Raw genomic sequence first — 115343 nt, 5'->3', positions numbered from 1 at the left:
TGTGCACGGAGGCAGGACGTCAGCCGGCGGGTTGAGCCTGGCTAGAGCTTGAGCGCCGCAGTCAGCCGCAAGGTGTCGTAGTGCGACCTGGTGCGTCCGAGGTACACCGCAGCACCCACCGCGGCCGCTGACCCCAGCACCATGGGCAGCACCCACGGAATCCAAGTGAGGCCCGGCTGGTAGCCGAAGCCTGCGGCAATGAAGATGATCCAGCTCAGCGCGCCGACCGCCGCGGCAACCCCGGCGGGCAGCCCCATGCCGTACTTGGCGTGCCGTTTGTCATTGGCCCAGACAATGAAGCCTGCGGCCACGGTCACCAGTACAACAATCGTCAGCGAAAGCATGGAATCTCCTCAAAAGCTACGGATATCCGCCGGTTTAGGCGGTGGGTCGGCTGCTAGAACTGCCCGAAGCCGACCTTGCGGGCTTCTTCGGCGCCGATTTCGACGTAGCCCAAGGCCTTTCCGGGAACGATGATAATGCGTCCTTTGTCGTCCTTCAGGCGGAGTTCGGTGCCCTTGGTGATGGCTTCTTCAACGACCGTAGCCACGGCGTCAGCGTCCTGCGCCGATTCCAGCACGATTTCGCGGCCAATGTTCTGAATGCCAATCTTAATTTCCAAAAGGGGGCCTCCCAGCCAATCAAAGTTTCTTGGGTTCTCTTATTTGTAGTCTAGGTCTCTTTGGGGAAGCGAGAGATTCCGCGCCAAGCTAAACGGTAGATGAGGTCGCTGGCCACATCGAGGTCAAGGTTGCCGTCGGTTTCCAGCCAGTACCGGGCGCTGACCTGGGCCATCCCCGCCAGGCCCCGCCCCAGGAGCTGTGCTTCCAGATGGGGCAGCTTGGTGTCCTCGGCAATAACCCGGGCGACGGCGTCGGCGAATGTTTTGTTGAAGGTCTCAAGGCGGGAGCTGACATCGGGATCGTTGATGAGGTCCGACTCGAAAACCAGGCGGTGGGCCTGGTCGTCGCTGGCAATGAACCGGTAATAGGCGCGCATCACGGCCTGGACGCGTTCTTTATTGTCAACCGTGGAGCTGAGGGCCCCGAGCATCAGGTCCGTGAGCGAGCTGAGATGGCTGTCCAACAGGGCCAGGTACAGCTCGCGTTTGGAGGGAAAGTGCTGGTACAGCACGGGTTTGCTCACATGGGCTGTTTCGGCGATTTCATCCATGGCGGCGCCGTGGTAGCCGTTGGCGACAAAGACTTCCTGGGCCGCTGTGAGGAGCTGTGCCCGGCGTTCATCCCGGGGAAGTCGGGCGGACCGCTGGCCCGCGGTGCGTTGAGGTGCCGGCGGTTCGCCGACGGACGCCCGGTCAGCCCGTGCTTCGTGGACCACAGTTGCCCTACTTTCCATTGCAGTTACCTCCACTTTACTGCGGGGTAATATGACCTCGCGGTATCTCGGGGCATACATTGAAGTATGGCTTCGACATTCACCGCAAATGTTTCCTCTATTTCGCTTGAACCGCTGGTGGAGCCCGCGGGTGATTTGACCCCCGCCGAGGTGGAGCGCTATTCACGGCACCTCATCATTCCCGAGATCGGTGCCCTCGGACAGCGGCGTCTAAAGAACGCGAAAGTGCTTGTCATCGGGGCCGGGGGGCTGGGTTCGCCGGCGCTTCTCTATCTCGCCGCGGCCGGCGTGGGGACCCTGGGGATCATCGACGACGACGACGTTGACCTCAGCAACTTGCAGCGCCAGGTGATCCACGGCGTGGCCGATGTGGGACGGCCCAAGATTGAATCTGCCCGCGATGCGATCGCGGCACTGAACCCGCTGGTGGACGTCCGCCTGCACAACGTCCGGTTGGACTCCTCCAACGCGCTGGAGCTGTTCGCGGAGTATGACCTGATCCTCGACGGGGCGGATAACTTTGCGACCCGCTACCTGGTGAACGACGCCGCGGCCATCCTGGGCAAACCCTACGTGTGGGGATCGATCTTCCGCTTCGACGGCCAGGTGAGCGTGTTCTGGGAAAAGCACGGACCCACCTACCGCGATCTATACCCGGAGGCGCCGCCGGCGGGGTCCGTGCCGTCGTGCGGCGAGGGTGGCGTGTTCGGCATGCTCTGCGCCGCCGTCGGCTCGCTAATGGTCACAGAGGCAGTGAAGCTGATTACCGGCGTCGGGCGTTCACTCCTGGGCCGCGTGGCACTGTTCGATGCGCTGGGCGGAAGCTGGCGCGAGATCCGCGTCTCCAAGGACCCTGCTGCGGAACCCATTACGGAACTGACGGATTATGAGGCCTTCTGCGGCATCACGCCAGCCGCCTCAGCGGACAACGAGCACAGCATTACGGCGACCCAGTTGGCCACCATGCTGGCGTCCCGCAAGGCGGGCCTGAAGGATTTCGACCTGGTGGACGTCCGGGAAACCGGCGAACACGACATCGTCAGCATCGACGGCTCCGTATTGATCCCGCAGGGCAGGATCCTCGCCGGTGAGGCCTGGGTTGAGCTGCCGCAGGACAAGGAGATCGTATTCCACTGCAAGTCGGGTGCGCGTTCGGCCAATGTCCTGGAAGTGGCCCGGAAGGCCGGTTACCAGCGGGTCAGCCATCTCGACGGCGGAATCCTGGCGTGGGTGCGCGACGTGGAGCCGCAGAAGCCCGTCTACTAGCCCGTTGCGCTATCACTTTTGGTCGCCAAACCGGTGGTTTAAGAGCTAAAAGTGATAGGGCAACGCCGGGTCAGGCGCTTTCCAGGCCCTTGTGGTCCACCGGGCATTCGACCTGAGCTGCGGCGGCAGGCTGCTCCACGGTGATGCCGTAGAGGGTTTCGAGGGCAGTCACGTAGTCGTCCTGCTGGCCGTTGGCCGCCAGTTCGCGGGCGCGGACGGTGGGGACGTGCAGCAACTGCTTGACCATCCTGCGGAGCGCGAACTCAACTTCCTCCGCCGCCGCGGTGCAGCCGTGGCGGGCACGGACCTTCTCCATCTCGGCGTCCAGGACGTTCATGGTGTGCCTGCGCAATGCCACGATGGCGCTATCCACCGAGCGGGCCTCCCGTTCCTGCTCGAACGCCTTGGCCGCGCCTGACACAATGCCGCTGGCCTGGGTGAGGGACTCGGCCTGTTCCTGGGGTGCAGCCAGGCGCACGGATTCCAGCGTCAGCAGTTCGACGCCGTCGAGCCCGCCTACTTCCGGGTCAAAATCATGGGTGAGGGCGAGGTCGATGGCGATCAGCGGCTGCGGTGATCCGGCCCGGACCTGGGCCAGTTCGTCTGCCTCGACGCGGGTGTCCGAGCCGCTGCAGCCGATCATGACGTCGGCCGCCGCAACGGCTGCGGGCAACGATTCACTGTCCAGTGCCGTCCCGCCGCGGGTGGCCACAAAGCCTTCGGCCCGGCCGGACGAGGAGAACACCGAGATGTCGGTGCAGCCCCGCTCGCGGAGTAGCGCCATGGTGGCGCCGGCGTAGGCCCCCGTGCCGAACACCACAACCTTCTTGGCTGACCAGTCCGGGTTTTCGGATAGGTCTGTGGCCAGGTCCAGTGCCACCGAGACGATGGACAGGCCCCGGGAGCCGAGGGCGGTCTGCGCCCCGACGTCCTTGGCCGTCTTGGATGCGGCCTGGAACAGTCGGACGAGGCCCGGGCTGGCGGTGCCCTCGTGCTGGGCGGTGATCAGGGCGCGGCGGACCTGCCCTGCGATTTCGCGCTCGCCTACCACGGCTGAGTCCAGCCCGGCGCTGACGGCGAATAGGTGTTGGGTGACTTCGGGGCCGGTCCGGGTGCTGAAGGAGCGGGAAACGAGCTGTTCGTTGAGGCCGCTGAGGTCGCTGATCTGGGACACCAGGGCCGCACGGGCGGCCTCCACGTCATCTGCGTGGGGCGCTTCACCGTAGATTTCGTAGCGGTTGCAGGTGGCAAGCACCACCGCACCCGTCACTGCCGGCGATCCGGAGAGTGCGGATGTGGCGATCCCGGAAGCACCGTTGCTCAACTGAGCAACGGTCTCAAGGTCGATGTCGGCGTGTGTAGCCACCAATGAAAAAAGAACCACAGCAGATCAATCATAGCTTTTTCGTGCCGCGGTAGAACAACCCGGGATGCGGGTGCGGACGGCGCGGGGCTGTGATTCCCGCCACGGAGCCAGCGGGGCCGCTGTGGGTGACAGTCTGTCGTTATCTTCTAGGGCCGATTTTGGGGGACAATCGATGGCATGACTTCCAGTTCCGCTGTGTCCAATGCCGTGCCTAGTGCCCTGTCCCATGACAGCGCCCTCGCTGCCGGCCACCCGCTCAGGGACGGCCGCACCGCAGATTCGCCGCTCATCACGGCTTACCGCGGCGGCAAGCCGTCACGCAGGCCAGTGTGGTTCATGCGGCAGGCTGGCAGGTCACTGCCGGAGTACCTGAAGGTCCGTGAAGGCGTGGCCATGCTTGACTCGTGCCTCCGGCCCGAGCTTGCATCCGAGATCACCCTGCAGCCGGTGCGCCGGCACGACGTCGATGCCGCGATTTTCTTTTCGGACATTGTGATTCCGCTGAAGCTTGCCGGCGTCGGCGTGGACATTGTGCCCGGCGTGGGTCCGGTGCTGGACAAGCCGGTCCGTACTGCTGAAGACGTTGCGGCACTGCCGCAGCTGACCTGGGAAGCCCTGGAGCCTATCCGTGAAGCGGTCCGCCTGACGGTCGCCGAACTGGGCAAAACCCCCCTGATCGGCTTCGCCGGCGCGCCGTTCACCCTCGCCGCCTACATGGTGGAAGGCAAACCCTCACGCGACCACCTGGGCCCGCGCACCATGATGCACGCCGATCCTGAGACCTGGACGGCGCTGGCCAACTGGGCCGCCGACGCCTCAGGAATGTTCCTGCGCGCCCAGCTTGAGGCCGGCGCCTCCGCCGGACAGCTCTTTGATTCGTGGGCCGGGTCCCTGGGCCTGGCGGACTACACGAAATACGTCGCGCCCGCTTCTGCCCGGGCACTGGACCACGTCCGCCACCTGGGTGCCCCGCTGATCCACTTCGGGACCGGCACCTCGGAACTGTTGGTGGCCATGCGCGACGTCGGCGTGGACGTGGTGGGCGTAGACTACCGCCTTCCGCTCGATGAGGCGAACCGCAGGCTCGGCGGCACGGTACCGCTGCAGGGAAACATCGATCCCGCCCTCCTTTCCGCCCCCTGGGAGGTGCTGGAGGCACACGTGCGCGAAGTCATCCAAGCCGGCTCAGCTGCGCCCGGCCACGTCCTCAACCTTGGCCATGGGGTGCCTCCGGAGACCGATCCCGCCGTCCTGACCCGGGTTGTTGAGCTCATTCATTCCATTTCCCCGGAATAGTCCCATGGGCACGGAACCGGATTCCCGGCAGCAGCCCGACGCGCAGGCCGGGGTGTCCCCGGCGGCCTTGGTGGTGGGCGGAGGGATATCCGGCCTCCTGGCCGCTCGGGAACTCGCCGCGGCGGGCCGTCGGGTCACTGTCCTGGAAGCCACCGATCACTGGGGTGGCTGCGTGGGAAGCCACACAGTTGCGGGCCTGTTGTTGGATAGCGGCGCCGAGTCCTTTGCTACCCGTTCCACCGCCGTGGCCGAGCTCGCGACCGAGTTGGGGCTGGCCGGAAGAATCGTCACCCCACAGCCTGGTGGCGCGTGGGTGCAGTTGCCCGACGGCCCCCGGGAATTGCCCAAGACAGGTGTCTTGGGCATCCCGGCCAATCCCTGGGACCCCGAGGTTCGGCGCTCCCTGGGCCTGCTGGGTTCCCTGCGGGCCTCGCTGGACAGGATCCTGCCCGCCTCGATCGGGACAACGGCTGAGGTAACGAGCGTCTCCTCGCTCGTGCGTGCCCGCATGGGCCGCCGCGTCCTTGACCGGCTGGTCGCCCCTGTGGTCGGAGGCGTGCATTCCGCCGATCCTGGACTGCTGGACGTTGACATGGTGGCGCCAGGACTGCGCGCAGGGCTCCGCAGGCACGGTTCACTCGTAGCCGCGGTCTCAGCGCAGCGGCGCGGCCCCACGCCGTCTGGACCGGGGACGGGGCCAACAACAGCACAAACCACCGCGCCGGCCACCGCGCCAACCCAAGCCGCCAAGGCCGGATCCGCCGTCGCAGGCTTGGAGGGCGGCATGCACACGCTGGTTGCCGCCCTCGTGTCGGACCTGCGGGCCCGCGGCGTGGCGCTGGTGAATGGTGCCCGCGCGGAACGGGCCATCCGGACGTCGGACGGCTGGCGCGTCACCGCGGATGAGACCGCTTACGACGCCGGCCTCCTCATCGTGGCGCTCGACGGTCCGGCCGCCGTCGGGCTGCTGCAGGCTGCGGTCCCGGATCTGGCGGGGAAACAGCCTGCCGGCGGTCCCGACGTCAGGCTTGCCACGCTTGTGGTGGACGTCCCCGAACTGGACCGCCGGCCCCGGGGGACAGGCATCCTCGTGGCACCGCAGACCCCCGGAATTGAAGCCAAAGCACTGACGCATGCAACGGCGAAATGGGACTGGTTGGCCGCCGCTGCCGGCCCCGGAACACATGTCCTCCGGCTCTCCTATGGCCGGATTGACGGCTCGGCCTCCGGCACGGGCGGTCCGGCAACCGACAATGACCTTCTTGCCTCATCCCTTCGTGATGCGTCGGCCCTGCTCGGTGTCCCCATCCGGCAGGAAGACCTTATTGGCTGGGACGTTGTGCGGTGGCAGGGGGCGCTGCCGTTCGCTGCCGTCGGCCACAAGGCACGCGTGGCGGCCATCAGGACCATCTGTGCCCGCCAGGAGGGACTTGGCATCGTAGGAGGCTGGGTGGCAGGCAACGGGCTAGCCGCTGTGGTGGCAGACACGAGGGAGCAGATCCGCAGCCTGCTGAGCTGAGGATCGCCCCAGTTCAGCCGGATATCAGCTGCTTAACCAGGCCCGCCACAGGCTATGTCCGACTTTCACATCCCTCGCCAGCGTGGCTAGGGTTGAGCACTATGGTGAATTACAGGTCCGAAATTTCACGTTCCCGGACCGGTATCCATGGGGGAGTCCGACGTGGCAGCGCCGCTGCCGCGATCGGTGCGGTACTGGTCCTCTCAACAGGCGTTCCCGCGTCGCAGGCGGACGGAGGTTCCGGCTCCGGCGAACCCGACGTGCAGATCACGGGGAGCACACAGCTACCCGCGATCGGCGGGCTGCTGCAGGGCCTGCTCGGTGATGCGGCCCCCACCGCCCCGCAGCCCACGCCGGTCCCCGAGGCAACCACGGTCTCCCCGTCGCCGACAACTCCCGTTCCGACAACCACAGTCCCTAGCTCCCCGGCTCCGGCCCCCGCCGCGGGCGCGGCGGCTACCGGGTCCGCGACACCGGCGACCGCCACTCCACCCCTGCCCGCCGGCACGGCCACGCCGCTCCAGCAGCCTGGGGCCGGGCAGCCGGCGGCAGGGACCGCGCCCTCCGGGGACGCCGCTGCAGACGCGGGCGGCGCCGAAGACGCGGGCGGAGCCGAAGGGGCGGAGGCACCAGCCGCCGGCCAGCCGGCCGTTGGGCCCGATGGAACACCGCCTGGAACACCGTCTGGAACACCGTCGCCGTCTGTCCGCGTACCGGGAGGCGCTGCCGCATCCCGCATCGGGGTTCCCCAAGCTCTTGGCGGAGCCGCCCGGAGCCGGCAGGAGATGACGGTCCCCGCGGAACCGGCGGCCGAGGGTGCCAAGGTATGGCTCGGCGTCGGCCTCGTTGCGACGGCCGGAGCAGCCGGACTCATCTTCACCCGCATCCGGCGGCTTTGAAGGTGCGGCACTGTGGTTTGACCCCGGGGCCTTTGTCCAAAAATGTGATTATGAACACTTCTACGGCTTGTAGAACTCTCCGGTTTCGACTTGGCGAAGAGGAAGGGGCAAACTGGTAACCATGAGCCACACTTCTGCCGAATCTGTCACTAAAACCGAAGAATCAGCCGAGCAGTTTTTTACCCTCTGGACTGTCTTCAAGCGGTCAGCGGACGTCCTGCGCAGCGCCGATGCTGCCGATGATTTCGATGCCCTGCTGTCCCGCCTGGCCGAGGCCGGGGTGACCCACCGCGGAAGCTACGACGTCTCCGCCATGCGCGCCGATGCCGACGTGATGGTCTGGCTCCACGGCCCCAAGCCCGAAGCCCTGCAGCAGGCGATGCGCGATGTCCGCCGCAGCAAACTCTTCGCCGGAACGGAAATCGTCTGGTCCGCCATGGGCGTGCACCGCGAGGCCGAATTCGCCAAGAACCACACCCCCGCCTACTCGCGCGGTGTGGAACCGGCAGAGTGGCTCTGTGTCTACCCGTTTGTGCGCTCTTACGAGTGGTACATCCTGCCCGAGGCCGAGCGCGGCAAGATGCTGCGGGACCACGGCATGCTGGGCCGCGATTTCCCCCAGGTCATCTCCAACACTGTTTCGTCGTTCGCCCTGGGCGACTGGGAATGGATCCTGGGCCTGGAAGCACCGGAACTCGTGGATCTCGTGGACCTGATGCGGCACCTGCGCGCCACGGAGGCACGGAACCACGTCCGGGAGGAGATCCCGTTCTACACAGGCCGCCGCATCTCTGCAGCGGAGATCGCCGAGGTCCTCGCATGACCCCGTCACATCGCCAGGAAGGCTCAACCCTGACGGCGGTCAACCCCGTCACCGAAGCCGGCCGGATGGCTCCGAAGGACTACGACGCCGTCCTGCTCGCCTCCTTCGGCGGTCCCGAGGGCCAGGACGACGTCATTCCATTCCTCCGCAACGTCACCCGCGGCCGCGGTATCCCTGACGAGCGGCTCGAAGAAGTCTCCACGCACTACCGGGCCAACGGCGGCATCAGCCCCATCAACCAGCAGAACCGCGAACTCAAGGCAGCCCTGGAAGCCGAACTGGCAGCCCGCGGAATCGGCCTGCCAGTACTGTGGGGCAACCGTAACTGGGACCCCTACATCCCGCAGACGCTGCAGCAGGCGTACGACGCCGGCCACCGCAAACTGCTGATGATCACCACGAGTGCCTACTCCTGTTACTCCAGCTGCCGCCAGTACCGCGAAGACATCGGCATGGCACTGACCGAGACAGGCCTGGACGGCCGGCTTGAGGTGGACAAGGTGCGCCAGTACTTCGACCACCCGGGCTTTGTGGAGCCCTTTGTTGAAGGCACCGCCGCTGGCCTGGCCGACGTCCGCGCACAGCTGGCCGCCGCGGGCACGCCTGATGCCCCCGTACACATCCTGTTCGCCACACACTCCATTCCCACGCGCGACGCCGAGGCGGCAGGGCGGTCCGACGCCGAGCCACGCGAGTTCGAAGAAGGTTCGGCGTACGTGGCACAGCACCTCGCCACCGGCGCCGCCGTCATCAGCCGGGTTGAGGCCGAGTCAGGCCTCACCGCGCCTTGGTCACTCGTCTACCAGTCGCGGTCCGGCGCCCCGCACGTGCCGTGGCTGGAGCCCGACATCAACGACGCCATCGAGGAACTGGCCGGCCAGGGAATCAAGGGGATCGTGATTGTTCCGCTGGGCTTTGTCAGCGACCACATGGAGGTTGTCTGGGACCTTGACACCGAAGCCCTGGAAACCTGCCGCAACCTGGGCCTGGCCGCTACGAGGGTGCCCACCCCCGGCACCCACCGCAAGTTCGTTGACGGGCTGGTGGACCTGATCTCGGAGCGGACACAGTCCCACAACATCGCCGACCGCCCGGCAGTGACCGGCCTCGGCCCATGGTACGACGTCTGCCGGCCCGGCTGCTGCGCCAACTTCCGTGGCGAGAAGCCCACCATCGCTGGCGCTGACACCACTGTTGGCACCGGACACGATCCGTACCCGGACGCCTCTGGCGTACCGGCCGGGGGAGCGGGCACCCAGTGACCGTCCGGATCGGGACCAGGGCCAGCAAGCTCGCCCTGACGCAAACACAGCAGACCGCGGACCAGTTGGCCGCCGTCGGCGGATTCCCTGTGGAACTGGTGCACGTCAGGACCGACGGCGATGTCCTCACGGGTTCGTTGTCGCAAATGGGCGGCACGGGCGTTTTTGTTGTTGCCCTCCGCGAAGCCCTCCTGCGTAACGAGTGCGACGTCGCCGTGCATTCGCTCAAGGATTTGCCTACCGGCGCGGCCGTGGGCCTGACGCTGGCGGCGACGCCCCGCCGCGTTGATGTCCGCGATGTGCTCTGCGCCCGCGACGGACTGAAGCTTGCCGACCTGCCGCAGGGCGCCACCGTTGGCACCGGCTCACCGCGACGCGCTGCCCAACTCCGTGCTGCGCGGCCGGACCTGCAGATCCTGGACATCCGCGGCAACGTGGATACCCGCCTTGGCCGTGTGCCCGGACTTCCCGGCAACGTAACGGACCAGGTTGTGCCAGGCAAGTCCTGCGACCTCGACGCCGTGGTCCTGGCTGCGGCAGGACTGGAACGCATCAGCAGGCTCGACGCCGTCACCGAATTCCTCGAAACCGACGTTATGCTGCCGGCCGCCGGACAGGGGTCGCTGGCGATTGAATGCCGCACGGCCGATGCTCCCCGTAAGGCGGGATCAACGGAAGGCTCCCAAGGTGTCCTCGCCCAGGCCCTCGCGGCACTTGATGATCCCGACACGAGGCTTGCCGTCACCGCCGAGCGTGCGCTGCTGGCCAGGCTTGAGGCCGGCTGCGCTGCCCCAGTGGGCGCCTACGCTTACCGCAAGGGAAGCATGCTTCACCTCGAAGCCGTGGTGTGCGCCGTGGACGGCACAGCGTCCGTCCGCGACAAACGGGCTACTGACGGTCTGACCGAAGTAGGGGCCACGCTTCTTGGCATCGAACTGGCCGAGGTCCTCCTTGCCGGCGGCGCCGCCGACATCGCAGACCTTCACGCCTCCTGACCTGCCCGTGGATACACTTTCCGGGACGGCCTGACATGGCGGGCCAGGACAAAAGTTCCCAGCAGGACCTGCAGCCGCTCGCGCACGCCCGGGTCCTGATCACCCGCAGCCCGGAGCGGTCGCCGACGCTGGTCGCGGCACTTGAGAAGGCGGGCGCCGAGGCGCTGCTGCTGCCGCTGATTGATTTTGAGCGAGCCGCGGACCAGCACTCCCTGGACGTCGCCTGCGACGCGCTGGCTGCCGGGGCCTTCGACTGGCTGGTGGTCAGCAGCGCCACCACGGTCCACGTCCTCCGCGATAAAGCCGCCGAGCGTGGCCTGACGCTCAGGGATTGGTTGCCAGCCACTACCAAGGTGGCTGCCATTGGCCAGGCCTCGAAAGGGATGCTCGAGTCCGCAGGCGTTCCCGTGGCACTCACTCCGGCGGCTGCCCAGTCAGCAGCCGGACTGCTTGACGTGTGGCCCGCCGGGGCCGGCCGGGTGCTGCTGCCACAGGCCGATATCGCGGCCCCGCGCCTCGCTGACGGGCTGAGGTCCTCAGGAGCGTCCGTCACTGTCGTCATTGCCTACCAGACCGTCGATTTCCCGGCGGATGCAGAACGGAGGCTGGCCGTCGATCCGTTGGCTGCCGACCCCGGGAAAAACAGCACCGCTGCACGCGTGGCCGTGCCGCCGTCGTACTCGATGCTGACTACGGAAGCCGCCCGGACCCAGATTGCGGCGGGCCGGCTCCACGCCGTTGTGGCGGCCTCGCCCAGCGCCGTACGTCGCATTAGTGCCGCACTTTCCCCGCTTCGGGACTGCCGGCTGGTCGCGATCGGACGTTCGACGGCGGACGAAGCCTCAGCACTCGGACTCGACGTTGCAGCCGTCGCGGCTGAGCCCACCCCCGCCGGACTCGTTGCCGCGGTTTGCGAAGCCCTGGATTCCCCGACCCAACCCGGACCACCTGTGGAGGACACACGATGAGCTTTCCCAATCAACGGCCCCGACGCCTCCGCACTACACCGGCGATGCGCAGGCTCACCGCGGAAACGCGGCTGGCCCCGGCCGAGCTCATCCTGCCGGCTTTCATCCGGGAAGGGCTCACCGAACCCAACCCCATTACGTCCATGCCGGGCGTGGTCCAGCACACCACGGACACCCTCAAGCGCGCTGCCGCCGAAGCCGTTCAGCTGGGACTCGGAGGCATCATGCTCTTTGGCATTCCGGCGGTCCGGGACGCCGAGGGCACCGCCTCACTGGAACCGGACGGTGTGCTGAACAAGGCCATCCGGGACGTCCGCGCCGAAGTTGGTGACGGCCTGGTCATCATGAGTGACGTCTGCCTGGACGAGTTCACCGACCATGGGCACTGCGGCGTGCTCGATGCCGACGGATACGTAGACAACGACCGCACCGTGGAGATCTACGCTCGGATGGCGGTGGCACAGGCCGATGCCGGCGCCCATATGCTGGGCCCGTCCGGAATGATGGACGGCCAGATCGCAGCCATCCGCCAGGCTCTGGACGAAGCCGGACACAGCACCACCGCGGTGATTGCCTACGCAGCCAAGTACGCCTCCGCCTTCTACGGTCCCTTCCGCGAAGCCGTTGACTCCCAGCTGAAAGGCGACCGGCGGACGTACCAGATGGACGCCGGAAACCGGCGCGAGGCCATCAGGGAAGTGGAACTGGACCTCGCCGAGGGGGCTGACATCGTGATGGTGAAACCGGCCATGAGTTACCTGGACATCGTGGCCGACGTCGCCGCCATGAGCCCGGTTCCCGTGGCCGCCTACCAGATCTCCGGGGAGTACGCGATGATCGAAGCCGCCGCGGCCAACGGCTGGATCGACCGCCGTGCCGCCATCACCGAGTCCGTGCTGGGCATCCGGCGGGCCGGTGCGAACATGGTGCTGACCTATTGGGCTGCCGAGCTCGCCGGCTGGCTGAAGGAAACCCGGTGACTTCGCAGCCGGATTCTTCCCCCACCGCGGGTCCTACCGCGCCGGTAGCCGCTGACCGGATCCTGCTGGGACTGAACACCTTTGGCGACGTCGGCGAGAATCCGGACGGCAGCCCGCAGCCGCACGCCCAAGTGCTGCGCCAGCTGCTCGAGCAGGCGGAACTGGCTGACGCCGTCGGACTCCACGCATTTGGCGTGGGGGAGCACCACCGCAAGGACTTCGCCGTCTCCGCCCCGGAGGTTTTCCTCGCAGCCGCAGCGGCCCGGACCCACCAAATCCGGCTCGGATCTGCCGTCACGGTCCTGAGCTCGGATGACCCCATCAGGGTATTCCAACGGTTCTCGACGGTTGACGCCCTCTCCAACGGCCGGGCAGAGGTAATGCTGGGGCGCGGTTCCTTTGTCGAATCATTCCCGCTGTTCGGCCTGGACCTGGCTGACTACGAGGTCCTGTTCGAGGAGAAGCTTGAGCTGTTCGACAAGGTACGGTCCCAGCAGCCCGTCCACTGGGAGGGCCGGACCCGCCCGGCGCTGCACGGCCTGAGCGTCTACCCGCCGCTGGAACACCACCTGCTGCCCACGTGGATAGGCGTCGGGGGGACCACCGAGTCAGTCCTTCGCTGCGCCCAGTACGGGTACCCTATCATCTTTGCCATCATCGGCGGCCAGCCGCGCGCCTTCCGCCCGCTGGCGGAGCTTTACCGGGAGGCGATGTCCCAGTACGGACACCCCCTTCAGCAGGTGGCAACCCACTCGCCCGGCCATGTGGGGCAGACCGATGAACAGGCCCGGGAGGAGTTCTTCCCCCACTGGCTCAAACTGCGGAACAGAATCGGCGCCGAGCGCGGCTGGGGACCAGCCGGGAAGCCGGAGTTCGACGCCCTCTGCGCCCCGGAGGGTGCCCTGTACGTGGGGTCGCCGGATACCGTGGCGCGCAAGATCGTCCGGCTGAAGGCGGACCTGGGTGCGGACCGATTTGACCTCAAGTACAGCAGCGGCCCGTTGCCGCACTCGGCCATGATGCGTTCCATCGAGCTTATGGGCACGGCGGTGGCGCCCCGCGTGTCGGAATTGCTCGGTAACTCACGTGCCGGCGAACTGAAAGAATAGGAACCATGACTTCCAGCAATCCTCGCAACGAGGAACTCTTCGACCGCGCCCGGCGGCTGATGCCCGGCGGCGTGAACTCTCCTGTCCGGGCCTTCGGCTCCGTGGGCGGAACCCCGCGGTTCATGGTATCCGCCAGCGGCCCTTACCTCACCGATGCCGACGGTAAAGAATACGTTGACCTGGTCTGCTCCTGGGGCCCGGCGCTCCTCGGCCATGCGCACCCCGCCGTGTTGGAAGCCGTCCACGCCGCAGTGGACCGCGGCCTGTCCTTCGGAGCCTCCACGCCGGATGAGGCCAACCTTGCAGCCATCGTGCAGGAACGCGTCCCGGCCGCGGAACGCGTCCGTATGGTTTCCACCGGCACCGAGGCCACTATGACGGCCGTCCGCCTGGCGCGTGGATTCACCGGACGCAACCTGATCATCAAGTTCGCAGGCTGCTACCACGGCCATCTCGATGGGCTCCTCGCCGCGGCCGGTTCAGGCGTCGCCACCCTGGCGCTGCCCGGTTCGGCCGGCGTCACCGAAGCCACCGCCGCTGAAACGCTCGTCCTGCCGTATAACGATCTCGCCGCCGTCGAGGCCGCCTTTGCCAGCCACGGCGCCAACATTGCCGCGGTCATCACCGAAGCCGCCCCTGCCAACATGGGTGTGGTGACACCCGCCGAAGGGTTCAACCTGGGCCTGTCCCGCATCACCCGCGAACACGGCGCGCTGCTGATCGTCGACGAAGTGCTGACTGGATTCCGGACGGGCTACTCCGGCTATTGGGGCCTCACCGGCGGCGCCTCCGACGCTGCCGAGCCGTGGACCCCTGACCTGCTCACCTTTGGAAAGGTGATCGGTGGCGGGATGCCGACGGCGGCACTGGGCGGGCGTGCCGACGTCATGGATTACCTCGCTCCCGTCGGCCCGGTCTACCAGGCCGGAACGCTGTCCGGGAATCCGGTAGCCATGGCCGCCGGCGTCGCCACGCTGACCCACGCCACCCAGGAGGTCTACTCGTTTATCGATGCGAGGTCGCTGGAACTTTCCTCGGCGCTGTCCGAGGCCCTGGACTCCGCCGGAGTGGACCACTCGATCCAGTTCGCCGGAAACCTGTTCTCGGTCGCGTTCGGAACGTCGGCCACCGGCGTCCACAACTACGCCGATGCCCAAGGCCAGGAAACCTTCCGCTATGCGCCCTTCTTCCACTCCATGCTGGAATCCGGGGTCTACCTGCCGCCCTCCGTGTTTGAGGCCTGGTTCCTCTCGGCCGCCCACGACGACGCCGCCATGAACCGGATTTTCGATGCCCTCCCTGCCGCCGCAAAGGCAGCCGCGGCCGCCCAAGGCTAGTTCCGGCGTCGTTGTTTATAAGAAAATCCCCGTCTCCCGGACAAATCCCCGCTGCAAGCAAGGGGGATAAGTCCGGAAGGCGGGGATTTTCTGTGGGTGCCGCTTAGAGGACGTCCGAGAGGAAGCCCTTGAGCCGGTCCGTGCCGGGGGAGGTGAAGATCTGTTCGGGCGGACCCGACTCGACCACCACGCCGGCATCCATAAACGTCACGGTGTCTGAGACGTTGCGGGAGAAGCCCATCTCATGGGTCACTACCACCATGGTCATGCCACCCTTGGCGAGATCCGCCATCAATGCCAGGACACCCTTGACGAGCTCGGGATCCAATGCGGACGTGGCCTCGTCGAAGAACATCACCTCGGGCTTCATGGCGAGGGCACGGGCGATCGCCACGCGCTGCTGCTGGCCACCCGAAAGGTTGGCCGGGCGCGCATCAGCCTTATGCTTTAGCCCTACGAGGTCCAGTTGCTCCAAGGCCTCGGCATGCGCTTGGTCCTTGGGCAGCTTCCGGAGCTTGCGCAGAGCCAGCGACACATTTTCCACAACGGTCTTGTGCGGGAACAGGTTGAACTGCTGGAACACCATGCCGATCCGCTGGCGCAGCTCGTCCGGGTTGTCCTTCAGGACAGAGCGGCCGTCCAGGAGGATATCGCCCTGGTCCGGCTCGATCAGCCGGTTCATGACCCGCAGCAGCGTGGACTTGCCGGAGCCGGACGGACCGATCACCGAAGCCGTGGTGCCTTTCTCCACATGGAGATCGATGCCGCGGAGCACGTGGTTGTGGCCGAACGAGAGGTGCAGGTTCTTGCCGGTCAGGGTGCCGGAGGTAAATTCCGTCATGCCTGTGCCCCCTTGCCGATAGGTGCTGCCAACTCGTCCGGTTCCTTCTTTTCCGGCCTGCCCGTACGGAGCCGGTTATCGATGAAGTTCACGAAGTGGGTCAGCGGAACAGTAAGGATCAGGTACAAGAGGCCAGCGGCCACCAGCGGGGAGAGGTTCCCCGAGTTGGCCATGGCGTCGTTTCCGATCCGGAAGATCTCGCGCTCGGAGGCGGCCAGGCCCAGCATGAACACCAGCGAAGAGTCCTTGAGCAATGCGATGAACTGGTTCACCAAAGCAGGCAGTACCCGACGGATGCCCTGCGGTACCACCACCAGGCGCATCGAACTGCCGTAGCTGAACCCCAGAGCCCGGGATGCCTCCAGCTGCCCCTTCTCCACGCTCTGGATGCCCGAACGGAAGATCTCACCGATATAAGCGGCTGCGATGAGCGTCAGCGCCAGTACTCCCAAGGGATACGGGTTCCTCGAGCCCGTCAGCTCCCGGGCGAGCGGGCTGAGGCCTATCCCGATCACCAGGATCACCAGGATGGCCGGAAGGCCACGGAAGATGTCCGTGTAGATGCGTGCCACCCAGCGTGCCCCGGCATTGCGGGAAATGCCCATCAGGGCAAGCGCCAGGCCCAGCAGGGAGCCCAGGACAGCAGAGGTCACTGCCAGGATGATCGTGTTGGGCAGGCCAACCATGATCAGGGACGGCAGGACCTCCGCCATGGCACCCCAGTTGAAGAAGGTGTCGGCAAGTTGTTCCAGTGTGTCCATAGGGGCGGCGGCCCGGATCAGCTCTGGGGAACCGTGGCAGCCTTGCTGCCCGGCTTCCAGTCGCTCGGCATTTCGCGGTCCGGGTACCATTCCTTGGTCAGCTTGGACCAGGTTCCGTCTGCAATGACTGCATCAAGGCCCGAGTTCAGGGCATCGATCAGCGGCTTGTTGTCCTTGTTCACGGCGTACGCAGTGAAGTTCTGGGTGTTGACCACTGATTCGGCGATGACGGTGCCGTCGCCTTCCTTGACCTGGCCGGTGGCCTGCTGCGACGGAGCAACCCAGGCGTCGACCTGGCCGTTGCGGACGTTGGCGTACACGGTGTTGTAGTCCGGGAAGCGGATGGGTTCAAGCTTCAGCGTGTTGGTGACATAGTCATCCTGCACGGTGCCCTGGACCACTCCGATGCGGAGGCTGTCGTCGAGGTCTGCGAAGCCCTTGACGTCGCCGTCGGTCTTGGCCACCACAGCCATGAAGCCGAAGTCGTAACCGTTGGTGAAGCCGACGTTTTCACGGCGCTTGTCCGTGGTGGAGATGGAGGAGGATCCGACGTCGAACTGCTTGTTCTGGACCTGGGAGAGCAAGGCGGAGAAATCGGTGGCAACGAACTCGACTTCAAGGCCAAGCTTGCCGGCGACGGCGCGCAGCAACTCGTTGTCGTAACCAGTGAACTTGCCGGAGGGGTCCAGGAAGATGTTCGGCGGGGCATCAGAGAGCGTGCCCACCTCAAGTTTGCCCTCGGTGTTCAAGCCAAGTTTGCTCTTGTCGATCTTCTCGATCGGGGTGACATCAGCGGTGGTGTACTTGTCCAGCGTCTGCTGATCGCTGCCGGCCAGGGCGTCCGTAGGGGTGCCGGCAGGCTGTGAAGAAGCCCCGCCGCAAGCCGCGAGGGAGGCGGCCAGGGCGATAGCCACAGGAACGCTGGTCAGCCATTTCATGGCTTTCGATTTCATCAGGTAGTCACTTTCATCTGAGTCATAAGTTCATCCCGGCCGCACAGCTGCACACGTCTCGCCGGGGGTCTGCCGCGCCAAGGGGACTGACGCTCAGGGCAGGGGACCGCAAAACTTAATCATCTCACTAACGACTAAATCGGCGGATAGGTGAAGATGGGGCGGTCAGGAGTACGTCCAGCCGAATATTGATCGGCCAGGCCGAGCGTGGGCCCCTTGCGGGGCTCGTCGCCGCCGCCATCGCCGAATCACCGGCTGGTCACAGCCTTCCATGCCGTAGGCGGCAATAAGTGTGAGTTAGCTCGCAGCTAGAAGTCGCCGCGGCTGGCATCTTCCGGCGGCAGCACCGGCCAGTCGCCTTCGATGACGGCTGCAGGCTTGGTCTTCCGCAGGTATCCCTGGAAATCGGCTGCCTGGCTAACGGCCCAGTCCACCTGGAGCTGATGAAGCTGGCTGGCCGGCATCCGCAGCTTGGGGAACTTGCCCGCCATCGCATCCAGCACCCTGAGCGTGGCCAGGGCATCCGCTGCGGAGGTGTGGGCGTTGTCCAGGTTGACCCCATACTCCTCGCACAGGGCGGTCAGCGTTCGTTTGCCCTTCCGGTACCGGTCCACCTGCTTGTTCATGATGTAGGGATCCAGGACCGGGAACCGGCTCAGCTGCTTCACGCCATACCTCGCCGATTCGGCCGCCAGCACGGTGAAGTCGTAACTGGCGTTGAATGCAATCACGGGAACGCCGGCATCAAAAAGCTCCTGCAGGACGGTGGCGAGCTCCCTGGTCACCTCATGCGCTGGCCTGCCTTCACGCCTTGCCTGCTCGGTGGTGACGCCGTGGACGTCGCTTGCTTCGGTGGGGATCTCGACCCCTGGGTCTGCCAGCCATTCGTGTTCCTTGATGACATCCCCCTGGTGGTCAACGACGGTCACCGACGCCGTGACGATGCGTGCAGCGCGGGAGTTCCGGCCTGTGGTCTCGAGGTCGAAGGCTGCGCGGGGGAGGGTGTTCCAAGTGCTCATGCTCCCACGCTAGCGGCCGGCACTGACAGTCTCCGGCAGCGCCCTCGGCGGGTCCGGGATTTCGTATCGTGCGGGGCTAGGGTGGGCACGGCATCGGCTAAGCGGACCCCTGGCACCGGTACGCTGGATCCATGCGGACGGAGTATGTTGAGGCGGTGCTGGCCGTGGTGGAGCTGGTGCCTCGGGGCGCCGTCGTTGCCTATGGCGACATCGCCGAACTGCTGGGAGCAGGCGGACCGCGGCAGGTGGGTGCTGTCATGAGCCACTACGGCAGCGGCGTGCCGTGGTGGCGGATCCTCAAAGCCAGCGGGCAGGCTCCCGAAGGCCACGAAGCCGCAGCTCTTCGCCACTACCTGGACGAAGGAACGCCCCTGCTGGGCAGCCACGACGAATTCCTTCGCACGGGTGAAGGCCGCTGGCGCGTCAACCTTGCCGCTGCCCGCTGGACTCCCACAGACACCGAATTCGACCAGCTGGATGCCATTGCGGACCGGCTCGAGCGTGGGCTTCATAAATTGTCCGTGGCTGATGATGAAATGTCCGTGTGACGCTAACAAGCCTGCAGACGGACCTCCTGCCCGACCCCCCTGTCGACTACGTCGACGCCGAACATCCTGCAGCGGACCTGGCCGGCGCACCGGGCCAGCGTGAGAACGGGACCGGCCTCCGGCTGCTTCCGCCCCGCCGGCTGCAGGGCTCCATCCCTCTGCTTACAGCCGACCAGCAGGCCGCCGTGGAGGTCCCGCACGGCTCCGGGCCGGTCCTGGTTCCAGGAGCGCCAGGGACCGGCAAGTCCACTGTCCTGATCGAGGCGGCCGTCCGCCGGGCCCTCCACGAAGGCGTGGACCCTGAACGGATCCTGATCCTAGCGCCGGGCCGGCTGGCGGCAGACTCACTTCGTGACCGCTTCACCGCCAGGCTGGATCGGAGCCTGAGCACAACGCCGGCCAGGACCTGGGCCTCCTATGCCTTCGATCTGATCCGCCGGGCCAAAGCGGAGGGCATCCTGCCGCTCCCGCGGCCGCCGCGCCTCCTGTCCGGACCGGAGCAGGACCTCATCATCAAGGAGCTTCTGGAAGGGCACGCCCTTCCAGGGCTGCAACTGCCGTGGCCGGCGGACCTGGGCGCTGCGCTGGAGACCAGGGGATTCCGTCACGAAGTCCGCCAGCTCTTTGACCGGATCATCGAATCGGGCAGGACAGCCGAAGACCTGGAAGACCTTGGCCGCCGATGCGGAAGGGAGGACTGGACCGCCGCCGCGGCGCTTTATGCCGAATACCGGGACGTCCTGGACCTCCGTATGCCTGAGGCCTTCGACCCCGCTGGAATCATCACCGCTGCCCGGCAAATCTTCCAGGATGCGCCTGACTTCCTCGCCGCTGAACGCGAACGTCTGCAGTTGCTGCTGGTGGACGATATCCAGGAAGCTAACCCGGCCGTTTTTGAGCTGCTCGCCGACATCGCGGCCGGCAAAGACTGCTTTGTGACCTCTTCCCCGGACACCGTTGTGCAGGGATTCCGTGGAGCCAGGCCCGATCTCGTGGCCGAACTTCCCCGGCTGCTCTCCGGCGGCAAAAACACCTTGGAACGGCCGCTGTGGCACACGCACCGGCACGCGCCCGCCGTCGCGGAGGCATGGCTCGGGGTTGCCGGCCGGATCTCACAGCGCGCAGGCGGCCGGCTGGCCCGTCGGCTGGAGCAGCGGGATCCCGGAAGCCGACCCCCCAGGCAGGGTGCCGTCGAAGCCCACCTCGTGCCTTCACCGGTCCATGAACTGCGCTATGTCGCCCAGCGGATCCTGGACCAGCACATTAACCACGGCCGTGACCTCGCCGAAATCGCCGTCATTGTCCGGAACGGAGGCCAGCTCAGCGAGCTTCAGCGCTACCTTTCAGGGCAGGGGATCCCCGTCCGGGTTCCCGTAGCGGAGTCCGCCGTGCGTGACGAAGTTGCCGTACGCCCGCTTCTGGACGCCTATGCGATCGCCCTGGATCCTGACCTGCTGACCCCTGAATCGGCTGTTTCACTGCTCACCTCGCGGATCGGCGGAGCAACATCGATTGAATTGCGCAGGTTGAGGCAGTCGTTGCGGCGTGAAGAACTCGAGGGCGGCGGCGGCCGTACCAGCGACGCCCTGCTGGTCGAAGCGCTGCTGGAACCCGGCGCCCTGGCCACGTTGGGGATGGAAGGCAGGGCGGCGCGCCGAACGGCGCGCATGATCCAGGCCGGACGTACTGCCATCAGCCAACCGGGAGCCAACGCGGAGTCCGTGCTCTGGGCTCTGTGGCACTCCACCGGGCTGGCGAACGCGTGGACAGAAACTGCGCTCACCGGCGGTCCCCACGGCGCCCGCGCCGACCGGGACCTTGACGCCATGATGGCGCTCTTCCATACTGCGGAGCGCTACGTGGACCAGATGCCCGGTGCGGGTCCGGAACAGTTCCTGGAGTACCTCCTGAACCAGGAACTGCCCATGGACACCCTGGCAGCAAGGGCCCAAGTGGATGACGCCGTCGAACTGATGACCCCCGCCAGCGCTGCAGGCAGGGAATGGCCCGTGGTAATCATTGCAGGGCTCCAGGAAGGCGTGTGGCCCAATACCAGGCTCCGTGGAGAGCTCCTGGGCAGCACCCTTTATGCCGACGCCGTGGAGCATGGCGTGGAATACGCGCTGCAGCTTGACCCGCTGAGCCGGCTGCGGGACATCCGGTATGACGAACTCAGAAGCTTCTCAACGGCCATCTCCAGGGCGCAGGACCTCCTGATCTGCACGGCCGTCTCGTCCGAGGACGACCAGCCCTCCTCGTTCCTCGACTACGTGGCGCCGCTGAGCCCCGGCCAGGAGGGCCGCGGCTTCACACCGGTGGAACGGCCTATGACGCTCCGAGCCCTCGTCGCGGAGCTCCGGCAGTACGCCCAGCTGGACGGCGCGTACGCTCCGGAAGCCGCGGAGGCGGTCAGGGTCCTTGCCCGCCTGGCGGCGGCCAACCCAGCCGTTCCCGGCGCCCATCCGGACACCTGGTGGGGCCTGGCTCCCCTGACCACGACGGAATCAGTCGTGCCGCCCGGTGGAACGGTCTATGTTTCGCCGTCGAAGGTGGAAGCCGTCCAGAAGTCCCCACTGGATTGGTTTGTGCAGGCGGCCGGAGGCGAGGCCGCGACTGATTTTGCCCGAAGCCTAGGCACTCTGGTCCATGCCATTGCGCAAGACCTGCCGGACGCCTCCGGCAGCGAATACGTCACCGAGCTTGTCCGGCGATGGCCCGCGCTTGGGATGAAGGACAACTGGGAAGGCCGGCTCGATTTCCAGCGTGCCGAGGCCATGGTCCGCAAACTCGCCCAGTACGTGCTGGTGATGCGAAGTGAAGGGCGCAGCCTGTTGGGAGTGGAACAGGACTTTGCGGTTCAGCTCCCGGATGTGATCCCGGTAGGGAGCATGGCCAGCGACTATCCCCTGGAACCGGGGCCAGCCGGCGACGACAGCCAAGCCGCGTCGTCGGAGGACCAAGCCCGGTCAGCCGTCCTTCGCGGCCAGGTTGACCGGCTCGAGATCGACTCCGAAGGAAGACTCGTGGTCGTGGACCTGAAGACCGGAAAAAGGCAGCCCGGCAAGACCGAACTTTCCCGGCATCCCCAGCTTGGGGCCTACCAGGCCGCCGTCCTTGCGGGCGGATTCGACGATGCTTCCGGCGTACCCGGACAAGCCATGCCCGGCGGTGCCGTGCTGGCCCAGTTGGGGACGGGAACCAAGGGTCCCGGAGTCCAGCAGCAGGAATCGCTCGACCCCCGGGACAATTGGGCCCTTGACATGGTGAACGGCGCGGCGGCAGTGATGGCGGGCAGCGTCTTCGAAGCCCGGCACGACCCCGCAAAGGGCGGGCACGGCGGTCACGGCTGCAGGCTTCCCGAAGTCTGCCCCCTCTGCGTCCGTGGAAAGCAGGTAACAGAATGACCCAGGCAACTGGCCTTCCCGAACCCCGGTTCAGTCCCGAACAGCTGTCCCGCCTCATGGGTGAAAAAAACTCACCTACAGCAGAACAAGCCGCGATCATTTCCTCGCCGCTGACGCCGCGATTGGTTATCGCCGGGGCAGGATCGGGCAAAACAGCCACAATGGCTGACCGCGTGGTCTGGCTGGTAGCCAATGGATGGGTCAGGCCGGAGGAAGTCCTCGGGGTCACGTTCACCCGGAAGGCTGCCGGTGAACTCGCCACCCGGATCCGGGCCAAGCTGGCGGTTCTGCAGCGCATCGCTGCAGAGGACACGGGAAACGCAGTGTTCCCCGAAGGCCTGCTCAGCAGCGACGCACTTGAGCCAAAAGTATCCACGTATCACTCCTTTGCCAGCGGCATCGTGTCCGACTACGGGCTCAGGCTGGGAGTGGAACGCGACGTCGTGCTGCTGGGTGGCGCCCAGGCCTGGCAGCTCGCCAGCGAGGTGGTCGAAGCCTTCGATGGCGAGTACCGCCACTTCAGCGCGGCGAAGTCCACGTTAGTGAAGGCGGTCATCCAGCTTGCCGGCGAATGCGCGGAACACCTCCAGGAACCCGCGGACGTCGAGGCTTGGCTGATGGCACGGATCGCAGAGTTCGAGAGCCTGCCGTACGTCGCTGACGGAAAGAAGAATCCGACCCAGGCCGCAACGGACCTGGCCGCCATGCTGAGGACCAGGGCCAGCGTCGCCGACATGGTGGGCCGTTATTCAGCGGCCAAGCGTGCCCGCGGTGCTCTCGATTTCGGTGATTTGGTAGCCCTCGCCGCACGCGTGTCCCGGGAGGTCCCGCTGGCTGTCGAGATGGAGCGCCAGCGCTACAAGGTAGTGCTCCTGGATGAATTCCAGGACACCTCGTACGCCCAGCTGGTCCTCTTCTCGCGGCTCTTCGGCGGCGGGCACGCCGTCACGGCCGTGGGGGACCCCAACCAGTCCATCTACGGTTTTCGAGGCGCCTCCGCAGGGCAGTTATTCCACTTCGTCCGGGAATTCCCCGTCCGCCTGCCCGGCCCGCAACAAGACGAAAACTTCAAACCAGCCCCTACCTCCTTCCTGACCACGGCCTGGCGCAACGGCCGGTCCATCCTCAAGGCAGCCAACGTGATGTCGGAGTCCTTGGGCAGGGCGGCCGCGCAGAGGGAACCGGCCGGCACCCCAGGGCCCCGCGCCCACGGGGTACCCACCGCGAACGTCCCGCCGCTCCAGCCGAGCCCGTACGCCATGGACGGACGCGTGGTGCTTGGACGGTTCGGGACCGACGTCGAGGAAGCCTCAGCCCTTGCCGAAGACGTACTGAAGTACCGGCTCACCGACTTTGAACTCAAGCCTGATGGCACCCCCGTGCCTCCTGCGCTCGCAGTGCTGTGCCGTCGCCGCGCCCAGATGGAAACCATCAGCCGGCAGTTGGAGGCCCGCGGAATCCCCTACGAGATCGTAGGACTGGGCGGCTTGCTGGACACCCCGGAAATTGTGGACCTCGTCTCAACCCTGAGAGTGCTGGCCGATCCAGGACGGTCCGATTCCCTGATGCGGCTCCTCGCCGGCGCCCGGTGGCGGATCGGCCCCGCAGACCTGATGGCATTCCGCGACTGGTCGAGCCAGCTGGCACGCAGGCGCGGGCAGTCCGCCGCAGCGCGTGAAGCGGAAGCTGGAACCGCGGACGCCGGCACAGCGGACGACGACGGGCCGGTGGTGGAGAGCGATCTGACGGATGGTTCCAGCCTCGTAGAGGCCCTGGACTGGCTTCCGCGCGACGGCTGGACATCCTCACACGGAAGATCCCTGAGCGCGGAAGCGAGGGAGAGGCTCGGCCGGCTGTCGGTGGAATTGAGGCAACTGCGCGGTTACCTTGGCGATGACTTGACCACCCTTCTTGGAGAAGTGGAACGGGCCATGCTGCTGGACATTGAGGTGGCCGCGCGCCCAGGTATCACCATCCATCAGGCCCGTCGCAACCTTGACGCCTTCCAAGACGCTGCGGCCGGGTTCCTGAGAACGTCGCAGCGGGTGGACATCCTGGCTTTCCTGGCATGGCTGGAGGCTGCCGCCGCCGAGGAGAACGGACTTGACGCGCCAGCCGCGGACGTCAACCGCGAAGCCGTGCAGCTCCTCACGGTCCACGCGTCCAAGGGGCTGGAATGGGACGTGGTTTTTGTGCCCGGCCTCAACGCTGGCGCCTTCCCCAGCAGCCGCGATTCGCGGTGGAGCAGCGGGGCCGCGGCCCTGCCCTGGCCATTGCGGGGTGACCGTGCGGATCTGCCCCAGTGGGACCTTGACCAGCCTGACCAGAAGGGATGGCTGGACGCGGAGAAGGAATTCAAGTCCGCCGTACAGGCCCACGGCGAGTCGGAGGAACGGCGCCTTGCCTACGTGGCGTATACCCGAGCCAAGCATGTCCTGTGGGTGTCCAGTGCCGCCTGGGTTGGTTCGCGGGCAGGCCGGTCCGAGATGTCCCCGTTCCTGGCTGAACTTGAGCCGCTGGCAGTTCGGTCCGGGGCGGGCAGAGATACGGGCGCTGCGGTGGTCCACCCTGCCTCGGTGGACGAGGCCTCCCTTCCCGAGAAGAGTCCGCTGACTCTGGAAACAGAAATGGCGCAGTGGCCCTACGACCCACTGGAAGGTCCGGTGGACCCCAGGACTGGGCAACGCCTTCGCCTCGTTCCCGGCCGGCGTGCAGCGATGGAACTGGCCGCCGCGCGGTTGCTCGCCGCCCTGGACGGCCCAACCACGGACACGGTCCCGGCTACGGACACGGGCCCAGCTCGGGACGGCCGCGGGCTGCGCGTCCCCGCCTCAGGGTGGGATGCTGAAGCATCGCTGCTCCTGGAACGGCGTTCCAGCCGGGCACGCGGGCAGGATGTGCACCTGCCCAGCCACATTTCGGCATCCACGCTCGTTGACCTTGGCGAAGATCCGGCGGCTGTGCTGAAACGCCTTCGGAGGCCCGTTCCCCGGGAACCGGGCATGTCCGCGCGGAAAGGTACCGCCTTCCATTCCTGGGTGGAGGAATACTTCGGTAGCGCCGGAATGCTCGACCTCGGCGATGCACCGGGACCGGACGACCACATTGATGCGGCCTACGACCTCGACGACATGGTGGCTACCTTCCGGGCGTCGGAATGGGCCAACCGTTCCCCGGCATTTGTTGAAGTGCCTGTGGAGACCCGCGTGGGGGACGTGGTGGTCCGCGGCCGGATTGACGCTGTTTTCCGTGACGCGGACGGCCGGTGGGACCTAGTGGACTGGAAGACAGGCCGCCGTCCAGCCGCCGCCCACCTCAAAGCCAGGTCGGTCCAGCTTGCGGCCTACCGTCTTGCCTGGGCAAGGCTGAAGGGCATCGCGGTGGACGAGGTACGGGCAGCGTTCTTCTACGTGGCCGACAACCAGGTGGTCCGCCCGCACGATCTCGCGTCGGCCGCAGAGTTGGAGGCGATGGTGTCGGAGTCCTACTCCGTCACGGCTTCTTGACGTCGATGACGGTGATGGCCGCCGTGGAGGTGTCGTCTGCCGACGGCACCTTTGCCGGTGGTTCAGCCGGGGTAGGCTCCTCGTCCTGCGCGGGTTCGTCCTGCGCGGGTTCGCCCTGCTCGGGTTCGTCGTCCGGGATCGGCGACACCTGGACGGCAGGCAAGACCGGGGTGGGAATCGGGAGCACCGTCACGGGCTGAACGATCCCAGGCGTTACACCGGCGACCACGGGGTGTCCGGCTGCCGGGCCCTGTGCCCTGCCGGGAGCCGCGGCACTGTCCCCGGAGCCGCCGTCGGCCGTGTCCGTCCTGGCTGTAACTGTCCCGGCGGCAGCGGTGGCCGCCGGAGCTGCGGGGGAGGGGAGCGGCTCAACGCTGATGGCCTGCCCGCCGTGCTCGGCAATATCGCTGGCGAGGGTTTCCAGCATGCCCTCCGCTTCGGAAATCATCGCCTCATCGCCAGCCGCGATGCCTTTGACGAGGTACTGCGCCAGGGCGAACTCGGCGGATAGCGCGGCCCTTCGCAGCAGGTGCTTGTCCGGGGCGTCCCGGCGGCTTTCGGTATAGCAGCTCAGGACAGTGTCCACGAAGTCCTGTTCGTTGGAGGCCACCAGCCAGGCGAAGTCATCGGCGGGATCACCGATCCGCAGGTCTGTCCACCCGGTGACGGCTGTTACCCGGTGGCCCTCCACCAGGAGGTTATCTTCGTGCAGGTCGCCGTGGACCACACAGGGGTTGAAACGCCACAGGGATACATCTTCGAGCGCGTGCTCCCAACGGCGCAGGAGGGACGGCGGGATCTTGCCTGTGGTTGCGGCCTGGTCCAGTTCGTTCAGCCTGCGCTGGCGGAATTCGTTGGGTGTGTAGCTGGGCAGGTCCGCATTGCTGACCAGCGCATGGGGCAGGTCGTGGATCGCGGCCAGTGCCACGCCGATTTCACGCGCGAGTTGCTCGGGGCCGGCTGTAAGTTCCTCCACGCTCCGGGTGGAACCGGCCAAGTGGGAGTATACGAAAGTGCTGAGGGCGCCCAAGCGCACGCTACCGGCAACCGTGGGCATGAGAAAGGGCAACTCGGCCCGGATGCCCGGGGCGAACGCGCGCAGGACCAGGAACTCCGTCTCCAGCCGGGCGCTGGCTTCAGCGTGCCGCGGCGACCTGACCCTCCAGCGCTTTCCTTCCGAATCGAGGAGCAGCGCGGTGTCGAAGTCGGCGGCATCATCCGGAGCGGAACTGACCGCAGTTGGAGTCAGCCCGGGGACTGCCGCTGTTGCCACGGCTGCCAGTTCGATCGGTTTTCTTCTCACCGTTCCACGGTAGATTGACACGCGTCCAAGACAACGGTGCGCCAGCGGCGAGTCTCCAGATATGCGTCAAATCTCTGCCTGTAGCCACGGCACCTGACCCTGGCCTCCCTAAATATCAATTGTCGGCCCGAGTCAGTACGGTGGACTCATGAGTCATGCGGAGTCCGCTACACCGGCCTACCGGACACCGGCAGTCCGGTTGCCCGCCAACCACCTGTTCGATACCGTGCTTCCCGTCCGTCCAGCGATGATGGATCGGGGCTCTGCAGCCCGGACCCGCCCGGGCATGGTGGATGAGCTGCTTGGCCGAGACGGCACCATGGCGGTGGTTCTGTCGGGTCGGCAGGCCCTCGTGACCGGAAACAGCCTGTACCTGGCTCCCGCCTTCCCGCTGGTAAAGAACCTTGAACACCTTGGATCCGCGCCGGAGCATGTCATCTATCTGGGCGCCGCCCTGGACGGTTCAGACCTGCCGGAAGGGACCGAACTTCTCCTTGTGGTGCTGGAAAAGGCCGCAGCACCGGGCACGGCGGGAATCCCCGCCAATGCCTATTGGGTGGGCTTCCGGGACATTGCTGCCGAACTAAATCCCACGGACACGGCCCTGTTCGTCGAAGCAAGCGCCATCGCCAACTGGCACTCCGGACACACGCACTGTCCGCGGTGCGGCGCTCCCACGGTGGTGGAGTCCGGGGGATGGATGCGCCGCTGCCCGCAAGATAACTCCGAACACTACCCGCGGACGGATCCGGCCATCATCGTCACCGTTGTAGGCCCGGACGGGAGGCTGCTGCTGGGTGGCGGCGGCCCGCTGGACGCCAGGAACTACTCAACCCTCGCCGGGTTCGTTGAACCTGGGGAGTCACTCGAGCAGGCCGTGGTCAGGGAAATCCATGAGGAAGTCGGTGTCAGGGTTTCCGCTTGCCAGTACCTGGGTTCCCAGCCCTGGCCGTTCCCAGCCTCCCTTATGCTTGGATTTACGGCTATCACCGCGGATGCCGAGGCAACGCCCGACGGCGTGGAAGTCACCAGGGCGCGCTGGTTCAGCCGGGAGGAACTCCAGCAAGCAGTGCTTACCGGGGAGATCACCATCTCCAGCCGCCTGTCCATTGCCCGTTCGCTGATTGAGCACTGGTACGGCGGACGAATCCTGGACCGCGCCGACGCCTGAACGCCGGGCAGAATCCACCGACCAGACTCCAGCATCAGGTAGTCGAGACAACAGAGCAGCAGAGTGACTACAGAGAATTTTGACAGTGCAGTGGACAGTTCAGCGTCCCTTGAGGACCGCATCCTGGGTGGCCTGGACGCCGAACAGCGGGAAGTTGCGAGCACACTCAACGGCCCGCTATGTGTGCTGGCCGGCGCCGGTACCGGAAAGACGCGGGCCATCACCCACCGCATCGCCTATGGCGTGCACTCCGGGGTTTACAGCCCGCAACGTCTCCTGGCAGTGACCTTCACCGCCCGCGCCGCCGCCGAAATGCGAAGCAGGCTGCGGGACCTCGGCGTGGGCAATGTCCAGGCCCGGACTTTCCACGCGGCCGCACTCCGGCAACTGCAATTTTTCTGGCCCCAGGCTGTTGGCGGCACCCTCCCCAATCTCCTGGACCACAAAGCCCAGATGATCGCCGAGGCCGCCCGCCGCCTGCGCCTCAGCACGGACAGGGCTTCGATCCGGGACCTCGCCTCGGAAATCGAGTGGGCGAAAGTTTCCATGCTCACCCCCGCCAACTACCTGGAGAACGCCCAGGACCGGGGTACTCCCGGCGGGTTCGACCTCACCGCCGTGGCCCGGGTCTTCCAGTCCTACGAGGACGTCAAAACCGACCGCAACGTCATCGACTTCGAGGATGTCCTGCTGATCACCGTGGGCATCCTGCAGGAGGACCAGAAAGTGGCCGCCACGGTTCGCGAACAGTACCGCCACTTCGTGGTCGACGAGTACCAGGACGTTTCCCCGCTCCAGCAGCGACTCCTTGAGCTGTGGCTTGGCGGCCGCGACGAACTCTGCGTTGTGGGTGACGCGAGCCAGACCATCTACTCGTTCACTGGCGCGTCCCCGAAACACCTGCTGGGTTTCAAGGCAAGGTATCCGGAGGCCAACGTGGTCAAACTGATCCGGGACTACCGTTCCACGCCGCAGGTGGTCAAACTTGCAAACGACCTCCTCGCGGGGCGCCGAAGCGGCGGACCCGTGGCGGACGCAGCGTGGGCCGCGCCGCTGCAACTGGTGGCCCAGCGTCCGGCGGGCCCGGTTCCCCAGTTCACGGAGTGCTCCGATGACGAGGCAGAAGCGGCCACGGTGGCGCTCAAGGTGCAGGCACTGCTCGACGCCGGCACGCCGGCAAGCCAGGTAGCTGTCCTCTTCCGCACGAACGGCCAGTCCGAAGCTTACGAGCAGGCACTGGCTGCCGCGGGCATTGGTTATCAGCTGCGCGGCGGTGAACGCTTTTTCGCCCGCAAGGAAGTCAGGGACGCCATCCTCCAGCTGCGGGCTGCAACCAGGGCTGTGGCGGAAACTGGCGCCCCGGAACCGTTGGGGCAATTGGTACGGGACATCGTGGCCTCCCTGGGTTATACCGACTCCCCGCCGCACAACGGTGGTGCTCTGCGGGAACGCTGGGAGTCATTGGCGGCACTGGTTGCCCTTGCCGACGAACTGGTCCAGGTACGGGGAGACCAATTCAGCCTCGCGGATTTCGTCAATGAACTCCAGGAACGCTCACTTGCACAGCATGCCCCCACCGTTCAGGGCGTCACACTGGCCTCGCTGCACGCGGCCAAAGGCCTGGAGTGGGACGCCGTGTTCCTTGTTGGCCTTTGCGAAGGGCTGATGCCGATCTCCTTTGCGGACACCCCCGAAGCGGTGGATGAGGAACGGCGGCTCCTTTACGTCGGAATCACCCGTGCCCGTGAGCACCTCTTCCTGTCCTGGTCCACGGCGCGGACACCCGGCGGCAGGGCAAACCGGAAGCCGTCCCGTTTCCTTGACGGTCTTCGGCCGGATTCCGTGGCCAGTTCCACCGCCCGGGGCAAGGGACCTGCGCCCAGCCGGAAAGCTGCCAAGCCTGCCACGTGCCGGGTCTGCGGCAGCATGCTGGCAAGTGGCGCCGAACGCAAGGTGGGGCGCTGCAACGACTGCCCGCCCAGCTACTCGGAACAGACCTTCGACGCCCTCCGGCACTGGCGCAAGGAAGTTGCACTGTCTGCAGAAGTCCCGGCTTTTGTGGTGTTCACCGACGCCACCCTGACCGCCATTGCCGAAGCCCGGCCGTCGTCGCTGGAGGAACTGGCCTCGCTCGCCGGCGTCGGCCCGTCCAAACTTGAACGCTACGGTGAGGACGTGCTGAAGGTCCTCGTCGAAAGCACCACACTGTGACCCCGCCGTCGAAACATCGGAAGGGACCGCAGCTGACCACGGCGGACGGAGCGCCCGTGGAAGTCCGGCGGTCAGCGCGGCGCACCCGGACCGTCGCGGCATTCTGGGAGAACGGCACAGCTGTGGTGGCAATACCGGCCCGTTTCACGGCTGCCCAGGAATCCGAGTGGGTGCATCGCATGCTGGAGAAGCTGCACCGCCAGGGCGCCCGCCGTGCGCAAAAACGCCGGCACCAACCTGCCACGGATGCCGGGCTTGCGGCCCACGCCGCGGACCTGTCCGCCCGCTACTTCGGCGGCCGGGCAATACCGACGTCGGTCCGCTGGGTGAGCAACCAGAACTCCCGTTGGGGGTCAGCGACGCCGTCCGAAGGCACCATCCGGCTCTCGGACAAGCTCCGGGCGATGCCACAGTGGGTGATCGACTACGTGCTGCTGCACGAACTGGCCCACCTTCTGGTGGCCGGGCACAATGCCGCCTTCTGGAAGTTGCTGGAGGCTTATCCGGAAACGGCGCGGGCCAAGGCATTCCTGGAGGGCGTCTCGTTCGCCACCTCCCGCGGCCTTGCGGCTGGTCCTGATGGCGGGGCGTTCCACGTGGAGGGCGACACACCAGGCCAGCCAGCCCTGTTGCCGGGCGACGCCGACTAGGTTCGGCCCGGGAGCAGGCTCCTAGCCCTTTGGCTGGTCGCCGCCCTCAGTCTGGCCCTCAGCGTCGTCGCCCTTGCTGCTTTCGTCGCCGGAATCAGTGTCTGTACCACGTCCGGCGTCCTCGCCGCCCTGTTCGGGTGCGGTGTCGAAGCCACCATTGAGCAGCTTCTGCAGGGCATCGTCCACTTCACTGTCGCTGGCTTCGGCCAGCTTGCGACGGCCGCTGAATCCCAGCGGATCGTCGAGGTCCTCGGCAGTGGGCAGGAGGTCGGGGTGGTGCCAGATGGCGTCGCGCCCTTCGATCCCGCGTTCCTTCTTGAGGGCCGCCCACAGAGTTGCGGCCTCGCGCAGCCGCCGCGGACGCAGCTCAAGACCCACCAAGGACGAGAACGCGTGCTCGGCGGGACCGCCGGTGGCGCGGCGCCGACGGACCGTTTCACGAAGCGCGCCCGCTGAGGGCAGGAGCTTCTCGGTAGCTGCGGCGGTGAGTTCATCCACCCAGCCCTCCACAAGGGCGAGGGCAGTTTCAAGCTTTTCCAGTGCCTGCTCCTGGGCCGGCGTCCGTTGCGGCATGAACACGCCTTGGGAGAGTGCCTCCTGGATGCCTTCCGGGTTGCTTGGGTCCAGATCCCGGGCCAGCTCTTCAATCCTGGATGTGTCGATGTGGATGCCGCGGGCGTAGGCCTCGATGGCACCCAGTAGGTGGCCTCGCAGCCAGGGAACCTGGACAAAGAGGCGGGCGTGGGCTGCTTCGCGGACTGCCAGGAACAGCCGGATGTCGTTCTCCGGCAGGCTAAGGCCCTCACCGAACTTGGCCACGTTGGCGGGAAGCAAAGCCATCTCCAGGTCGGCCAGCGGAACGCCGATGTCCGTGGAGCTCACCACTTCGGCTGACAGCGCTCCGATGGCCTGCCCCAGCTGCATGCCGAAGATCGCACCGCCCATGTTCTGCAGCATGGACGAGGCGCCGCCCATCATGGATTTCATCTCTTCGGGCATCTGTTCGGTCATGGCGCTGGACAAGGCGTTGGCGATGCTGTTGGCGACGGGTTCCGTCAGCCGCTTCCACGTTCCCAGGGTTGCCTCCACCCATTCCGCGCGGGACCAGGCGCGGCCGATCAGGCCGGTAGCGGGCAGGTCCGTGACCGGATCCAGCCACAGTTCGGCGAGGCGCAGGGCCTCGTCCACCTCGCGGGACTGCAGTGACGTGACGGACGGGTCAGCGCTGCTCGCTGCAACCCGCCGGGCGTTCTCGTGGGCGAGCTGCCAGTTGACGGGGCCCTCGGAGGGCGCGCTCATCATGGCCTGGACCTGGGAAAACATCTGGGCCAGGAGGTTGGGGTCGTCAGGAAGGCCCGCTGCCTTCGCGAGTTCGGCGGGGTCGATGTTTTCCATGCCCTTGCCGCCCATGAGGTTCTGCAGCATTTCCGTCAACGGATCCTTGGGGGCGTCATCGCCGTTGGACGGATTGAGTGGGTTGGAAGTCATGATTACGCCGATCGTCGGTGTGACTGCTGATCAACTTCACGGTACCCCGGGCAGCGGCGGCTGTCTGCCGGACAGTGCTGACGTTCGCTGTAGGCAAAGAGCTTGCTGCCAGACGGGACGCGTAATGTTGGATGAGTGACTACGACGCGTGGCGACAATCCCCCTGAGGACCGCACAACCGAGCCCGACGCCGGCACAGGACCCTTGGACAGGGGGCCGGATACCTGGCCGGTGGGCGGCGCAACTCCCGGCCCCCTGGAGCCTTACGATAACCCTGCCGCCCGTCGGCCACGGCACGGCAAGAAGGTCTCCCTGATGATGGTCTCGGGAGTGGCTTCCTTGGGGCTCGGCCTTGCAGTAGGAACGCTTCCGGTGCCGTACGTCGTCGAAAAACCCGGTCCCACCTTCAACACGCTGGGCGAGGCCCGCGGTGAGCCGGTCATCGGAGTCACCGGGCGGGAGACTTATCCAGCGGCCGGGAACCTGGACCTGACCACTGTTTATGTCGAAGGCGGTCCCAACGGTCCAGTCAGCATCCTGGGCGCCTTCGCGGCCTGGCTGGACCCTTCCAAATCGGTGTATCCCGAAGAGCTGATTTATCCCAAGGGAACTACAAGGGAACAGGCCGACGAACAGAGTTCAGTGGCCATGGCTACTTCCCAGGAGAACGCCGTTGCGTCGGCGCTCAAGGAACTGGAGATCCCATTCGGCCAGGAGCTGCAGGCCGCGGGGCTATCCAACGGTTCTCCCTCAGAAGGGAAAATTGCGCCAGGTGACGTTTTCCGGTCAATCAACGGGAAGGCCGTAACCGCGCTTTCCGTCATCCAGGATGAACTAGCCGCCGGTAAGGGGGCACCAGCCACCGTGGTGCTGGACAGGGACGGGGAGCAGGTCACGGAGACCATCACACCAATGGACAACGGCGAGGGCCGGTACATCCTCGGGGTGATGCTCAAGTTCAAATTTACTTTTCCTTTTGACGTGAAAATCTCCCTGGACACCGTCGGCGGCCCGAGCGCCGGGATGATGTTCTCCCTGGGCATCATCGACAAGCTGACCCCCGGGGACCTCACGGGTGGCCGGCACGTTGCCGGGACCGGGGAGATCACCCCGGACGGCAAGGTTGGACCCATCGGCGGCGTGGCACAGAAGATGCAGGGTGCCCGGGCTGCTGGAGCCACCCTGTTCCTCGCGCCCGCAGCCAACTGCGATGAAGTTGTTGGCCATATTCCCGACGGCCTGCAAGTGGTAAAGGTGGCGAACCTCGCCGAGGCGCGGGACGCCGTCGAGCTCGCCGCCTCGGGCCAGGACACGTCCGGCCTTGCGGCCTGTACCAGCAACTAGACTGGGGCAGGAACTAAGCTTTACTGCCACTCGTGGCAGATATGACGGACGTTGCCATTCGGTTTGACCGGTACCGGACGTCGCACGCACGCACGCTTCGAATGTTAATCTGACGACCAGCTATGAGGTACCGAGTTTGTCCCGTCCTGCCAGCCCCATCCCGCCCGGAAGACCGCCCTCAAGACGAGGTGCCCTGACACCAACCCTCGTTGTTGTCGCACTCGTGGTGGTAGGTTTCATTTTCTTCGCCAATGTGTGGACTGACGTTTTGTGGTACCGGCAACTTGGCTTCTTCGAAGTCTTCCTGACGGAGAACGTGGCCAGGATCGGTATCTTTGTCGCCGGTTTCGCCATCATGTTTGCCGCGGTCTTTTTCGCGATCCGGATTGCCTACCACGCCCGGCCGGTCTACGCACCGGACTCCGAGATCAGGGACAACCTGAACCGGTACCAGGCGCAGCTTGAGCCGGTCCGCCGCGTGGTTATGCTCGGATTGCCCATCCTCTTCGGGCTTTTTGCCGGCAGCGCCGCGGCAAGCCAGTGGCAGAAGGTCCTGCTGTTCTTCAACCAGGAACCCTTCGGCCAGGCTGATCCGGAGTTCGGAATGGACCTCAGCTTCTACCTGATGACCCTGCCGTTCCTGGGATTCATCACCGGCTTCCTCATCAGCGTGGTTGTGGTGGCCGGCATCGCCGGGATCCTCACCCACTACCTCTACGGCAGCATTCGCCTGATGGAGCGCGGCATCTTTACCAGCCGCGCCGCGCAGATCCACCTTGCCGTTACGGGCGCTGCCTTCCTGCTCCTGCTGGGCACGAATTTCTGGCTGGACAGGTTCGCTGCGCTGCAGAGCAACGGCGGACGGTGGGCAGGCGCCCTCTACACCGACGTCAGTGCCGTTATCCCCACCAAGGCCATTCTTGCGGTGGCGGCAGCCCTGGTAGCTATCCTCTTCATCGTCGCGGCGGTCATCGGCCGGTGGCGCCTGCCGGTCATCGGCACGGCCATGCTGATCATCACCTCCATCCTTGCCGGCGGCGTCTACCCCTGGGTGATCCAGCAGTTCCAGGTCCGCCCCTCGGAAGAGACGCTGGAGAAGAAATACATCGAGCGCAATATCCAGATGACCCGTGCCGCCTACGGCCTGGACAAGATCCAGGTGGACCGGTACGACGCCACCAACACCGCCACTACCGGAGCGCTCGCCCCGGACGCGCAGACCACCGCCAATATCAGGCTCCTTGATCCGAACCTGATTTCAGACGCGTTCTCGCAGCTGGAACAGTACCGCCCTTACTACCAGTTCCCCGAAGCCCTGAACGTCGACCGCTATGAAGTGGACGGCAAGATCCAGGACACCGTCATCGCGGTCCGCGAACTGAATCCCCAGAACGTGGCGGAGAACCAGCAGAGCTGGCTCAACCAGCACATTGTGTACACGCACGGTTACGGAGTAGTGGCGGCGAAGGGCAACAAATTCACCGTTGACGGCAAGCCTGAGTTCCTTCAGTCCGGTATTCCGTCCACCGGTGTCCTCGGCGACGATTCCACGTATGAACCGCGCATCTACTTCGGCGAAAGCTCACCCGAGTACTCGATTGTCGGGGCCCCGGACGGCTTCCCGAACCGTGAACAGGACAGGCCGTCAGGTGAGGGAGAGACGCAGTACACGTTCCAAGGCAATGGCGGTCCAAATGTGGGCAGCTTCTTCAACAAGGTGCTGTACTCCATCAAGTTCCAGTCCTCGGATCTGCTGCTCTCTGACGGTGTCAACGAGGAATCCCAGATCCTTTACGACCGCAGCCCGCGTGAGCGGGTGGAGAAGGTCGCTCCCTATCTGACGGTTGATGGAAATTCATATCCTGCCGTGGTGGATGGCCGGGTCAAGTGGATCGTGGATGGTTACACCACCAGCCAGTACTACCCGTACTCGCAGCAGGAACAGCTCTCAGACGCCACCGCCGACACCCAGACCACCTCCGGACGCGCAGTTGCGCTGCCCAACAGCACCGTCAACTACATCCGGAACTCCGTCAAGGCGACAGTGGATGCGTATGACGGCTCAGTCACCCTGTACGCCTGGGATGACCAGGACCCACTGTTGAAGTCCTGGCAGAAGGTCTTCCCGACGTCGCTCAAACCGTACTCGGAGATGTCCGGCGACGTTATGAGCCACGTCCGTTATCCGGAGGACCTCTTCAAGGTCCAGCGTCAGCTTCTGGGCCAGTACCACGTGACCGATCCCTCCAGCTTCTACAAGACGAACGATGCCTGGAGCGTCCCCGCCGACCCCACAGTGGACACGGACGTCAAGCAGCCGCCGTTCTACATGTCGCTGCAGATGCCTGACCAGGACAAGCCGGCCTTCCAGCTGACGTCGTCGTTCATCCCGCAGATCGTTAATGGAAATGCACGAAACGTCCTCTATGGCTTCCTCGCGGCGGATTCCGACGCCGGCAACCAGGCAGGCGTAAGAGCTGACAGTTATGGCAAACTGCGGCTGCTTCAGATCCCGCCGGAGACCCAGGTCCCGGGACCCGGCCAGGCACAGAACAAGTTCAACTCGGATCCCACCGTGTCCCAGGCCCTGAACCTGCTCCGCCAGGGTGCCTCGGATGTGCTGAACGGCAACCTCCTGACGCTGCCGGTGGGCGGCGGAATCCTGTACGTCCAGCCGGTCTACCTGAAGTCCACGGGTGAAACGTCCTATCCGACGCTGCAGCGGGTGCTGGTGGCCTTCGGTGACAAGGTGGGCTTCGCGCCCACCCTGGATGCGGCCCTCAAGCAGTTGTTCGGCGGGGACTCCGGTGCTTCCGCCGGGGACTCCGACAACAACGGCCAGACTCCGCCGACGCCCGGCACCCCGCCCGTGGCCGGTGCGGATGCCAAGGCCGAGCTCAAGGCCGCACTTGAGGAAGCAAGGGCCGCCATCCAGGCGGGCCAGGCAGCCCTCGCAGCAGGTGATTTCGCCGCCTACGGCGAACAGCAGAAGAAGATCGCTGCAGCACTGCAGAAGGCCGTCGACGCGGAAGCCAAGATTCCCGTCATCGTGCCTGAGGCGGTGCCTACTCCCGCGGCCACCCCGACCGAGGGGGCAACGCCAACAGGAACCGCAACGCCGTCGCCCACAGCGAGCAACTGATTGAACCCGCCGGCCTGGCCGCGCTCCGCAAGGAGTGTGGCCAGGCCGGCGGCGTTAAGCGGCGCTGGGCGTCACGCCGGACGCGTTCAAAAGGGAGCATTAGCTCTACGGAGACGCACATCACGCCATCTCGATTTGGCCTCCCGTTCACCCAACGGTAGAGTTGTTCTTGCGACGCGGGGTGGAGCAGTTCGGTAGCTCGCTGGGCTCATAACCCAGAGGTCACAGGTTCAAATCCTGTCCCCGCAACTGACGGAAAGTCCGGAACTGGAAACAGTTCCGGACTTTCCTGTTTTAAGGCTTGTGTGCCCGCCGCCGGGCATCGTTAGGTGGTTCCCGGCTACGTGCTGAGGCGCCGGTAGCGTTGCAGGCGCCGGAACCCGGCCTCCGCATCCTGCCCTTGGGTGGGCTCAAGGGCGCTGCGAAGTCGTGCCTGTGTGATCGGCACGTCCACATGCAGGCCCACCGCCACCAGCTGATTCGGTTGCTGGTTCGCGGGGCGTTGGCCGGAAATCGTGGAAGCGGTAGCGGAGTGAGCTTTGATGTGGATGGATCGCCCTACCAGGTTGACCTGGTAGCGCTGGATTCTGCGTCCGCTGTTGACCAGGACTGCGCCTTTGATCCGATATACGCCCGGTGGCGGTTCTTCGAGGAGATCCAGCAAGCGGCCGGCGTCGATTACTCCGCTATTTTGTGTGGACACAGCTGTCGCGTGCTGGTGTGGCTCGGTGTGGTGCTTCGCGTCGTGTTTGGTGTGGGCATCGAGGAGAAGGGAGCGGAGTGGTAACTCCTCAGCGGGTTCCTCCCGGGTTGCTGCGTCGAACACCAAGGCGGGGTCGATACGGCCATGGTGCGTACGGATGATATGGGCGTAAGGGTTGCGCTCGCGAACACGTTGTTCGATGCGGGCGAGTGTGTCCTCACGAGTCTGTGGATCGAGCCGATCGGTTTTGTTCAAGACAACTAGGGTGGCGGCCGCGAATCGGGTCGGGGGGAGGGACCCGGAATCGATGGTGTGGAAGTACTCCACCGCGTCTACAACGTCGATGACCCCGCCCGGTCGGACGCGTTTGACACCGTTGAAACGGAGAAGGTGCCGCAGAGTGAGCGGGTCAGCGATCCCGCTGGCTTCGATGAGGATCGCATCGAGGCCCAGTTTCCGGCTCGCCAGTTTCTGGAGTGCCCCTTCGAGACCGTCACTGTCCGACAGGCAGCAAACGCATCCTCCTGCGATGGAAACAGGTTCGTCGATCTGTCCTGTGACGAGGCCGGCGTCAATATTGATGTCGCCAAAGTCATTCACGATGACGCCTATGCGTGCAGTTGGATGGCGTAAAAGGTGGTTGACGAACGTTGTCTTGCCTGCGCCGAGGAAACCGGCAACGGCCACGGCCGGCACGTCTGTGTTCATGGATTCGCCCACTTCAACCGTCATTGTTGAGAATTATTCTTATTAACGTAACATGATGGAAGGCTCTCTGATGGTGAAGTGCCCCGAACTGGTTAGGCCTGCCATGCCCCCTTCCGGCGCCGTGGATTTTGTGCCGGCAAAAGTAAGGTAGTGTTGATCAAGCGACGCGGGGTGGAGCAGTTCGGTAGCTCGCTGGGCTCATAACCCAGAGGTCACAGGTTCAAATCCTGTCCCCGCAACCAAGTGAAGGCCCCGGCCGGCAGATATGCCGCCCGGGGTCTTCTTTTTCTTTGATTGCTAGTAGTTCCTAGTATTCTCTTTCGCAGGGCCTCAGATTTTTGGGCCACAGGTCAGTCATTCTCGAGAGGAATGTTGTTCGATGTCCACACCCACCAAAAAGTCCGGTCCTGCGACGGGCAAGCGGAACAAACTCTACTGGGGTGTTCCCGCTGCCTTGGTGGCGCTGGTGCTGGTGGTCCTGCTCGCGAAATGGCTGAGGGAACTGCCGGCCGTCTCTTCGTTCCTGGTGGACTACCCCGGCCATTCCGAGCTCCCGAAGGGCGCTCCGGTGGGATTCCCTGCCTGGCTCGCATGGCAGCATTTCCTCAATGGGTTTTTCCTGCTGCTGATCATCCGGACAGGCTGGCAGGTGCGGACCACCACCCGGCCCAGCGGTCACTGGACGCGCAACAACAAGGGCCTGATCAAAACCAAGACGCCGCCCACAAAGATCACCCTGGAACTGTGGTTCCACCTGACGCTGGACGCCTTGTGGATCCTCAACGGAGTGGTGTTTGCCATCCTCCTCTTTGCCACGGGACAGTGGATGCGGATTGTCCCCACGAGCTGGGATGTCTTCCCGAACGCGTTGTCCGCGGCCCTGCAGTACGCATCGCTGAACTGGCCTACCGAAAACGGTTGGGTCAACTACAACGCCCTGCAGTTACTGACCTACTTCCTCACTGTATTTATCGCAGCGCCCCTGGCCTTTATCTCCGGCATCCGGACCTCCTCGGCCTGGCCTAAGAAGGCAAGCGCCCTGAACAAGGCGTACCCGATCGAACTGGCACGGGCGATCCATTTCCCCGTCATGATCTATTTTGTGGCGTTCATCGTGGTGCACGTGTTCCTGGTGCTGGCGACCGGCGCCCTGCGCAACCTGAACCACATGTACGCAGTGTCCGACGGCGACGGCTGGCTCGGCTTCTGGATCTTCCTCGTGTCGGTGGCCGTGATGGTGGCAGCCTGGTTCCTTGCCAGGCCCATCTTCCTGCGGCCCATCGCGTCCCTGATGGGCAAAGTCAGCCGCTAACGGCCGTCCTTCAGCCTCTGATAGGTCTCCAGCGCCCGCTCCCGGGATTCGGCCAAGGAGACCAGCGGCGACGGGTAGCCGCCTGCAGCCTCACTGTTCTTCCACGGCTCATGGATGTCCTTATCGCTGAGGCCCGCGATCTCCGGGACATACTTTCTTAGGTACCGTCCGCCGGCGTCGAACTTCTTGCTCTGCGTGACCGGATTGAAGATTCGGAAGTAGGGCGACGCGTCCGCCCCTGAACCGGCCACCCACTGCCAGTTCGCCGGGTTGCTGGCCGAGTCAGCGTCGACCAATGTGTCCCAGAACCATTCCTCACCCAGGCGCCAGTCTGCCAGCATGTTCTTGACCAGGAATGAGGCGGCTGCCATCCGAACCCGGTTGTGCATCCAACCGGTCGTCCACAACTGGCGCATGCCGGCGTCCACCAACGGGTAACCTGTGCTGCCTTGCTGCCAGGCTCCGAGCTCGGCCTGGGATGGTTCCTCCCAGGCAAAGTCGTCGAACTCCGGCCGATAATTGCGGGTTGCGAGCTGCGGATTCACATAGAGGAGGTGCCAGCAGAATTCCCTCCAGCCAATCTCGGACCGGAAGATGCCGACGTCGGCCGGCGCCTGGCTCGGAAACCGCTGCCTGAGCGCATGCCACACGCGGAACGGACTGATTTCGCCGAAGCGGAGATAGGGGGACAACCTGCTGGTTCCCTCTATGCCGGGGACGTCCCTGCCGGTTCCGTAGTCGGCCGCCGGGCCGTCCAGGAAATCCTCCAAGCGGCCGTGCGCGCCCGCTTCGCCCGGTTCCCAGGTTTCCGCCAGGCCACCGCTCCAGTCGGGTGATTCCGGCAACAGCGACCACGACTCCAGCGCATCGCTTTTGGCATAGTTGTCCCGGCCCGCCTTGGCGGGGGATGGCAGGGCGGCGGGCGCGTCGAAGGGCAACCGGGGCTCCCCTGAGGCGAGGCAGGCGCGCCAAAATGGCGTAAAGACCTTGTACGGGCCGCCGCTGCCGGTAGTAACGGTCCATGGCTCGAAGAGGAGGGTGGCCTGAAAGCTGGCTGCTTCGATGCCCTCCCCGGCGGCCCATTCCTTGATACTGGTGTCCACAGCCCGTTCCGGACCGCCGTAGCGGCGGTTCCATAGGATATGGCCTGCGCCGGTTTCCTGGACCAGGTCCCGGATGATCCGGGCCGCCGGTCCCCGGCGGAGGACCAAAGTGGATCCGGCGTCCTCGAGATCGGCGGCGAGCGAGGCCAGTGAGTGGTGCAGCCACCAGCGGACTGCTCCTCCGAGAGGCCGGATTCCGGCCGATTCCTCGTCGAGGATGTACAGAACAGTCAGGGGCAGGCCGAGCTCGACGGCCCGCATCAGCGCGGGGTTGTCGTCCAGTCGGAGGTCATCACGGAGCCAGACGATGGAGGTTGCGGCGGGGGAGGACATGCCCTCCACGCTACACACATCCGGGAACGAGCGGCACGGGCTGAGGCGGGGGTGATGCTGAGTTCAGCGTTCAGCGTTCAGGAGACGGCGAAGGCCGGGGTTCGTTGCGAACCCCGGCCTTGAGCCTGCCCGGCGAGCCCGGATACCTGCTGGTTACAGCTTGTCGAAGTCCGCTTCGTCCACCGTGGACTCAGCACCCTGACCGCCGGCCGAGGCACCAAGTGCGGGCTTGCTTGTGTTGCCGGATTTCAGCGCGGCAAGGCGCGCTTCGATCTCGACCTGCTCGCCGAGGTCCTCAAGCTGGTTGAACTGGGCGTCCAGGCTGGAGGCGGCAAGTTCCTGCTGGCCCCTGACCTTGGCCTCTTCGCGGCGGATCTTTTCCTCGAACCGGCCTACCTCGGACGTGGGGTCCATGAAGTCGATGCTCTTGATGGCATCGTGGACCTGCGACTGGGCCGCTGCTGTCTTGGAACGGGCCACGAGCTCATTGCGCTTGCTGGTGAGCTCGTTGAGCTTACCCTTCATCTGGTCCAGGCCGGTCTTAAGCTTGTCCACCACTTCCCGCTGGGAAGAGATACTGGGCTCTGCGCCCTTGGCTTCGTTCTCGGCAGACATCTGGCGCTGCAGCGCCACCTTGGCCAGGTTGTCGAACTTTTCGGCGTCCGCAGCATGGCCGCTGCTGCGGTACTCGTCGGCCTTGCGCGACGCAGCGAGGGCCTTGTTGCCCCAGTCGCGGGCATTCTTGACGTCTTCGTTGTAGTCGTCCTCGAGCATGCGCAGGTTGCCGATGGTCTGCGCCACAGCCGATTCGGCCTCGGCGATGTTGTTGGTGTAGTCCCGGACCATCTGGTCCAGCATCTTCTGCGGATCCTCAGCGTTGTCCAGCAAGGAGTTGATATTTGCCTTTGCAAGCTGCGCGATGCGGCCGAAAATGGACTGCTTAACCATGGTGTTACCTTTCGTCCTGCTCAGTGGTGGCCACTGAAATCAGTGAACAGTTGTTGTACCGCTATCTATCCGCCGGGTGGGTCGTTCCGCCCGGCGCCTAGTCCTATGGGTCAGAAGTCTCCGCCGCCGCCGGAATCGCCGCCCCAGCCGCCGCCGGAGTCACCGCCGAAGCCGCCGCCGCCGTCGCCGCCCCAGCCGCCGCCGTCGCTGTGGCCGCCGCCCCAACCGCCGCCGCTGCCGCCGTTGAGGATGGAGTTGATGAGGATGCCGCCGAGAATGGCACCGCCGAGGCCACCTCCGCCGCCTCCGCCGAACATGCCTCCACCGCCGTAGCCCTGGTTGGCATAGCCGCCGAAGTTGTCGACGTCGGCCTGGGCCAGCTGGGCGGCCTGGGCTGCGAGGGCGTGCGCCTGCTGGGCGTACGTGAGGGCAGTGACGGGATCATTGCGGGAAATGGAGAGTGCGTAGTCCAGGTTTCGCTGGGATTCAGCCAGTCGGGTGCGGGCCTCCGTGCCGACCCCGCCGCGGCGTGCCGTGATGTAGTCCGACGTGGCACTGATCTGGGCTTGCGCGGACATGATGGTCTGTTGCAACGAGGCCTGTGCCCGGCGAGCCTGTTCCTGCTGGTCGCGGATTCCGGTCAGCGCCTGGTCCAGTGCCTGGTGTGCCGTTTCGACGCGCTGCAGGGTAGCGATGGGATCGATCTTTCCGCCTTGAATTTCAGCCTTGACCTGCCCCAGGGCGGACTCGACGCCTGCCACCGGGCCGGCGAGTTCGGGGTGGGCACCGGACTGGATCATGGCCCGGGCCTGCGCGAGGTCCTGGGAGGTATCCACGACGGCGGCTTCAAGGCCGTTGCGGGCCTCATCCAAGCTGGTGGAGACCTTGGAAATCGCGTCGAGGAGAACGTTGGTCTGGTGGAGGCTCTCTTCGGAGGCGCGGACAGCCACTGCCGCGAGGCTGGCTTCTCCTTCAGCCAGTTTCTGCTCTGCAGTTTCCGTGGCGTTCTGGACGAAGGCCAGCCGCTCTTTGGCCTGCGTGATGTTGTCTGCGACCTGGACCAGGGCGCTGTCCGCATATTTGGAGCGGAGAGTCGTCAGCGACTGCTCAGCGTTGGCGATCTTGGCGTCGGCTTCCCGCGCCCCGGCCTTGACCGTGGCGAGTGCCTGTGGCGCGTTCTTCTCCAGCTCGCGCAGTGAATCGAAATCGGCTTTTTGTTCCTGCAGGGAAGCGAGAGCGGCCTCGGAACGGCGGATGATCTCGCCCAGCCAGCTGCGCTGCTGCTCTTCGGTATCGGGAATATGGTCATCCAGCTGCTGCTGGAGTTTGAAGGACTCGGACATATGTCCTTTGGCTTCCTCCAGCGCCTTGGTGAAATTGCCGACGGCGGAATCGCCGTACTGGGCCTGGGCGAACATCAGCTCCTGCTCGCTGGACTTGATCGCGTCATCGGCTTCGATGAGCAGGGATCCGCTCTTGCGTCGGAGTTCCTCCACACTGAGCGAGGCCAGCGGATCGAGTTCGGCACCCTGGGGACCGTAGCTGGCGCTGGACGCCTGGCCGGCCTTCTTGCGTTTGTTCCTGAGGTACAGGTAGGCGCCGGCACCTCCTGCGGCCAATACTCCGGTGCCTACGAGGATGGCAGTGCCTGCCCCATTTTCAGACGGGACATTGCCGCTCCCGCCTCCAGCTGCGTCGCCGATGGCAGCGGCAGCATTGATGGCCGCTTTGGCGTAGTCGTTATTCGCCAGCTGCGGGCCGATGGCTTTGCTCTTGATGTTTTCGATTTGGGCGTTGGTGATTTTGCTGCCGCCCTTATTCAGGACGTACTGCCTGGTTTCGGTGGCCACGGCAAAAATCAGCGCATTCGAACCAAGGCTGGCCTTTTCGGCTACCTGGTCTGACCAGGCTTCCCGATCCGTGGGGTTTTCGAACTTCTTGACGGTGACGACGTGGAGCACCATGGCGTGGTCTGTGCCAAGCTTCTTGATGGCTGCCTCAACGTCGGCCTTGCCGCCGCCCAGCACGCCGGCGGAGTCGACAATCTTCGTCGCCGGATCCAGCGTCACCGGATCTTCGGCCCAGGCCGCGCCGGCGGGAGCCGCCAACAAGCCAGTCAGGCCAATCACGGCGAGGATACGTTTGAACTTTGACCGCATGTGCAACCCTTCAGCACGCCTGACACCGATTCGGGACGAATCAGTCGTCTCAGAATGCAGCAGCGCCCCCACGCGTGGTGTAAAGCCGCAGGTCGCTGTGGCAATTCCTCTTGATTCTATGGTGCACCTATTGGTGCGTCCACAAAGCCGAATATGCCACCAGCGAAACGAAATCGGCGGACCTGGAGCGGTGGCGTCGAGGCATTCAGGAAGCTCCCAGCCAACGTCCGAATTTGTTCCAGCCAAAAGGTTCATAGTTAATGGCAGACGAGGATGAAAGGAAGTCCAATGACTGAGAACCCAACGCCAGGTGCAGCGCCCGAACCCCGGGATCCGCGGCAGCCCGACGCGCCGCAGCCAGCACCGCCGGCCGCTCGCCACCCGGCACCGCTGCACGATCCCGTGTCAGCGGCCCAGGGGGACCAGCAGCCCAATGGTGACCAGCAGCCCACCGAAGCACGGGCGGGCTCCAGCACCGGAGAAAACCCCACCCAAAGGGTCGACACTGAGTCCACAACCGGCTACCCCACCCAGCAGCTTCCCGGCGCCCCCCGTCCGGTCTACCCGCCACGCGAACCCTTTTACGGGGAGCAGAACCACCAGCCCGGCCAACACCAGCCCGGCCAAACCTTCGGCGCGCACAACGACGCTGGCCACAACCAGGCCGGTCCCCACAGCCAGGGCCAGCAGTACCATCAGCCGCAGTACGGCCAGCACGCTCACTCTGCCGGGCAGGGCGGAGGCGGAGTGGCACTGGCTCCGAACCCTGCCGACGCGCCCCGCCGAAAGGCAAGTTTCGGTGTAGGCACCCTCGTAGCCAGTATCCTCGCGGCCGGACTGGTGGGCGGCGGAGTGGCCACGGTGGGTTCGGGCGACCTCTTCGACGGCGGGAATTCCTCCGCTGTCGGCAGCAGCCAGCCAGAAACGGTCATCGTCAACAACAAAGACGACGTCAACGCAATCACCGCGGCTGCACTGAAGGCTTCCCCGAGCGTGGTGACCATCAGCGCCAGCAGTGGCAGTTCAGGCGGTACGGGCTCGGGCATCATCCTGGACGATGAAGGCCACATCCTGACGAACACCCACGTAGTGACCCTGGATGGAGCGACGGCCAACGCGGCACTTGAGGTCCGTACGAGTGACGGCCGGGTGATCGCCGCAAAGCTTGTGGGCACCGACCCGCTCTCCGACCTCGCAGTCATCAAGGTGGACGACGCCTCCGGCCTGAGGCCTGCGACCCTCGGGGACTCCGGCAAGCTCAACGTTGGGGACACGGCCATTGCCATCGGCTCCCCGCTGGGCCTCACCGGAACAGTGACGGACGGCATCGTTTCCACCCTGAACCGGACCATCAGCGTGGCGTCGTCAGCGGCGCCGAAGGACGGGGACGAGTCCGAAGGCGACGACGAGGGCGGCTTCAAGTTTGCGCCACCGGGCGGTGGCCAAAGCCAGCAGCCGACGGACCAGGGCTCCATTTCCATCAATGTGATCCAGACTGATGCGGCCATCAACCCCGGAAACTCCGGCGGCGCACTGGTCAACAGCAAGGGCGAGATCATCGGCGTCAACGTTGCCATCGCCTCGGCGGGATCCGACTCCTCCTCCAGCGGCAACATCGGTGTGGGCTTCAGCATCCCGATCAACCACGCCAAGCGCGTGGCGCAGGAAATCATCGATACCGGTAAGGTTTCCCATGGCCAGTTGGGCGTCAGCGTCAAGGACAAGTCATCCACCTCATCCTCTTCAGGCTTTTCCGTCGGTGCCGACGTCGCTACGGTCGAACCGGGTTCGGCCGCAGCGAATGCCGGCATCAAGGTGGGCGACGTCATCACCCGCTTCAACGACCTCACCATCAGCGAACCCAACCAGCTGACTGCCGCGGTCCGCGAGCAGGCCGCCGGCGCCAAGGTCAAGATCACGGTCCAGCGGAACGGCCAGGAACAGACGCTGGATGTTACGCTCGGCGCCGCAGCCGAGCAGTAGGTCCCCGGAACCTGTTCTGCCAAAAAGTAGTTCCGACGACGGTGGGCCTCCCTGGAAAGGGGGGCCCGCCGTCGTCATTTCTGCGCCATGGGCAAACCGGTTGACACAGGCGTTAACGCGACGTCGCCGGGGTACTTCTATATGGTTAGCTAGGATCTACCCGTACCCCGGGCGTTCCGCGGCCATGACCTCACCCGGCTGGCTATCCACAAGCATGGAAGGCTGCTGTAAATACAGTGGAAGAGACATTGAAGATCATCGTCCTGGTCAAGCATGTACCGGACGCCCAGTTCGACCGGCACCTCAACGGGGAGGGCTACACCACGGACCGTGACGAAAGCATCCTGTCCGAGCTGGACGAATACGCGCTTGAGGCAGCACTGCAGCTGGCCGAGGCCCGGGGCGGCAGCAAAGCCGGAAACCAGGTCATCGCCCTCAGCATGGGACCCTCCGGTGCCGTGAACGCCGTCAAGAAGTCGCTGCAGATGGGCGCCACCGAAGGCGTGCACCTCACCGATGACGCCCTGGCCGGCTCGGATGCCGCCGCCACCTCGCTCGCCCTTGCGGCGGCCATCCGTCACCTCGGCGCAGGAGCCCCCGTGGACTTGGTGCTGACCGGAATGGCCTCCACCGACGGCGAAACCTCCCTGGTGCCAGCACAGCTGGCAGAACGGCTGGGCCTGCCGCAGGTTACCTTTGCCTCGTCCCTGGAGGTCGACGGCGGACGGCTCACCGCGCGCCGCGACGCCGACACGTACTCCGAGACCGTCGAAGCGCCGTTGCCGGCGGTGGTGTCGGTAACCGACCAGATCAACGAGCCCCGCTACCCCAACTTCAAGGGCATCATTGCGGCCAAGCGCAAGAGCATCACTACGCTCTCACTCGCGGACATCGGAGTTGATCCCTCGCAGGTGGGTCACGCCGGATCGTGGACCACGGTGACGTCGGCAGAGGAACGCCCGCCCCGCACCGCCGGCACCATCATCACCGACGAAGGCGACGCCGGCATCAAGCTGGTGGACTTCCTGGCCGCCCAGAAGCTGCTCTAAGAGGGATCACAGACATGGCAAACGTACTTATTTTCATTGACAACCCTGGCGCCGCGCTGAAGAAGAGCAGCCTCGAACTGCTCACGTTGGGACGTTCCCTGGGCGAAACGGCAGTAGCTGTCAACGGCGAGCTCAGCAGCGACGTGTCGGCAGCCTTCGCCGAATACGGCGTCAGTAGCGTCTACCGCCCGTCCGCGCGGGACCTGGACGACTACCTGGTGGCACCGAAGGCCGCCTACCTGACAGCGGCGGCCCAGGCGGCCGGAGCCACCACGGTGCTCCTGGACAACTCCCCGGAGGGCAAGGAAATTGCCGCGCGCCTGGGGATCCGCCTCTCGGCGGGCGTCATTACCGATGTAGTGGCCGTGGACCAGGACGGTACAGCACACAAATCGGTCCTCGCTGGTTCCTACAACACCGCCGCGAAGACCACCACGCCGGTCTCGGTGCTCACAGTCAAGGCCAACAACGTCACGCCCGAGCCCGCTGCGGCGCCTACTGCTCCCGAATCGGTCACGCTTGACGTGCCGGCTGACAGCACCTCGGCCGCCGCGCGCATCACGGCCCGTGAGCAGAAGGTGGCCAGTGGCCGGCCCGACCTCACCGATGCGCGCATCGTAGTGGCCGGTGGACGCGGCGTGGACGGCGACTTCGGCCCTGTCGAGCAGTTGGCCGACGCCCTCGGAGCAGCCGTCGGCGCCTCCCGCGCGGCGACCGATGCGGGCTGGATCAGCCATGACGCCCAGGTGGGCCAAACCGGCAAGACGGTATCCCCGCAGTTGTACATTTCTGCGGGAATTTCCGGAGCCATCCAGCAGAAGGCCGGGATGCAGACGGCCAAGGTGATTGTGGCCGTGAACAAGGATGCCGAATCGCCAGTCTTCGAGATCGCCGACTTTGGCATTATCGGGGACCTCTTCGACGTCCTGCCCCAGGCCACGGAAGAAATCAAGAAGCGAAAAGGCTGATTCTTTGACCGATCCTGCTGTTTCAGCACAGAGCCCGTTCAACCCCGCAACGCACCGGGTTGGGCGGGTGCTCTGTTTCGCGGCCCATCCTGACGACATCGACTTTGGCGCGGCCGGCACTATTGCCGCTTGGACTGCAGCGGGGGTGCAGGTGAGCTACTGCATCATGACCGACGGCGATGCCGGCGGCTTTGATCCGGCCCACCGGGCGGACATCATCGCCCTGCGCGCGGCGGAACAACTCCGGGCAGCAGAACTCGTTGGGGTCTCCGATATCCATTACCTCCATCAGCGGGATGGCTACCTGGAGCCCTCACACGAGGTCATGAAGGGCGTGGTCAAGCTCATCAGGGAACTCCGGCCCGACGTTGTGCTCGCCATGCATCCGGAGCGCAACTGGAAACGGATCCAGAAGAGCCACCCGGACCACCTGGCTGTCGGCGAGGCGGTCACGCGCGCCGTCTACCCGGCGCTGGAGAACCCCTTTGCGTACCCGGAACTCGCCGAAGCCGGCCTGGAAGCCTATAAGCTCCCGTGGTTGTGGCTGTACGCGGGCCCGGAAGAACGGGAAAACCACTTCGTGGACGTTACCGACCACGTGGACACCAAGTTGAAGGCGATACACGTCCATGTCAGCCAGCACCCCGACGTTGAGGTCATGGAGGCGGCCGTCCGCGCCGGGATGCAGGCAAATGCCGGGCGGGCAGGGCTGCCGGCCGGGCGCAGTGCCGAGGCATTCCACGTCGTGGCAGTCAACGGATCAGGAACGATCGCCGGCTTTTAGAGCCAACTAGGTAGCAGCAGATGTCGTTTTGGGCCCTCAAAACAGCATCTGCTGCTACCTAGTTGGGCTCGTGGGCTCAAGTGCTGAGAGGTGCGGCAGCAACTGTGGGGAACGTGGGGGAGGACGAGCCTCCCACAGGTTCCACCGTGATGCCAAGGGCCGCCGCCGAAGCGATGCCCTTCACCACGGCAGGCTTGGACAGCGCCGCTTCGTCCATCAGCCCCTGTGAAACCGGCGCCGAACCGTCCTTGGGGATCAGCCACATCTGGTAGACCTTGCCGGCCGGCGGTGCGGGAACCCCGTTCATCTTGACCACGACGGCGTCTTTGGAGGACGAAATCAGGACTGTGGCGGTACCTCCGGCGGAGACCGGCACCGACGCCTCACGGACGTCTTCTGCGCGGATCACCTGGTTGAGCGGATCATTCTGGTCTGCAAGGTAGGCGCCCACGCCCACGCCGCCAAGCGCGATCACGGCCGCTGCGGCAACACCGGCGAGCCAACGGCGGGCACTGCCCGGCCGGCGTCGATCTTCCCTGCGCTGACGGGCTGCGGATAGTTCGTCGCCGTCCACCGCGGGTGCAGGCTGATGCAACGGTACGGCCGGTGTGGCCTCCGGCGCGGCCGCGGCTGCCTGAGCGGAACCCTGGGCCGGAAGCTGTGCGATGATACGGGCAAAGAGGTCCGACGGCGGCTCTTCCTCGGCAGTGAACGTCTTCGCCAGCGTTTCCCTGGCTTGGCGCACCCGCTCCTGGAATAATCTCCGTTCAGCCTCTGGGGCTGAGGAGATGTATTGGTCAATCGCCGCGCGCTCGGCGTCGGTCACCGCATCAAGGGCGTACAGTTCCGCCAGGTCGACGGCGCGGCCCGACGCGAGGTCGGCCGGCACGGTCTCGCCGAACGTCCCCCGGCTGCTGCTGCCCTGACTATTCATTTCTGTCATCTCAACTCACCCCCAGACAGGTCTTCAATCGGATCAGTCCATCGCGGATGCGGGACTTGATGGTGGGTACTGCTGCATTGAGCCGTTCCGCGACTTCCCTGTAGGTGAGTCCGCCATAGTAGGCAAGCCGAACAGATTCCTGCTGTGTTTCGGTCAGCGTCTCCAGGCAGCGGACCACGGCTTCGGCCTCGAGTTTGCTGCCCACCTCGTCGGACACGGAATCGTGGTCGATGTCCTGGCTGCTCGCGCCGTAGCGGGCTTCGCGGTCTGTTGAGGACTGCGAAGACCGTACTTTGTCCACCGCCCGCCTGTGGGAGATAGTCATCAGCCAGGAGAGTGGACTTCCGGCGTCGGGGTTGAACTTGGCGGCGTTCTGCCAGACCTGGATGAAGACCTCCTGGGTGGTGTCCTCACTGAGTTCCGGGTCAATCAGGACCCTCCGGGCCATGCCAAAAACACGGCGGGACGTCAACTGGTAAAACTCCGCGAACGCGTCCTGGTCGCCCTGGGCGATGCGGCCCAGCAGTAGGGCAAGGCGTTGGCTGACGTCGGTCGGTGACTCTGTGACGGCTGCAGGGGCCTCATAATTCGGCGCGTTGGGAGTTTCCATCACTTCCAAGCATAGGTGTCCGGGCATTGGTTCAGGAGCAGCCAGGCCCAGGTTGCCGCAGGTGCCTAGCAGGCCTGGCAAATCCGTGCTCCTTGCGGCCTCCGCTGCCCTCACCTGCCGCTCCTTGTCCACTGTGGAATGTCTCAGGAGTGATTCGTGCCAGGAAGGGGTGTGGATTGGCCGGTTCAGGAAAAATCCGCCAACCTCTGCAGTGCCGCCGCGATCCGCCTTGGGCGGCCTGGTCAGGTTTTGGCTCCGGCGAATCCTTGCTGCCGCCACGCCTCATAGACCGCGATGGAGGCAGCATTCGCGAGGTTAAGCGACCGAAGCGCTGGGAGCATGGGCAGCCGCACCGTGGAGGTCACGTGGGAGTCGTGTTTGATGTGTTCAGGCAAGCCAACGGATTCTTGGCCGAACATCAGGACATCACCGGGCTGGTAGGCGATGTCCGTGTAGCTGGCGGCCCCGTCAGAGGTGAACGCGTACACACGCTCAGGCTCGAGCGCGATCCAGGCGTCTTCGATGCTCTTGTGGACGGTCACAACTGCGAGGTCGTGATAATCCAGGCCGGCGCGGCGGAGCTTGGCATCAGAAAAATCGAACCCCAGGGGTTCCACCAGGTGCAGCTCGGCACCGGTAATGGCTGCGAGCCGGATGGCATTGCCGGTGTTGCCCGGAATTTCGGGGGAGTGGAAGAGGATGCGGAACACCATCCCATCCTAGCTACTGCGGTCAGTGCATGCCCCGCAGAAGCCTGGCAAGCACTGACACATTGACGGTGTTGGGTACCGGGCCTGAGGAGAGGAACTGCTTGAGGCCGCGGACCAGCCCGGCAGCGTTTACTACCTGGACCGTCTCGAGGGCATCCGCGGACCTTCTGTGGCGGTCGATCACGGGCTCATGCAGGTTCCCGTCGGGGCTGTGCACAACGGTCCAGCCGGTGACGTTCATTTCAGGGAAGATGTCCTGCATTGCGCGGACAACGTGCGCCAACTGTGGAGGAGGGATGGAACGCCCACCATGGTTTAGGGTCCTGCCGTCCCAGGCGTACGCTCCTTTGGGCAGAAGCATGGAACCGATAACCGCCAGGCGGTAGCCGGACAGCAGCACATGGTCGATGTGGCTGTTGTCAGCCGGTGACTGTAACCCGTTGATCAGCCGTGCGGCCGGTATGGCAGGCAGGATCTGCCTGCTGATGAGCTGAACGGTCCGCATTTCGCGCTGGATGCGGGCATCGGCTCCGAAGATGCCGCGCTTCCTTGGCATGCCGTGCACCTGTTGGCTGGCCTGGACGAGCGGAATGAGCGGGACCGCGCCGGCCCGCTCGAATGCGGCCGGGTCGTAGGGCGGGATGTAGACAGGGGCGTCGCCGGCTGTGTTGCGCGGCGTGTTGGGACGGTGGACCGTGGCTGACGCGTGGCTTCCGGCGGCCGGCGCGTCAAAGTGCGGACCGGCATCGGCGTTGCCCGAATCGCCCCCGGTCCCGGCCGCGTAGGAGCGGTCGTAGGCGCTTCTGCGCTTGGGATCGATGAGTGTTTCGTAGGCTGCGGTGACGCGGCGGAAGGCGGCAGCGTCACCGCCGTGATCGGGATGAGCCTTGCGGGCCGCACGGCGGTAAGCAACTTTGATCTCTTTATCAGTGGCTGTCACGGCGATACGGAGCACCTGGTAATGGGAGTTGCTGCTCTCGGTCAAGCACTTGTCCTTTTGTTGGTGTGGCCAGTCCACAGCGGCGGGGAGGGCCCATAGTCAGGTAGGCCCAGTTTAACGGCCCATTCTGACAACGTCCGCGCCGGCAGTTGAGGTTCCCGTGGCTGGCATCATCGGCGCCAGTGGATGTGGATTACGCCTGATGCGCGGCCCGACGGCGGATCCTGGCGTAGCTGCCAGGGCCTGGTCCGCAGTCGGGCCTGTTTCCTTTCCGCACTGAAGGACCGCCGCGACGTTTAGACTCTTTGAGGGGCGGAGCGAAGTACGCCCGAGGCGCCGGACAGCCGGCCAGGCATTGGGGTGGAATGAAATCACGGGGGACCACAGCAACGTCCGCGACGACGCTGCTCACCGCATCTTTGTTGGGTGCCGCAGTACTGGGCGGCTGCAGTATTGACATCCAGGACCCGTCCGCCCCCAGGGTGGAACACTCGACCCCCGGACTGGCCACCCCCACCATCACCCCGGGCCATGACGCCGAGGCGGTGGCAGCCAAGGACCTTCCCTTGGCCGCCGGCGGGACACTGGCGCCCGGAACTCCTGTGGGCATTTCCGACGGGCTGAAAGACGCGCCGGGCTGGAAGCCAGTCAAGGAAAACGTCGCGGGGGAGAGCCAGTATGCCAAGAGCGATGGCTGCCTCGTCGCCGCGAAGGTGCGGACGAACCAGACCCCTCTGGTCGCCACTGATGACCGGGCCTCCACAGTTGGCCTCTTCGCCTACCTTGATCCGAGCATCCTCCCTGAATACCTCAAGACGGATACCCTGCGCTGGGGCGGAGAGCCGGACAAGCCCGGCCCCCGTGTTGAGGTGCTCGTGCTGGAGCAGCCAGTTGCGCCGGGAGCGAAGGCGACGGCCGTCATGGCCCGTTTGTTTAGTATTCCGGCCTCGTCCGTCTACATTTCGGTTTCGTGCCCCGACGCGTCCACGCTGGCAGCGGCGCGACAGGACGTGGCCGCCCGCCTGATCATCGTTCCCCCATCCACTTGAGCCCTCTCTCTTTTCCTGGCTTGATGCCAGGGGATCTTCGGGAGGGACATGCGCTGGTGAGCATAACGCCGCCGACCACCAGCAGGCCGCCCAGGATTTGGGGCAAACTGATGGCCGCGCCCAACAGGACAGTGATGACGGCCGTAAAAACCACCATGAGGTTGAGGTAGTTGCCCGCCGTCCCAGGGGCAGTCGTCTTGAGGGCCAGGTTCCACAGGAGGTAGGCGCCGAGAGAGGGGAAGACCGCGATGTAAGCCAATGACCAACTGCCGGCTGCCGTCCCGGGCAGCTGTGCTCCTGTTGCCACGGCGACCGGAGCAAGGACCACAGTGGCCATCGCAACCTGAACTGCCGTAGCGGAGATCGCAGGGACCGGCAGGCGGCGGGCGATGATGGTGTAGAAACTCCACACGGCAACAGCGCCCAGCATCAGGAGTTCGCCCAGGTTGAAAGAAAACCTCAGCAACCGCTGGAAGTCACCGCCGGTCAGGACCAGCAGAACCCCGGAAAGCCCCAATCCGATGCCTCCCCAGCCGAGGACGCCGGGCCGGTCGCCGAGCACCACTGCAGCCAGGACAACGATCAGCGCAGGGTTGGCCGCCGTGATGAGCGAGGCATTCAAGGCGGATGTGTGCAGCAGTGCGGTGTAAAGAAGCAGCGTGTAGCCCCCCATGCCAAGGAAGCTAAGGAGCAGCAGCGTGGGCCAGTATCGCAGGACAGCCCGCCAATCGGGGCGGTCCACTATCTGGGCCAAGGCCAATAACGGGAGGGCAGCGAACGCCCAGCGCCAGAAGGTCAGTTCCACTGGAGTCATCGACGTCACCGCTGCCTGTCCCACCACAAAGTTCCCGGACCAGAAGAGCGTGGCCAGGACAAGGAAGATGGAGGCTTTGGGGGACGTTTTCACCGCTCGAATCTATACCAGGGACGGCGGCTAGAATTGATGGGTGCCCGTTTACCTCGATCATGCAGCCACCACGCCCCTCTCCGCAGAGGCGCTGGCTGCCCTGACCCGGGAGCTGGCCCGCACCGGCAACCCGTCTTCCCTCCACGGTTCCGGCCGCCGGGCGCGCAGATCAGTTGAAGACGCCCGGGAAACCCTTGCCGCAGCCGCCGGGGCGCACCCCTCCGAAGTCATTTTCACGTCCGGCGGTACGGAGGCCGACAACCTGGCCGTCAAGGGCCTGTTCTGGTCCCGATCGGGTGAGAACCCCGCCCGGCGGCGCATTCTGTGTTCCGCCGTCGAGCATCATGCCGTGCTGGACACCGTGGAATGGCTGGAACGGCATGAAGGTGCTGTGGTCACCTGGCTCCCGGTGGACGGCGACGGCGTCGTTGACCTTGCGGTCCTCAAAGCAGAACTGGCGCGGGAACCGGAAACCATTGCGCTGGTGACCGTAATGTGGGCAAACAACGAGGTGGGCAGCATCCAGCCCATCCCGGAAATCGTTGAGCTGGCCCACGCAGCCGGCGTGCCGGTCCATTCGGACGCAGTCCAGGCTTTTGGCTCGCTGCCCATTAATTTCAAGGCGTCAGGGCTGGATGCGATGTCCGTTTCCGGCCATAAGATCGGCGGGCCCGTTGGGGTTGGGGCATTGTTGCTGGGACGTGCAGTCAAGCTGACCCCCGTGCAGCATGGCGGCGGCCAGGAGCGGGACGTCCGCTCCGGAACCCTGGACACTGCTTCCATCGCCGCCTTCGCTGCGGCGGCCGAAGCCGTAACCGTCAGCCTTCCCGAGGAATCAGCCAGGATCACAGCACTCCGCGACCGGCTCATCGACGGCGTCCGGCGGTCCATCCCGGAAGCCGTCCTTCGGGGAGCCCCTGATGGGGGACGGCTACCCGGCAATGCGCATTTCACCTTCCCCGGCTGTGAAGGCGACTCCCTGCTCTTCCTTTTGGACCTCGCCGGGGTGGAATCGTCCACCGGATCTGCCTGCACAGCCGGAGTACCGCGGCCCTCGCACGTGCTCCTCGCCATGGGACTGGACGAGGAAACCGCCCGCGGCGCGCAGCGGTTCAGCCTGGGCCACACGTCAACGGAAGCAGATGTTGACGCGCTCCTTGCGGCACTGCCGGATGCCTATTCCAGGGCTCGGGCGGCCGGGATGGCCGGGCACGAATCCTCCATCCAAACCGCAGGGACAGTGGCTCGTCAGGCCTCCGGCAGGAGCACCTGATCCAGGCCAGTTGAGGCGTCTGCAAGCCGCTCGGGCCCCACGGGGTGGCGGCCCGAGATGAGGGCCTTGATGACCTTCTGCGCGCCGGGGCCCTCCGTGCGGGGCCAGTTGACGCTCATGCCGGCCACCACGCGGGAGTCGCGCTGCCAGAACGCGATGAATTCCTTGTCCTCCAGCGAACCCCGGATCACCGGTTCCGTGCCGGTTGCCAGAGCGGGGAAGCCTGAGTATTCCATGCTGACCTCGAACTGGTCCGTGTAGAAGTACGGGATGGTGCTGTGCGTGGCGTCCTGGCCCAGCATCGCCCGGGCTGCCACCTTGCCGCCGTTCAGGGCGTTGGACCAGTGCTCGCTGCGGTAGTGCTCTCCGGTGAACGGGTGCAGGGCGTTGGCAACGTCTCCTGCCGCGAAGATCCCCGGAACGCTCGTCCGCAGGGACGCGTCGGTGAGGATGCCGTTGTCTACTTTCAGCCCCGCAGTGTGTGCGAGACCGACGGCGGGTTCAACTCCCACGGCAATCACCACAACATCGGCAGGCAGGACTTCCCCGCTGTCAGTGACCACTGCAGAGACGGCGCCGTCGGAACCCCTGAGTTCGTGGGCTGACGCCGGAAGCCTAAAGTCCACGCCATGGGCTTCATGAAGCGATCGGAAGAACCGGCCCAACTCCGGGCCGATCGCGGCGGCCAGCGGAACGTCCTCCAAGCCGAGCAACGTGACGTTGTTGCCATATGTAGCCGCGGCTGCTGCCAGTTCCATGCCTATCCAGCCGGAGCCGATCATCACTACGTTCTTTCCGCCCTGGTCCAGGGACTTCCGCAGCCAGCGGCTGTCATCAAGGGTGCGGAACGTGGTGACCCCTGATAACTCGCTCCCCGGCAGCGGAATGGTGCGCGGTACCGCGCCAGTGGCCAGCAGCAGCGACTGGTACGGCAGTGCCGTTCCGTCGTTCAGCAACACCGTGCCCGCGTCCGGCCGTATACCGGTGACGGACGCGCCAAGGCGGAGGTCGACGTCGTTCTCCTCGTACCAGTCCCGCGGCACCACCGCGGCTTTGTCTTCGCCTTCCTTGCCCAGCAGGTAGTCCTTCGAGAGGGGCGGGCGAATATAGGGGTTGTGGCCTTCGCTGCCAATCAGGATGACGGGGCCGGAGTATCCCTCGGACCGGAGCGTCCGCGCAGCAGTGGCACCGGCCAGGCCTGCCCCTACGATCACGATGTTTCCGTCAACCTGTCCTGCTGCCATGGTGCCTGCGCCTCCTGGGTTCGGTAGCTCAACTATGGCCGAACCTTGCAGGCATTAGAATAGGTAAGCGTGCATTGTGTTTCCCAGCGATGCAGCCAGGCTCCCAAAGCCACACAACCCCAAACACACTTCCACCAAACGGAAAGCCAGCATGCGAGTTCTAGCAGCCATGAGCGGCGGAGTCGACTCCGCCGTTGCCGCAGCACGTGCCGTCGAGGCCGGCCACGACGTCGTCGGTGTCCACTTGGCGCTCTCCAGGATGCCCGGCACGCTGCGGACAGGCAGCCGCGGCTGCTGCACCATCGAAGACTCCCGCGACGCCTGGCGGGCGTGCGACGTGCTCGGGATCCCGTACTACGTGTGGGATTTCTCCGAACGTTTCAAGGAGGATGTGGTCCAGGACTTCATCGACGAGTACGCTGCGGGCCGCACCCCAAATCCTTGCATGCGCTGCAATGAGCGCATCAAGTTCGCGGCGTTGCTGGAAAAGGCCATCGCCCTGGGCTTCGATGCTGTCTGCACCGGCCATTACGCCAAAGTCATCGAAGACACTGACGGTAACCCCGAACTGCACCGCGCAGCAGACTGGGCCAAGGACCAGAGCTACGTCCTCGGTGTCCTGACCCATGAGCAGCTCAAGCACTCCATGTTCCCGCTGGCCGACACTCCGTCGAAGGCCGAAGTCCGTGCCGAAGCAGAACGCCGCGGATTGTCCGTGGCAAACAAACCGGACAGCCACGACATCTGCTTCATTCCCGACGGCGACACCGCAGGCTGGCTGGCGGAAAAGATCGAGATGACCACCGGGGACATCGTTGATGAAACCGGCACCAAGGTAGGCCAGCACCCCGGTGCCAACGCCTTTACCGTAGGCCAGCGGAGGGGCTTGAAGTTGGGCACCCCTGCCGCCGACGGGAAGCCGCGCTTTGTGCTGGAGATCCGGCCGAAGGAAAACAAGGTCGTGGTGGGACCGGAGGCACTCTTGGCCATCGACGAGATCCGTGGAATCAAGGTCTCATGGGCCGGTCTTCCCATCGCGGAAATAGCCACGGGTGAGGACTTCGACTGCTACGCCCAGGTACGCGCGCATGGTGACCCCGTTCCGGCGACCGCCCGGATGGAAGCACCTGGGGCCGGCGAAGTTTCGGGGCAACTGGTAGTGACCCTCACGGAGCCGCTGCGCGGCGTCGCCCCCGGGCAGACGGTAGTCCTGTACCAGGGCACCCGAGTGCTGGGCCAGGCCACCATTGACGCCGCCCGTTCGTTGCAGCGCGCGCAATTGTAGCCTGCCCTAGCCGGCGCAAATCTTCGGTAGAGGCCCCACCCGCCACGCGGGTTGGGGCCTCACACGCATTAAAGTGAGAGCGCGAACCCATTCAGGTAAATTTTGTGTCTCAACTCACAAAATGAATCGATTCACAACAGCTTGGTCTGATTGAATCTAGGCATCAGGACAGCGCGCTGCCCGCTCAAGCAAATACACCCATTAGCGGGCGGCGAGCGCGTACTCATCGAACAGAAAGTTCACAGATGATCAAGAGCACCAAAGCCTTGCGGAGCGCTATCGCGCTCGCGGGTGTTTCCGCTTTCGCATTGACGGCCTGCACGGGTCCCTCAGGTGGTGGCGGCGGCAGCACAGCATCGGAGAATGCAAGCAGCATCATTGCCTACGGCACTACGGACAAAGTCACCTCCCTCGATCCGGCAGGCTCGTACGACAACGGTTCATTTATGGTGATGAACCAGATTTACTCCTTCCTGCTGAACTCCAAGCCCGGTGGCGCGGAGCCGGTGCCGGACCTGGCCGAATCGGCCTCGTTCACCAAGCCCACAGAATTCACGGTCAAGCTTAAGAGCGACCTCAAGTGGGCCAACGGACACGTGCTCGACTCCAAAGATGTCAAATTCTCGTTTGACCGCCAGACGGCCATCAAGGATCCCAACGGGCCCGCCTCACTGTTGACCAACATCGAGTCCATTGCCACCCCTGATGCCACCACCGTGGTGTTCACGTTGAAAAAGGCCAACGACCAGACGTTCCCGCAGATTCTGACCAGCCCGGCCGGTCCGATCGTTGACGATGAAGTCTTCCCGGCGGACAAGCTCCTCGCCGACGAGGAAATTGTCAAGGCCAATGCGTTCCACGGGCAGTACGTCATTGATTCCTTCAATAAGAACACGCTGGTCAGCCTGAAGGCGTGGCCGGATTACGACGGCGTTCTTGGCAAGCCTGCCAACGCAGGGGCCACCATCAAGTACTACACCGACCAGACCAACATGAAGCTGGAGGTCAAGGGCGGGCAGATCGATGTGGCCAACCGCAGCCTCAGCGCCACGGATATCGATGACCTTAAGAAGGACTCCAACGTCAAGGTGCATGTCGGGCCCGGCGGTGAAATGCGGTACATCGTTTTCAACTTCGACACCATGCCGTACGGCACCAAGACCCCGGAAGCGGATCCGAAGAAGGCGCTTGCCGTCCGTCAGGCCGCGGCCAACCTCGTTGACCGCCAGGCCATTTCGGACCAAGTCTACAAAGGTACGTACCTGCCCATGTGGTCCAACGTCCCGTCCGGATTTGCCGGGGCAAACGAGTCCTTCAAGCAGGCCTACGGCGATGGCTCAGGCAAGCCCAGCCTGGACAAGGCCAAGAAGGTCCTGTCCGACGCAGGTGTCACCGGCCCGGTGACCATCAAGCTGCAATACAACCCTGACCACTACGGCAAATCATCCGGTGACGAATACGCCATGGTGAAAGACCAGCTGGAGAAGAGCGGACTATTCAAGGTTGACCTCCAGTCCACCGAGTGGGTGACCTATAACTCAGCCTCGAAGAAGGACAGCTATCCTGTCTTCCAGCTGGGCTGGTTCCCGGACTTCAGCGATGCCGACAACTACCTGACCCCGTTCTTTGTGGGTGGCGGCTTCATGAACAACCACTACTCCAATCCTGAAGTCGAAGCATTGATCGCCAAGCAGCTGGTCACCGCCGACAAGGCAGAGCGTGAGAAGGCGATCCAGGACGTCCAGAACCTGCTTGCCAAGGACATCTCCACCCTGCCGTTGCTGCAAGGCGCACAGGTGGCTGTTTCTGGCACCAGCATCAAGGGCGTGGACTCTACCCTGGACGCGTCGTTCAAGTTCCGGCTCGGCACCGTTTCCAAGTAGCACCCAAAAAATATCCGCGTGAGGAGGTGGGGCCGGACGGCCCTGCCTCCTGCGTGTTGGCTCCACAATTTCTAATCCAGACCAAGCAGGGACAGCATGGCCACAATGATCGATGCGCCGCCGCCAACGGTGGCGCCCGCCAAATCCAAATCCGCGGGAGGTGGCCTCGGGAAATACATCCTGATCCGCTTCCTGCTGATCTTCCCCACGATTTTCATCCTCGTCAGCCTCGTTTTCTTCCTGATGCGGATCACCGGCGATCCCATTACCGCGGCCCAGGGCGGACGCCTGCCGCAGGAACAGATTGACGCGCTGGTCCACGAGGCCGGCTACGACCGGAACCTTTTCATTCAGTACATTGAGTACCTTGGCAGCATCGCCACCGGCAATTTCGGCCGGACTATTTCAGATGGCCGGCCCGTCATCGACATGCTCACCAGGTTTGGTGCCGCCACCCTCGAACTGAGCATCAACGCCGTGGTCGTGGCGTTGCTTGTAGGAATTCCGCTCGGAATGTTCGCCGCCCACAAACGCGACAAGGTTCCGGACGCATTCCTGCGAACGTTCGCCATCCTTTGCTATGCCACCCCGGTCTTCTTCGCAGGCCTACTGCTGAAGCTGACCTTTTCTGTGGCACTGGGCTGGTTTCCTGTGGCCGGCCGTGCCTCCACCACGACGGAACTGGCGATGAGCAGGCTGGCGGCGCCCACAGGCATCTACTGGCTGGACGCCTTGCGCAGCGGTGACATAGCGGCTTTCTCCGACATCGTCCACCATGCCGTCCTCCCGGCCGTCGCGCTGGGACTCCTGACCGCCGGCGTCTTCCTCCGCCTGGTCCGCACCAACGTCATCGGCACCCTGGGCAGGGACTATGTTGAGGCGGGCCGGTCGCGTGGAGTCAGCGAATACCGGCTCGTGACAAAACACGCCTACAAACCTGCACTGATCCCCATCATCACGGTCATGGGGCTGCAGATTGCGCTGCTGCTGGGCGGTGCAGTGCTGACCGAAACCACCTTCGAGTGGAAGGGCCTGGGGTACCAGCTGGCACAGTACCTCACGGCGCGTGACTTTGTTGCCGTCCAGGGCATCGTCATGCTGCTCGCTGTCATAGTGGCCGTCACCAACTTTGTGGTTGACATCGCCGCGGCACTGATTGATCCGCGGGTGAGGTACTGATGGGCGGAGCTACAACGATGGAACCGAGGAAGAAGCCCCTCCTGGACCGGCTTCCGGTCACTTCCCACATCCGCCAAAGCGTCGGCCTGCAACGCACCATGCTGCTCATCGGCGTCGTCCTGTGCGCCCTTTTTGCAGTGGCAGCAGTTTTCGCGCCGCTGCTGGCGCCTTATGGATACGCCCAGATTTCCGATGACGCAGGTTCCTTCCCGGCACAGGCCGAACCCGGCGGCAAGCATCTGCTGGGGACAACGGTAGGTGGGTACGACGTCCTGTCCCGGGTGATCTGGGGCTCACAGACGGCGGCGGCGGTGATTGTTGCGGCAGTGCTGATGTCCATCTTCCTGGGGGTTTTCCTGGGACTGGTCAGCGGCTACTTCGGCGGCTGGCTGGACCGTGTGCTGGTGGTGATCGCGGACGCAATCTACGCCTTCCCGACGCTCCTCGTGGCGATCGTGATGTCCATAGCGATAAACAAGGGACAATCCGGTTTCTGGGGAGGCATCCTCGCCTGCGGCTTCGCTATCACCGCAGTGTTTGTCCCGCAGTATTTCAGGGTGATCCGGGCCGAAACGATCCGGCTCAAGGCCGAACCGTTCGTGGAATCCGCCCAGGTTGTTGGCGCCTCCAGTGCGCGGATCATTGGCCGCCACATATTCGCCAACGCCACACGGACGCTTCCCCTGATCTTCACGCTCAATGCCTCCGAGGCCATCCTCACGCTGGCCGGCCTGGGTTTCCTGGGCTTTGGCATCGAGCCGAGCTCGGCAGCTGAATGGGGCTTTGACCTGAACAAAGCGCTCGCCGACGCCTCTTCGGGCATTTGGTGGACAGGGGTGTTCCCTGGCCTGGCCATTGTTTTGACGGTGGTGGGCCTCACCCTCGTGGGCGAAAGTATCAACGACCTGAACGATCCCCGCCTTCGCGGGCGCAGGGCAGCCGGCGCCAAAGGCAGGCCGGGGTCAGTCCCCGCGGCCGGCCAGGCCTCAATTGCAGAGGATGTGAAGGGACTATGACCATCAATATTGGATCCGTATCGGACCAGTCCAGGCCGGCAGGCCAGCCGGTCCTGGAAATAGACCACCTCAAAGTCACCTTCGCCACGGACGGCGGTGATGTCTACGCCGTGAAGGACGTCAGCCTTGAGGTAAAGGCCGGAGAGGTCCTGGCCATAGTCGGTGAATCGGGCTCGGGGAAGACGGTGACCGCCAAAACAATTCTTGGGCTGCTCCCGGAAACGGCTACCAGCGGCGGGGCCGTGCTGATCAACGGAAACAACGTCATCAGCGTGAGTGCCTCGAAACTGCGGCAGATCCGTGGGCGCGATGTGGCCATGGTGTTCCAGGAGCCCTCCACAGCCTTGAACCCGGTATTCACTGTGGGCTGGCAGATTGCCGAGGGCATCCGTGCCCATGCCGGCGGAGGGAAACGCGTCTCCGGCAAGGAAGCGAAAGCCCGGGCCATTGAGGCGCTGCGCAAAGTGGGGATCCCGGATCCGGAACATCGAGTGAACTACTATCCGCACCAGTTCTCCGGCGGCCAGAAGCAGCGCGTTGTTATCGCTGCGGCCCTGGCCTTGAACCCGGGGCTGATCGTGGCCGATGAACCCACCACGGCCCTGGACGTCACGGTGCAGGCGGAGATTCTGCAACTGCTGCGGGACCTGAGGGACAAGTACGGGACCTCCATCGTGCTGATCACACACAACATGGGCGTGGTGGCCGACCTGGCTGACCGCGTGGTGGTGATGTATCAGGGCGACGTGGTGGAGGAGGCAACCTCCCGGGTGCTGTTTGCCGAGCCCAAACAGGATTACACCAAGAAGCTGCTGGCGGCCGTGCCCCACCTGGGGCACAACTCGGCGTCGGAAGGCATGACGGAACGCGCCCACCAAAAGGCCAAGGTCCTCGTGGAGGCGAGGAACCTGACCATCGAGTACCCCGGCCGGCTGGGGACGCCGTCCTTCAAAGCCGTCGACGGCGTCAGCTTCACCGTGTCCGAAGGCGAGGTTTTTGGGCTGGTGGGGGAGTCAGGCTCCGGAAAGACCACTATTGGCCGGGCCATCGCGGGCCTGAATCGGACCACAGGCGGCAGCCTGAAGGTGCTGGGATACGAGATGCTGAACCTGAAGGAACGGACGTTTAAGCCGCTGCGGAAGGACATCGGGTTCGTTTTCCAGGATCCGGCAGCGTCGTTCAATCCCCAGCTGACCATCGGGGACTGCGTCGCGGAGCCAATGATCATCCACACCAACCCGAGCCCGGCGCAGGCACGCAAACGCGTTGGAGAGCTGCTTGAATCAGTCCAGTTGCCGGCGTCGTACGCGGCACGATACCCGCATGAGCTCTCAGGCGGCCAACGCCAGCGGGCCTCGCTGGCCCGGGCCCTCATCCTGAACCCGAAGCTGCTGATCGCGGACGAACCGACGTCGGCCTTGGACGTTTCGGTGCAGGCCAAGGTCCTGGAGTTGTTCAAGGAAATCCAGGCCGAATTCGGGTTCGCGGCACTGTTCATCAGCCACGATCTCGCAGTGGTGGACATCCTGTCCCATTGGGTGGGTGTCCTTTACAAGGGGAAACTCGTGGAACAGGGGATCGGCAGCCAGGTCATGGGGGCGCCGCAGCACGATTACACCAAACGCCTCATTGCCTCGCTTCCGGTGCCTGATCCTGAGGAGCAGGCACGGCGCCGGGAAGAACACCGGGCATTGTTGGGAATCTGACCATCCAGCGGGGATGGACACTCCGGCCGAACGAGGCCAGAGTGTCCATCCCGGGGGCACGGAAGGGACGACGGCGGGATGGCTGCGGCGCGAGCTTAACACCGCAAGGGTTTTCCGCCCCTGCCCATAGACTTGGACCATGACGCAGCACAACCACGACGTTCCTGACTCAGAAACCTACGACGCCGCCGCCAGCTCGCTGGCCGGACAGGTGGATAACTCGGTCATGGCGGAACTGCTGTCGATCCGCTCCAGCATCGACAACATCGATGCCACCTTGGTTTACCTGCTGGCGGAGCGGTTCAAGGCCACCCAGAAAGTGGGTTTCCTGAAGGCTGCCCACCGTCTCCCGGCGGGCGATCCCGGCCGTGAAACAGCCCAGATTGCGCGGTTGAGGCGCTTGGCCGAGGACGCCCATCTCGATCCCGCGTTCGCCGAAAAATTCCTGAATTTCATCATCGGCGAGGTGATCCGCCACCACGAAGCCATCGCCGAGGACCACCAGGCAGCCGCGGAAAACCACGAGACCGCCGGACACACGAACGTCGGCGAGGGGACGGAGCAGCCCTCAGGAATCCCCTCCGGGCCTCAGGCGTCCGTCGTAGCGTGAGGAACGCCAGCCCACAAGAGCCAGGCCGGAACCCACCGGGGCAGGCCAACGTGGCCCTAAACCAGCCCGAGTCACTCCCTGCCGGTCCGCAGGAGGTAACCGCTACGGGTCTTGGTTCCTGGCCGGGGGAGGACCCGGTAGAAGCGGCCCGCATTATCCGCGGCGAACTCGGCAGTCCGCACTTACCATTCCTGGCCGAACTTCCCGACCGCGGAGTGGGCTCGGATGCCCTGGGTCGCACGGCGTCGCTGCTGGTTGAAATGGCAGTGGATGTCCAGCCGTTCGGCTGGCGGCTGGTGGACCGCCCCGGCAAGGACGTTCGCCGGGCCGCGTCGGCGTTGTCAACCGACATCAACGTCCTCGCGGACGTTGCCGGAGCGGAGGATGCCCCCGCCAGGGAGCTGAAGGTACAGCTGGTGGGCCCCATGACGCTTGCAGCAGGTCTCCACCTGCATAACGGCGAACGCGCCCTCCTTGACTACGGTGCCCGCCGGGACGTAGCTGCTTCCTTGGCGGCCGGCGTGGGAAGCTACCTGTCGCGGGTGTCCGCGGCAGTTCCCGGGGCACGCCTCGTGGTCCAGCTCGACGAACCGGACATCGCTGCCGTGCTGGCAGGGACCATTCCGACGTCGAGCGGTTACCGCACGCTGCGTGCAGTGGCGGGGCAGGAGGCCACCGAGTCCTGGAGTGTGGTGACCGCCGCCCTGCGGGAAGCCGGGGCCGCGGAAATCATCATTGCCGTGCCGGAAATCGAAGCCCCCTTTGACCGCATCCTGGCTGCCGGGGCGGACGGCATCGCGGTGCCCCTGAAGGCCCTGACATCACGGCAATGGGAGCAACTGGCAGGCGCCGTCGAGGGCGGCAAACAGCTGTGGGCCGGCGCGCTGGACGTGGGCTCTGGGAATCTGCCAAAAGTGCCCGACGTCGTCGAATCCGTTTGGCGGCCGTGGCACCAGCTCGGGTTGCCGGCGTCGTCCCTGCGTGCCTTGCGGGTAACACCCTCCGCAGGCCTCGCCGGACAATCCCCGGCGGTGGCCACGGCAGTGCTTACCAGGCTCACGCAGGTGGCCGACGGGCTGAACCAGCTGGCACTGGGGTAGATACAGTCCGACGTCGCCAGGCAGTGCTGCGTGCCGCCTGTCAGGTCCGGTCCTCCCAGCGGTCCGGATGCGCGTATCGGGGCAGGAAACTCTGGGCCGAACTCCCGCCCGCATAGGGGCGCAGCCGGTAGTCAAAGCTGCCGGCATACACCAGGACCAGCCCGATCTGCGGCTGGAGAACTTTGACCTGGATGCGGTGTTTGCCATGTTCCCCGGCGGCAGGGTCCCACCACTGCTCGGCGTAGGCTTTGGCATCGAGAGCGGGAGGCAGCGGGATCCGGAGCGGGCCGAGGAACAGCCGGGAAGCTTCCGAGACTCCCCGAAGGCGGCCCGATTCCGTGACGCTGAGGTTCGAGTCGGTAACCAGCCGCCGGAACCGGCCCACGTAGTCCACCAGCCGTGGGCCGTCGTTTGATTCAATCACGCTGGTTGTGTCCTGGAAGATCCGGGTCCGGCCAGGGAACCTGATCTCGCGCCGGGCTGTCAGGCTGGAGCGTCCAAAGGGATCTTCGTGGGCGTGGTTTTCGATCCTGAAAGGAATGCGCTCGCCGTACTCGGGGAAGAAGGCCTCCTCCCCGGACGTCAGTTTCAGCAGCGGTTGCAGCCAGCGCTGCCTGCAACCGACGACGTCGAACACGCCTCCTCCGATGCCGTACTGCCCCGAACCGGGCACGAGCGAAAAGTAGTCCTGGAGTTCTGGCTGCAGCCGGTCGAAGTCCGCACCCAGAGCCTGCCGGTATATAGGGATATTCATCATGACCTCCTGGTGGCTAAATGGGCGCCGGCGCTTTTCCGTGATCTCACAATCTACCCGCCGCCTTCAGCCGGATATACATGTCTGCCAACCGAGGCGGCAACTGGTGGGGTTCGGCATCCACCACTTCGACCCCGTGCTGGCGGAGCTGGGCGGTAACGGCCTCGCGTTCCAGCAGCGTGCGTTCGGCCGCAGCAGCCCGGAAAACGCCAGCAGCAGTCTCACGTTCCTTGAGCATCTGGCCCAACAGCGGGTCACGCACAGCGGCCACCACCACCACGTGCTGGGCTGCCAGCCGCGTGGCCACAGGGATAAGCCCTTCCTCAGGGGCTCCACCTTCGAGGGACGTCAGGAGCACCACCAGCGAACGGTGGGCCGAGACGGCCCTGATCTGGCCCGGGATCCCCTGCCAGTCCATCTCTATCAGTTCGGCCTCCAAGGGAGCCATGGCCTGAACAAGCTGGCCCAGGAGGTTTCCGGACACTGCCGATCCGGCCCTTGCCCGCGGGCGCCGGTCGAAGGCCAGGAAGTCCACCCTGTCACCCCCGCGTTCGGCCAGGACCGCCAGCAACAGGGCAGCTTCCATGCCGGTGTCCAGGCGCGGCTCGTCCTCGATCCGCGCCGCCGACGTCCGTGAAGTGTCCAGCACAATGACCACGCGTCTGTCCCGTTCCGGCCGCCAGGTCCGTACGACGACGGCGGAACGGCGGGCGGTTGCCCGCCAGTCAATCGACCGGACGTCATCACCGCGCACATAGTCCCGCAACGAATCGAACTCCGTGCCCGCCCCGCGGATCTGCACAGCAGCTTTGCCGTCAAGTTCACGCAATTTACGCAGTTTGGACGGCAGATGCCGGCGGGAGTGGAAGGGCGGCAGGACGCGGAGGGACCCCGGGCAGGGGATAGTGCGCTGCCGGGCCGCAAGCCGCAGCGGCCCGTAGGCACGGAGCGTGACGTGAGGAGCCAGGAGGACCCCGCGCCGGACGGGGCGGAGCGTAACATGCACGCGGCGACGCTCACCGGCGGGGATGTCCAACGGCTGGACCGGCTGATGCGCCCCGGCCGAGGGCTGCCAGGCGTCCCGAATGAACCCACGCAGCTGGCGCCTGCCCTGGTTGCGGACCGTCAGGATTGAGTGGGCCACGCCGTTCAGGGTCACCTGGCCCGGATCCTGGCGCTGGACCTCGATGGCGCGCAGGGACGCCGCGAGGCCAAGCTCAAGGCCCAGGATTGCTGCGAGCACAACGATAACGGCCAGTACGGTCCACCATCCGGGCAACAACAGCACCGGCAACAGCCCCAGCAGGGCAAGGACCACAAAGCGCCCGGACAGTGCCATCCCGGTCAGCGCGGAACGGCCACGGAGGCCAGGATGCTGGTCAGCACGTCATCCACCCGGACGCCGTCCATTTGCGCTTCCGGGTGGAGTGCCACCCGGTGCCGGAGGCAGGGCAAGGCCAGGGCCTTGACGTCGTCGGGGGTGATGAAGCTCCTGCCGGACATCCATGCCCAGGCCCGCGAGGTGTTCAGGAGCGCTGTGGCTCCACGGGGAGAGACACCCAGCTGGAATGAGGGTGCCGCCCTGGTGGCGCGGACCAGGTCCACGATGTAGCCGATGATCTCGGGTTCGACGGCGACGTTGGCCACGGCCTGCCGCGCGCGCTCAAGGTCCTGCGCGCCGGCGACTGCCCGGACACCAGCGCCGGCCAGGTCGCGGGGGCTGAATCCGGACGCGTGCCGACGGATCACCTCCATCTCCTCCGTTCGGTTCGGAAGCGGCATTGTGAGCTTGAGTAGGAACCGGTCCAGTTGGGCCTCGGGCAGGGGGTAGGTCCCTTCGTACTCCACCGGGTTCTGCGTTGCTGCCACGAGGAAGGGCGCAGGCAATGGCCGGGAAACTCCGTCCACCGAAACCTGGCGCTCTTCCATTGCTTCCAGCAGCGATGCCTGGGTCTTAGGCGGTGTGCGGTTGATTTCGTCGGCCAGCAGGATATTGGTGAAGACCGGTCCCTCGCGGAAACTGAACTCCGAGGTGTGGGAGTCGTAAACCAAAGATCCCGTCACATCGCCGGGCATCAGGTCAGGAGTGAACTGAACGCGTTTGGTGTCAAGGCTCAACGACGCCGAGAGCGCCCGAACGAGCAGCGTCTTTGCCACGCCCGGTACGCCCTCGAGCAGTACATGCCCCTGGGCGAGGAGCGCGATCAGCATTCCTGTGACGGTCGAGTCCTGGCCCACCACGGCCTTGGCCACCTCGTTCCGGACCTCCAGGAGCGCCTGCCGCGCAGGATCGTGCTGCATAGGGTCCAGGATCTGCGGGCCGCGGAGGTGTTCATTCATCGGGTTCTTACCTCGTTCTCTAGGTTGTCCAGCTCCTGGGACCATCGCACCAGCCTGGCTTCGTTCAGGGGCCGTTCATTGATCAATTCCCGCAGGCTGCCCTCAGGCCGGTCGACAATCTGCGCTACGGCCCGGGCAACGTCATCCGCCGAGGCCTCGGGTCCCAGCCGCAGTTCTTTGGCCAGCCTGACCAACGTACCCGCCCGGAGGTTGTCCCGGGCGCGGTCCACTGCATGGGAATCGTGATAGAGGCGCGCCCTGCCCTCCGCGGTTTCCGCGGCCTTAACAACCACAGGCAGCGGCTCAAAAACGAGCGGACCAAAGCGCCGGCCACGCCAGAGGATGGCAAGGGCAGCGACGAATACCAGCCACGGACCGAGGAACGCCACCCAGTCAGGAGCGAGCTCGTTGAGCGTTTGCGGGGATCCGGCTCCGCTCACATCGGCCAGTCCCGGAAGGTACCAGACCAAGTCCCCGGAACCACCGAGGGTGCGGAGGGCAAGGGCCGAATGGCCGCGTTCATCGAGCCCGGCGTTGCTGATCAGCTCAGTGCTTCCCAGGACTGACAGTGTCCCGTCTTCGGTGGTCGCGAGCAGGCCGGCCTCTGAACCGGGCGGGCGGTAGCACACAGTGTTCCCGCCATCGCCCTCAACGCTGTACAGGAATCCGGTCTCCCCGGAAACCGTTCCCGCTGTTTCGGCGGCGTCGTTCCAGCACCCGGGCTCCAGCGTGGGGGAGGTTTCAGGCACCACCCCGGCCTGGCTGATTCCTGCGTCCAGCGCCGTCAGGGTACTGAGCCGCGGAGTCACGAGCACCACGCGCGTGGCCTCTACGGTGAGCCGTTCCAGTTGCGATTCGTCAAGGATGCCGTTCCGGTCGTACAGCAGCAGCGTTGAATCCGTGCCGGCCTGCAGGGCAGCCAGTGCCGTGCTGAAGGAGTCGACGCCGGCAACATCCACCCCGTGCCGGCCGAGGATTTCGCTGACTGCCCGTCCGCCGTCGGGCCCTGCATTCCGTATGGACAGGGGAACCGAGTCACCCTTCGGGGCCAGTTGCGTGATGATCGTGACGGCCAGCGCGACGGCGAACACCGCAGCCGCGACTGCCTGGCCGCGGTGGCGCCTGCCCCAGCCCGCCAGCCCGCCAGGGACGGGCTGCGGGGTTGCATCACCGGACACGGCTGGGCGGGCGTCGATGTCCGTTGTCATGGGGCGCCCACAGGAGAGGCCGGAGCGTCGCCGGGCCTCAGGGACTGCAGGGAAGCCTCGAGGGCTGTCATGGCTTCGTAGTCAGCACGCTCTGCGGCGCCGTGGCCGTAGCGGATCCGGTCGAAGGTCCTGGCGGCCCGGTCGAGTCGCTGTGCCTCAGGAACAAAAACGCCGGCCAGTTCGCGTGCCACTTCGTCTGCGGTCCTGCCCGGCCTGGCGTCCAGGATGCTTCGGTCTTCGGCGGCCCGGACCAGCGCACGGAATCGGTGTACGACGGCGGCGGCCCAGTCTCCGCGGTCCGCTGCGGCTGCGGCGCTTCCCCGGTAGTCCGAGGCACTGACGGACGTGTCGTCGTCGAACACCTCCTGCGGCTTCTTCGTGCGGGCGTTCAAGCGCGGCCGTGCCACGACAATGGCGGCGGCTATCAGGACTCCTATGACCACCCCCGTCAGCGGCGCCGCAATATTTCCTTCCAAGCCGGAAGAGCCGTCCAGCGAGGCCAGCCAGTCCAGGAAGTCGCGCCACAGTGCATCCAGCCAGCCAGGTTCGGCACTTCTGTACTCAGGTTTGGCCAGTTCCTCCACGGCCCAGCGGCGGGCTTCGTCGGCGTCGGGCAGGACGGGAGGTTCAACGGACATCGGGCCAGGCACGGTACACGGGTCCTGCATTGTTGGAAGGTCCACCCTGTGCCGGCCAGCCGTGTACCGGGATGCCGCGGCCTGGAACGCCGTCGGGATCGGCCCCGGATTCCATGAGGCGCAGAAGTGCGATATCCAGGCCATCCTTCCGCATCCTCAAGTCCAGGTAGAGCAGGGCCATCACCGCCGTCTGGAAGGCGTAACCAACGGCGCCGACAAGCGCGGTGACAATGGCGGTGATGACGGCCACGACCACAGCTGCTGCTATCGCCTGATCCGTGCCGCCATGGGGCGAGACCACAGACGTATAGAACGCCGGAAGCAGGCTCACAGGGATGGTCACCACCTGGGCGATGACGCCCACCATGATGGCCACCACCAAGGTGATTCCCAGGACCCGCCACCAGTTTGCCCGGGTCAGCTGCCATGACCTGCGGAGTCCGTCGATGGCACCCAGCTCCTCGATGACGACGGCGGCAGGGGCCACCAGGATTTTGATATAGATCCAAATGAAAAGAGCGAAGCCGCCGAATCCGAGGGGGACCAGGATGAGCGCGCCAATTCCACCGGCTGCAGCGATCACGGCGACCGCCAGGCCAACAAACAGTGCTGCGCCCAACAGCCAGCCGAGGACTATCAGGCAGGCAAGACGGATGAGCGCGCCGGCATGTGCCTTGGCCAGCGTCCACATTTGCCGGAAGCCCGTGGTGCGGTTGAGGACGGAACGGGCCACGGGCACCACCATGGCCCCTTGGAGGACTGCCGAAAGGAATACCGTCAGGACGACTACGAGCAGGGTTGCGGCCAGGAACGCCAAACCCGCCGCCGCAATGTCTTGATCGTTGAGGCCCTCGATCCAGCTTTCCAGGGAGGCTGCGGAGGCCACCGTGCCTGCCGTCAGGACGGCGGTTAGGACCACTGCCAACGACTGGGCCAGCAGGGCCGCGCCCAACATTGCCTTGGCATTGCGCCTGATGGTCTGGAAGGAGCCGTCAATGATTTCGCCGAACATCAGCGGCCGCAACGGGATAATGCCGGGTTTGGGCGGGGCAACGTATTGCGGCTGGCGGTAGGGCGGCGGACCGCCGTAGGGGTTGTAGGGCGGCTGGCCCCACTGCGTTGGATGCGCCGGGCCAGTGGGTGGTCCCCATGTAGGCTGGCCTCCCCACTGGGGCGGGCCGAAACCAGGTTGCGGCTGCCATGGCGGCCCGCCGCCCCGTGGTGGCTGCTGCACGTTCGGATCCTGCTGTGACAACCTGTTCCTTCCCCCGAGCGGAACCGGACGCTTGCGGGCGGGCGCCTGTTGCCGCAGGTCAGCGGCCAAGGCGTCCGGCGAGGGCCGGCACGATCCCAGCCTATAGTTCCGGCGCCCGGCATCATAGCGTTGCGCCATGCCGTGGCGGCGATCAACAGGACAAAGGGTGGTCTATAAGGGAATATATAACTATGAAGGCACGCATCCTGGTAGTTGACGATGACGAAGCGCTGGCCGAGATGATCGGAATTGTCCTGCGCAATGACGGCTTTGAGCCGGTCTTCTGCGCTGACGGCAGCCAGGCGCTGGATGTGTTCCGTTCATCGAAGCCGGACCTCGTGCTGCTGGACCTGATGCTTCCCGGCGTGGATGGCATTGAGGTCTGCCGGCAGATCCGGTCCGAATCGGACGTGCCCATCGTGATGCTCACTGCCAAGTCGGACACGTCCGACGTCGTCCGCGGACTGGAGTCCGGTGCCGATGATTATGTCCCCAAGCCGTTCAAACCAGCCGAGCTTGTGGCGCGGGTCAGGGCGCGGCTAAGGCCGGGGGACCAGAAGGCTCCCGAAACCCTTCGGATTGCCGATGTCACCATTGATGTGGCGGGCCACACCGTCAACCGCGGAAACGAACGCATTTCCCTCACTCCGCTGGAGTTCGATCTGCTGGTCGCCCTGGCCCGGAAGCCGTGGCAGGTGTTTACCCGGGAACTGCTGCTTGAGCAGGTCTGGGGATACCGCCATGCAGCGGATACGAGGCTGGTCAATGTCCATGTACAGCGCCTCCGGTCAAAGATCGAACGGGACCCGGAGGCCCCGGAAGTAGTATTGACGGTTCGTGGTGTCGGCTACAAAGCAGGTTCCTGACCCAACAGGAGCAGATGGCGGACGCGCTCCGGATGTATCCGCAGAAGACCACCCTGCACGTCCGGAAGAACATCACGCTGCCCCTGAGCACACAGACTCTTTGGCGGCTGGTCTTGAGCAGCTCCCCTTCCGCGCCCGCATCTGGAAACGGCGGGCAGTCATCGTCGGCCTCCGTGTTGCCCGCCTCATCCGCACTGGTATCAGCCGGTTCTTCCCAGCCTTGCGGTACATCGTGCAGTCCCTGCATCGCCGGTGGCGCCGTTCCCTGCAATTCCGGACGGTGCTGACAACACTGCTGCTGGCTGTGACATCGTTTGCCGTGGTGGGTGCCTACCTCTCGAACCAGATCGCCAATAACCTGTTCCAGGAGCGCCTTACCCAGGCCGAGTCCGAGACCCGCTACAACGTCAAACAGGTTCAGGACACCTTTGACGGTGCCCAGGTCACCGACCAGTCCAGCGTCATTACCCTCGTCTACGACACCCTGAACGCGGTCGAGGGCCGGGGTTCGGTGATCCAGCGGCGGTACGTTTTTGAAGCCATGCCGCAGCAGACCAAGCCCCGCAACCGCTGGGTGGAATCCCGGGCCTCCGACCAACTGACGGTCAGTGTCATCCCGCCGGACCTGCGCAAGGCAGTCCAGGAATCCGGCAAGGACCAGTACTGGGCCTCTACCGTCATTCCCGTGGGCACCGAAGACCGGCCCGGCATTGCCGTCGGCAACAAGGTGACCTTCAACGGAACAGTGTATGAGCTCTATCTGATCTACGACCTGAACACCGCGCAGCAAACCCTCGATGAGATCCAGAGCGTACTTTGGGCCGGTGGGGCAGTGCTGGTGTTGATGATCGGCGCCATTGCCTGGTACGTGACACGCAACGTGGTCAGCCCGGTCAGCCATGCCGCCGTCGTCTCGGAAAAACTGGCGGCGGGCCAGTTGCAGGAGCGCATGGTGGTCAAGGGCGAGGACGAGGTGGCCCGCCTTGGAGCGTCGTTTAACCACATGGCCGCCAGCCTGCAGGAGCAGATCACCCAGCTGGCCACGCTGTCGCAAATGCAGCAGCGGTTCGTCTCGGACGTTTCCCATGAACTGCGGACACCGCTGACCACCGTCCGGATGGCGGCGGAAGTGCTCTTCGATGCGCGCCATGATTTCGATCCCATCAACAAACGCTCCGCTGAACTGCTGTACAACCAGGTGGAGAGGTTCCAGTCGCTGTTGTCCGACCTTCTGGAGATCTCGCGCTTTGACGCCGGGGTGGCCATGCTCGACGCCGAGCCGGAGGATATCCTTCAGGTCATCGCCCATGTCATTGAAGGCGCCGCGCCCGTGGCGGCTGAATACGGTTCGGAGATCGTCCTTCGGGCGCCGGCGGGCGGCATCGTGGTGGAGATGGACTCACGCCGGATCGACAGGATTTTGCGAAACCTGATCCTGAACGCAGTGGAACACGGGGAAGGAAAGCCCGTGACAATCACAGTGGCCGCCAACCAGACAGCCGTCGGGGTGGCCGTGCGGGACCAGGGCATTGGCATGACTCCTGCCGAAGCTGCGCGGGTGTTTGACAGGTTCTGGCGAGCAGATCCCGCCCGGGCGCGCACTACTGGCGGCAGCGGGCTGGGGCTGTCCATTGCCATGGAAGACACCAAGCTTCACAACGGCTGGCTGCAGGCATGGGGGAAAAAGGGCAGTGGAGCCAACTTCCGGCTGACTGTCCCCCTCCGGCAGGGTGAAGAAATCGACAAATCGCCGGTGCAGCTTGAACCGGAGGACATCGTGCTGCCGGACGTGCCAGCAAGGTCGAATGATGTCCTGCTCCTGGGTAAGGGCCCGGCGGCCGAGCCGGCTGGGGCTCAAATTGTTCGCAAGGAAGCGCCTCCACCATCAAAGACCGCAGTGCACGTGCCGCCCAAGGAGCCGTCATGACAGGCCCGCAGCCGCCTCGGCGCACCAGGGCAGCTGTCCTGCTGCTGCTGCTGGTTCTATTCATCGCCGGCTGCGCTCGGATCCCGACCGCCGGACCAGTCGGGAAGAGCACCGATGAGAGCGCGGGCAACCTGAACGCCCCGGTCTTCCTGCCGGCCGCGCCGCAGCCCGGCGCTGCCCCCGAAAACATCATTGAAGACTTTTATCGTGCCGGGAGTGGCTATGAGGATGACTACGCTGTTGCCCGCGAATATCTGACCCAGGCCTCCTCGGTGGCCTGGAAACCGGACCAGCGTGCCTTGGTGTACCGCGAGGCACGCGTGGTGCGCACCGCCGTCGAAAACGTCTATAACTACGAACTGGACGTGGCGTATACAGTCGACGCCGACGGGATCGCAACGCAAACCCCGGAGGGTACCAAGGAGAATATTCCCGCCACGGTAACCCAGGTGGACGGTGAGTGGCGGATCTCGGCCATTCCGGACGGGACAGCCATCCCGGAGGAGACCTTTAAGGTCATCTATGGCGCGTATCCGATCTACTTCTACGATCCGAGTTTCACCTACGCCGTTCCCGACGTCCGGTGGTTCATCAAGAACAAAACCGTCAAGGCAATGACCAGCGCCCTGCTCGCCGGTCCCGCCCCCTATCTCCGCGGTGCTGTGGTCAGTGCGTTCCCGTCCGGCATCAAACTTGCCAGGGAATCCGTCCCCGTCGTGTCAGGCGCTGCGCAGGTGGATCTCACAGCCAAGGAACTGTCTGAGGCCTCCACGGAGGACAGGTTGCGGATGCAGACGCAGCTCGCGCTGACTTTCCGCAGCCAGCCGGACGTAGTCAACGTTGAGCTGCGTGCCAATCAGGACCTGGTCCGGGTGGAGGACAACGGTTCGGTGCTGCCGCCTGTCCAGAACAAGGGCGTCCCGGCCCGGCAGATCGCCGTCAGCGGCAACGAGTTGGTGCGCTATGAGAACAACCGTGTTTCCCCGCTGCCGGACATGCAGCCGGTGTCCGCCCTGGGTCCGCGCTACCCGGCGGAATCGCCGGTGTCCCAGAGCGTAGCCTTCCTCAATGAAAGCCGGACGACGCTCTACAGCATGGTCCCGGGCCAGCCCGCGAGGGCACTCACCACCCGCAGCACGCTCACGCATCCGTCCTTCAGTCTCCATGACTGGGTATGGACGGCAGGCCCGGGGGCTGCCGGCGGTACGGAAATCGTGGCCTACCGGCCGGCGGGGGTGGCACAAGGCGCGGACGTGCCGAACGTTACCCTGTCTCCGGCGTGGCTTGCCGGAAGGACGGTGAAGGACCTGAGGGTGTCCCGTGAAGGCGTGCGGGTGCTTGTCATCTCCGAACAAAACGGGAAGACCCGAGTGCAGGTTGCGGGCGTCATCCGTGCGGCCGACGGGACACCAAAGGAGTTGACGCCGCCCATCACGCTGGCAACCGGGAGCGAACCGGACCAGGGTGTTTGGGTGAGCGACACCGTTGTGGCGGTCATGAAGGGCGCAGCAGCAGCAAATGTGACCCCTGAGCTGTTGTCGCTGACTTCAGGGCAGCCACAGCAGCTCGCGCCGTGGCCCGGTCTGGTGGGGCTCAGTGCGGGCAACGGCCCCGAGGAGATCTTCGGACAATCCGCCGACGGCATCTTCCAGCGGCTGGGGAACGGCTGGTCGCCGCAGCTCAAGGGCCCGGTTGACCCGTCCTTCGCCGGCTGAGCGCAGCGTGCCGGTCTTTTCCACATAGGAGGAGCAGGCCCTTCGCCAGGAGTCTCCGGGCCGGCACGATGAGGGGGTGTCCGCAGCAGCATCCACCGAAAACAAAGGCGGCCCCGCCCGTCTGCTGGCCATTGATTCGTTGCCCGCGGATCCAGACCTTCGGCCGAGTTCACTGCACCCGGCCAAACACAGGGGAGTGCACCGCCGGTGGCTGATGCGTGCAGCCGACCTGGGCGCCGCCGCAGTTGCTGAGTTGCTGGCGCTGGCCGTCCCCGTCGACTGCGTCTGCTGCGGCGCTGAAGACCTGGTCCTTTGCGTGGCCTGCGAACGGCGGGTCCGGCACTTGACCCGCCACCCGTTCAGGGCAGAAGCGCAGGCGCCTGCACTCATGGATGTCGACGGCAGCGTGATACTCCCCGCAGTGGCGGCCGGCGCATACCGGGACGAGCTGGCGCAGGCGGTCCTTTCATTCAAGGGCCACGGCCAGCACCAGCTCAGGCGTGTTCTGTCGCGGGCACTGGTCCGCGCCATCGCTGCCGCTGCGCAGCACGAAGACCAGATCGCCCTGGTGCCTGTTCCGAGCAGCACCGGTGCCTTCGTGCGGAGGGGTTTCAGCCCTGTGCATCTGCTGCTTGGCCCTGCGAGCAGGCTGACGGACACTCCAGTGTTGGACGTGCTGCGGAAGTCGCAGTGGCAAAGGGGACCCGGAGGGCTGCCCGGCGGTCAAAAAGGCCTGGGCCGTGGAGCCCGCGCCAGCCGCGTCCGTGGATCGATGAGGGTCCCGGCGCGGAAGGCCGACGGCGTAACCGGCCGCCGGTGCATCATTATCGACGACGTGTTGACCACCGGTGCGACACTCGCCGAAGCTGCCCGCGCACTGCACGAAAGCGGGGCCATTGTGGCCGGCGCAGTGGTCCTCGCAGCGACACGCCCGCCCGATTCAGCTGGCGGCGGAACGGTATCGGCGGAAGCTGGCGGAATGGGGCCTGACATAGAAAAAAATAAACGAAGAAAGGATGAATAACCTGTGGCTATGAACTAACGTCGGTTGTGGGTACCAAGAACAGATGTACCTGTCGATAGCGGCTCGGAAAGGGGCTCGACTGTCAAGCAGATCGGCCCTAGGAAGTGCCGCCGTCGTGTCACCGAAGTCATTTGGAGGGCACCATGGAGTTTATGATCAGCGGACGAAATCTGACGGTCTCAGACCGCTTCCGCGAATACGCCGGTGAAAAGATCTCGAAGATCGAATCGCTCGGCGACAAGGTCCAGCGGGTGGATGCGAAGGTCTCGAAAGAAACCAATGCCCGCCAGGCCGGCGACCAGCTCACCGTTGAAGTGACTGTCCTGGGACGCGGGCCCGTAATCCGTGCCGAAGCCAGCGCCGCAGACAAATTCGCTGCCTTCGACCTCGCCTACAACAAGCTGCTTGAACGTCTTCGCCGCGCAAAGGACCGCAAGAAGGTCCACCATGGACGCCACACGCCCAAGGCGGTCCGCGAAGCCACCGCGTCATTGGAGCCAGCAAGTGCCCATGAGCCCATTTATGTCGAGGCAAGCCACCGTAACGAACCGGCGGCCGTGGCAGCCGAAAAATCGCCGTACGACGTTGAGAACGACATTCCGGCTGGGGATTCGCCCGTACTGATCAGGCGCAAGGTCTTCCCCGCAGCATCCCTCTCACTTGACGATGCCGTGGACAACATGGAACTGGTGGGTCACGATTTCTACCTGTTTGTGGACAAAGCCACGAACACACCTTCCGTCGTTTACCGCCGCCGCGGCTGGACATACGGCGTCATTACCCTGGACCATGAGTGCGAACCGGGCGAACAGGTTGTTGAAGAAAAGATCCTTGCCTACCGCTCGGATGACGAGGCTGCCAGGATCTAGGGTGGTGTAGACCATCCATCGAAAGGACTGATGTGGCGGCGACGCTGAGCCTTGAACAGGCACGGCGGATCGCACTGGCAGCCCAAGGCCTGGACAAAGGACGGCCCTCCGGACCCGTGACTTCACGGACGGTGGGCCGTACCTTTGCCCAGCTGCAGCTGGTCCAGATCGATTCCGTAAATGTGGTCTCGCGGAGCCACTTTCTTCCTTTTTTCTCGCGCTTGGGCAACTACGACCGCAGCATTCTGCAGCGGATGTCCAGCACGCACCCGCGGCGAATGATGGAGTACTGGGCACATGAAGCCAGTTACATCCGGCCAGAGCATTACTTAGACCTGGTGCAGTGGCAGAAGCGTAAGTGGGTTGGGGCCGCGGCCATGGACCCGGTGCTGCGCGAAGCCGTGGCCGGAAAGATCCTGGACGTTCTGGCCCGCGGACGTGCCATGACGGCGGCAGAACTGACAGTGGAAATCGGGCATGTAGAGGACCGCCGGGATGACAACTGGGGGTGGAACTGGAATGCCGTCAAAAGGGTTCTGGAACATTTGTTTGAAGCCGGCCTCGTTTCCGCGGCGTCGCGAACGGAACAGTTCGAGCGCAGATATACGCTCACCGCGAGGGTTGTCCCGGATCGGCAAGCCCCGGCGGAGGGCCCGCGGGACCCTGACGAGTCCATGTATCGGCTGATCGATGCGGCAGCCCAGGCCCACGGCATCGGAACACTGAGATGTTTCGCTGACTATTTCCGCATGCCGATCAAGCCCGCTGCCGCTGCAGTAGAACGTCTGGTGGGTTCCGGACGGCTGGAGCCAGTGACCGTTACCGGCTGGAACAGAAAGGTCTACCGACACGCTGAAGCCAGGATGCCGCGTCGGGCCGCAGGCCGGGCCCTCTTGAGTCCCTTTGACTCGCTGGTCTTTGAACGCCGTCGACTTGAGGAACTGTTTGGCTTCCACTACCGCATCGAGATTTACACCCCCGAGCACCGGCGGCGCTTCGGATACTACGTGCTCCCGTTCCTGCTGGGCGAAACCTTGGTGGCACGGGTCGACCTCAAGGCCGACCGTGCGGCCGGAAAGCTGTTGGTCAGGTCCGCCTACGGAGAGCCGGACGCCCCGCCGGAGACCGCCGTCGAACTTGCAGCCGAGCTGGAACTGATGGCTGAATGGCTGGGGCTGGGGGACGTTCTGGTCAGCCCGACAGGAGACCTGGCGGGGGACCTGGCTGCAGCCGTCGGAGCGGCTGGAAGTGCTATCCGCTCTCAGGGAACACAGGCATCGCGGCCGGTGTCTCTCCCGTAGACTAAAAACGCCAGAATTCGGCGGCAGAGACTGGGAGCATCTTCACGTGGCATCACTTATCGAAAAACTTCTCCGTACGGGTGACAAAAAAACCCTGCGTCAACTGCGGAACTATGCCGATTCCATTAATGCTCTCGAAGACTCGTTCAAGACGTTTACTGATGCCGAACTCCGGGAAGAAACCGACCGCCTGCGGGCGCGGCACCAGGACGGCGAGAAGCTGGATGACCTCCTGCCAGAGGCCTTTGCCGCAGTGCGGGAGGCCTCATCCAGAACCTTGGGCATGCGCCACTTTGATGTCCAGATGATGGGCGGCGCCGCCCTTCATCTGGGCAATATCGCCGAAATGAAGACTGGTGAAGGTAAAACCCTGGTGGCCACTGCTCCGGCCTACCTCAACGCCCTGACCGGCAACGGCGTCCATGTCATCACTGTTAACGACTACCTGGCTGAATACCAGTCAGACCTGATGGGCCGCGTTTACCGGTTCCTCGGCCTGACCAGCGGATGCATCCTGTCCAACCAGGATCCGTCCGTTCGCCGGGAGCAGTACGCCGCGGACATCACCTACGGGACTAACAACGAGTTCGGTTTCGACTACCTGCGCGACAACATGGCTTGGGACAAGTCCGAACTGGTCCAGCGTGGGCATCACTTCGCCATCGTGGATGAGGTCGACTCCATCCTGATCGACGAGGCCCGCACGCCGCTGATTATCTCCGGGCCCGCCCAAGGTGACACCAACCGCTGGTACAGCGAGTTCGCCAAGGTAGTTCTCCGCCTACAGCCTGAACACGACTACGAGGTCGACGAGAAGAAGCGCACGGTTGGCGTCCTGGAAAGCGGTATTGAAAAAGTCGAGGACTACCTTGGTATCCAGAACCTCTACGAGTCTGCCAACACACCGCTCATCGGCTTCCTGAACAACGCCATCAAGGCCAAGGAACTGTTCAAGCGCGACAAGGACTACGTCATCCTGGACGGCGAAGTCCTGATTGTCGACGAACATACCGGCCGCATCCTTGCCGGCCGGCGCTACAACGAGGGGATGCACCAGGCAATCGAGGCCAAGGAAGGCGTCGAGATCAAGGCTGAGAACCAGACCCTTGCTACGGTGACACTTCAGAACTACTTCCGCATGTACGGCAAACTCTCCGGCATGACGGGCACCGCGGAGACCGAGGCCGCAGAGTTCATGGGAACCTACAAGCTCGGCGTTGTGGCTATTCCCACCAACCGCGACATGCAGCGGATCGACCAGTCCGACCTCGTGTTCAAGAACGAAAAAGTGAAATTCGACGCCGTGGTCAAGGATATTGCTGAGCGCCACGAAAAGGGCCAGCCCGTCCTTGTGGGTACCACGAGCGTCGAGAAGAGCGAATACCTTTCCGGGCTGCTCGCCAAGGAGGGCATCAGGCACGAAGTCCTGAACGCCAAGAACCATGCCCGCGAGGCTGCCATTGTGGCCCAGGCTGGCCGCAAGGGTGCTGTCACCGTCGCAACCAACATGGCCGGCCGTGGCACCGACATCATGTTGGGCGGCAATGCCGAATTCACGGCTGTCGCTGAGCTCGCCAAGCGCGGACTGGACCCCGAAGAGAACTCCGAGGAGTACGAGGCCGCGTGGCCCGCTGCCTTCGAAGCGGCCAAGCAGTCGGTCAAAGACGAGCACGAGGAAGTGCTGAGCCTCGGCGGCCTCTATGTCCTGGGCACCGAACGGCACGAGTCCCGCCGCATTGACAACCAGCTCAGAGGCCGCTCCGGCCGTCAGGGTGATCCTGGCGAATCGCGGTTCTACCTTTCCCTGACCGATGACCTGATGCGGCTCTTCAACTCAGGGGCAGCAGAGCGCCTGATGAACAGTTCGGTGCCGGACGACGTCGCGCTTGAATCCAAGCTGGTGTCCCGGGCCATCGCCTCTGCCCAGGGGCAGGTGGAGGGCCGCAATGCCGAACAGCGCAAGAACGTCCTGAAGTACGACGACGTCCTGAATCGGCAGCGCGAAGCCATATACGGCGACCGTCGGAGGATCCTTGAAGGCGACGACCTGCATGAAAAGGTGCAGTTCTTTATCGAAGACACCATCACTGCTCTTATCGACGCCGCCACCGCCGAAGGCAACGGCGATGACTGGGACTACAACCAGCTGTGGACCAACCTGAAAACCCTCTACCCGGTGAGCGTTACCGCGGAGGACATCATCGAAGAGGCCGGCGGAAAGTCCCGGCTCACCGTGGAGTTCCTCAAGGAAGAGCTTCTTTCCGACGCCAAGCTGGTGTACCAGGCGCGTGAGGAGGCCATCGGCTCGGACAGCATGCGCGAGCTGGAGCGCAGGGTGGTGCTCTCCGTCATCGGGCGCAAGTGGCAGGAACATCTTTATGAGATGGACTACCTTAAGGAAGGCATTGGCTTGCGTGCCATGGCTCAGCGTGACCCGCTCGTGGAGTACCAGCGCGAGGGTTTCACAATGTTCCAGAGCATGATGGAAGCCATCCGTGAGGAGAGCGTGGGTTTCCTGTTCAACCTTGAAGTGGAGGTAACCCCGGCACAGGACGTTGTGGTTGTCGATGCCTCAGGCGGGCACACCGAGCACGTTGAGCCACAGATCCATGCTGCTGGCCTGGAAGCACCGGAGAAGCCTGCGCAGCTGCAATACACGGCACCGGGTGAAGACGGCGCAAGCCAGACACGCGTAGAAAGCCGTTCATCCGGACGGTCGGGCAACCCGGCTAAGGCGGCCGTGCAGGATGCCAGCAAGAAGCCTGCCAAGAAGAAGCGCCGCTGATCACTGGCAAATGACCGATGACGTCTGACCCAAGACGTGAGAATCACAGGGAAGGGCCCGGAACCAGAGTTCCGGGCCCTTCCCTGTGATTCCGGCTGCGAGGGATCAACCAATCACGAGTTCAGTGACGCGCCACAGCTCCTTGCTTTGTTCCAGCCGGACGGCCACTGCACGTGCCCGCACGTCGTCAACGACGACGGCGCTAGCTTCGTAGATGCCCGGAGCGGCCTCGCACAGCCGGACGGACCTCACCACGGAGTTTTTGTGCAGCCTCGCCAACGACGGCGACGATGAGCGGGCAAGCTCGCGCCGGATCAGCGACGCGCGGTGTTGCAGAGCCGAAAGGCAGCGCGGGTCCAGCCGGCGGGCAAGCTGATGGACCGGGCGAATTCCTGCCAAGACCTCCATTGAAGCCTGGACCGTGCTCCGTATGATTGCCAGGACCTCCGCCTTTTCATCGACGGCCCTGAGCGGACGCGGGGCACGTCCCGTCCTGTCAGGCACCAGCCGCACGGCTGGAGATAGCTTTGAAACAGGCGCTGCTGGGCGGATCGGCGTTACTGCACTCATGGTTTCCCCTTTTAGTATTGTGCTGCCCGTTTTTACTCACCTAGGCCGCGGCGGGTGGTTTCAGGACCTGGCCCGGGAGCAGGACGTCCGGGTTCTCACCAATTTGAGCTTTGTTGGCCTGGTACCAGCGAGGCCAGTGCAGGGCCACCTCGACGTCAGAGGCGGTGGATCCCAGGTCGCGGGCCGCGATGTCCCAGAGCGTGTCCCCGGCAAGTACTGTGACGCCTGCCCGCGCTGTTGGAGGCGCCTGCCTGGCCCGCGAGGGCGAGGCGACAACGAGGTCTGGTTCAGTGATGGGAGAAGTTGGCCGCCAGTTCGGATGCATCCCCGACAGGGGAGCCTGATGTTCCAACGCCATACCCGCGGAGCCAGTTGATACTTGGGCGATTGTGCCGGCGGTAGGTACCCATGCAGCCGGCGCCGCGACCGATTGCGTTGGGTCCCCGCCAGGTCCGGAAACCCGCTCATCGGCATAGGCGAGAGGGGTGGAGACGATCTGAACGGCCAAGAATGCGAGCGCCAGCCGGCGCATAAAAGCCGGACAGAACCTGCTTGCCGTAGCGGCCGCGCGTTTCCGGCCCGTGCGTTCCAAGGCTGCCGCGAGGAAGGCGCAGGACATGCAGAGCATCCACCAGCTGGCAACTCCCACGCCCGCCGCAGTTGTGGCAGCACCGAGCAGTTGGTCCAGGTCAGGTCCGGGTCTGCCCGCGGTGGCGAGGACCCATGGTGCCGCGAGTCCATGCCCTGTGACCAACAGGAAGCCGCCCAACAACAGGATGGCCGATGCCATGCCGGCGTCAGTGCCAAGCTTCCGCTGCCCTGTTGCTGCCATGGCTACTCCTTGGTCTTTGATGTTGTTTAGTGCTGTTTGATGTATTCAAACATAGTTTGCGCTAGTTTATCGATTTTTGTCCATACGTTGGAGTGGATCAGGATATGAATTGACCTCTCGGCAGGGTCGCCTTACGCTGGCCGAATGCGTTGGGATGCCCTGTTCAATGACATGGAGGCCCAGTTTGCCGAAGGCGACAGGCTTTCGATGGAGGCCGAAATCTCTGAACGTGCCAGAGTGGACGCGGCCGGACTCTGTTTGGCCGACCGCCTGCGTGGATCCTTGGGGACCATCGTGAAGGTGCACCTCGTCTCCGGTGCATTTTTGGAAGGGACCCTGACATTCGCGGGGGCTGATGCCTTTGTCTTGAATGACAAGCGGCACCAGGTGCTGATTCCACACGGTGCCGTTTCGAGGTATGCCGGATTAGGCCGGTTTTCCGTGGGTGAGCCTTCTGCGGTGCGCAGCCGCATTGGGCTGTCGAATGCCCTTCGTGCCCTGGCCCGGGACCGGGCGGAGCTGACAGTCACGCTCAGAGGGGCAGATCTGCAGGACTCCGGAGTGTCGGGCGTCATCGACAAGGTAGGCCGCGACTACATCGACCTGGCTGCGCTCCGGCCCGGGGAAGCGCGGCGCGCACCACAGGTGGGACAGGTGTCCACTATCCCGTTTTCCGCCCTTGCTTCCGTCAGGTCACCGTTCAGAAGCGAACTGTAGCCCTCACGTTGTTGGCTGGCGGCCGGCAGGGACAGGGTCGAATCAGACTGATTTTGACTTGGATTCCTGGATCATCCGGCTCGCTTCGGCGTAGCGCTCCTCGATGTACTGCTCCAGCATCTTTTCCTCCACGCGCCATTGGCCGCGGCCGCCAACCTGGATCGCCTTGAGTTCTCCGCTGCGGACTAGTGCATAGGCTGCCGGCGAGTTGATCTGGAGTTGCTCTGCGACGTCTGCAAGGGTGAGGAATCGGGGCATAATGCCATTTTGCCACTTCAGGGGCCCTTCGGTGCACTTTTCCACAATCTGATGCTGTTTGGCCTTTTTGACTTCCTGTTCAGCCTTCCTTGCCGTAACAATGAGGTTGTCCGGCGTGCGGCTAACTGCGCCGGTGCGGAGCGAGGGGGAGACTGCGCGTGAGTATTGATGGTGCGACAACATCGGCGAGGTTGAAACGGCCTTCCTGGAAGGATCCTCGGCTTCTTGTTGGCGTTTTGCTTGTCCTTGCCTCCGTGGCGGGCGTTATTTCGCTTGTTGGCAGCGCCGACAGGACGACCGAGGTCTATGCTGCCCGCGATGCCATCGCGGTCGGTGAGGCGCTGACGCAGGACAACGTGGTCCGCGCCAAAGTGCGGCTAGGTGATACCGAACAGCACTACTTCACTGTCGAGGGCGGCCTGCCTGAAGGTGCGGTTGCAGTGCAACGAATTGGCAAGGACCAGCTCGTTCCGCGGGAAAGTCTGGGCACCGCCGATGCCCTGGACCGCAAGCCCGTAGCGGTTACGGTAGAGCAGGTGCTGCCAAACCAAGCCGTAGCCGGCACGCGGGTCGATGTATGGGTTGCCCTACCCGATGCGAAGAATGGATACAGCGAGCCGAAGCTGCTCCTTCCAAACGCCGAAATTGCGCAGGTCACGTCGGGCTCAACAGCGTTGGGTTCGTCGCGAAGCACCGTGCTGATGGTTCTGGTGTCAGATAGCCAAATGCCAGGGCTGCTGGGCGCGCAGGCAAATCAAGCCAAGATCGCCGTGGTGTGGAATCCTGGCGGGGCCGCTTCGTGAGCATTCCCGTAGTGACCGTCGGGCAGGCGCAGGAAGATGTTGTCGGCGGACTCGAACGCTTGCACGGTCCGGTCACGGTGGTCCGTCGATGCGCCGAACTCACAGAGCTGCTCGCCGCCTGCCAAAGTGGTTTGGCCCGCGCCGCCGTGGTCGCGGACGGATGTGAAGGATTGACCGCCTCCCTTGTGGACAGGCTTGGCGCCGTCGGCGTGGTGGTCATTGCCCTCACCGATGATCCTGATGAGGCATCCCGGCTCCGCGGAATCGGTGTCGCGTCAGCTCTTTCGGGTGTTGAGCCTGCCGCCTTGGCGGCACGGATTTCTGAGGCTGTCGGCCGATTGGGGAGTTCCTTGAAGCCCGGCAATCCATCGTCCGGCCTGGCCGATCCCTCCGCGGCGTTAAGGCCTGTTCCTGCAGTCCCGGAGGAGGTCATGGACACTCCCGGTGCCGGCAGCATCATTGCTGTCTGGGGTCCCACAGGATCGCCCGGAAGGACCTTCGTAGCCGTGAATATGGCGGGCGAGCTTGCCGCTGAGGGCAAATCCGTGCTGCTGATTGATGCCGACAGCTACGGGGCCAGCGTTGCGGCGGTCCTGGGCCTCTTGGACGAATCGGCAGGCCTGGCACAGGCTTGCCGGCTCGCGGACCAAGGTCTTCTTGACGCCGACGCAATGCTCAGGATTGCCGCGCCAGTAGCGACCAGGCTTGGCACATTCCGGGTCCTGACCGGCATTACCCGGGCGGACAGATGGACCGAACTGCGCGCGGCGGCCCTTTCCCTGGTTCTTGAGCGGGCCCGGGATATCGCCGATGTAGTGGTCATCGATACGGGATTCTGCCTAGAAGCGGATGAAGAGCTCAGCTTCGACACCATGGCCCCGCGACGCAACGCAGCCACCCTGCGGAGCCTCGAACTCGCTGACACGGTCTATGCCATCGGGTCGGCAGACCCTATCGGCGTGCCCCGGCTGGTCCGCGGTGTGGCCGAACTTGAGCTCGCCGTCCCGCATGTTGCTCCGATTGTGGTGATGAACAAGGTCCGGGCCGGTGCTGTGGGCAGGGCGCCCGAACGCCAGCTGCGCGACGCGTGGAACAGGTATGGACCAGCCGCGGCAATCAGTGCGTTCCTGCCCGCAGACGCTCCCGCGGCCGATTCGGCCCTGCTCGGAGGCTCGCTGCTGCTTGAGTCCTCGCCCGAATCGAAGCTGAGGGCTGCGATCGCTCAATTGGTCTGTGCATCAGTCCAGCAAAAAGGCAGATCCTCTGTATTTTCTTCCACAGCGAGGCGCCGACTAAAGGGTTAGGCTCACCATAAGAGCTGCAAAGGTGCAGCATTAATCTTGTGATGGAGGCGTTTGTCGATGTCGTCTGGATCCAGCGTGGAGGATCAACCCCTTGCCATTGGGGACCGTGAAGGTTTCCTGGGGGACTACTACCAGCATCTAGCCGAAGAGGATGCGCGCAGTTATTCGCAGGATGTGCTTGCCTCCCGGGCCGAAATGCACCGCGAGGTCGCAGCTGTTCGCCTGCCTGGCCAAGCCAAGATCGCGATCAGCACGGAGGCGGACAGCAGCGTTGTGTATGTTGTCACGGACGACATGCCGTTCCTCGTTGACTCGGTCAACGCTGAGCTGGTCCGCCAGAACTCGGCCATTCACCTGGTAATCCACCCCCTTTTCGTGGTCACCCGCAATCGCGAATCGGGACAGTTGGTCAGGGTCGACCGCGTGCCTTCCCAGTTCGGAATTTCCAGCGGCGACACCGCCGCCATGCCCAGCATGTCGCACCTCATCGCTACAGGCGACAACGCCTCCCACATGGAGTCCTGGATCGCCGTAGAAATCGATCGCACCAATGACGACGCCCGGGACGCACTGCTTGCCGGCCTGGAACGCGTCCTGGGTGATGTCCGGGCCGCCGTCGAGGACTGGCCAAAGATGCGCAACAAGGCCCTGCAGATTGCGGAGAGCCTGGACAAAGTTGCCAACCCTGCCCAGATCACGGAGCTGAGGCAGGCCCAGGATCTCCTCCGCTGGCTCGATGAAGGAAACTTCACCTTCCTGGGCTACCGGGAATACGACCTCGTCAACGTCGACGGCGAAGACGTCCTCGAGCTGCGCGAAGACAGCGGGCTCGGACTCCTACGGGCTGCAGCTGATTCCCACCATGTCCAGCACCTGACTGACGCCGGCCGGAAGAAGGCACGTGAAAAGCGCGCACTCGTAATTACCAAGGCCAACTCAAGGTCAACGGTGCACCGGCCCGCGTACCTCGATTACATTGGCGTGAAGAGCTTCGACGCCGCGGGAAACGTCAACGGTGAGCGGCGCTTCATTGGACTGTTTGCCACCAGCGCCTACGCCGGGTCGGTCCGTAACATCCCGATCGTCCGGGAAAAGGTGGACGCCGTCCTGAGGAGTGCCGGCTTCCCGCCTGATTCGCATTCCGGCAAGGACCTTTTGGGAATCCTGGAGACTTATCCGCGCGACGAACTGTTCCAGATCGAGATCCCGGACCTCGCGGCGACCGCGATGGGGATCCAGCGGCTGCAGGAACGCCGCCGCACTCGGCTGTTCCTTCGGCCGGATATCTACGGCCGGTTCATGTCCGCCCTCGTATACCTTCCGCGTGACAGGTACACCACCAACGTACGGCTCCGCATAGAGGACGAGTTGCGGGAAACGTTCCAGGCTGTCTCCATCGACTACGAAGCCCGGATGACCGAGTCCGCCCTGGCTCGCCTGTTCTTCCGCATCCGCCTGCCTAAAGGCGCCGACGTCAGCCACGTTGACGCCGAAGAGCTGGAGAAACGGCTGGTTCGTGCTGCCCGCTCGTGGAGCGAAGGCATCGCAGAAGTCCTGCGAGGGCGCGAGGACGATGATCAGGCCAAGGAACTGGCCTCCATCTGGTCGGAGGCGTTCCCAGCGAGCTACCGCGTGGACTACGAAGTCGAGGAGGCCCTCCAGGACATTTCCCGCTTCGAAAAGTACGGCGCCGAAGCGGAACGCATCGCTGGGGCCAAGCAGGAGCGACCGGGTGTCCATGTCTATCTCCCCGAAGGCGCAGGAGCGACCCTTGAGGAAGACGCCCGGGTCAAGCTCTACATGCTCGAACCCAAAAGCCTCAGCCAGATCCTGCCCTATTTCCACAACATGGGCCTTGAGGTACTGGATGAGCGGCCTTTCGAGATCGAGACGGCTGACCGCCGCGACTTCTTCCTTTATGACCTTGGGCTCAAGTACCCGGCTGGTGTAGACCCGGTCGCCACCGGCGAACTGCTGGCAGACTCCTTCGGGGCCGCGGTGTCCGGTGCCATTGAATCGGACAGCTTCGACCGCCTCGTGCTCCGTGAGGGAATGCACTGGCGCCAGATCACCGTTTTGCGGGCCTACGCGCGCTACATGCGGCAGATGGGAAACACCAACTCATTCGGGTTCATCGCCGATACCCTGCTTGCCAATCCTGCGGTGACCAAAGGCCTTAGCGCGCTCTTCGCCGCCCGTTTCGATCCCTCTGTCGATGAAGATCAGCGGGCCGCGACCCAGGGCTCCGTCCGGGCTGCACTGAACGAAGCGATTGAGCAGGTCGCAACCCTCGACGCCGATCGTATCCTCCGCACCTTCATGAATTTGATCGAAGCCACGCTGCGCACCAATTACTACCAGTTCAAGCAGCACTTGAGCTTCAAGCTGGATCCGACGAATATCGACGGGCTGCCGTTCCCGCGGCCGAAGTTCGAGATCTGGGTGTATTCGCCAAGGGTGGAAGGCGTGCACCTGCGGTTTGGCAAAGTGGCACGCGGCGGGCTTCGCTGGTCTGATCGCCGCGAAGACTTCCGTACCGAGATCCTGGGCCTTGTGAAGGCCCAGACGGTCAAGAACGCGGTGATCGTTCCTACTGGTGCCAAGGGCGGCTTCTTCGCCAAACAGCTCCCTGATCCGGCAGCAGACCGCGCGGCCTGGATGGCCGAGGGCATTGAAAGCTACAAGACCTTCATCCGTGGGCTGCTGGACCTTACCGACAACCTGGTTACGAGCCCTGACGGCGAAAACCTGGTGCCGCCGTCGGACGTTGTGCGTCACGACGACGACGACTCCTACCTTGTAGTGGCGGCGGACAAGGGAACGGCTACTTTCTCCGACATCGCCAACGGCCTGGCCGCCGAGTACGGTTTTTGGCTCGGAGACGCCTTCGCCTCAGGTGGTTCCGTAGGTTACGACCACAAAGCCATGGGGATTACGGCGCGCGGCGCCTGGGAATCGGTCAAGCGCCACTTCAGTGAATTGGACCTGGACACGCAGACCCAGCCCTTCACCGTCGTCGGTGTCGGGGACATGTCAGGTGACGTCTTTGGCAACGGCATGCTCCTGTCCCGCCATATCCGCCTGCTCGCCGCGTTCGACCACCGCCATATTTTCCTCGACCCCAATCCCGATGAGGAATCGTCTTATGCTGAGCGTCAGCGGCTGTTCGAACTGCCCCGCTCCTCGTGGGATGACTACGACAAATCGCTGATTAGCGAGGGCGGCGGCGTTTTCGTCCGCCAGGCCAAGACTGTCCCTGTTTCCGAGCAGGTGCGTGCGGCGCTGGGCCTCCCGGAATCCACCACCCAGCTGAGCCCGCCGGAACTTCTTCGCGCAATTCTGTTGGCGCCTGCCGATTTGCTCTACAACGGCGGAATCGGAACATACGTGAAGGCAAGCACCGAGTCGAATGCCTCCGTCGGGGACAAAGCGAATGACGCCATCCGGGTGGATGGCCGTGACCTGCGGGTGAAAGTCGTCGGTGAAGGCGGCAACCTTGGGATGACCCAACGCGGGCGCATCGAGGCAGCACTGCAGGGCGTGATCCTCAACACTGATGCCATCGACAACTCGGCTGGCGTGGACTGCTCCGACCACGAAGTCAACATCAAGATCTTCGTGGACCGGATGGTGGCCGCTGGCAAACTCTCCGCAGAAGAACGCGCCGGATTCCTCTCGTCGATGACCGAGGAGGTGGGCAGGCTGGTACTCCAGGACAACATCGACCAGAACATCCTGCTCCTGAACGACCGGATGCGTGTTGCCGAGTGGAGCCCCAGCTATGAACGCCTGATGGACTGGCTTGAAAAATCAGCCGACCTCAAGCGTGATCTGGAAGCCCTGCCATCCACGGAGTCGTTGCGGGAAAGGCTGACCCAAGGACAGGGCCTGACGTCCCCGGAACTTTCGGTACTGGCGGCGTACGCCAAGATCGAGCTGACCTCCGCCTTGCGGGAAAGCGACCTCGCAGACGATCCCTGGTTCCGCAGCACTCTGCGGGCCTACTTCCCCCGTCAGCTCCGCGAACGGTTTGATGCCGAGCTCGACACACATCCGCTGCGGCGGGAGATCATCGCGACCGTTGTGGCGAACGACATGATCAACATGGGCGGCATCACCTTCGCCTTCCGGACGATTGAAGAGACGTCCGCCACGGAAGTCGCTGTTGCCAAGGCGTTCGTGGCCCTCCGCGAGATTTACGAGCTGGACGTCATGGTGGATGAACTCAACAGCCTCCCGGCGTCTTTCCCCACGGAGCACTGGAGCACCGTCCACCTGGACATTCGGCGGCTGTTGGACCGCGCCGTCCGCTGGCTCGTCGGGCAAGGCGGAGCCAGCAGGCCCATCGCTGATATCGTCGCCGAATTCAAACCGGTCATGGATCCCATGCGAGCCCGCCTCCTCGACTATGTGAGAGGTGACGACCGGGAGCGTCTCTCCGCCTGGCTTGAAGAAGCCAGGGAATGGAAGCTGCCGGAAGGCCTGGCTCTGCGCTGGGCTGAACTCTTTGAAAGTTTCGTGCTCCTGGACATTGCCAAGATCGCCAAGGTCCGCAAGGATCCAGTCGAGGAGATCGCCTCCGTTTACTACACCGTGTTTAATCGCTTCCACGCTGATGCCCTGCTCGAAAGAATCAGCAGCCTGCCGAGGCAGGACAGGTGGCAGGCGCTGGCACGTGCGGCCTTGCGGGACGACCTCTACTCGACGGTGTCGGACATGACCATGGCGGTGCTCGAATCCACCGGTTCGGGGCTTTCGCCGGAGGACCGGCTGAAGGAATGGGAAAGCCAGAACGCTGAACAACTGGGCAGGGCCAAGAGCATGTTCGACGAGGTCAATTCCCTCGAAGCGGACGATATGGCGTCACTGTCGGTAGCATTGAGGCTCTTGAGGTCAATCGTCCGACGCTAGGGATACTGGCGTCGCAACTGGAGGTGCAGTGGCAATCTTTACGGACCCCATCAGGGAACATGCTGATTTCGGGCCGGGCGATGCCGAATGGCTGCACCTCCTGGTGGGTGACTGGCAGATGGTTGCCGACCTCGCGTTTGCGGACCTGGCCCTCTGGTTCCCCCACCCGGACTACGGCTATGTGGCGTTGGCGCACGTCCGGCCGTCCACCACGCACACCGTTTTCCACGGGGACTTTGTGGGGGAGGGTATCAGGTCGGATCTGCAGCCCCTTGTGGACAAAGCATGGTCCAGCCGTGCCATTGAACGGTCCAGCGAAACAAACTGGAGCAGCGACATGGCTCTGCGGGTCGAGGCGGTGCCCATGGTCCGCAATGGCCGAACCTTGGCCGTTGTAACCACTCACATGGATCTGTCCAGTTCCCGAATGCCGTCAAGGCTGGAACTCACCTATCGGCAGTGTGCCTATGACTTGCTGCGGATGGGCACGCTGGGGCTGTGGCCAGATTTTGCCTCGCCCACTGGATCCCGTCGTGGCGCACCGCGGGTGGGAGACGGCCTGATCAGGCTCGACGCTGAAGGCATCGTGCAGTATGCGAGCCCCAACGGCGTGTCCGCCTTCCGGCGGCTGGGCGACGGTGAATCGTTGGAGGGACGTTCGCTTGCGGAGGTGACAGCCAGCCTGCTGAAGGACAGGCGAATGGTCGATGAGACGCTGCCACTGGTGGTGACGGGCCGGATGCCGTGGCGCAGTGAGATTGAATCCCGCGGCGTGAGCCTGTCCCTGCGGGCAATTCCGCTTCGTGATGAGCAACACCGTTTTGGGGCGCTCGTTCTATGCCGCGACGTTTCCGAACTGAGGCGGCGCGAAATGGAACTCGTGACCAAAGACGCGACCATCCGCGAGATCCACCACAGGGTGAAGAACAATCTGCAGACCGTGGCGGCGCTGCTGCGCATGCAGTCGCGCCGCATGGTCAGCGATGAGGCCAAGCAGGGCCTGGAGCAGGCGATGCGCCGCGTAGCCACCATTGCCCTGGTCCACGAAACGCTTTCACAGGGGCTCGCCCAAAGTGTTGACTTCGACGAACTGATCGGGCGGCAGTTCAGGCTGTCCGCTGAGGTTGCGTCACCTTCGCAGCAAGTCAAGACTCAACGGGCAGGGTTGTTCGGCGAACTGCCCAGTGACTTCGCGACCCCGCTGGCGCTGGTGATTAATGAATTGGTGACCAACGCCGTCGAGCACGGCCTCGAGGGACGCACGGGGACTGTATGGCTTCTGGCTGACCGTTCTGAAGGGGACGACGGTGAAGAACTGCTGACGGTTACTGTCGCAGATGACGGCGTGGGCCTGCCGGAGACCCCGCATGTCGAGGGACTGGGGCTCCAGATCGTCCGGACACTGGTAACCAGTGAGCTCGGTGGCACCATCGCGTGGCAGCCCCGGGAGGGCGGCGGAACCGCCGTCCGGATCCGGCTGAGCCTCATGCCGAAGTAGTCGCGACACGTGCACTCGGCGTAATCATCCGGCTGCCCAAAAGGAATGGCCGCAACCCCTTGGGGTTGCGGCCATTGCCGTCTGTTGATGCCTTAGCTCAAATTACGAGGCCCGGCGGGCGCGGGCGGCCCGCCGCTTCAGGGCGCGACGCTCGTCCTCGCTCATGCCGCCCCAGACGCCGGCATCCTGTCCGGACTCCAGCGCCCACTGGAGGCACGTATCAACAACGGGGCAGCGGCGGCAAACGCTTTTGGCTTCCTCGATTTGGAGGAGGGCAGGGCCCGTGTTTCCGACCGGGAAAAACAGTTCCGGGTCCTTGTCAAGGCACGCTGCGCGGTTACGCCAATCCATGCTGATCAGTTGCTCCATTTCTGGGAAGAGCTCTTTGTGAAATTATTCACTAGTAGCTACAAAGGAAAGGGGCCCTGCGGGCCCCCTTGGTCATCTGAATTAAGCCTGTCATGTTAACGCTGTGTAAACAAGGGGTAATTAGGCTTGAAATCCCCGGAAAGCTGAGCGATACATCACATCGGTGTTAGTGGCCCTCACCACTGTCCGACTATGTCCGGTAGGGTGCCAGTGTGTCAAGACCCCCCGTACCCCCCTCGAACGCCCTTCCCGACCCTGATGCTGAAGAACCTGGACGGACAGCCGTGCGGCCCCGGGCCATCACGGTCATCGCTTCTGTCGTCGCTGCTGAAGCCACGGCTTTGCTTGGTGCAGCCGCCTGGTACGGATACGAACTCGTTACCGGTGCTCCAGTTCTCTCGTTCTGGGGAGCCGTATTCACTTTGGCCCTGCTCCTCGCCTTTGCTGCGTGGCTCTACGCAGTGGGTCATTTCCTGTTCCGCGGATACCGCTGGACCCGGGCGGCTGCCTTAGTGGCCCAGCTTTTCGTCCTGACCATCGGATTCCCAACCCTGACGGGGGGCCTTGTCTGGGCAGGTCTTGCCATGCTCGTCCCGGCGGTCCTTGTGATCGTCCTCCTCTTCGACAAGCGGGTTGTCACTTATGCGTCGAGGACCGGCGGTTCCGCGCCGGCCATCTGACGGGCCACGCTCCCTTCTTTCGTGGCAGGCCGGACCCAGCCCAGCTGGATCGGGAGCGGCCGGCCATTTGCTATCAGAATGCTCCGACCCGGTGGCGGAGTGGGCTCCACCTCGAACCTGACTCCAAACAGGTCGCCGTCCATGACGCTCCGGGGCGCGATCAGCATCCCGTTCCCCGTGCCCCGGGCGCTGAGCGCCAAAGGTACTCGCTGGGTCAGCAGGGGACTGTACCCGGCAGTGAAAATCACACTGACCCCTCTTCCGTTAAGTTCCGCAAGATCCTGGTGCGTTGACTGCGGTAGCAAATCGGCATCATCGACAAGCGCGATGGCGTGCCGGTCCACAGCCCCGGCCGCAGCCTCCCGAAGAACACCGGACCAGTATTCGCATGGCCCGACACCCTCATCCGGGGCCAGCCACCGAGCTGACCGTCCGTTGAGCGCCGGCAACACGTGCAGAAAGTTGGTCTTGCCGGCACCAGGCCCACCGAGCACGGCGAAAACTCCGCCAGAGGGAATCCGGAGTGAGGCCGGGGCCAATTCGTCGCCGCCGAGGCCAATGAGGAAGGTCCGTGAGCCGGGCTGGGCGGCTGCAGTCCTCGGAGCCGTGGCCACCAGAAGGTCTGATGTCGCGTCCTCGCCGGGTATTCCTCGGGCCACGAGGTCCTCTACCGTGATTTTCGTAGGCAATGGTTCCACGCGGAAGGGTCGGCTGATGACGGAGTGGCCCACGGCTTTCTCCGCGGCAGGCCACAGGGATTCTTCGCCATCAGGATGGGCATAGAACTGGCACACGGCAGTTTTGCCGGCCGATACCGGTCCGAAGGCCACCGCTCTGCCAGGGACTGGAGCAGTGGTGGGCATCTTCGGCCAGGCAAGGCGGCTGTCGTCGTTGGCGCCACATGGAAAATAGGCACGGTTCGGCACCGAAGCGAAGAATCTGGCTGTCACCAGTTCGCGTTGTCCCGAAATAGCGACGATGATTCCTGCACGGCCGCCGTCGCGGAGAAGGTCGTGGACCAGGTCTTCCGCCCAGGCCAGCGGCCCCGACCGGAGGGACGAGGCCCACGTGCCCCATCCTGCGATGACCAGCAGCAGGGGAGTCCGATGACCGTCCCTGGAGCCCATCAGCCGCTCAGACAGCTCCTGTTTGAGTCGTTCCAGTATCCGTACAGCCCGTCGGAGGTCATGCGGACCAGCTTTAGCACCGAGGCGGCCGCCCCACTCGATGCCGTCCAGGGAAGCGTCCGCGTCAAGGACGTAGAAGTGAGCCTCGGACGCATGCGATGCGAGGGCGCTGACGGCCACCGCCAGAGCCTCGGGCAGGCCTGACGCAGGTGCTCCAACGAGCCCCAGATGTCCGTGTTCGGCGGGAAGCCAGTCGAGCGGTGCTGTCCGTTGCTCGTCCGGAAGATCCATGAGGCCAAGGCGAACGGCCCACGCCTGCGGTGCGCCATTCCGGGACCCTGGGGCAGGGCAAATATCTTGGACAGCTGACGCCAGCGGTGGTTCCAGAATGGACGGGAGTGGCGGAGCGACCGGTGGCCTTGCCGGCTGGCCCTCCAGGACCTCCCACAGGCTGGACATCGTGCTAACCAGGGGCGCGGCAGCCAGCGCGGGGGTCAGGTCCTTGTTGTCGGCAACCTGAGTGCGTTCGATGTCTGGGTCCTTGAGCACATCAGACGAAAGACGAACACGGACCCCATCCGGGAGGCTCGCTTGTGCCGGATCCTGCAAGGACGCTGCCTGAAATTCGATCGGATCTTCCGTGCCGCGGACAAGGAAGGCCCTTCCTGGTGTCCTCAGGCTGATGTTTGACGCGGCGTTGGAATTGATGATGTCCAGCGACTCCAGATCGGATTGGACGCGCAGGGCGATGCTCGTCGTCACGTTGGCGCGAATATCTGCTGTCAATGCCCCCTGCGGGCGCTGTGTCGCCATGATCAGATGGATGCCCAGGGAGCGCCCGATAGCGGCGATCCTCATGAGTTCCGTCAGGGCCGCGGGCGCCTGATCAACAAGCATCCGGAACTCATCAATGACCACAACGAGGTGGGCTAACACTGGATCCCCATCTGTCCGGGCAGCGCGATACGAAGCCAAATCGGGTGCCTGCGCGGATGCCAGTAGTTCCTCACGGAGCCGGATCTCGGCCCGAAGTGATATCAGCGACCGCTCAAGCTCGTGATGTGCAAGGTCAGTCAGCATTCCCACACAGTGCGGAAGGCCCAGGAGCGGTCCTAGGCCGGAGCCGCCTTTGAAGTCCACAAACAGGAAACTAATGCGGTCCGGCGGGTAAGAGAGGGCTAACGCGATGGTCATGCTGCGCAGGAGTTCGGATTTTCCCGACCCAGTGGTCCCTGCTACCAGCAAATGGGGTCCGTCCCCTTGGAGATCCAGCACGCGTTCGCCGTCGGCGGACTGACCGATTGGCGCGGCCAGTCCGGGCCGGTGGCGGGACTCTACCCACCGGGCCAACGTTTCAGCGCTGCCAGGGTTGAGCAGGTCGCGTAGAAGGCAGGATTGCGGCACGAGTCTGTCCAGCGGGGCGGCGTCGCGGGCGTGCAGCCGACAAAAGCGGTTGAAGACGTCACGGGGAGCGAGGTCCGGTATGAAGCGCGTTGGGCCCCCAGGTCCCAGCAGTTGGCCTGCACGGTATGACAGTTCAATATCGGCCAGCGCCATCATGGCGGGCCGGGAGCGGAACTGGATGACTTGCCAGTGGTTTTCGATCGCGAGCGCGATGACGTCGACCTCGTCCGAGTCTCCGGCGTCGACGACCAAAAGCACACCGGGTGTTTTTGGGGGAGCGCCCTCCGGTGCCAGCACGGCAGTTGCCGCGGCAGCGGTGGCTGTCAGCGTGACATCCGACAGAAAACGGGCGCTGAGTGGAAGCTGCGCGGCTGGCCCATGCACTGCAACGCGGATGTGTGCGGCCCTCGGATAACCAGCCAATTGCATGATGAGTGACCGCATGAGACCTTCCACGGACTCGTGTGGGCCGCTGACGACGGTGACGCGGCGGGCCGGATCAAGGGTCAGCGGCAGTACTCCGGCCGACGGAATTCTCAGATCCGGTGCGGCCGGCTCGAAACGGATATTGGCCGGTTGGACTGCCAGCCCGAGGCGTAGCCAGATCCCTTGTTGGCCGGAACTTTGCTCACCCGAAGTGCCGGACGGCAGGCCACTGGCGAGAACCAGTTCGGAAAGGGGCGGACCGGCGCGTCGACGGCGGTCCTGGTCCTGGCGGAGCGCGTTCCCAACCGCTGTGGACAATTCCTTGCGCTGGCGTCTTCCGGAGAGGACCGGTACCAGAACGGATACGGCAGACACTGCCGTGAAAGCAAGGAACATCCACATGCCTGTGACGACCGCCAGCCCCACCCCAATGGCCAGTGGGAGCCCGGCCGTCAGCACAAGGGCGGTGCGGTTTCCGGATTCCACCCGCCGGTTGATCACCAGAGGTTCCTGCACGCCTGTACCTGCGGCTCCCAATTTCGGGCCCTCAGGATCCATAAAGACCAGCGACATCGACGAGTTGCCGCAGCGGATGACTGAGCCGGTTGCTATCACCGTATTTCGCACATACTCGCCGTCGACCTCCGTCCCGTTGGCACTGTCAAGGTCCTCGATGGTGATGGCGGTGTCGGAAACCAACAAACGGGCATGCTGCCTGGACAGGTCAGGATCGGGGACGACTATGTCCGCGTTGCTTCGCCCGATGGTGTAGCTTCCGCGCCCCAGGGGTACTACCGTCCCGGCGCCGGCGCCGCTATGGACTGCCAAAGCGAGCGGTGCCGGCAAGCTGTCGACTCGCCGTGGCCTGAGGGCGGGGCTCCGCGTGCCGCCGTCGACTATTACCGCCCCGTTCACCAGCGGCGGCTCGCCGACTGTCAGGGAGGAGAGTTGCGCGCCGTCGACGGACAGGGCACCAGTGCCGAAGCCGGTTTCCAGCGCTGCCTGAATTTCCGCACCACACGTTCCCACGGTGGCGTCCACCGTGAGTTCCAATGGTGGTTGGGCTTTCCCCGTGCCGGGGCTGCGAACCAGAGTGCACTCGAGCGGCATGATGGTGAATTCCTAACGGTGGGGCCGGTCTACGCGTCCACGCTAGTAACACGGTGAGCATGCTGTCCCGCTTGGAGTGTCCCATGTGGATAAGCGCCGTGTTCGGTGGGTGATGGCGTGTTCCGCGGGCCGGCGGACTGTAACATCCGAGGCAGGCCTCCCGCCGGGTTTGGCCAGCCGCTGCAGCGTCTCGGGTAGGCTAGAACAGCAGACTTTGCACAACATTGCGCTGCCCGTATTCGAAACTGGAGATTTTGTGACTGCTGACCTCGTCATTGTAGGGTCGGGCTTTTTTGGCCTGACAATCGCAGAACAGGCCGCGACTGAGTTGGGCTTGAAGGTGGTCGTCATCGACCGTCGACACCACATCGGTGGGAACGCCTACAGCGAAAAAGAAGAGCAGACCGGGATCGAGGTGCACCGCTACGGTGCCCACCTTTTCCATACGTCCAATGAACGGGTGTGGGAGTACGTCAACCGGTTCACGACTTTCACCAATTACGTCCACAAGGTCTATGGCGTGCACAAGGGCGAGGTCTATTCGCTCCCCATCAACCTGGCCACCATTAACCAGTTCTTCCGCGCCAACCTGACGCCGGGCCAGGCACAGGCCCTGATCCAGGAGCAGGCCGGAGAGCTCGCCGGGACTGATCCGCAGAACCTCAACGACAAAGGCATCCAGCTCATTGGCCGGCCGCTGTATGAAGCGTTCATCAAGCACTACACCGGCAAGCAGTGGCAAACGGATCCCAAGGACCTGCCTGCCGGAATCATCTCCCGGCTACCGGTGCGGTATAACTACGACAACCGCTACTTCAACGACACGTACGAGGGCCTGCCCACCAACGGCTATACCGCTTGGATCGAGAAGATGGCGGAGCATCCGAACATCGAGGTGCGCCTCAACACGGACTTCTTCGATGAAACGCAGGAGTACAGCAAGAACAAGGTTGTCGGCAATATCCCGGTGATTTACACGGGTCCGATCGACCGCTATTTCGACTTCGCTGAAGGTGACCTTTCCTGGCGCACCATCGACTTCGAAGAAGAAGTATTGGAAGTTGGGGACTTCCAAGGCACGTCCGTGATGAACTACAACGACGCCGACGTGGCCTATACCCGGATCATCGAGCCGCGCCATTTCCACCCGGAGCGGGATTACCAGACCGACAAAACAGTCATCATGCGTGAGTTTTCCCGGGCTGCTGAAAAGGGCGATGAGCCTTACTACCCGATCAACACTGCTGCGGACAGGGAAAGACTGCTCAAATACCGCGACCTTGCCGCGGCAGAGCAGAGCGTGCTGTTCGGAGGGCGCCTGGGAACGTACAAGTACCTGGATATGCATATGGCTATTGGCTCTGCCCTGAGCATGTTTGACAACAAGATCCGGCCGCATTTCGAAGACGGCGCCAAGCTTGAAAGTGGAGGAGTGGACGCATGAGCGAGACGACAGACTCGAAGACGTGGTCAACGTTGCAGAGGGTGATCCTTCCATCCGCAGACCAGATGGACACGGTGTCACTTTACGTTGACGCCGGTACGGCCAGCGGCATCCGCCTTCGGGAGAATGACGAGCTGGCGCGCACTCCCAAGCTGCCTGAACAGAAGCTGCAGATGTTCAGCTCCGGCAGCCGTGAAGCGCATTTCGAAGACCTGCTGACTAGGCACTCGATGCGCGTCCGCTCGGGTGAGCAGATGTCATTTGGCACCTACTTCAACGCCTTTCCTGCCAGTTACTGGAAACGCTGGACCTCTGTCCGGGACGTTCGCCTGGTGGTACGGACGAGCGGCACGGGAACTGTCACCGTGTACAAGTCCAACGCACGCGGGTCGGTTCAGCGGGTTGACGGTAAGCACGTCGACGGCGCTGCCACCTCAGTCTTTGACCTCACCTTGAAGCCGTTTGGCGACGGCGGCTGGTACTGGTTTGACCTGGCCGCAAGTTCAGGCGAACTGCTGTTGGAGAACGGCGAATGGCAGGCCGAGAGCAGCCGCGATTCCAAGGGCCAGGTCACCCTTCAAATCACCACGATGAACAAGCCCGACTTCTGCCTGAATAACGCCCGAATCCTGGCAGGGAATCAAGACGTCCTCGAGAACGTCAAAGAGATCCTGATCGTGGACCAGGGGACGCAAAAGGTCGAAGCCGAAGATGGCTTCGCCGCAGTCAAGGAATCATTGGGCGGAAAGCTCAGGGTCATCAACCAAGCGAACCTGGGCGGGTCCGGTGGGTTCGCGCGTGGGATGTACGAGTCGGTGGAGAATGGCAGTGACTACGTGCTGCTCCTTGACGATGACATCGTGGTGGAGCCGGAAAGCATCGTTAGGCTGCTGACATTCGCTGACCACTGCAAGAAGCCAACCATCGTTGGCGGGCACATGTTTGACCTCTATAACCGCAGCGTGCTCCACACCTTTGGCGAGGTTGTTGACCCGTTCCGGATCGTCCCGGCACTCCCGCACGCGGACATGGAAGTACGGCATGACTTCAGCATTGCAAACCTCCGCCAGACCGCGTGGCTGCACCGGCGCGTGGACGTGGACTACAACGGCTGGTGGATGTGCCTGATCCCCACCGAGGTCATCAGGGAAATCGGCCTATCGCTGCCCCTATTCATTAAATGGGACGACGCCGAATACGGCCTTCGCGCCCGCGAAGCCGGATTCGCCACAGTATCCTTGCCTGGCGCCGCAGTGTGGCACGTTTCCTGGATCGATAAGGACGATCTCGTGGGATGGCAGGCGTACTTCCACGAACGCAACCGCTTGATTACCACCTTGATCCACAGCCCCTACCCGAAGGGCGGACGGGTTCTGCGTGAATCCGTGCAATCCGACGTCAAGCACCTGGTATCGATGCAGTACTTCACCGAACATGGCCGGATCGAGGCCTTGAAGGACCTTTTCAAGGGGCCGGAAGACCTCCACCGCGTGCTCGGCACCAAGTTGCCTGAAATCAACGCCCTGAAGGCGTCCTACCCGGACGCCCAATTGAAGGATGACGTCGACGACTTCCCCGCCCCGAAACTGGGCCGTGGTCCGATGGGGGGCACCGTCGTTGGTATGCCCAGCAAGAAGGAACTGATTCCCTGGGGCATCAAGACTGTTGCCCGGCAGCTGATCAAGGCGCCCGGACCGGAAAGCGCCGAGCGCCCCCAAGGGTATCTCGCCCACCGGGACAACCGCTGGTACCGGGTCGCCCACTACGACAGCGTGGTGGTCTCCAACGCCGAAGGAACGGGCGCCTCCTGGTACCAGCGCGACCCCCGGAAGCTGAAGTCGATGCTGACAGAGGCAACCCGCTTGCACGTCCGGCTTTTCCGTGAGTGGGACAGACTGGCCGAGCAGTACCGCAATGCCGTTGCGGAGGTCAGCTCAATGGAGTCCTGGAAGAAGACCTTTGACGCCGCTTCGGAGGATTCGAAGTAGATGGCCGGCAGCACTGAAGGAATGATCCGCCCAGGCCAGGGGCGGGGACTCCTTGACGTCTATGACCATCGGTTCCTGCTCAAGCTTTTGGTGCGGAAGGAGATCAAGGTCCGTTACCGCGGATCGATCCTGGGTCTCCTGTGGTCCTACGTCAAGCCATTGATGCAGTTCCTCATCTATTTCGTGGCATTGGGAATCTTCCTGAACCTCCAGCGCGGAACACCGAACTACGCCATCTACCTGTTCGCAGGCATTGTCTTAGTGAACTTCTTTACGGAGTCCTTAGGCAACGCCACAAGGTCCATCGTGGACAACCGCGACCTCATCCGGAAGATCTATCTGCCCCGTGAGCTGTTTCCGGTGGCAACCGTGTGGGTTTCAGCAGCACATTTCCTGCCTCAAATGGTGGTGCTCATCGGTGCCTGCCTCATTGCGGGGTGGACGCCGACAGTCCTTCAGCTGGCCGCCGCAATCCTGGCTTTTGTGCTGGTCTCAGTCCTCGCGACCGGACTGGGCCTGCTGTTCAGCGCCGCAAACGTCTACTTCCGTGATTCGGAAAACATCGTTGACATGATCCTCATGGTGGTGACGTGGGCTTCGCCGGTGCTCTACGTCTGGACGATGGTGAGGGACGTGATGGGGTCCTGGTACTGGCTGTACCAGCTCAATCCCATGACCGTCGCTGTGGAAATCTTCCACTGGGCCTTCTGGTTCCCCACTTTGAAAGAGGATCAGCTGGAGCTCGCTGCGATGCCGCCGGACCTTATGACGGTTTGGCTTCCCGTGGCTTTCCTCATTTCCATCGCTGTGCTGTTTGTGGGCCAATTGGCCTTCCGGCGCTCGGCCGTCCATTTTGCACAGGAGCTCTAACGTGACAGCACGAGGCGAGATAGCAATCAGTTGCAAGAAGCTGCGCAAGCAGTTCGTGTTGCGCCATACCCGGTCCATGAAAGAGGCCGTGGTCTGGCTGGTCAAGGGACGAAAGGGCGACCTCTCCAAGAAGTTCATGGCGCTCACGGACGTGTCCCTTGAAGTGCAACAGGGTGAGACGGTGGCCTTGCTTGGGCTCAACGGTTCCGGAAAGTCCACGCTGTTGAAGCTGATCTCTGGCGTTCTTCAGCCCGACGGCGGCACCGTCCACACCCGCGGACGGGTTGCGGGCCTTATCGAGGTTGGAGCAGGCTTCCACCACGACTTGAGCGGGCGCGACAACGTCTATCTGAACGGTGCGATCCTCGGCATGACCGAGAAGCAGATCGATGACATGTTCGATTCAATCGTTGAATTCTCGGAGATCGGCGAGTTCATCGACACCGAGGTCAAGTTCTACTCTTCCGGGATGTACCTGCGGCTGGCGTTCTCCATTGCCGTGCACACCGACCCTGAGGTTTTCCTTATCGATGAAATCCTTGCGGTGGGGGACGAGCCGTTCCAGCGCAAGTGCATTGCCAAGATCAAGGAACTGTCGGACAAGGGCAAAACCCTTTTTGTCGTCAGCCACGACCTGGATCTGGTTTCCACTGTCTGCGAGCGGGGCATTCTCCTCGAACACGGCGAAGTCATCATGGACGGCGAAGTGCATGAGGTTGTGGCTGAGCTTCGGAGCCGCACAGCCGCCTGATAACCCGCCTGACGGGGCGTGGCCCCGGTCAGTTCAGGCAGGCCGTGATGTGATAAAGCCTGGCCTCGCCTTGGCTGTCTACCAGCTGTACGCCCGGATTACGGTCAAGGTTTCTGAGCCCGGCCGGAGTATGGCTTCCGCCATGGACTTCCTTGGACCCAAAGTCGAGGACATAGAACGCATTTTCATTCCTGACCGCGCTGCAAACGTTCGGGTCGCTCTCCACGGAGCCGAGGTCGTTATAAATCTCCTGCAGTTCAGGGGACACGTAGCTGAGGATATGCATCTGCGCAGCCTTCCGATCTCCGATCGCGTAGGCCAGCGCGGCGCCGGTGTAGGGATTTCCCAACAGGACCGAGTCGGCCGGCACAGTCTCCGGAAGCCGGTCCATGAGTTCGAGTTCATCCGCTGATACCAGCGGGGAATCATTGCTGATGGTATAACGCGTCGACGCCTGAGCCGCCTCGTGCTGCACTCCACCCTGTTGTCCCAGCGCAACCGCACCCACGGAAAGCCCACCAACGGCAGCGATTCGGAGCAGTCGCCCCCTGCCCTCGGAGCCAGCAGCCCGTTGGAATATTGTCAGGGCAGGACTCGGCCACTGCCCTGTGCTGAGTTTTGCTTCTGCCCAGTTCACGCCGATGGCCACCAAGAGCACGGCGGCTACGGGAAGAAGGGCCGCAAGGCGGTAGCTGTCGTTGTACCAGACGCCGGCCAGGAAGTTCCTGATGGGCGAGATCGGGAAGCCGGAAACAACAACGAAAATGGCAGAGAAAATCAGGAAAGCAATTCCGACCCAGGCGAGGTTTTTGTTCGTCCTGAAGCAGGCCCATAGTCCAACGAGTGCCAAGGGTGCCACCAGCCAGGCGGGGGCGAGCCCCATGGGTGCGAGGAAGAGGGCCTCACCCAACGCCTGGGGGACCGTGTGATACGGACCCCAGAATGACGCCTCCTCGGGTGGCCTCAAGAAGATCCACAGAGCGAGGAAAATAAGGCAGTACGCGACGAGGCCGGCCGCCTGAAGGTTGAAACGACGCCGGTTGGCGGCCCGGTCTCTCCACAGCCCGGAAGCCGACCTGTAGGCGGAGAAAGCCACCATGGGAAGCGTCCAGACAAGCCAGGCCATAAACGTTGTCGGGTGGGCCACGATCAGGCCTGCAAGGCTCAAGAGCAATGCAAGGATTGCAGGCAGAGCCGGTATTTGCGTAGTCGGCGCCGCTCCCGTGATGCGGGCCGCCAAGGCGATGCTTGCCGGCAGGATGCTGATTGCCAGCAGGTTCGGATACAGGACCCCGAAGTCCATCATCAGCAGCGGGAAAGCCCCGAGAGAGGCACACGCTATGCCGGTTGCAATCGTTGCTGCCGTCTGGCGTCCCGCAACCCAGGTTGTCATCAGGAGGCAGCTCAACGGCCAAAAGACCGCCGCCAGGACAATGCTGGTGATGTTTACGGCCACGGGTACGGCAGCGCCTGTCGTTGAGGCCACAAAAGCCGCTACCGCGTTCCACCCGGCCGGGTAGAACCCGCCTCCGGTCATCGCGCCAATGGTGAGGGAGGAAGCCTGGCCGGTATCTAAGGCGAACCGGACGGAGTTAAGGTGAAATACAGCGTCATAAGTCTGGGATATGGATCCCGGAGACCCCAAGACCTGGAAAGTCCGCCAACCCAGCAGCACCGCGGCAACAGTAACCGCAATGAACGGCGCCAACTTGGCCAACGTTGACCTTCCTTGGCCAGCGTGCTGTTGTTGCCGGCTGAGACGGCCCAGGAAAAATGCAAGGGAGGCCAGCAAAGCCGTGGCGACGCCGACAGGCAGCACCCCAAACTTCACCCCAAGGAACGGGGTGGCAGTGGCAGTCAAAACGATGACTCCCACCGACAAAGCCGGCGCAAGCGAGAGCGCGTTGAATGACCTAAACCTCAGGGCAAGGGAAACTATGAAGCCCGGGGCCAGGAGCAGGAGTGCGGCAATGAAAATTTGCGGAAGGACAGGCAACCACATCTGGCTTGCTACGGCTCGAGCAAGCCGAGCAGATATGCTCCGTAACCACTCTTCACCAGGGGCTCTGCACGCTGGCGAAGCTCATCGTCGCTGAGGAATCCGAGGCGCCAGGAGATTTCCTCGGGCGCACCGATCTTGAGTCCCTGACGGTTTTCGACCGTTCGAATGAAATTCGATGCGTCGCTGAGATCGTTGAAGGTACCGGTATCCAGCCAGGCCGTTCCCCGGGGGAGGATCTCCACCTGGAGCTTTCCCTTCTCAAGGTAGGCACGGTTTACGTCAGTAATCTCAAGTTCCCCCCGCGGCGAAGGCCTGAGGTTGCGGGCGATGTCGATGACGTCATTGTCGTAGAAGTAGAGACCGGGCACCGCGTAATGGCTCCGGGGCTTTTCCGGCTTCTCCTCCAAGGAGAGGGCCTTGCCCTCGTCATCGAACTCCACCACACCATACGCCTTGGGGTCTTTGACCCAATAGCCGAAGACAGCGCCGCCGTCGATGTCAGCGTGTTTGCGGAGCTGGGTACCCATTCCCTGACCGTAGAAGATGTTGTCACCCAGGACGAGCGCAACCGTCTCGTTGCCGATGTGCTCAGCACCCAGGATAAATGCCTGGGCGAGTCCATCCGGTGAAGGCTGCTGGACGTACGTAAGATTGACGCCAAACTGGCTGCCGTCACCGAGCAGCCTCTGGAACTGCTCCGCGTCGTGGGGAGTGGTGATGATGAGGATGTCCCGGATGCCCGCAAGGATGAGCGTCGACAGCGGGTAATAGATCATCGGCTTGTCGTAGACGGGAACCAGCTGCTTGCTGATGCCGAGGGTGATCGGGTGTAGCCGGGATCCGGTCCCGCCGGCCAAGATAATTCCACGCATGGTCCCAATCCTCTATCAATGAAGCCCTCACAGCAAACCAGTGCAGAGTGACCTAATCGATGACCTTGGTAGTATCTAAAGACCCCCTGTCTCGAAAGTAGTGGAAATACCTATGTCGTCAGCACCCGCCCTCGGGCTTCAGTCCCGAGCGCAAACGCCACCTCAGGGGCACAGGCGTCGACTGGATATCGAGGGTCTTCGCGCCGTTGCCGTTCTTGCGGTCGTTTTCGATCACTTGATTCACTGGCCGGGCGGCGGGTTCATCGGCGTAGACATGTTTTTCGTTATCTCCGGGTACCTCATTTCCGGAATCCTGCTTCGTGAGGCGACAACTCGAGGAAGAATCTCGTTCCGCGAGTTCTACCTGCGTCGCTTCAAGCGAATTCTTCCCGCCGCTGCGCTCGTATTATCCGTAACAGTCACGGCGGCGTACGTTATTTTTTACGCGGGCCGTGCCTCATCAATTGCGACAGATGCCTTCTGGGCTTTGGTCTTTTCGGCGAACTGGCGGTTTGCCCTCCTCGGGACCGACTATATGAATTCAGGTTCGTCCGTATCGCCGATCCAGCATTATTGGTCCCTCGGCGTTGAGGAGCAGTTTTACATTTTTTGGCCCTGGGTGATTATAGGGGCACTATTTCTCGCGCGTCGATTGAAGTGTAACCCTCGCGGAACTGCCGTAGTCTTGGGCTTCTTTGTTGCTGTGCCCATTCTTCTTTCGTTTGCATTTGCCCTTTGGGAAACGAATTCCAACCATACGGTGGCCTACTTCTCGACTTTCTCTCGGGGATGGGAGCTGGGCGCCGGAGCGCTGTTAGCGGTATTGACGGCGAGATTCAGCGGATTCCCTCAAAAATTGCAGATCGGCCTTCTTTCATTTGGCCTGTTGCTCATTGGTGCCTCACTCATCCTGATAACGCCAGAGACACCATTCCCTGCACCATTCGCCATTTTTCCAGTCTTGGGCACCTGCCTGGTTATCCTTGCGGGTTGCGGGGGCACCGGGCCGTCATACAATCGGCTGGCGTGGATTCTGACTAACCCAGCTTCCCGGTACGTCGGCAAAATTTCGTACTCTCTGTATCTTTGGCATTTCCCCGTGATCATTCTTCTCGGCGCATTCGTGGAGCCAGACACCCTGTGGTTCTATCTCGTAGCAGTCACGCTCATGACCGTTCTATCGGTGGCGTCGTTCAAGTGGGTTGAGGATCCGATACGGCGTAGCCGCCTCGGTGTTGCCAAGCCCTCGCTAAAGACCGGCCAACGGCCACGACCGGTGCGACGGCGGGAGGTCCAGGGCCTTGCCGCATTCGCAGCGTTGGTTCTGGCATTGCCACTTATTGCTTTCGCCACTATAGGTCAGCGCGATGCTTCAGACCTTGGGGCCGGAAGTTCTGCTGATCCCGGGACTCCGGTGACGGCCATGACTGCGGACCAGAGGCAGGAGCAGTTGCGGGCGGCCCTAGCGTCTTCTGAGTGGCCAGCCCTCCGGCCGAATCCGGCGGAAATGGGGCCGGACGGAGCACTCGCTAAACCCGACGAGTGGATAAAGGACGGCTGCTTAGGTGGTGAGCTATCGCCGTTGGCTCATGACAAGGACGTGACTGCCAACGCCTTGCGGTGCGTATATGGCCCTGAGAACGCAACTCGTTCATTGGTAATCTTCGGAGATTCGACGACGATGAGTTTTGTCCCTGGCATCCGGAAAGCCTTGGAAGGGCAGGACTGGCAGGTGCACATATACACGGTGGCAGCCTGTTCGCCGGTGCTAATACCAGGCCGAAACGACGCATCGGCAGACGAATGCAAGCGATTCAAGCTCTGGGTTCAAGATCAGATTGGACGTCTCAATCCCGATGTTGTCGCGTCCTCGTTCTTGCGCAATGACGGTCAGTTGTCGAGCGGTGCAGTTGGGCGCGAAGCGGATGCCGAGTGGCAGAAGTACGTCACTGACATGGGGCGTTACGTTGTCGGGCAGGGCGCTCGATATGTTCTTCTGGAGGCACCTGCTCCCGCTAAGGCCGAGCCAAGCCAATGCATAACAAGGTTTAGTGTGCCCAGTGACTGCATAACGGAGCGCAGCACGATATTTGATGGGCAAAGCGAAGTGGAAGCCCGTGCAATCGCCGATGTCGGTATCAACGCAACGTTCGTCCCCACAAAGGAGTGGTTCTGCGTGAACTCAAGATGCCCGGCCTTTGTCGGAAGCACAGCCATGTACGCCGACATCAACCACATTAGTGCCCTTGCCTCGGAGGAGTTGGCGCCACTGCTGAGGCCGGCACTAGCACCGTAGTGCCCGCGAATGAAGGATGACCTACAGCTGTCGGCGGGGACGCCGTCGAGGGCTGTTATTTACGCCCGCTCGTTCCTTTGAATCCGTCTGACATGCCGGCACGGGCACTTACTATTCGTTGGATTCGTCCGGGCGCAAAGATGCTGACTAGGGCCAGATGCCTGAAATCAGCCAGGAAGCCCTTCGCAGCCCAGCCGGGGTGGCGCCGGCCGTAGATTTTGGCGAGCAGGATCCGGTTGCGGAAAATGTAGTAATACCGCCACGTTGCGGCCGTCCTGATATTCACTTTCCTGCCCCACAGCGAGAACGTCCTGCCCATGATCTGCGCCGGTGTGCTGCTGCCAAGGGAATGATTCAACGCGGCCCCGGGTGCCAGAACCGTTTCCAGGCCGGCGTTGCGGCAACGTAGGTAGTACTCGGTGTCCACCCCGTCGATGAAGAGTTCGGCCTTGAAGAGCCCCAGCTGCTCAAGGACTTTTACCGGAATCAAGAGGCCGGACTGGATTGGTTCCCCGCCGAGCTGAACGCCCAGCTTCGTGCCCCGCCGTCGTACAGGCAGACCACGAACCGTGCCGGGGGCCACAAGGCCCACCGGGATGCCCTGAACCTCCGCGGCCGTCGCTGCCTCGACAAGGGACTGGACGTAGCCGTCCTCCAGCAGGGAGTCCTGGTCCATGGTGAGGACGTAGTCCGGCTTATCCGCTCGTGAAACTGCAAGCTCTATGCCGCGGTTCAGGGCTGCCGCAATTCCCGAGTTCTCGCTGAGACGTTCCACGGTGCAGCCCGCAGCCGAGAGCTTTGCCAGGATCCTGCTCGGGTCCTCGGTGCTCCCGTCGTCGACCAGCACGACATTGTCCACCTGTGATAACAGGGCAGCCGCGTTGGCCAATACGCCGTCGTCGGGGTTAAACAGTGAGACGACGGCGCAGGTCCGGGTGGTGGTCATCGAGGCGTTTCCTGTTAGGCAGGCTTGACGTCAGGCTGTGCGTCAATCCATGTAGCCAAGCGGTCGATGCCCTGGGAGAGGTTGAACTGCGGAGTCCACCCGAGCACACGCTCGGCTGCCGTGACGTCGGCCCAGGCATGGCGGACATCGCCCTGGCGGTACTGGCCTGTGACGTGCGGTGCCGGCGCCTTGTAGTGCTCGGCGATCAGCTTGGCGGCTGTGCCGATCGTCTGGAATTCGCCGGAGCCGATGTCCATGGGCTCGCCCTGAACCCTGGGGGAGACCGCCCCGGCCACGATCGCTGACGCGACGTCGTCGATCAGGATGAAGTCGCGGCGGACTTCACCGTCTTCGTAAAGGGGGATTGACTTGCCGCCCATGGCCATCCGGCAGAACAGGCTCATGATTCCGGTGTACGGGTTGATCAGGGACTGCCCCGGTCCGTACACATTCTGGAGCCGAAGGATCACCGTCTCTACACCGAAGGACTTGGCCCAGGCCTGAAGCACATGCTCCTGGGCGAGTTTCGTCGCACCGTAGACGCTGACGGGGGCCGGGAACGTTTCGGAAGCCTTCATGGCCACCGGAACGGCGTTGGGAAAATCCCATTGCGCCTTGTCAAGCGTTTCGCTGGTCCGCTGCCCGGGGTAGAAGGTGGTGCCGTCGCCGTCCTGCCAGGCACCCTCACCGTAGACGGCACGGCTGGAGGACAGGACGATCCGTCGCGGCAGTTTCTGGTGACGGTTGAGCCCGTCGAGCAGCTGTGACGTGCCGACGACGTTCACGTGCGTGTGTCGGGTTGCTTCCTCAAGGGACTGGCCCGTACCGGTTTCAGCCGCGAGGTGGATGACCACATCCGGGGTCACCTGCTCAAGCACACGATCCCAAGTGCTGGACTCCGCCACGTCCGCAATGATCAGTTCAGCGGCCGCATTGAGCTCTGCAGGCCTGGCGCCGGAGGCGTGGATCTGGGGGTGCAGGTTGTCCACCACAACGACGCGGTCGAAGGCCTCCACCAAAGAATCGGAGATAGCGCAGCCAATGAATCCGGCGCCGCCGGTGACGAGAACGGTACCGCCCGGGCGGGCAGGAGTTGCAGGAGAAGTCACTGGTGACCTTTCGTTTCTGGCTTAATTGCCGAATGAATGGCGGATGAGGGCCTTTGCCGCTGTCGCATTGCGGCTGATGATTGCCTTGGGGAGGAGCGCCATGGCGTGGGCGCGCGACGTCAGCCGGAGGCGGGCGGAGCGGGCAGCCCGGGTCCAGCCGAGTTCCTCGGCTTGGGCAGCTGAGACAGCAAAGTAATCACGTTCACCGGCGAATCTGGATCCGTCGATCAGTTTCGTGGAGGAAGCACTGTTGGAGTGCCTGCGGTAACGGAAGCAGACGGCCGGGTCGATAAGGAGTTGGTCCCCGTTGTACACCATGTCCATGATCAGGGCAAGATCCTGGATGATGGGGAACCCGTCACGAAAATCAACCCGGCGGATCTTGTCGGTGCGGAAGGCAAGCGACGGCCAGTAGAGCCAGTCGCCATGCATCAGATTGGTGGCGATGGCTTCGCCGGCAATGATCTGGCGGCCGCCGCCCCGCGGCTTGATGAGCTTCTGCTTGACGCTGTCGACCAGGGTGGAAACGACCTGGCCGTTCTCGTCGATGACTTCCACGCCCGGCTGGATGATGGCGGCGTCGGGGTAGCGTTCGTGTGCCTTGAGGATGACGTCCACGTAGTTGGGCAACAGGACATCGTCGCAGCCGAGGATCACCATGACTTCCTGCGTTGCCATGGAAACACAGGTGCGGTAGTTCGCGGTGATGCCGGCGTTCACCTCCTTGCGGATGTAGCGCACGCGTGGATCATCAATGCCCGCCATGAAGGCTTCAATCTCTTCGCCCGGATAGGCGTCGTCGACGACGGTCAACAGCCAGTCGCCGTTGCTCTGGGAGAGGACGCTGTTGACAGCTTCTTTCATGTATCCGGGGTCGCCCCAGTACGGCACAAAAATATCGAGAGGCATTTAGGAGTCTTGGCTTTCGCTCGGGCGGTCGTAGACCTGGGCAGAGGCTTGGGGATGCGCCGTGTCGTTGGTTGCAGAGTGGATGCCGGCTGTCGGAACGGAAGCCCGGTCTTCCTGGATTGACTCAATCTGGGTTCTGAGGATGGCGACTTCTTCGGCCAGCGTTCTGGTTTCGTCCTCGACGACCGAAATTTCCCACGACAGATGCAGGCACACACCGAGCAGCATGAGGATGCTCATCGCAAACAGCAGGTTCGATGGAACCTGCACACCCACCAGCGCGGCCACGATGTTGAGCAGTTGGGGAAACGCCGCGAGCACGAGTGTTGCGACGCCGACGATCAGCCATAGGGCGGCGTACTTCTCCCTGAGCTTCTTTCGGCGAAGCATCTCGAAGACCAAGGCCACGATCGCCAGGGCGAGAAGGAAGGCAGCAAGATTTCCCATTCCCTAGACCACCACGGATTCAACAGCCGGTTTTGTCAATTTTGTAGGCTTTCTGGTCAGGGCGAAGAGGAGTGCGAACACTGATCGTCCCAGGTAAATCGCGGCTTTGAGCGGGTTGTGGCTGGGCTTGCCGCCTTGGCGCGGGCGCATCTCCACCGGGACCTGCGTGACTTTGCAGCCGGACCTGATGGCCACTACGAGGGAGTCGATGGTGTCACCGAGATACTCGGCCGGGTAGTGGTCCAGGTATTGTGTGACCGCACGCTCGTTGGCGGCGCGGAATCCGCTGGTAACGTCCGTGAGGCGGGTTTTTGCCAGGCCGGAGATGACCTTCGCGAGGAACTGCATGGCCCACTTGCGGGGTCCGGTTACTTTGTAGTCACCGCGTTCGGCAAAGCGTGCTCCGATGGAGATATCGGCGTGGGCTAGCCCGGCCAGGACTTCATCAATGCTGCGGGGGTCGTGCTGTCCGTCGGAATCCACCTGGATCACCTGACGGTAGCCAAGCCGCTGGGCGTACTTGAATCCGGCGCGCATCGCCCCGCCCACACCGAGGTTGAACGGAAGGTTCAGGACAGTCGCCCCTGCGGCTGCGGCTTCCTCGGCGGTGGCATCGGTGGAGCCGTCATTGACGACCAAAACGTCGTATCGGGTATTGGTGGTGAGAACCTCCCGCACGGTGTTACCGACAGCTTCGGCTTCATTCCAGGCAGGCATGATCACCAGGACGCGCGGATTGGGATTGGGTTCCATGTTGTCCAAACTATATCAATTGCGGGAGGGCACATCGGGAGCCGGCGGCCAGCACGGGCCCGGCTGTTCCGGCTATCGGTTCAGTTTCTCGCCCAATGCCGGGGGAATCGGACCCGTTCCGCCGCACACGGCGTCACGGAAGCCAGACACCGCGGCCCTGACGAGTTTGCCGCGGCCGCGACTGAACGCCAGCCTCAGCGTATGGGCTTTGGCCTCCTCGATGAGGCGACGAAACACCCATTGGGGATCCTTGCGGACGTAGCGCAAGGAAAGCGCTGTTCCGTTGCGGCAGATGTAGTAGACGCGGCCGGGTGAATGGTAGTTGTACGAGATGTCCCTGCCCATGATCCGTACCGGCCGTCCCAGCAGGACAGCGGGCTCCCGTTGTCCGAGATCATGCTGGATTTCACAGCCATCGCCGACCAGGACTTCAAGGCCGGCCGAGCGCGTGCGCATCGTGTACTCGGAGTCAACGCCGTCAATGAACAGGCCTTCGTCAAAAAGGCCAATCTCGTCCAGTGTTGCGCGGGGAATCAGGAAGCCGGACTGCATGGGGTCGAAGGCCCTGACAAATCCGGCTACAGAACCGCGAACGGGAATGGGGTGGCCGCTGTAGGAAGAAGCGGAAATGAAGCCAACCCGCAGTCCGGCAAGCTGCGCCCTCCTGCACGTGTCCACCGCCGCAGCAACGTATCCGGGGCCGGGAAGGGAATCCTGGTCGAACGTCAGGAAGTAATCCGGTTCAGATTCCTCCCGGGCGTGAGCGATACCTGCGTTGAGGGCGGCGGCTATTCCCTTGTTGGACGGCTGCGTCACGACCGTAACACCTTCGGCCCTAAGCTCGGCAAAGAGCTCCTCGGACCCGGCTGGAGAGCCGTCGTCGACGACTACAACACGGCTGACCTGCCGGGCGATGCCTGCGATGTTTTCGCGCAGGGCAGGGCCGGGCCGGTAGGCAGCGATAACAGCCACGACACTCGGGGCAGGGTTATTAGGCGTCAACGCGGTCCATTCTCTCGTTGGTCAGGAGCTTCCGTGCAGGGAGCATGAGGGTAATGAACAGGAGAGCTTCGCTCAGGGCCATGCCCAGCGCAACTCCCGGGGCGTTACCCAGCACACCCGCCCAAACCATGACGGCTAGCCCGAAAGTGGCAGAAACAAGAGTCCAGCGCAGAACGAGTCGGTCCTTACCTGCCGGAATCAGCAGGTTTCGGATAAACGGCGTGCTGGCACTTAGGAACGCGAAGGCGAGACCGTAGTAGAAGCACAATTCGGTGGTGGCTTGGGCTTTTCCAGCGAAGAGGAGGCTGCTGGCAAAGGGGCCGGCAAGAGTGAGGATCACCGCGCCGACCGCGCCCAGGCCCACGTGAGCCCAAATGGCGGCCAGGTGCCGATTCCGGCGGTTCTCCGCTCCGTGTTCGAGGGTCCATCCCTGGAACGCGTTACCCAGGGCTACCACTGTGAAGAGACCGAAGCGGTATAGCGTGTCGGCGGTTGCAAGGCTGCCGGACGCGGCCGGAGCAGTCGTGGCGGTGGCGATCGGTGCTGGTGTGGAAGCATATGCGTTTGCGGCAAGGCTGATGCCGGCAGTGCGCCGCTGGGCGGAGAGGTCACGCACGGCCGCAGGAAGGTCGCTGGGGAACCAGCGGCCTCCCTTGGCATACCGCGTTTGGAACGCCGTCAGCGAAATGACCGTGGCCAGCGCGGCAAGGCCCGGGTAAAACCACAGCTGTCCGGTGGTGAGCAATAGCGGAGCCGCTGCGGCGGTCGCGATGAAGCGCGGAACAGTGTCGTATACAGCCAGCAGTTTGGGTTGCCCCATACCGATGCAGAACCATGCGGGCGACAGTCCTGCGAGGGCGACAGCGAAAGCCATGGCCATGGCTTCGCTTCTGAATTGGGGCACGGCGACTACCGCCGCCGCTGCTCCTGCCAAGGGAAAGACGAGAACCAGCAGAACGAGTCGGGTTCGGATGCTTTGCAGGTAGACGTGCGCCCGGGCTGCCGGATCCGCCGATCGGGCCACGGCTACGGGCCCTTCAACATTCCATCCCCACATCAGTACCGTCGCGGCGAAGGTGCCGATCGCCTGGCCTGAGATGATGCTGGAAATGCCCTCCCCACCTACGATCCCCGAGACGATGGGGATGAGGAGAAGTGGCGTGATAAGGGAAAGCAAGGGCAGAACCGTGAAGCCGGACAGGCGAAGCAATACGGTTTTCATACGGTGGTTTGTCCTTGGT

92 protein-coding genes and 2 tRNA genes (1 of these 94 only partly in view) are annotated in these 115343 nt (G+C 63.9%); 54 read left to right on the top strand and 40 right to left on the bottom strand.

The annotated features are described in order from the left end of the window. A protein-coding gene (locus ACFC25_RS05030; protein ID WP_376044337.1) for a 4a-hydroxytetrahydrobiopterin dehydratase crosses the window boundary here: on the top strand, positions 1-35 show its 3' end. Its footprint begins 631 nt before the window's first position; only the last 35 of its 666 coding nucleotides appear in the window; its start codon lies beyond the left edge, outside the window; it ends in the stop codon at positions 33-35. Between the two features lie 6 nt (positions 36-41). Here ACFC25_RS05030 and ACFC25_RS05025 read toward each other — a convergent pair whose 3' ends face one another. From ACFC25_RS05025 to ACFC25_RS05015, 3 genes are read right to left on the bottom strand one after another with little or no spacing between them, the layout of a single operon-like run. After that, positions 42-344, bottom strand: a complete 303-nt coding sequence (locus tag ACFC25_RS05025; protein WP_337350933.1) for a hypothetical protein — start codon at positions 342-344, stop codon at positions 42-44. Positions 345-397: 53 nt separating this feature from the next. Continuing rightward, the gene (locus tag ACFC25_RS05020) at positions 398-622 is read right to left on the bottom strand and encodes a DUF3107 domain-containing protein (protein WP_376044336.1); all 225 of its coding nucleotides are present in this window, start codon (positions 620-622) and stop codon (positions 398-400) included. A 50-nt stretch (positions 623-672) separates the two neighbouring features. Then, complete coding sequence (locus ACFC25_RS05015; RefSeq protein ID WP_337345929.1) at positions 673-1338, bottom strand: TetR/AcrR family transcriptional regulator; 666 nt, start codon at positions 1336-1338, stop codon at positions 673-675. A gap of 84 nt (positions 1339-1422) precedes the next feature. Here ACFC25_RS05015 and moeB point away from each other — a divergent pair, with 84 nt between their 5' ends. Then, positions 1423-2622, top strand: coding sequence for a molybdopterin-synthase adenylyltransferase MoeB (gene moeB / locus ACFC25_RS05010; RefSeq protein WP_376044335.1), 1200 nt, complete (start codon positions 1423-1425; stop codon positions 2620-2622). 70 nt (positions 2623-2692) lie between these two features. On the opposite strand, the gene ACFC25_RS05005 is transcribed toward moeB, so the two are convergent. Continuing rightward, positions 2693-4006 carry a glutamyl-tRNA reductase gene (locus ACFC25_RS05005; protein WP_337345714.1) on the bottom strand — a complete coding sequence of 438 codons (1314 nt, stop codon included), beginning with the start codon at positions 4004-4006 and terminating at the stop codon, positions 2693-2695. Between the two features lie 159 nt (positions 4007-4165). Here ACFC25_RS05005 and hemE point away from each other — a divergent pair, with 159 nt between their 5' ends. The 10 genes from hemE (at position 4166) to hemL (ending at position 15176) form a co-directional block, all read left to right on the top strand. Further along, positions 4166-5284 carry a uroporphyrinogen decarboxylase gene (gene hemE, locus ACFC25_RS05000; RefSeq protein ID WP_337350935.1) on the top strand — a complete coding sequence of 373 codons (1119 nt, stop codon included), beginning with the start codon at positions 4166-4168 and terminating at the stop codon, positions 5282-5284. Between the two features lie 4 nt (positions 5285-5288). Beyond that, positions 5289-6803: a protoporphyrinogen oxidase gene (gene hemG, locus ACFC25_RS04995; protein WP_376044334.1), complete on the top strand. Its 1515-nt coding sequence runs from the start codon at positions 5289-5291 to the stop codon at positions 6801-6803. A gap of 101 nt (positions 6804-6904) precedes the next feature. Continuing rightward, entirely contained in the window at positions 6905-7702 is a 798-nt protein-coding gene (locus tag ACFC25_RS04990) for a hypothetical protein (protein ID WP_376044333.1), read from the top strand. A gap of 121 nt (positions 7703-7823) precedes the next feature. Further along, on the top strand, positions 7824-8525 hold the full coding sequence (hemQ, locus tag ACFC25_RS04985; protein WP_337345718.1) for a hydrogen peroxide-dependent heme synthase: 702 nt from the start codon (positions 7824-7826) through the stop codon (positions 8523-8525). Beyond that, positions 8522-9787, top strand: coding sequence for a ferrochelatase (locus tag ACFC25_RS04980; protein WP_376044332.1), 1266 nt, complete (start codon positions 8522-8524; stop codon positions 9785-9787). Before hemQ ends, ACFC25_RS04980 begins: the two co-directional genes overlap by 4 nt. Continuing rightward, positions 9784-10782: a hydroxymethylbilane synthase gene (gene hemC / locus ACFC25_RS04975; RefSeq protein WP_337345720.1), complete on the top strand. Its 999-nt coding sequence runs from the start codon at positions 9784-9786 to the stop codon at positions 10780-10782. The genes ACFC25_RS04980 and hemC overlap by 4 nt, the downstream gene beginning before the upstream one ends. Before the next feature lie 35 nt (positions 10783-10817). Further along, complete coding sequence (locus ACFC25_RS04970; protein WP_376044331.1) at positions 10818-11750, top strand: uroporphyrinogen-III synthase; 933 nt, start codon at positions 10818-10820, stop codon at positions 11748-11750. Continuing rightward, on the top strand, positions 11747-12730 hold the full coding sequence (gene hemB / locus ACFC25_RS04965) for a porphobilinogen synthase (protein ID WP_376044330.1): 984 nt from the start codon (positions 11747-11749) through the stop codon (positions 12728-12730). The genes ACFC25_RS04970 and hemB overlap by 4 nt, the downstream gene beginning before the upstream one ends. Further along, on the top strand, positions 12727-13839 hold the full coding sequence (locus tag ACFC25_RS04960; RefSeq protein WP_376044329.1) for an LLM class flavin-dependent oxidoreductase: 1113 nt from the start codon (positions 12727-12729) through the stop codon (positions 13837-13839). Before hemB ends, ACFC25_RS04960 begins: the two co-directional genes overlap by 4 nt. A gap of 5 nt (positions 13840-13844) precedes the next feature. Further along, the gene (gene hemL, locus ACFC25_RS04955; RefSeq protein ID WP_376044328.1) at positions 13845-15176 is read left to right on the top strand and encodes a glutamate-1-semialdehyde 2,1-aminomutase; all 1332 of its coding nucleotides are present in this window, start codon (positions 13845-13847) and stop codon (positions 15174-15176) included. Between the two features lie 103 nt (positions 15177-15279). On the opposite strand, the gene ACFC25_RS04950 is transcribed toward hemL, so the two are convergent. The 4 genes from ACFC25_RS04950 to ACFC25_RS04935 all read right to left on the bottom strand — a co-directional run bounded on the left by ACFC25_RS04950 (position 15280) and on the right by ACFC25_RS04935 (position 18750). Then, complete coding sequence (locus tag ACFC25_RS04950; protein WP_337345725.1) at positions 15280-16017, bottom strand: amino acid ABC transporter ATP-binding protein; 738 nt, start codon at positions 16015-16017, stop codon at positions 15280-15282. Further along, the gene (locus ACFC25_RS04945; protein ID WP_337345726.1) at positions 16014-16778 is read right to left on the bottom strand and encodes an amino acid ABC transporter permease; all 765 of its coding nucleotides are present in this window, start codon (positions 16776-16778) and stop codon (positions 16014-16016) included. The genes ACFC25_RS04950 and ACFC25_RS04945 overlap by 4 nt, the downstream gene beginning before the upstream one ends. A gap of 17 nt (positions 16779-16795) precedes the next feature. Further along, a complete protein-coding gene (locus ACFC25_RS04940) occupies positions 16796-17731 on the bottom strand; it encodes an ABC transporter substrate-binding protein (protein WP_337345727.1) in 936 nt (311 codons plus the stop codon). Positions 17732-18039: 308 nt separating this feature from the next. After that, positions 18040-18750, bottom strand: a complete 711-nt coding sequence (locus tag ACFC25_RS04935) for a 3'-5' exonuclease (RefSeq protein WP_337345728.1) — start codon at positions 18748-18750, stop codon at positions 18040-18042. 131 nt (positions 18751-18881) lie between these two features. On the opposite strand from ACFC25_RS04935, the gene ACFC25_RS04930 reads away from it, so the two are divergent. The 3 genes from ACFC25_RS04930 (at position 18882) to ACFC25_RS04920 (ending at position 26208) form a co-directional block, all read left to right on the top strand. Continuing rightward, on the top strand, positions 18882-19298 hold the full coding sequence (locus ACFC25_RS04930) for an MGMT family protein (protein WP_376044327.1): 417 nt from the start codon (positions 18882-18884) through the stop codon (positions 19296-19298). 77 nt (positions 19299-19375) lie between these two features. Further along, positions 19376-22702 (top strand): ATP-dependent helicase, encoded by a 3327-nt coding sequence (locus ACFC25_RS04925; protein WP_376044363.1) that lies wholly within the window; start codon positions 19376-19378, stop codon positions 22700-22702. Next, complete coding sequence (locus tag ACFC25_RS04920; protein WP_376044326.1) at positions 22699-26208, top strand: ATP-dependent helicase; 3510 nt, start codon at positions 22699-22701, stop codon at positions 26206-26208. Before ACFC25_RS04925 ends, ACFC25_RS04920 begins: the two co-directional genes overlap by 4 nt. On the opposite strand, the gene ACFC25_RS04915 is transcribed toward ACFC25_RS04920, so the two are convergent. Further along, a complete protein-coding gene (locus tag ACFC25_RS04915; protein WP_376044325.1) occupies positions 26195-27511 on the bottom strand; it encodes a phosphotransferase in 1317 nt (438 codons plus the stop codon). The two genes, ACFC25_RS04920 and ACFC25_RS04915, sit on opposite strands and share 14 nt — an antisense overlap. A gap of 148 nt (positions 27512-27659) precedes the next feature. Here ACFC25_RS04915 and nudC point away from each other — a divergent pair, with 148 nt between their 5' ends. The 3 genes from nudC to ACFC25_RS04900 all read left to right on the top strand — a co-directional run bounded on the left by nudC (position 27660) and on the right by ACFC25_RS04900 (position 31543). Beyond that, the gene (gene nudC, locus ACFC25_RS04910; RefSeq protein WP_376044324.1) at positions 27660-28682 is read left to right on the top strand and encodes an NAD(+) diphosphatase; all 1023 of its coding nucleotides are present in this window, start codon (positions 27660-27662) and stop codon (positions 28680-28682) included. A 63-nt stretch (positions 28683-28745) separates the two neighbouring features. Beyond that, positions 28746-30893, top strand: a complete 2148-nt coding sequence (locus ACFC25_RS04905) for an ATP-dependent DNA helicase UvrD2 (RefSeq protein WP_376044323.1) — start codon at positions 28746-28748, stop codon at positions 30891-30893. Further along, positions 30890-31543 carry a YgjP-like metallopeptidase domain-containing protein gene (locus ACFC25_RS04900; protein ID WP_376044322.1) on the top strand — a complete coding sequence of 218 codons (654 nt, stop codon included), beginning with the start codon at positions 30890-30892 and terminating at the stop codon, positions 31541-31543. The genes ACFC25_RS04905 and ACFC25_RS04900 overlap by 4 nt, the downstream gene beginning before the upstream one ends. 21 nt (positions 31544-31564) lie before the next feature. Here ACFC25_RS04900 and ACFC25_RS04895 read toward each other — a convergent pair whose 3' ends face one another. After that, positions 31565-33031: a zinc-dependent metalloprotease gene (locus tag ACFC25_RS04895; RefSeq protein ID WP_337345735.1), complete on the bottom strand. Its 1467-nt coding sequence runs from the start codon at positions 33029-33031 to the stop codon at positions 31565-31567. Positions 33032-33166: 135 nt separating this feature from the next. Between ACFC25_RS04895 and ACFC25_RS04890 the strand changes: the two genes are divergently transcribed. The 3 genes from ACFC25_RS04890 (at position 33167) to ACFC25_RS04880 (ending at position 37766) form a co-directional block, all read left to right on the top strand. Further along, complete coding sequence (locus ACFC25_RS04890) at positions 33167-34375, top strand: PDZ domain-containing protein (RefSeq protein ID WP_376044321.1); 1209 nt, start codon at positions 33167-33169, stop codon at positions 34373-34375. Positions 34376-34532: 157 nt separating this feature from the next. Then, positions 34533-37517 (top strand): UPF0182 family protein, encoded by a 2985-nt coding sequence (locus ACFC25_RS04885; protein WP_337351035.1) that lies wholly within the window; start codon positions 34533-34535, stop codon positions 37515-37517. A 175-nt stretch (positions 37518-37692) separates the two neighbouring features. Then, positions 37693-37766: transfer RNA gene (locus ACFC25_RS04880), tRNA-Met, on the top strand. A gap of 91 nt (positions 37767-37857) precedes the next feature. Here the strand turns inward: ACFC25_RS04880 and ACFC25_RS04875 are convergent. Further along, positions 37858-38952, bottom strand: a complete 1095-nt coding sequence (locus ACFC25_RS04875) for a CobW family GTP-binding protein (RefSeq protein WP_376044320.1) — start codon at positions 38950-38952, stop codon at positions 37858-37860. 141 nt (positions 38953-39093) lie between these two features. On the opposite strand from ACFC25_RS04875, the gene ACFC25_RS04870 reads away from it, so the two are divergent. Both ACFC25_RS04870 and ACFC25_RS04865 read left to right on the top strand, forming a co-directional pair. Beyond that, positions 39094-39170 (top strand) — tRNA-Met (locus tag ACFC25_RS04870). Between the two features lie 137 nt (positions 39171-39307). Further along, complete coding sequence (locus ACFC25_RS04865) at positions 39308-40240, top strand: cytochrome b/b6 domain-containing protein (protein ID WP_376044319.1); 933 nt, start codon at positions 39308-39310, stop codon at positions 40238-40240. On the opposite strand, the gene ACFC25_RS04860 is transcribed toward ACFC25_RS04865, so the two are convergent. From ACFC25_RS04860 to ACFC25_RS04850, 3 genes are all read right to left on the bottom strand, one after another. After that, complete coding sequence (locus ACFC25_RS04860) at positions 40237-41676, bottom strand: cryptochrome/photolyase family protein (RefSeq protein WP_376044318.1); 1440 nt, start codon at positions 41674-41676, stop codon at positions 40237-40239. The two genes, ACFC25_RS04865 and ACFC25_RS04860, sit on opposite strands and share 4 nt — an antisense overlap. Before the next feature lie 153 nt (positions 41677-41829). Then, positions 41830-42624 carry a PspA/IM30 family protein gene (locus ACFC25_RS04855; protein WP_376044317.1) on the bottom strand — a complete coding sequence of 265 codons (795 nt, stop codon included), beginning with the start codon at positions 42622-42624 and terminating at the stop codon, positions 41830-41832. 110 nt (positions 42625-42734) lie between these two features. Then, a complete protein-coding gene (locus ACFC25_RS04850; protein WP_337345740.1) occupies positions 42735-44783 on the bottom strand; it encodes a TPM domain-containing protein in 2049 nt (682 codons plus the stop codon). A 288-nt stretch (positions 44784-45071) separates the two neighbouring features. Here ACFC25_RS04850 and ACFC25_RS04845 point away from each other — a divergent pair, with 288 nt between their 5' ends. The 4 genes from ACFC25_RS04845 to ACFC25_RS04830 all read left to right on the top strand — a co-directional run bounded on the left by ACFC25_RS04845 (position 45072) and on the right by ACFC25_RS04830 (position 49567). Next, on the top strand, positions 45072-46766 hold the full coding sequence (locus ACFC25_RS04845) for a trypsin-like peptidase domain-containing protein (protein ID WP_376044316.1): 1695 nt from the start codon (positions 45072-45074) through the stop codon (positions 46764-46766). A gap of 248 nt (positions 46767-47014) precedes the next feature. Next, the gene (locus ACFC25_RS04840; RefSeq protein WP_337345933.1) at positions 47015-47815 is read left to right on the top strand and encodes an electron transfer flavoprotein subunit beta/FixA family protein; all 801 of its coding nucleotides are present in this window, start codon (positions 47015-47017) and stop codon (positions 47813-47815) included. A gap of 14 nt (positions 47816-47829) precedes the next feature. Beyond that, complete coding sequence (locus tag ACFC25_RS04835; RefSeq protein ID WP_376044315.1) at positions 47830-48783, top strand: electron transfer flavoprotein subunit alpha/FixB family protein; 954 nt, start codon at positions 47830-47832, stop codon at positions 48781-48783. A 4-nt stretch (positions 48784-48787) separates the two neighbouring features. Next, positions 48788-49567 carry a PIG-L deacetylase family protein gene (locus tag ACFC25_RS04830; protein WP_376044314.1) on the top strand — a complete coding sequence of 260 codons (780 nt, stop codon included), beginning with the start codon at positions 48788-48790 and terminating at the stop codon, positions 49565-49567. Positions 49568-49643: 76 nt separating this feature from the next. Here ACFC25_RS04830 and ACFC25_RS04825 read toward each other — a convergent pair whose 3' ends face one another. The 4 genes from ACFC25_RS04825 to ACFC25_RS04810 form a co-directional block, all read right to left on the bottom strand. Beyond that, on the bottom strand, positions 49644-50510 hold the full coding sequence (locus ACFC25_RS04825; protein ID WP_376044313.1) for an anti-sigma factor domain-containing protein: 867 nt from the start codon (positions 50508-50510) through the stop codon (positions 49644-49646). Position 50511: 1 nt separating this feature from the next. Then, positions 50512-51120 carry a sigma-70 family RNA polymerase sigma factor gene (locus ACFC25_RS04820; RefSeq protein ID WP_337345934.1) on the bottom strand — a complete coding sequence of 203 codons (609 nt, stop codon included), beginning with the start codon at positions 51118-51120 and terminating at the stop codon, positions 50512-50514. 242 nt (positions 51121-51362) lie between these two features. Continuing rightward, positions 51363-51830, bottom strand: coding sequence for a tRNA (cytidine(34)-2'-O)-methyltransferase (locus ACFC25_RS04815; RefSeq protein ID WP_376044312.1), 468 nt, complete (start codon positions 51828-51830; stop codon positions 51363-51365). A 22-nt stretch (positions 51831-51852) separates the two neighbouring features. Further along, the gene (locus ACFC25_RS04810; protein ID WP_337345745.1) at positions 51853-52815 is read right to left on the bottom strand and encodes a DnaJ domain-containing protein; all 963 of its coding nucleotides are present in this window, start codon (positions 52813-52815) and stop codon (positions 51853-51855) included. Between the two features lie 320 nt (positions 52816-53135). Between ACFC25_RS04810 and ACFC25_RS04805 the strand changes: the two genes are divergently transcribed. Beyond that, a complete protein-coding gene (locus tag ACFC25_RS04805; protein ID WP_376044311.1) occupies positions 53136-53819 on the top strand; it encodes a hypothetical protein in 684 nt (227 codons plus the stop codon). Here ACFC25_RS04805 and ACFC25_RS04800 read toward each other — a convergent pair. Beyond that, on the bottom strand, positions 53797-54726 hold the full coding sequence (locus ACFC25_RS04800) for a DMT family transporter (RefSeq protein WP_376044310.1): 930 nt from the start codon (positions 54724-54726) through the stop codon (positions 53797-53799). The two genes, ACFC25_RS04805 and ACFC25_RS04800, sit on opposite strands and share 23 nt — an antisense overlap. A 40-nt stretch (positions 54727-54766) precedes the next feature. Between ACFC25_RS04800 and ACFC25_RS04795 the strand changes: the two genes are divergently transcribed. Further along, positions 54767-55999, top strand: a complete 1233-nt coding sequence (locus tag ACFC25_RS04795; protein WP_337350963.1) for a cysteine desulfurase family protein — start codon at positions 54767-54769, stop codon at positions 55997-55999. Here the strand turns inward: ACFC25_RS04795 and ACFC25_RS04790 are convergent. Continuing rightward, positions 55975-57243, bottom strand: a complete 1269-nt coding sequence (locus tag ACFC25_RS04790; RefSeq protein ID WP_376044309.1) for an NAD(P)/FAD-dependent oxidoreductase — start codon at positions 57241-57243, stop codon at positions 55975-55977. The genes ACFC25_RS04795 and ACFC25_RS04790 overlap by 25 nt on opposite strands. Positions 57244-57394: 151 nt before the next feature. Here ACFC25_RS04790 and mnmA point away from each other — a divergent pair, with 151 nt between their 5' ends. The 7 genes from mnmA (at position 57395) to ACFC25_RS04755 (ending at position 66022) form a co-directional block, all read left to right on the top strand. Beyond that, positions 57395-58528: a tRNA 2-thiouridine(34) synthase MnmA gene (gene mnmA, locus ACFC25_RS04785; protein ID WP_337345750.1), complete on the top strand. Its 1134-nt coding sequence runs from the start codon at positions 57395-57397 to the stop codon at positions 58526-58528. 245 nt (positions 58529-58773) lie between these two features. After that, positions 58774-60411 carry an ABC transporter substrate-binding protein gene (locus tag ACFC25_RS04780; RefSeq protein WP_337350965.1) on the top strand — a complete coding sequence of 546 codons (1638 nt, stop codon included), beginning with the start codon at positions 58774-58776 and terminating at the stop codon, positions 60409-60411. Between the two features lie 96 nt (positions 60412-60507). Next, positions 60508-61590 carry an ABC transporter permease gene (locus ACFC25_RS04775; RefSeq protein WP_376044308.1) on the top strand — a complete coding sequence of 361 codons (1083 nt, stop codon included), beginning with the start codon at positions 60508-60510 and terminating at the stop codon, positions 61588-61590. 17 nt (positions 61591-61607) lie between these two features. Next, positions 61608-62606 (top strand): ABC transporter permease, encoded by a 999-nt coding sequence (locus ACFC25_RS04770; RefSeq protein WP_376044307.1) that lies wholly within the window; start codon positions 61608-61610, stop codon positions 62604-62606. Further along, positions 62603-64312 (top strand): ABC transporter ATP-binding protein, encoded by a 1710-nt coding sequence (locus tag ACFC25_RS04765; RefSeq protein WP_337345754.1) that lies wholly within the window; start codon positions 62603-62605, stop codon positions 64310-64312. Before ACFC25_RS04770 ends, ACFC25_RS04765 begins: the two co-directional genes overlap by 4 nt. A 139-nt stretch (positions 64313-64451) precedes the next feature. Next, complete coding sequence (locus tag ACFC25_RS04760; protein ID WP_337350969.1) at positions 64452-64922, top strand: chorismate mutase; 471 nt, start codon at positions 64452-64454, stop codon at positions 64920-64922. A gap of 50 nt (positions 64923-64972) precedes the next feature. After that, positions 64973-66022: a hypothetical protein gene (locus ACFC25_RS04755; protein ID WP_376044306.1), complete on the top strand. Its 1050-nt coding sequence runs from the start codon at positions 64973-64975 to the stop codon at positions 66020-66022. A gap of 40 nt (positions 66023-66062) precedes the next feature. On the opposite strand, the gene ACFC25_RS04750 is transcribed toward ACFC25_RS04755, so the two are convergent. The 6 genes from ACFC25_RS04750 to ACFC25_RS04725 are packed head-to-tail and all read right to left on the bottom strand — an operon-like array spanning position 66063 to position 72196. Continuing rightward, complete coding sequence (locus ACFC25_RS04750; RefSeq protein WP_376044305.1) at positions 66063-66776, bottom strand: DUF4166 domain-containing protein; 714 nt, start codon at positions 66774-66776, stop codon at positions 66063-66065. Between the two features lie 46 nt (positions 66777-66822). Continuing rightward, positions 66823-68115, bottom strand: a complete 1293-nt coding sequence (locus ACFC25_RS04745) for a DUF58 domain-containing protein (RefSeq protein WP_376044304.1) — start codon at positions 68113-68115, stop codon at positions 66823-66825. A gap of 5 nt (positions 68116-68120) precedes the next feature. Continuing rightward, positions 68121-69116 carry a MoxR family ATPase gene (locus tag ACFC25_RS04740; RefSeq protein WP_337350971.1) on the bottom strand — a complete coding sequence of 332 codons (996 nt, stop codon included), beginning with the start codon at positions 69114-69116 and terminating at the stop codon, positions 68121-68123. After that, positions 69113-70324: a DUF4350 domain-containing protein gene (locus ACFC25_RS04735; RefSeq protein ID WP_376044303.1), complete on the bottom strand. Its 1212-nt coding sequence runs from the start codon at positions 70322-70324 to the stop codon at positions 69113-69115. Before ACFC25_RS04735 ends, ACFC25_RS04740 begins: the two co-directional genes overlap by 4 nt. After that, positions 70321-70962, bottom strand: a complete 642-nt coding sequence (locus ACFC25_RS04730; RefSeq protein ID WP_376044302.1) for a DUF4129 domain-containing protein — start codon at positions 70960-70962, stop codon at positions 70321-70323. Before ACFC25_RS04730 ends, ACFC25_RS04735 begins: the two co-directional genes overlap by 4 nt. Continuing rightward, complete coding sequence (locus ACFC25_RS04725; protein ID WP_337350974.1) at positions 70952-72196, bottom strand: hypothetical protein; 1245 nt, start codon at positions 72194-72196, stop codon at positions 70952-70954. Before ACFC25_RS04725 ends, ACFC25_RS04730 begins: the two co-directional genes overlap by 11 nt. Positions 72197-72408: 212 nt before the next feature. Between ACFC25_RS04725 and mtrA the strand changes: the two genes are divergently transcribed. From mtrA to secA, 7 genes are all read left to right on the top strand, one after another. Continuing rightward, positions 72409-73083: an MtrAB system response regulator MtrA gene (gene mtrA, locus ACFC25_RS04720; RefSeq protein ID WP_337345761.1), complete on the top strand. Its 675-nt coding sequence runs from the start codon at positions 72409-72411 to the stop codon at positions 73081-73083. 100 nt (positions 73084-73183) lie between these two features. Then, a complete protein-coding gene (gene mtrB, locus ACFC25_RS04715) occupies positions 73184-75010 on the top strand; it encodes an MtrAB system histidine kinase MtrB (protein WP_376044301.1) in 1827 nt (608 codons plus the stop codon). Then, positions 75007-76725: an LpqB family beta-propeller domain-containing protein gene (locus ACFC25_RS04710; RefSeq protein ID WP_337350975.1), complete on the top strand. Its 1719-nt coding sequence runs from the start codon at positions 75007-75009 to the stop codon at positions 76723-76725. The genes mtrB and ACFC25_RS04710 overlap by 4 nt, the downstream gene beginning before the upstream one ends. A gap of 76 nt (positions 76726-76801) precedes the next feature. Then, positions 76802-77749 (top strand): ComF family protein, encoded by a 948-nt coding sequence (locus ACFC25_RS04705; RefSeq protein ID WP_376044300.1) that lies wholly within the window; start codon positions 76802-76804, stop codon positions 77747-77749. A 143-nt stretch (positions 77750-77892) separates the two neighbouring features. Further along, positions 77893-78618, top strand: a complete 726-nt coding sequence (gene hpf, locus ACFC25_RS04700; RefSeq protein WP_337345765.1) for a ribosome hibernation-promoting factor, HPF/YfiA family — start codon at positions 77893-77895, stop codon at positions 78616-78618. 32 nt (positions 78619-78650) lie between these two features. Continuing rightward, a complete protein-coding gene (locus tag ACFC25_RS04695) occupies positions 78651-79919 on the top strand; it encodes a winged helix-turn-helix domain-containing protein (protein ID WP_376044299.1) in 1269 nt (422 codons plus the stop codon). Between the two features lie 46 nt (positions 79920-79965). Beyond that, positions 79966-82704 (top strand): preprotein translocase subunit SecA, encoded by a 2739-nt coding sequence (gene secA, locus ACFC25_RS04690; protein WP_337350978.1) that lies wholly within the window; start codon positions 79966-79968, stop codon positions 82702-82704. 105 nt (positions 82705-82809) lie between these two features. On the opposite strand, the gene ACFC25_RS04685 is transcribed toward secA, so the two are convergent. Next, positions 82810-83274: an Rv3235 family protein gene (locus ACFC25_RS04685; protein WP_337345768.1), complete on the bottom strand. Its 465-nt coding sequence runs from the start codon at positions 83272-83274 to the stop codon at positions 82810-82812. Positions 83275-83314: 40 nt separating this feature from the next. Beyond that, entirely contained in the window at positions 83315-84106 is a 792-nt protein-coding gene (locus ACFC25_RS04680) for a LysM peptidoglycan-binding domain-containing protein (protein WP_376044298.1), read from the bottom strand. Between the two features lie 144 nt (positions 84107-84250). On the opposite strand from ACFC25_RS04680, the gene ACFC25_RS04675 reads away from it, so the two are divergent. After that, positions 84251-84823, top strand: coding sequence for a hypothetical protein (locus tag ACFC25_RS04675; RefSeq protein WP_337350980.1), 573 nt, complete (start codon positions 84251-84253; stop codon positions 84821-84823). A gap of 42 nt (positions 84824-84865) precedes the next feature. Here the strand turns inward: ACFC25_RS04675 and ACFC25_RS04670 are convergent, their stop codons facing one another. Next, positions 84866-85081, bottom strand: a complete 216-nt coding sequence (locus ACFC25_RS04670; protein WP_045729765.1) for a helix-turn-helix domain-containing protein — start codon at positions 85079-85081, stop codon at positions 84866-84868. Between the two features lie 164 nt (positions 85082-85245). On the opposite strand from ACFC25_RS04670, the gene ACFC25_RS04665 reads away from it, so the two are divergent. From ACFC25_RS04665 to ACFC25_RS04650, 4 genes are read left to right on the top strand one after another with little or no spacing between them, the layout of a single operon-like run. Beyond that, a complete protein-coding gene (locus ACFC25_RS04665; protein ID WP_376044362.1) occupies positions 85246-85884 on the top strand; it encodes a hypothetical protein in 639 nt (212 codons plus the stop codon). Next, positions 85881-87188 (top strand): CpaE family protein, encoded by a 1308-nt coding sequence (locus ACFC25_RS04660; protein WP_376044297.1) that lies wholly within the window; start codon positions 85881-85883, stop codon positions 87186-87188. Before ACFC25_RS04665 ends, ACFC25_RS04660 begins: the two co-directional genes overlap by 4 nt. 57 nt (positions 87189-87245) lie before the next feature. Further along, positions 87246-92099 carry an NAD-glutamate dehydrogenase gene (locus tag ACFC25_RS04655; RefSeq protein WP_376044296.1) on the top strand — a complete coding sequence of 1618 codons (4854 nt, stop codon included), beginning with the start codon at positions 87246-87248 and terminating at the stop codon, positions 92097-92099. Positions 92100-92127: 28 nt separating this feature from the next. Further along, positions 92128-93597 carry a histidine kinase N-terminal domain-containing protein gene (locus ACFC25_RS04650; RefSeq protein WP_337345774.1) on the top strand — a complete coding sequence of 490 codons (1470 nt, stop codon included), beginning with the start codon at positions 92128-92130 and terminating at the stop codon, positions 93595-93597. A gap of 102 nt (positions 93598-93699) precedes the next feature. Here ACFC25_RS04650 and ACFC25_RS04645 read toward each other — a convergent pair whose 3' ends face one another. Beyond that, complete coding sequence (locus ACFC25_RS04645) at positions 93700-93948, bottom strand: WhiB family transcriptional regulator (protein WP_003804966.1); 249 nt, start codon at positions 93946-93948, stop codon at positions 93700-93702. Between the two features lie 230 nt (positions 93949-94178). Here ACFC25_RS04645 and ACFC25_RS04640 point away from each other — a divergent pair, with 230 nt between their 5' ends. Then, positions 94179-94646, top strand: coding sequence for a hypothetical protein (locus tag ACFC25_RS04640; RefSeq protein WP_376044295.1), 468 nt, complete (start codon positions 94179-94181; stop codon positions 94644-94646). Here ACFC25_RS04640 and ACFC25_RS04635 read toward each other — a convergent pair. Further along, positions 94607-98713 carry an FtsK/SpoIIIE domain-containing protein gene (locus ACFC25_RS04635; RefSeq protein WP_376044294.1) on the bottom strand — a complete coding sequence of 1369 codons (4107 nt, stop codon included), beginning with the start codon at positions 98711-98713 and terminating at the stop codon, positions 94607-94609. The genes ACFC25_RS04640 and ACFC25_RS04635 overlap by 40 nt on opposite strands. Positions 98714-98969: 256 nt before the next feature. Between ACFC25_RS04635 and glf the strand changes: the two genes are divergently transcribed. The 4 genes from glf to ACFC25_RS04615 all read left to right on the top strand — a co-directional run bounded on the left by glf (position 98970) and on the right by ACFC25_RS04615 (position 103766). After that, positions 98970-100157 (top strand): UDP-galactopyranose mutase, encoded by a 1188-nt coding sequence (gene glf / locus ACFC25_RS04630; protein WP_337350983.1) that lies wholly within the window; start codon positions 98970-98972, stop codon positions 100155-100157. After that, positions 100154-102145: a glycosyltransferase gene (locus tag ACFC25_RS04625; protein ID WP_337345777.1), complete on the top strand. Its 1992-nt coding sequence runs from the start codon at positions 100154-100156 to the stop codon at positions 102143-102145. Before glf ends, ACFC25_RS04625 begins: the two co-directional genes overlap by 4 nt. Then, the gene (locus ACFC25_RS04620) at positions 102146-103015 is read left to right on the top strand and encodes an ABC transporter permease (protein WP_337345778.1); all 870 of its coding nucleotides are present in this window, start codon (positions 102146-102148) and stop codon (positions 103013-103015) included. 76 nt (positions 103016-103091) lie between these two features. Continuing rightward, positions 103092-103766 carry an ABC transporter ATP-binding protein gene (locus ACFC25_RS04615; protein ID WP_082979333.1) on the top strand — a complete coding sequence of 225 codons (675 nt, stop codon included), beginning with the start codon at positions 103092-103094 and terminating at the stop codon, positions 103764-103766. A 28-nt stretch (positions 103767-103794) separates the two neighbouring features. Here the strand turns inward: ACFC25_RS04615 and ACFC25_RS04610 are convergent, their stop codons facing one another. Together ACFC25_RS04610 and rfbA are read right to left on the bottom strand one after the other, a co-directional pair. After that, positions 103795-105768 carry a DUF6541 family protein gene (locus ACFC25_RS04610; protein WP_376044293.1) on the bottom strand — a complete coding sequence of 658 codons (1974 nt, stop codon included), beginning with the start codon at positions 105766-105768 and terminating at the stop codon, positions 103795-103797. An 8-nt stretch (positions 105769-105776) separates the two neighbouring features. Further along, positions 105777-106640, bottom strand: a complete 864-nt coding sequence (gene rfbA, locus ACFC25_RS04605) for a glucose-1-phosphate thymidylyltransferase RfbA (RefSeq protein WP_337345780.1) — start codon at positions 106638-106640, stop codon at positions 105777-105779. Between the two features lie 112 nt (positions 106641-106752). Here rfbA and ACFC25_RS04600 point away from each other — a divergent pair, with 112 nt between their 5' ends. Beyond that, positions 106753-108936 carry an acyltransferase family protein gene (locus ACFC25_RS04600; RefSeq protein WP_376044292.1) on the top strand — a complete coding sequence of 728 codons (2184 nt, stop codon included), beginning with the start codon at positions 106753-106755 and terminating at the stop codon, positions 108934-108936. 55 nt (positions 108937-108991) lie between these two features. On the opposite strand, the gene ACFC25_RS04595 is transcribed toward ACFC25_RS04600, so the two are convergent. The 7 genes from ACFC25_RS04595 to ACFC25_RS04565 all read right to left on the bottom strand — a co-directional run bounded on the left by ACFC25_RS04595 (position 108992) and on the right by ACFC25_RS04565 (position 115324). After that, positions 108992-109882 carry a glycosyltransferase family 2 protein gene (locus tag ACFC25_RS04595; protein WP_337345782.1) on the bottom strand — a complete coding sequence of 297 codons (891 nt, stop codon included), beginning with the start codon at positions 109880-109882 and terminating at the stop codon, positions 108992-108994. Positions 109883-109896: 14 nt separating this feature from the next. After that, the gene (locus ACFC25_RS04590) at positions 109897-110991 is read right to left on the bottom strand and encodes an NAD-dependent epimerase/dehydratase family protein (protein WP_337345783.1); all 1095 of its coding nucleotides are present in this window, start codon (positions 110989-110991) and stop codon (positions 109897-109899) included. 21 nt (positions 110992-111012) lie between these two features. Next, a complete protein-coding gene (locus tag ACFC25_RS04585) occupies positions 111013-111900 on the bottom strand; it encodes a glycosyltransferase (protein ID WP_337350988.1) in 888 nt (295 codons plus the stop codon). Then, a complete protein-coding gene (locus ACFC25_RS04580; protein WP_337345785.1) occupies positions 111901-112347 on the bottom strand; it encodes a DUF2304 domain-containing protein in 447 nt (148 codons plus the stop codon). A gap of 3 nt (positions 112348-112350) precedes the next feature. Continuing rightward, on the bottom strand, positions 112351-113100 hold the full coding sequence (locus ACFC25_RS04575) for a glycosyltransferase family 2 protein (protein ID WP_376044291.1): 750 nt from the start codon (positions 113098-113100) through the stop codon (positions 112351-112353). A 72-nt stretch (positions 113101-113172) separates the two neighbouring features. After that, positions 113173-114072 (bottom strand): glycosyltransferase, encoded by a 900-nt coding sequence (locus ACFC25_RS04570; protein ID WP_376044290.1) that lies wholly within the window; start codon positions 114070-114072, stop codon positions 113173-113175. Positions 114073-114091: 19 nt separating this feature from the next. Beyond that, on the bottom strand, positions 114092-115324 hold the full coding sequence (locus ACFC25_RS04565) for a polysaccharide biosynthesis protein (RefSeq protein WP_376044289.1): 1233 nt from the start codon (positions 115322-115324) through the stop codon (positions 114092-114094). Positions 115325-115343: the final 19 nt, after the last annotated feature.

The sequence above is a fragment of the Pseudarthrobacter sp. NPDC055928 genome (assembly GCF_042270935.1).
Lineage (GTDB): Bacteria > Actinomycetota > Actinomycetes > Actinomycetales > Micrococcaceae > Arthrobacter.
This window is presented reverse-complemented; position numbering and strand designations above follow the sequence as displayed.

Coding starts and splice junctions, on each gene's coding strand:
- ACFC25_RS05025 (WP_337350933.1), bottom strand. CDS start 344: ATGCTTTCGCTGACGATTGTTGTACTGGTGACCGTGGCCGCAGGCTTC.
- moeB (WP_376044335.1), top strand. CDS start 1,423: ATGGCTTCGACATTCACCGCAAATGTTTCCTCTATTTCGCTTGAACCG.
- hemE (WP_337350935.1), top strand. CDS start 4,166: ATGACTTCCAGTTCCGCTGTGTCCAATGCCGTGCCTAGTGCCCTGTCC.
- hemG (WP_376044334.1), top strand. CDS start 5,289: ATGGGCACGGAACCGGATTCCCGGCAGCAGCCCGACGCGCAGGCCGGG.
- ACFC25_RS04990 (WP_376044333.1), top strand. CDS start 6,905: ATGGTGAATTACAGGTCCGAAATTTCACGTTCCCGGACCGGTATCCAT.
- hemQ (WP_337345718.1), top strand. CDS start 7,824: ATGAGCCACACTTCTGCCGAATCTGTCACTAAAACCGAAGAATCAGCC.
- ACFC25_RS04980 (WP_376044332.1), top strand. CDS start 8,522: ATGACCCCGTCACATCGCCAGGAAGGCTCAACCCTGACGGCGGTCAAC.
- ACFC25_RS04970 (WP_376044331.1), top strand. CDS start 10,818: ATGGCGGGCCAGGACAAAAGTTCCCAGCAGGACCTGCAGCCGCTCGCG.
- hemB (WP_376044330.1), top strand. CDS start 11,747: ATGAGCTTTCCCAATCAACGGCCCCGACGCCTCCGCACTACACCGGCG.
- hemL (WP_376044328.1), top strand. CDS start 13,845: ATGACTTCCAGCAATCCTCGCAACGAGGAACTCTTCGACCGCGCCCGG.
- ACFC25_RS04950 (WP_337345725.1), bottom strand. CDS start 16,017: ATGACGGAATTTACCTCCGGCACCCTGACCGGCAAGAACCTGCACCTC.
- ACFC25_RS04945 (WP_337345726.1), bottom strand. CDS start 16,778: ATGGACACACTGGAACAACTTGCCGACACCTTCTTCAACTGGGGTGCC.
- ACFC25_RS04940 (WP_337345727.1), bottom strand. CDS start 17,731: ATGAAATCGAAAGCCATGAAATGGCTGACCAGCGTTCCTGTGGCTATC.
- ACFC25_RS04935 (WP_337345728.1), bottom strand. CDS start 18,750: ATGAGCACTTGGAACACCCTCCCCCGCGCAGCCTTCGACCTCGAGACC.
- ACFC25_RS04930 (WP_376044327.1), top strand. CDS start 18,882: ATGCGGACGGAGTATGTTGAGGCGGTGCTGGCCGTGGTGGAGCTGGTG.
- ACFC25_RS04920 (WP_376044326.1), top strand. CDS start 22,699: ATGACCCAGGCAACTGGCCTTCCCGAACCCCGGTTCAGTCCCGAACAG.
- nudC (WP_376044324.1), top strand. CDS start 27,660: ATGAGTCATGCGGAGTCCGCTACACCGGCCTACCGGACACCGGCAGTC.
- ACFC25_RS04895 (WP_337345735.1), bottom strand. CDS start 33,031: ATGACTTCCAACCCACTCAATCCGTCCAACGGCGATGACGCCCCCAAG.
- ACFC25_RS04875 (WP_376044320.1), bottom strand. CDS start 38,952: ATGACGGTTGAAGTGGGCGAATCCATGAACACAGACGTGCCGGCCGTG.
- ACFC25_RS04865 (WP_376044319.1), top strand. CDS start 39,308: ATGTCCACACCCACCAAAAAGTCCGGTCCTGCGACGGGCAAGCGGAAC.
- ACFC25_RS04860 (WP_376044318.1), bottom strand. CDS start 41,676: ATGTCCTCCCCCGCCGCAACCTCCATCGTCTGGCTCCGTGATGACCTC.
- ACFC25_RS04855 (WP_376044317.1), bottom strand. CDS start 42,624: ATGGTTAAGCAGTCCATTTTCGGCCGCATCGCGCAGCTTGCAAAGGCA.
- ACFC25_RS04850 (WP_337345740.1), bottom strand. CDS start 44,783: ATGCGGTCAAAGTTCAAACGTATCCTCGCCGTGATTGGCCTGACTGGC.
- ACFC25_RS04845 (WP_376044316.1), top strand. CDS start 45,072: ATGACTGAGAACCCAACGCCAGGTGCAGCGCCCGAACCCCGGGATCCG.
- ACFC25_RS04835 (WP_376044315.1), top strand. CDS start 47,830: ATGGCAAACGTACTTATTTTCATTGACAACCCTGGCGCCGCGCTGAAG.
- ACFC25_RS04825 (WP_376044313.1), bottom strand. CDS start 50,510: ATGACAGAAATGAATAGTCAGGGCAGCAGCAGCCGGGGGACGTTCGGC.
- ACFC25_RS04820 (WP_337345934.1), bottom strand. CDS start 51,120: ATGGAAACTCCCAACGCGCCGAATTATGAGGCCCCTGCAGCCGTCACA.
- ACFC25_RS04805 (WP_376044311.1), top strand. CDS start 53,136: ATGAAATCACGGGGGACCACAGCAACGTCCGCGACGACGCTGCTCACC.
- ACFC25_RS04790 (WP_376044309.1), bottom strand. CDS start 57,243: ATGGCAGCAGGACAGGTTGACGGAAACATCGTGATCGTAGGGGCAGGC.
- mnmA (WP_337345750.1), top strand. CDS start 57,395: ATGCGAGTTCTAGCAGCCATGAGCGGCGGAGTCGACTCCGCCGTTGCC.
- ACFC25_RS04780 (WP_337350965.1), top strand. CDS start 58,774: ATGATCAAGAGCACCAAAGCCTTGCGGAGCGCTATCGCGCTCGCGGGT.
- ACFC25_RS04775 (WP_376044308.1), top strand. CDS start 60,508: ATGGCCACAATGATCGATGCGCCGCCGCCAACGGTGGCGCCCGCCAAA.
- ACFC25_RS04770 (WP_376044307.1), top strand. CDS start 61,608: ATGGAACCGAGGAAGAAGCCCCTCCTGGACCGGCTTCCGGTCACTTCC.
- ACFC25_RS04765 (WP_337345754.1), top strand. CDS start 62,603: ATGACCATCAATATTGGATCCGTATCGGACCAGTCCAGGCCGGCAGGC.
- ACFC25_RS04760 (WP_337350969.1), top strand. CDS start 64,452: ATGACGCAGCACAACCACGACGTTCCTGACTCAGAAACCTACGACGCC.
- ACFC25_RS04750 (WP_376044305.1), bottom strand. CDS start 66,776: ATGAATATCCCTATATACCGGCAGGCTCTGGGTGCGGACTTCGACCGG.
- ACFC25_RS04745 (WP_376044304.1), bottom strand. CDS start 68,115: ATGGCACTGTCCGGGCGCTTTGTGGTCCTTGCCCTGCTGGGGCTGTTG.
- ACFC25_RS04740 (WP_337350971.1), bottom strand. CDS start 69,116: ATGAATGAACACCTCCGCGGCCCGCAGATCCTGGACCCTATGCAGCAC.
- ACFC25_RS04735 (WP_376044303.1), bottom strand. CDS start 70,324: ATGACAACGGACATCGACGCCCGCCCAGCCGTGTCCGGTGATGCAACC.
- ACFC25_RS04730 (WP_376044302.1), bottom strand. CDS start 70,962: ATGTCCGTTGAACCTCCCGTCCTGCCCGACGCCGACGAAGCCCGCCGC.
- mtrA (WP_337345761.1), top strand. CDS start 72,409: ATGAAGGCACGCATCCTGGTAGTTGACGATGACGAAGCGCTGGCCGAG.
- ACFC25_RS04710 (WP_337350975.1), top strand. CDS start 75,007: ATGACAGGCCCGCAGCCGCCTCGGCGCACCAGGGCAGCTGTCCTGCTG.
- hpf (WP_337345765.1), top strand. CDS start 77,893: ATGGAGTTTATGATCAGCGGACGAAATCTGACGGTCTCAGACCGCTTC.
- ACFC25_RS04685 (WP_337345768.1), bottom strand. CDS start 83,274: ATGAGTGCAGTAACGCCGATCCGCCCAGCAGCGCCTGTTTCAAAGCTA.
- ACFC25_RS04680 (WP_376044298.1), bottom strand. CDS start 84,106: ATGGCAGCAACAGGGCAGCGGAAGCTTGGCACTGACGCCGGCATGGCA.
- ACFC25_RS04675 (WP_337350980.1), top strand. CDS start 84,251: ATGCGTTGGGATGCCCTGTTCAATGACATGGAGGCCCAGTTTGCCGAA.
- ACFC25_RS04670 (WP_045729765.1), bottom strand. CDS start 85,081: ATGCCCCGATTCCTCACCCTTGCAGACGTCGCAGAGCAACTCCAGATC.
- ACFC25_RS04655 (WP_376044296.1), top strand. CDS start 87,246: ATGTCGTCTGGATCCAGCGTGGAGGATCAACCCCTTGCCATTGGGGAC.
- ACFC25_RS04645 (WP_003804966.1), bottom strand. CDS start 93,948: ATGGATTGGCGTAACCGCGCAGCGTGCCTTGACAAGGACCCGGAACTG.
- ACFC25_RS04635 (WP_376044294.1), bottom strand. CDS start 98,713: ATGCCGCTCGAGTGCACTCTGGTTCGCAGCCCCGGCACGGGGAAAGCC.
- ACFC25_RS04625 (WP_337345777.1), top strand. CDS start 100,154: ATGAGCGAGACGACAGACTCGAAGACGTGGTCAACGTTGCAGAGGGTG.
- ACFC25_RS04620 (WP_337345778.1), top strand. CDS start 102,146: ATGGCCGGCAGCACTGAAGGAATGATCCGCCCAGGCCAGGGGCGGGGA.
- ACFC25_RS04615 (WP_082979333.1), top strand. CDS start 103,092: ATGAAAGAGGCCGTGGTCTGGCTGGTCAAGGGACGAAAGGGCGACCTC.
- ACFC25_RS04610 (WP_376044293.1), bottom strand. CDS start 105,768: ATGTGGTTGCCTGTCCTTCCGCAAATTTTCATTGCCGCACTCCTGCTC.
- rfbA (WP_337345780.1), bottom strand. CDS start 106,640: ATGCGTGGAATTATCTTGGCCGGCGGGACCGGATCCCGGCTACACCCG.
- ACFC25_RS04600 (WP_376044292.1), top strand. CDS start 106,753: ATGTCGTCAGCACCCGCCCTCGGGCTTCAGTCCCGAGCGCAAACGCCA.
- ACFC25_RS04595 (WP_337345782.1), bottom strand. CDS start 109,882: ATGACCACCACCCGGACCTGCGCCGTCGTCTCACTGTTTAACCCCGAC.
- ACFC25_RS04585 (WP_337350988.1), bottom strand. CDS start 111,900: ATGCCTCTCGATATTTTTGTGCCGTACTGGGGCGACCCCGGATACATG.
- ACFC25_RS04580 (WP_337345785.1), bottom strand. CDS start 112,347: ATGGGAAATCTTGCTGCCTTCCTTCTCGCCCTGGCGATCGTGGCCTTG.
- ACFC25_RS04575 (WP_376044291.1), bottom strand. CDS start 113,100: ATGGAACCCAATCCCAATCCGCGCGTCCTGGTGATCATGCCTGCCTGG.
- ACFC25_RS04565 (WP_376044289.1), bottom strand. CDS start 115,324: ATGAAAACCGTATTGCTTCGCCTGTCCGGCTTCACGGTTCTGCCCTTG.